The 105,886-nt window shown below is 69.8% G+C and carries 97 protein-coding genes and 1 pseudogene; 42 read left to right on the plus strand and 56 right to left on the minus strand.

Translation table 11 applies throughout. The annotated features are described in order from the left end of the window. The first annotated feature begins 872 nt into the window (after positions 1 to 872). Entirely contained in the window at positions 873 to 1,904 is a 1,032-nt protein-coding gene (locus tag IMZ11_RS17780; protein WP_228642795.1) for an NUDIX hydrolase, read from the plus strand. A gap of 39 nt (positions 1,905 to 1,943) precedes the next feature. On the opposite strand, the gene IMZ11_RS17785 is transcribed toward IMZ11_RS17780, so the two are convergent. The 6 genes from IMZ11_RS17785 to IMZ11_RS17810 all read right to left on the minus strand — a co-directional run bounded on the left by IMZ11_RS17785 (position 1,944) and on the right by IMZ11_RS17810 (position 8,360). Beyond that, on the minus strand, positions 1,944 to 2,861 hold the full coding sequence (locus IMZ11_RS17785) for a UTP--glucose-1-phosphate uridylyltransferase (RefSeq protein WP_228642797.1): 918 nt from the start codon (positions 2,859 to 2,861) through the stop codon (positions 1,944 to 1,946). A 986-nt stretch (positions 2,862 to 3,847) separates the two neighbouring features. Then, positions 3,848 to 4,120 carry a hypothetical protein gene (locus IMZ11_RS17790; RefSeq protein ID WP_228642799.1) on the minus strand — a complete coding sequence of 91 codons (273 nt, stop codon included), beginning with the start codon at positions 4,118 to 4,120 and terminating at the stop codon, positions 3,848 to 3,850. A 392-nt stretch (positions 4,121 to 4,512) separates the two neighbouring features. Further along, on the minus strand, positions 4,513 to 5,478 hold the full coding sequence (locus IMZ11_RS17795) for a TIGR04500 family putative peptide maturation system protein (protein WP_228642801.1): 966 nt from the start codon (positions 5,476 to 5,478) through the stop codon (positions 4,513 to 4,515). Then, positions 5,465 to 6,430: an MvdC/MvdD family ATP grasp protein gene (locus IMZ11_RS17800; protein WP_228642803.1), complete on the minus strand. Its 966-nt coding sequence runs from the start codon at positions 6,428 to 6,430 to the stop codon at positions 5,465 to 5,467. The genes IMZ11_RS17795 and IMZ11_RS17800 overlap by 14 nt, the downstream gene beginning before the upstream one ends. 189 nt (positions 6,431 to 6,619) lie before the next feature. Beyond that, positions 6,620 to 6,766 (minus strand): hypothetical protein, encoded by a 147-nt coding sequence (locus IMZ11_RS17805; protein ID WP_228642805.1) that lies wholly within the window; start codon positions 6,764 to 6,766, stop codon positions 6,620 to 6,622. Positions 6,767 to 7,484: 718 nt separating this feature from the next. Further along, positions 7,485 to 8,360, minus strand: coding sequence for a zinc-binding dehydrogenase (locus IMZ11_RS17810; protein WP_308066807.1), 876 nt, complete (start codon positions 8,358 to 8,360; stop codon positions 7,485 to 7,487). A gap of 188 nt (positions 8,361 to 8,548) precedes the next feature. Between IMZ11_RS17810 and IMZ11_RS17815 the strand changes: the two genes are divergently transcribed. Beyond that, positions 8,549 to 9,118: a TetR/AcrR family transcriptional regulator gene (locus tag IMZ11_RS17815; RefSeq protein WP_228642809.1), complete on the plus strand. Its 570-nt coding sequence runs from the start codon at positions 8,549 to 8,551 to the stop codon at positions 9,116 to 9,118. Between the two features lie 315 nt (positions 9,119 to 9,433). Then, on the plus strand, positions 9,434 to 9,760 hold the full coding sequence (locus IMZ11_RS17820; RefSeq protein WP_228642811.1) for a hypothetical protein: 327 nt from the start codon (positions 9,434 to 9,436) through the stop codon (positions 9,758 to 9,760). A gap of 129 nt (positions 9,761 to 9,889) precedes the next feature. Here the strand turns inward: IMZ11_RS17820 and IMZ11_RS17825 are convergent, their stop codons facing one another. The 6 genes from IMZ11_RS17825 to IMZ11_RS17850 all read right to left on the minus strand — a co-directional run bounded on the left by IMZ11_RS17825 (position 9,890) and on the right by IMZ11_RS17850 (position 16,450). After that, complete coding sequence (locus IMZ11_RS17825) at positions 9,890 to 10,267, minus strand: hypothetical protein (protein ID WP_228642813.1); 378 nt, start codon at positions 10,265 to 10,267, stop codon at positions 9,890 to 9,892. A gap of 124 nt (positions 10,268 to 10,391) precedes the next feature. Then, a complete protein-coding gene (locus IMZ11_RS17830; RefSeq protein WP_228642815.1) occupies positions 10,392 to 10,817 on the minus strand; it encodes a hypothetical protein in 426 nt (141 codons plus the stop codon). Further along, a complete protein-coding gene (locus IMZ11_RS17835; protein WP_228642817.1) occupies positions 10,814 to 11,650 on the minus strand; it encodes an IS5 family transposase in 837 nt (278 codons plus the stop codon). Before IMZ11_RS17835 ends, IMZ11_RS17830 begins: the two co-directional genes overlap by 4 nt. A 113-nt stretch (positions 11,651 to 11,763) precedes the next feature. Further along, entirely contained in the window at positions 11,764 to 12,066 is a 303-nt protein-coding gene (locus IMZ11_RS17840; protein ID WP_308066814.1) for a UTRA domain-containing protein, read from the minus strand. Between the two features lie 186 nt (positions 12,067 to 12,252). Next, positions 12,253 to 15,957 carry an FHA domain-containing protein gene (locus IMZ11_RS17845; protein WP_228642819.1) on the minus strand — a complete coding sequence of 1,235 codons (3,705 nt, stop codon included), beginning with the start codon at positions 15,955 to 15,957 and terminating at the stop codon, positions 12,253 to 12,255. Between the two features lie 49 nt (positions 15,958 to 16,006). Beyond that, entirely contained in the window at positions 16,007 to 16,450 is a 444-nt protein-coding gene (locus tag IMZ11_RS17850; RefSeq protein ID WP_228642821.1) for an HPP family protein, read from the minus strand. Positions 16,451 to 16,711: 261 nt separating this feature from the next. Here IMZ11_RS17850 and IMZ11_RS17855 point away from each other — a divergent pair, with 261 nt between their 5' ends. Then, a complete protein-coding gene (locus IMZ11_RS17855; RefSeq protein ID WP_228642823.1) occupies positions 16,712 to 16,888 on the plus strand; it encodes a hypothetical protein in 177 nt (58 codons plus the stop codon). 60 nt (positions 16,889 to 16,948) lie between these two features. Here the strand turns inward: IMZ11_RS17855 and IMZ11_RS17860 are convergent, their stop codons facing one another. Then, positions 16,949 to 17,377 (minus strand): nuclear transport factor 2 family protein, encoded by a 429-nt coding sequence (locus tag IMZ11_RS17860; RefSeq protein WP_228642826.1) that lies wholly within the window; start codon positions 17,375 to 17,377, stop codon positions 16,949 to 16,951. A gap of 88 nt (positions 17,378 to 17,465) precedes the next feature. On the opposite strand from IMZ11_RS17860, the gene IMZ11_RS17865 reads away from it, so the two are divergent. After that, a complete protein-coding gene (locus IMZ11_RS17865; protein ID WP_228642828.1) occupies positions 17,466 to 18,125 on the plus strand; it encodes a TetR/AcrR family transcriptional regulator in 660 nt (219 codons plus the stop codon). Positions 18,126 to 18,307: 182 nt separating this feature from the next. On the opposite strand, the gene IMZ11_RS17870 is transcribed toward IMZ11_RS17865, so the two are convergent. Further along, positions 18,308 to 19,729, minus strand: a complete 1,422-nt coding sequence (locus tag IMZ11_RS17870) for an MATE family efflux transporter (RefSeq protein WP_228642830.1) — start codon at positions 19,727 to 19,729, stop codon at positions 18,308 to 18,310. A 282-nt stretch (positions 19,730 to 20,011) separates the two neighbouring features. Here IMZ11_RS17870 and IMZ11_RS17875 point away from each other — a divergent pair, with 282 nt between their 5' ends. The 6 genes from IMZ11_RS17875 (at position 20,012) to IMZ11_RS17900 (ending at position 27,140) form a co-directional block, all read left to right on the plus strand. Next, a complete protein-coding gene (locus IMZ11_RS17875) occupies positions 20,012 to 21,571 on the plus strand; it encodes an ABC transporter substrate-binding protein (RefSeq protein ID WP_228642832.1) in 1,560 nt (519 codons plus the stop codon). Continuing rightward, entirely contained in the window at positions 21,556 to 22,641 is a 1,086-nt protein-coding gene (locus tag IMZ11_RS17880; protein WP_228642834.1) for an ABC transporter permease, read from the plus strand. The genes IMZ11_RS17875 and IMZ11_RS17880 overlap by 16 nt, the downstream gene beginning before the upstream one ends. Then, positions 22,638 to 23,522: an ABC transporter permease gene (locus tag IMZ11_RS17885; protein ID WP_228642836.1), complete on the plus strand. Its 885-nt coding sequence runs from the start codon at positions 22,638 to 22,640 to the stop codon at positions 23,520 to 23,522. The genes IMZ11_RS17880 and IMZ11_RS17885 overlap by 4 nt, the downstream gene beginning before the upstream one ends. Further along, positions 23,519 to 25,183, plus strand: coding sequence for an ABC transporter ATP-binding protein (locus tag IMZ11_RS17890; protein WP_228642838.1), 1,665 nt, complete (start codon positions 23,519 to 23,521; stop codon positions 25,181 to 25,183). The genes IMZ11_RS17885 and IMZ11_RS17890 overlap by 4 nt, the downstream gene beginning before the upstream one ends. Positions 25,184 to 25,613: 430 nt before the next feature. Then, positions 25,614 to 26,036 carry a VOC family protein gene (locus IMZ11_RS17895; protein WP_061261050.1) on the plus strand — a complete coding sequence of 141 codons (423 nt, stop codon included), beginning with the start codon at positions 25,614 to 25,616 and terminating at the stop codon, positions 26,034 to 26,036. Between the two features lie 66 nt (positions 26,037 to 26,102). Continuing rightward, entirely contained in the window at positions 26,103 to 27,140 is a 1,038-nt protein-coding gene (locus tag IMZ11_RS17900) for an aldo/keto reductase (RefSeq protein WP_228642840.1), read from the plus strand. A 137-nt stretch (positions 27,141 to 27,277) separates the two neighbouring features. Here IMZ11_RS17900 and dmpG read toward each other — a convergent pair whose 3' ends face one another. The 12 genes from dmpG to IMZ11_RS17960 form a co-directional block, all read right to left on the minus strand. Beyond that, entirely contained in the window at positions 27,278 to 28,288 is a 1,011-nt protein-coding gene (gene dmpG / locus IMZ11_RS17905) for a 4-hydroxy-2-oxovalerate aldolase (RefSeq protein ID WP_228642842.1), read from the minus strand. Beyond that, positions 28,285 to 29,214: an acetaldehyde dehydrogenase (acetylating) gene (locus IMZ11_RS17910; protein ID WP_228642844.1), complete on the minus strand. Its 930-nt coding sequence runs from the start codon at positions 29,212 to 29,214 to the stop codon at positions 28,285 to 28,287. The genes dmpG and IMZ11_RS17910 overlap by 4 nt, the downstream gene beginning before the upstream one ends. Before the next feature lie 3 nt (positions 29,215 to 29,217). Further along, the gene (locus IMZ11_RS17915) at positions 29,218 to 30,006 is read right to left on the minus strand and encodes a 2-keto-4-pentenoate hydratase (protein ID WP_228642846.1); all 789 of its coding nucleotides are present in this window, start codon (positions 30,004 to 30,006) and stop codon (positions 29,218 to 29,220) included. After that, positions 30,003 to 30,860 (minus strand): alpha/beta fold hydrolase, encoded by an 858-nt coding sequence (locus IMZ11_RS17920; RefSeq protein WP_228642848.1) that lies wholly within the window; start codon positions 30,858 to 30,860, stop codon positions 30,003 to 30,005. The genes IMZ11_RS17915 and IMZ11_RS17920 overlap by 4 nt, the downstream gene beginning before the upstream one ends. 14 nt (positions 30,861 to 30,874) lie before the next feature. Next, positions 30,875 to 32,095, minus strand: coding sequence for an ABC transporter substrate-binding protein (locus tag IMZ11_RS17925; RefSeq protein WP_228642850.1), 1,221 nt, complete (start codon positions 32,093 to 32,095; stop codon positions 30,875 to 30,877). 46 nt (positions 32,096 to 32,141) lie between these two features. Beyond that, positions 32,142 to 32,867 carry an ABC transporter ATP-binding protein gene (locus IMZ11_RS17930; RefSeq protein ID WP_228642852.1) on the minus strand — a complete coding sequence of 242 codons (726 nt, stop codon included), beginning with the start codon at positions 32,865 to 32,867 and terminating at the stop codon, positions 32,142 to 32,144. Next, positions 32,864 to 34,711: an ATP-binding cassette domain-containing protein gene (locus IMZ11_RS17935; protein WP_228642854.1), complete on the minus strand. Its 1,848-nt coding sequence runs from the start codon at positions 34,709 to 34,711 to the stop codon at positions 32,864 to 32,866. The genes IMZ11_RS17930 and IMZ11_RS17935 overlap by 4 nt, the downstream gene beginning before the upstream one ends. Further along, positions 34,708 to 35,571, minus strand: a complete 864-nt coding sequence (locus tag IMZ11_RS17940) for a branched-chain amino acid ABC transporter permease (protein ID WP_228642856.1) — start codon at positions 35,569 to 35,571, stop codon at positions 34,708 to 34,710. The genes IMZ11_RS17935 and IMZ11_RS17940 overlap by 4 nt, the downstream gene beginning before the upstream one ends. Further along, the gene (locus tag IMZ11_RS17945) at positions 35,568 to 36,401 is read right to left on the minus strand and encodes a coniferyl-alcohol dehydrogenase (RefSeq protein ID WP_228642858.1); all 834 of its coding nucleotides are present in this window, start codon (positions 36,399 to 36,401) and stop codon (positions 35,568 to 35,570) included. The genes IMZ11_RS17940 and IMZ11_RS17945 overlap by 4 nt, the downstream gene beginning before the upstream one ends. Further along, entirely contained in the window at positions 36,398 to 38,125 is a 1,728-nt protein-coding gene (locus tag IMZ11_RS17950) for an FAD-binding protein (RefSeq protein WP_228642861.1), read from the minus strand. The genes IMZ11_RS17945 and IMZ11_RS17950 overlap by 4 nt, the downstream gene beginning before the upstream one ends. Next, on the minus strand, positions 38,118 to 39,806 hold the full coding sequence (locus IMZ11_RS17955; protein ID WP_228642863.1) for a bifunctional 3-(3-hydroxy-phenyl)propionate/3-hydroxycinnamic acid hydroxylase: 1,689 nt from the start codon (positions 39,804 to 39,806) through the stop codon (positions 38,118 to 38,120). Before IMZ11_RS17955 ends, IMZ11_RS17950 begins: the two co-directional genes overlap by 8 nt. Before the next feature lie 225 nt (positions 39,807 to 40,031). Next, the gene (locus IMZ11_RS17960; protein ID WP_228642865.1) at positions 40,032 to 40,970 is read right to left on the minus strand and encodes a 3-carboxyethylcatechol 2,3-dioxygenase; all 939 of its coding nucleotides are present in this window, start codon (positions 40,968 to 40,970) and stop codon (positions 40,032 to 40,034) included. Between the two features lie 218 nt (positions 40,971 to 41,188). On the opposite strand from IMZ11_RS17960, the gene IMZ11_RS17965 reads away from it, so the two are divergent. Then, a complete protein-coding gene (locus IMZ11_RS17965; RefSeq protein WP_228642867.1) occupies positions 41,189 to 41,878 on the plus strand; it encodes an IclR family transcriptional regulator in 690 nt (229 codons plus the stop codon). A gap of 23 nt (positions 41,879 to 41,901) precedes the next feature. On the opposite strand, the gene IMZ11_RS17970 is transcribed toward IMZ11_RS17965, so the two are convergent. Genes IMZ11_RS17970 through IMZ11_RS17980 form a run of 3 tightly spaced genes read right to left on the minus strand, consistent with a single transcriptional unit; the run spans position 41,902 to position 45,184 of the window. Then, positions 41,902 to 42,708: an SDR family NAD(P)-dependent oxidoreductase gene (locus IMZ11_RS17970; protein ID WP_228642869.1), complete on the minus strand. Its 807-nt coding sequence runs from the start codon at positions 42,706 to 42,708 to the stop codon at positions 41,902 to 41,904. Then, on the minus strand, positions 42,705 to 43,550 hold the full coding sequence (locus IMZ11_RS17975) for an alpha/beta fold hydrolase (RefSeq protein ID WP_228642872.1): 846 nt from the start codon (positions 43,548 to 43,550) through the stop codon (positions 42,705 to 42,707). Before IMZ11_RS17975 ends, IMZ11_RS17970 begins: the two co-directional genes overlap by 4 nt. Beyond that, the gene (locus IMZ11_RS17980) at positions 43,547 to 45,184 is read right to left on the minus strand and encodes an FAD-dependent oxidoreductase (protein ID WP_228642874.1); all 1,638 of its coding nucleotides are present in this window, start codon (positions 45,182 to 45,184) and stop codon (positions 43,547 to 43,549) included. The genes IMZ11_RS17975 and IMZ11_RS17980 overlap by 4 nt, the downstream gene beginning before the upstream one ends. Before the next feature lie 500 nt (positions 45,185 to 45,684). Here IMZ11_RS17980 and IMZ11_RS17985 point away from each other — a divergent pair, with 500 nt between their 5' ends. Both IMZ11_RS17985 and IMZ11_RS17990 read left to right on the plus strand, forming a co-directional pair. Continuing rightward, positions 45,685 to 45,852, plus strand: a complete 168-nt coding sequence (locus tag IMZ11_RS17985) for a hypothetical protein (protein ID WP_228642876.1) — start codon at positions 45,685 to 45,687, stop codon at positions 45,850 to 45,852. A 172-nt stretch (positions 45,853 to 46,024) separates the two neighbouring features. Then, positions 46,025 to 46,636: a hypothetical protein gene (locus IMZ11_RS17990; protein WP_228642878.1), complete on the plus strand. Its 612-nt coding sequence runs from the start codon at positions 46,025 to 46,027 to the stop codon at positions 46,634 to 46,636. Positions 46,637 to 46,893: 257 nt separating this feature from the next. On the opposite strand, the gene IMZ11_RS17995 is transcribed toward IMZ11_RS17990, so the two are convergent. Beyond that, positions 46,894 to 47,109, minus strand: coding sequence for a DUF6221 family protein (locus tag IMZ11_RS17995; RefSeq protein ID WP_228642880.1), 216 nt, complete (start codon positions 47,107 to 47,109; stop codon positions 46,894 to 46,896). A 176-nt stretch (positions 47,110 to 47,285) separates the two neighbouring features. Here IMZ11_RS17995 and IMZ11_RS18000 point away from each other — a divergent pair, with 176 nt between their 5' ends. Further along, positions 47,286 to 48,557 (plus strand): C39 family peptidase, encoded by a 1,272-nt coding sequence (locus IMZ11_RS18000; RefSeq protein WP_228642882.1) that lies wholly within the window; start codon positions 47,286 to 47,288, stop codon positions 48,555 to 48,557. A 303-nt stretch (positions 48,558 to 48,860) separates the two neighbouring features. On the opposite strand, the gene IMZ11_RS18005 is transcribed toward IMZ11_RS18000, so the two are convergent. After that, on the minus strand, positions 48,861 to 49,607 hold the full coding sequence (locus IMZ11_RS18005; RefSeq protein WP_228642884.1) for a GntR family transcriptional regulator: 747 nt from the start codon (positions 49,605 to 49,607) through the stop codon (positions 48,861 to 48,863). Positions 49,608 to 49,791: 184 nt separating this feature from the next. Here IMZ11_RS18005 and IMZ11_RS18010 point away from each other — a divergent pair, with 184 nt between their 5' ends. Then, positions 49,792 to 50,124: a hypothetical protein gene (locus IMZ11_RS18010; RefSeq protein WP_228642886.1), complete on the plus strand. Its 333-nt coding sequence runs from the start codon at positions 49,792 to 49,794 to the stop codon at positions 50,122 to 50,124. A gap of 184 nt (positions 50,125 to 50,308) precedes the next feature. Further along, positions 50,309 to 51,847: a hypothetical protein gene (locus IMZ11_RS18015; protein ID WP_228642889.1), complete on the plus strand. Its 1,539-nt coding sequence runs from the start codon at positions 50,309 to 50,311 to the stop codon at positions 51,845 to 51,847. A 54-nt stretch (positions 51,848 to 51,901) separates the two neighbouring features. Here the strand turns inward: IMZ11_RS18015 and IMZ11_RS18020 are convergent, their stop codons facing one another. Beyond that, positions 51,902 to 52,444, minus strand: a complete 543-nt coding sequence (locus IMZ11_RS18020) for a hypothetical protein (protein ID WP_228642891.1) — start codon at positions 52,442 to 52,444, stop codon at positions 51,902 to 51,904. A 293-nt stretch (positions 52,445 to 52,737) separates the two neighbouring features. Next, a complete protein-coding gene (locus IMZ11_RS18025) occupies positions 52,738 to 53,496 on the minus strand; it encodes a glycerophosphodiester phosphodiesterase family protein (RefSeq protein ID WP_061261078.1) in 759 nt (252 codons plus the stop codon). Between the two features lie 349 nt (positions 53,497 to 53,845). On the opposite strand from IMZ11_RS18025, the gene IMZ11_RS18030 reads away from it, so the two are divergent. Further along, entirely contained in the window at positions 53,846 to 54,052 is a 207-nt protein-coding gene (locus IMZ11_RS18030) for a hypothetical protein (protein ID WP_228642893.1), read from the plus strand. A 382-nt stretch (positions 54,053 to 54,434) separates the two neighbouring features. Beyond that, positions 54,435 to 54,971, plus strand: coding sequence for a hypothetical protein (locus IMZ11_RS18035; RefSeq protein WP_228642895.1), 537 nt, complete (start codon positions 54,435 to 54,437; stop codon positions 54,969 to 54,971). A gap of 64 nt (positions 54,972 to 55,035) precedes the next feature. On the opposite strand, the gene IMZ11_RS18040 is transcribed toward IMZ11_RS18035, so the two are convergent. The 3 genes from IMZ11_RS18040 to IMZ11_RS18050 form a co-directional block, all read right to left on the minus strand. After that, positions 55,036 to 55,461 (minus strand): hypothetical protein, encoded by a 426-nt coding sequence (locus IMZ11_RS18040; RefSeq protein WP_228642897.1) that lies wholly within the window; start codon positions 55,459 to 55,461, stop codon positions 55,036 to 55,038. 45 nt (positions 55,462 to 55,506) lie between these two features. After that, positions 55,507 to 55,824 carry a protealysin inhibitor emfourin gene (locus tag IMZ11_RS18045; RefSeq protein ID WP_308066809.1) on the minus strand — a complete coding sequence of 106 codons (318 nt, stop codon included), beginning with the start codon at positions 55,822 to 55,824 and terminating at the stop codon, positions 55,507 to 55,509. A gap of 522 nt (positions 55,825 to 56,346) precedes the next feature. After that, on the minus strand, positions 56,347 to 56,793 hold the full coding sequence (locus tag IMZ11_RS18050) for a MarR family winged helix-turn-helix transcriptional regulator (RefSeq protein ID WP_228642901.1): 447 nt from the start codon (positions 56,791 to 56,793) through the stop codon (positions 56,347 to 56,349). Between the two features lie 51 nt (positions 56,794 to 56,844). Here IMZ11_RS18050 and IMZ11_RS18055 point away from each other — a divergent pair, with 51 nt between their 5' ends. The 4 genes from IMZ11_RS18055 to IMZ11_RS46235 all read left to right on the plus strand — a co-directional run bounded on the left by IMZ11_RS18055 (position 56,845) and on the right by IMZ11_RS46235 (position 61,749). Next, on the plus strand, positions 56,845 to 57,498 hold the full coding sequence (locus IMZ11_RS18055) for a TIGR03086 family metal-binding protein (protein ID WP_228642903.1): 654 nt from the start codon (positions 56,845 to 56,847) through the stop codon (positions 57,496 to 57,498). A 67-nt stretch (positions 57,499 to 57,565) separates the two neighbouring features. Next, the gene (locus IMZ11_RS18060; protein ID WP_228642905.1) at positions 57,566 to 58,000 is read left to right on the plus strand and encodes a RidA family protein; all 435 of its coding nucleotides are present in this window, start codon (positions 57,566 to 57,568) and stop codon (positions 57,998 to 58,000) included. 149 nt (positions 58,001 to 58,149) lie between these two features. Then, a complete protein-coding gene (locus IMZ11_RS18065; protein WP_228642907.1) occupies positions 58,150 to 59,586 on the plus strand; it encodes an alpha/beta hydrolase in 1,437 nt (478 codons plus the stop codon). Between the two features lie 114 nt (positions 59,587 to 59,700). Then, positions 59,701 to 61,749 (plus strand): histidine kinase, encoded by a 2,049-nt coding sequence (locus IMZ11_RS46235; RefSeq protein ID WP_228642910.1) that lies wholly within the window; start codon positions 59,701 to 59,703, stop codon positions 61,747 to 61,749. Here the strand turns inward: IMZ11_RS46235 and IMZ11_RS18075 are convergent. The 4 genes from IMZ11_RS18075 to IMZ11_RS18090 form a co-directional block, all read right to left on the minus strand. Then, positions 61,746 to 61,973: a hypothetical protein gene (locus IMZ11_RS18075; protein ID WP_228642912.1), complete on the minus strand. Its 228-nt coding sequence runs from the start codon at positions 61,971 to 61,973 to the stop codon at positions 61,746 to 61,748. The genes IMZ11_RS46235 and IMZ11_RS18075 overlap by 4 nt on opposite strands. Before the next feature lie 9 nt (positions 61,974 to 61,982). After that, a complete protein-coding gene (locus tag IMZ11_RS18080) occupies positions 61,983 to 63,008 on the minus strand; it encodes an MFS transporter (RefSeq protein ID WP_228642988.1) in 1,026 nt (341 codons plus the stop codon). Positions 63,009 to 64,046: 1,038 nt separating this feature from the next. Further along, positions 64,047 to 65,147 (minus strand): hypothetical protein, encoded by a 1,101-nt coding sequence (locus tag IMZ11_RS18085; protein WP_228642914.1) that lies wholly within the window; start codon positions 65,145 to 65,147, stop codon positions 64,047 to 64,049. Between the two features lie 44 nt (positions 65,148 to 65,191). Continuing rightward, positions 65,192 to 66,277, minus strand: a complete 1,086-nt coding sequence (locus IMZ11_RS18090) for an ABC transporter permease (protein WP_228642916.1) — start codon at positions 66,275 to 66,277, stop codon at positions 65,192 to 65,194. Between the two features lie 196 nt (positions 66,278 to 66,473). On the opposite strand from IMZ11_RS18090, the gene IMZ11_RS18095 reads away from it, so the two are divergent. Next, complete coding sequence (locus IMZ11_RS18095) at positions 66,474 to 67,130, plus strand: TetR/AcrR family transcriptional regulator (RefSeq protein ID WP_228642918.1); 657 nt, start codon at positions 66,474 to 66,476, stop codon at positions 67,128 to 67,130. Positions 67,131 to 67,437: 307 nt separating this feature from the next. Here the strand turns inward: IMZ11_RS18095 and IMZ11_RS18100 are convergent, their stop codons facing one another. After that, positions 67,438 to 68,778, minus strand: a complete 1,341-nt coding sequence (locus IMZ11_RS18100) for a hypothetical protein (protein ID WP_228642920.1) — start codon at positions 68,776 to 68,778, stop codon at positions 67,438 to 67,440. Between IMZ11_RS18100 and IMZ11_RS18105 the strand changes: the two genes are divergently transcribed. Together IMZ11_RS18105 and IMZ11_RS18110 are read left to right on the plus strand one after the other, a co-directional pair. Then, on the plus strand, positions 68,753 to 69,487 hold the full coding sequence (locus IMZ11_RS18105; RefSeq protein ID WP_228642922.1) for a hypothetical protein: 735 nt from the start codon (positions 68,753 to 68,755) through the stop codon (positions 69,485 to 69,487). The two genes, IMZ11_RS18100 and IMZ11_RS18105, sit on opposite strands and share 26 nt — an antisense overlap. Positions 69,488 to 69,871: 384 nt before the next feature. Then, positions 69,872 to 70,312 (plus strand): nuclear transport factor 2 family protein, encoded by a 441-nt coding sequence (locus tag IMZ11_RS18110; RefSeq protein ID WP_228642924.1) that lies wholly within the window; start codon positions 69,872 to 69,874, stop codon positions 70,310 to 70,312. Positions 70,313 to 70,423: 111 nt separating this feature from the next. On the opposite strand, the gene IMZ11_RS18115 is transcribed toward IMZ11_RS18110, so the two are convergent. After that, a complete protein-coding gene (locus IMZ11_RS18115) occupies positions 70,424 to 70,795 on the minus strand; it encodes a DUF5997 family protein (RefSeq protein WP_228642926.1) in 372 nt (123 codons plus the stop codon). 55 nt (positions 70,796 to 70,850) lie between these two features. On the opposite strand from IMZ11_RS18115, the gene IMZ11_RS18120 reads away from it, so the two are divergent. Further along, complete coding sequence (locus tag IMZ11_RS18120; RefSeq protein ID WP_228642929.1) at positions 70,851 to 71,579, plus strand: LysR family substrate-binding domain-containing protein; 729 nt, start codon at positions 70,851 to 70,853, stop codon at positions 71,577 to 71,579. A gap of 349 nt (positions 71,580 to 71,928) precedes the next feature. Beyond that, a complete protein-coding gene (locus IMZ11_RS18125) occupies positions 71,929 to 72,312 on the plus strand; it encodes a DoxX family protein (RefSeq protein WP_228642932.1) in 384 nt (127 codons plus the stop codon). 306 nt (positions 72,313 to 72,618) lie between these two features. On the opposite strand, the gene IMZ11_RS18130 is transcribed toward IMZ11_RS18125, so the two are convergent. From IMZ11_RS18130 to IMZ11_RS18155, 6 genes are read right to left on the minus strand one after another with little or no spacing between them, the layout of a single operon-like run. Beyond that, on the minus strand, positions 72,619 to 73,977 hold the full coding sequence (locus IMZ11_RS18130; protein WP_228642934.1) for a carboxylesterase/lipase family protein: 1,359 nt from the start codon (positions 73,975 to 73,977) through the stop codon (positions 72,619 to 72,621). After that, entirely contained in the window at positions 73,974 to 75,284 is a 1,311-nt protein-coding gene (locus IMZ11_RS18135; protein ID WP_228642936.1) for a M28 family metallopeptidase, read from the minus strand. The genes IMZ11_RS18130 and IMZ11_RS18135 overlap by 4 nt, the downstream gene beginning before the upstream one ends. An 8-nt stretch (positions 75,285 to 75,292) precedes the next feature. After that, positions 75,293 to 76,102 carry a carbohydrate ABC transporter permease gene (locus IMZ11_RS18140; RefSeq protein WP_228642938.1) on the minus strand — a complete coding sequence of 270 codons (810 nt, stop codon included), beginning with the start codon at positions 76,100 to 76,102 and terminating at the stop codon, positions 75,293 to 75,295. Continuing rightward, the gene (locus IMZ11_RS18145) at positions 76,099 to 76,980 is read right to left on the minus strand and encodes a carbohydrate ABC transporter permease (RefSeq protein WP_228642940.1); all 882 of its coding nucleotides are present in this window, start codon (positions 76,978 to 76,980) and stop codon (positions 76,099 to 76,101) included. The genes IMZ11_RS18140 and IMZ11_RS18145 overlap by 4 nt, the downstream gene beginning before the upstream one ends. Then, entirely contained in the window at positions 76,977 to 78,230 is a 1,254-nt protein-coding gene (locus IMZ11_RS18150; protein ID WP_228642942.1) for an extracellular solute-binding protein, read from the minus strand. The genes IMZ11_RS18145 and IMZ11_RS18150 overlap by 4 nt, the downstream gene beginning before the upstream one ends. 10 nt (positions 78,231 to 78,240) lie before the next feature. After that, positions 78,241 to 79,098, minus strand: a complete 858-nt coding sequence (locus IMZ11_RS18155) for an alpha/beta hydrolase (protein WP_228642944.1) — start codon at positions 79,096 to 79,098, stop codon at positions 78,241 to 78,243. A 67-nt stretch (positions 79,099 to 79,165) separates the two neighbouring features. On the opposite strand from IMZ11_RS18155, the gene IMZ11_RS18160 reads away from it, so the two are divergent. Beyond that, positions 79,166 to 79,852: a TetR/AcrR family transcriptional regulator gene (locus IMZ11_RS18160; protein WP_228642946.1), complete on the plus strand. Its 687-nt coding sequence runs from the start codon at positions 79,166 to 79,168 to the stop codon at positions 79,850 to 79,852. Here the strand turns inward: IMZ11_RS18160 and IMZ11_RS18165 are convergent. From IMZ11_RS18165 to IMZ11_RS18175, 3 genes are all read right to left on the minus strand, one after another. Then, on the minus strand, positions 79,822 to 81,708 hold the full coding sequence (locus IMZ11_RS18165; RefSeq protein WP_228642948.1) for a hypothetical protein: 1,887 nt from the start codon (positions 81,706 to 81,708) through the stop codon (positions 79,822 to 79,824). The two genes, IMZ11_RS18160 and IMZ11_RS18165, sit on opposite strands and share 31 nt — an antisense overlap. A gap of 20 nt (positions 81,709 to 81,728) precedes the next feature. Continuing rightward, positions 81,729 to 83,312, minus strand: coding sequence for a hypothetical protein (locus IMZ11_RS18170; protein ID WP_228642950.1), 1,584 nt, complete (start codon positions 83,310 to 83,312; stop codon positions 81,729 to 81,731). Positions 83,313 to 83,381: 69 nt separating this feature from the next. Further along, on the minus strand, positions 83,382 to 84,392 hold the full coding sequence (locus tag IMZ11_RS18175; RefSeq protein WP_228642952.1) for a LacI family DNA-binding transcriptional regulator: 1,011 nt from the start codon (positions 84,390 to 84,392) through the stop codon (positions 83,382 to 83,384). Between the two features lie 161 nt (positions 84,393 to 84,553). On the opposite strand from IMZ11_RS18175, the gene IMZ11_RS18180 reads away from it, so the two are divergent. Genes IMZ11_RS18180 through IMZ11_RS18200 form a run of 5 tightly spaced genes read left to right on the plus strand, consistent with a single transcriptional unit; the run spans position 84,554 to position 91,113 of the window. After that, positions 84,554 to 85,849 (plus strand): ABC transporter substrate-binding protein, encoded by a 1,296-nt coding sequence (locus IMZ11_RS18180; protein ID WP_228642990.1) that lies wholly within the window; start codon positions 84,554 to 84,556, stop codon positions 85,847 to 85,849. Beyond that, positions 85,843 to 86,697 (plus strand): carbohydrate ABC transporter permease, encoded by an 855-nt coding sequence (locus tag IMZ11_RS18185; RefSeq protein ID WP_228642954.1) that lies wholly within the window; start codon positions 85,843 to 85,845, stop codon positions 86,695 to 86,697. Before IMZ11_RS18180 ends, IMZ11_RS18185 begins: the two co-directional genes overlap by 7 nt. After that, a complete protein-coding gene (locus IMZ11_RS18190; protein ID WP_061259471.1) occupies positions 86,694 to 87,512 on the plus strand; it encodes a carbohydrate ABC transporter permease in 819 nt (272 codons plus the stop codon). The genes IMZ11_RS18185 and IMZ11_RS18190 overlap by 4 nt, the downstream gene beginning before the upstream one ends. Then, on the plus strand, positions 87,509 to 88,498 hold the full coding sequence (locus IMZ11_RS18195; protein WP_228642956.1) for a serine hydrolase: 990 nt from the start codon (positions 87,509 to 87,511) through the stop codon (positions 88,496 to 88,498). Before IMZ11_RS18190 ends, IMZ11_RS18195 begins: the two co-directional genes overlap by 4 nt. Positions 88,499 to 88,521: 23 nt before the next feature. Beyond that, on the plus strand, positions 88,522 to 91,113 hold the full coding sequence (locus tag IMZ11_RS18200) for an alpha-L-rhamnosidase (RefSeq protein WP_228642958.1): 2,592 nt from the start codon (positions 88,522 to 88,524) through the stop codon (positions 91,111 to 91,113). Positions 91,114 to 91,638: 525 nt separating this feature from the next. Here the strand turns inward: IMZ11_RS18200 and IMZ11_RS18205 are convergent. The 3 genes from IMZ11_RS18205 to IMZ11_RS18215 form a co-directional block, all read right to left on the minus strand. Continuing rightward, complete coding sequence (locus IMZ11_RS18205; RefSeq protein WP_228642960.1) at positions 91,639 to 92,010, minus strand: hypothetical protein; 372 nt, start codon at positions 92,008 to 92,010, stop codon at positions 91,639 to 91,641. A 493-nt stretch (positions 92,011 to 92,503) separates the two neighbouring features. After that, positions 92,504 to 93,541 carry a sugar kinase gene (locus IMZ11_RS18210; protein WP_228642962.1) on the minus strand — a complete coding sequence of 346 codons (1,038 nt, stop codon included), beginning with the start codon at positions 93,539 to 93,541 and terminating at the stop codon, positions 92,504 to 92,506. A 105-nt stretch (positions 93,542 to 93,646) separates the two neighbouring features. Further along, a complete protein-coding gene (locus tag IMZ11_RS18215) occupies positions 93,647 to 94,471 on the minus strand; it encodes an IclR family transcriptional regulator (protein ID WP_228642964.1) in 825 nt (274 codons plus the stop codon). Positions 94,472 to 94,521: 50 nt separating this feature from the next. On the opposite strand from IMZ11_RS18215, the gene IMZ11_RS18220 reads away from it, so the two are divergent. From IMZ11_RS18220 to IMZ11_RS18230, 3 genes are all read left to right on the plus strand, one after another. Beyond that, positions 94,522 to 94,662 carry a hypothetical protein gene (locus IMZ11_RS18220; RefSeq protein WP_228642966.1) on the plus strand — a complete coding sequence of 47 codons (141 nt, stop codon included), beginning with the start codon at positions 94,522 to 94,524 and terminating at the stop codon, positions 94,660 to 94,662. Further along, positions 94,649 to 97,504, plus strand: a complete 2,856-nt coding sequence (locus IMZ11_RS18225; protein WP_228642968.1) for an FAD-binding and (Fe-S)-binding domain-containing protein — start codon at positions 94,649 to 94,651, stop codon at positions 97,502 to 97,504. The genes IMZ11_RS18220 and IMZ11_RS18225 overlap by 14 nt, the downstream gene beginning before the upstream one ends. Before the next feature lie 774 nt (positions 97,505 to 98,278). After that, positions 98,279 to 98,503: a glycoside hydrolase family 15 protein gene (locus IMZ11_RS18230; RefSeq protein ID WP_228642970.1), complete on the plus strand. Its 225-nt coding sequence runs from the start codon at positions 98,279 to 98,281 to the stop codon at positions 98,501 to 98,503. A 198-nt stretch (positions 98,504 to 98,701) separates the two neighbouring features. Here the strand turns inward: IMZ11_RS18230 and IMZ11_RS18235 are convergent, their stop codons facing one another. Next, positions 98,702 to 101,527: a BTAD domain-containing putative transcriptional regulator gene (locus IMZ11_RS18235; RefSeq protein WP_228642972.1), complete on the minus strand. Its 2,826-nt coding sequence runs from the start codon at positions 101,525 to 101,527 to the stop codon at positions 98,702 to 98,704. Positions 101,528 to 101,758: 231 nt separating this feature from the next. On the opposite strand from IMZ11_RS18235, the gene IMZ11_RS18240 reads away from it, so the two are divergent. The 5 genes from IMZ11_RS18240 (at position 101,759) to IMZ11_RS18260 (ending at position 105,397) form a co-directional block, all read left to right on the plus strand. Then, positions 101,759 to 101,923: a hypothetical protein gene (locus IMZ11_RS18240; protein ID WP_228642974.1), complete on the plus strand. Its 165-nt coding sequence runs from the start codon at positions 101,759 to 101,761 to the stop codon at positions 101,921 to 101,923. Positions 101,924 to 101,995: 72 nt separating this feature from the next. Beyond that, complete coding sequence (locus IMZ11_RS18245; protein WP_228642976.1) at positions 101,996 to 102,502, plus strand: MauE/DoxX family redox-associated membrane protein; 507 nt, start codon at positions 101,996 to 101,998, stop codon at positions 102,500 to 102,502. Further along, entirely contained in the window at positions 102,502 to 103,044 is a 543-nt protein-coding gene (locus tag IMZ11_RS18250) for a peroxiredoxin (RefSeq protein ID WP_228642978.1), read from the plus strand. Before IMZ11_RS18245 ends, IMZ11_RS18250 begins: the two co-directional genes overlap by 1 nt. Continuing rightward, the gene (locus IMZ11_RS18255; protein ID WP_228642980.1) at positions 103,041 to 104,873 is read left to right on the plus strand and encodes an ABC transporter ATP-binding protein; all 1,833 of its coding nucleotides are present in this window, start codon (positions 103,041 to 103,043) and stop codon (positions 104,871 to 104,873) included. Before IMZ11_RS18250 ends, IMZ11_RS18255 begins: the two co-directional genes overlap by 4 nt. Then, positions 104,870 to 105,397, plus strand: coding sequence for a S26 family signal peptidase (locus tag IMZ11_RS18260; protein WP_228642982.1), 528 nt, complete (start codon positions 104,870 to 104,872; stop codon positions 105,395 to 105,397). Before IMZ11_RS18255 ends, IMZ11_RS18260 begins: the two co-directional genes overlap by 4 nt. Positions 105,398 to 105,495: 98 nt before the next feature. Here IMZ11_RS18260 and IMZ11_RS18265 read toward each other — a convergent pair. Continuing rightward, positions 105,496 to 105,886: pseudogene (locus tag IMZ11_RS18265) on the minus strand (nuclear transport factor 2 family protein); the annotation flags it as partial.

Below are 105,886 nucleotides of genomic sequence, written 5' to 3' on the forward strand. Positions count from 1 at the left end.
GGGCCGCCCTCGTTCTCGTCCATTTCGAACACAGAAGGATCAGCTGACAGTCACTGAGAAAACGTCAATCAAATAATGGCACAGATCAGCCAGCGCATAGATCCGGCGATACGCCTGTTGGCATGCCGCCCCAGAGTCCATCTTGTCGTTCTCCAAGTCCAGCGCTGCTCGGCGAACTTCCAGCTGAGCTCTATGCGCCATTTTAGCGGCTAATACTATCACCTTCGAAGGTGGCGGCACCTCATGCGACCTCCTAAGAAATTTCATTCGACCGCCCCTTCCGCACCTAGTCAGGCTTACGTTGTGAGTGATGAGCGCGCCGGGGCTAGCAATCGTTCCATTTAACGTGAATGGGTGCATCCATGTTCAAATCGCCATCCCTCACCGCCCCCTTCAGGAGAAAGGCGCGATGATTGCCTCCATTAAAGGATTCCCTTCCGGGCCACGCAGTCAAATATGGGCCATTTCCCTTTGGCTCGAAGACTGAATTAAGCAGCTCGTTCGGATGGATGGACGAATCCGACAGGAGACCGCGCCTTCGATTACCACTTTCCGAACCATCAACATTGGGAGTTGCTATATTCCAAATATCACCCGTTTAGCACGATAACTATTGGTTGAGAGGTTGTTTCATTCTGCGAGTTCCGACTGTCCTCGAAGCCGTCGCAAGTAATCGAGCCACTCCCTCCTCGAGAGGACCACCAGTTCAGTTTGCTCAGCTGTCCGCCGATATGCAACGGGGAGGTGGCGTGTGCGGGAGACGACCGCCCCTGGGCTGGATGAGCTGGTCACCGGTTCCACCCGGGAGGCTACGAGCAACACACCCCGTCCCCGCCCTGGGTACAGACCGGGGAATGAGCACGCACACTCCGATGGACAAGACAGCCGCCACAGGCATCCAGTCCGCGGCGGCCAAGAACCCAAAAAGCGCTACCGCCCGCGAGGGCTGGGACCGACGAGCGCGGTCCACCGCAGACCAACCCGAGAACGACGGTGGGGACCGCGATTCCTCGCCGACCGCCGGTCGACGCGCCCGTGACAGCATTGCCGCCGGAGTCGCGGCCTTCGATAGGAAAGGGCGGATCCTCCTGCTACGTCGGGCGCCGGGCCGCGCTCTGCGGGGCTTGTGGGAGATTCCCTACGGGCAGGTGGAAGACGGCGAGCCGCCCGAGCTTGTGGCAAAACGCGCGCTCCTGGAGAAAACCAGCCTGGCCAATGTCGACCTCGCTCGATACCCGGGATACTTCGACTATCCGACCGTTCGGGGCACGACGCGACACCTGGTGTTCACCGCGCACGTCGAGCGGGCGGACGTGGTTCTGTCACCCGAACACGATGACTACACCTGGCGGTACGCTGACGCCCTTCCGGCGGTCAGCGCGGAAGTCTTGGACCTGGTCCGTCGCATCGGCCACGCGAAGCCGCAATTGGACGCCGATGAGTGGCAGCACAGCTTGCCGCGCTGGCACGTCGGAGCCAATGCGCTGGTCCAGGATCAGTACGGGCGGATCCTGCTCGTGCGCCCTGGACGGAGCCGTACGTGGCAGCTCCCCGGCGGCCAGGTCGATGCTCACGAGACTCCCCCGGAGGCGGCCGGCCGCGAACTGGGTGAGGAGACCGGCCTGGACCTCCCCGTCGGACCGCTGATCGCGATCTCCTTCGAGCACCCGAGCCCGGGCTGGGACCACCCGACCCAGATCATGCTCTTCCACCTCGGCATCGTGGATTCGACCACGGCCCGGCTCACCGCACGTGATCCCGACATCGTCGAGCATCGCTGGGCCTACCCCAAGGAAGCGGAGCAGCTCCTCGGCCCGGCCCGCACCGAGCGTCTACGAGCCGGGTTACTCGGCCTGCGCCGAGGCTGTCCGACTCTGATCACCGTCACCGAGCCCGAAATCTGATAGCCGAAGACGCGTTCGCCGACACTCCAGTACGACGGGTCAGAGTGTCGTATCGATGCCGGGATGGTCCTCAAGATCGCGGGCGAGTCGGCGCAGGACGGGCCCGTACTCAGGGTGCGCGAGGGCGAAGGCGAACTGGGCGACGAGGTAGTCCGCCGGGTTACCGGTGTCGTACCAGCGGCCCTGGATGACCTGTCCGTACACGGCGCCGCTGCCCGCGTAGGCGTTGATGGCGTCGGTGAGGTAGACCTCGCCGGTGCGGTGCTCGTACCAGCGCCTGGTCTGCTCGCGTAGTTCGTCGATGATGCCGGGCGTGATGACATAGCCGCCGATGGCCGCGAACGCGGAGGGGGCATCAGCGGGCTTGGGCTTCTCGACGAGGCCGGTAATGCGCAGCAGCCCGTCACCGAGGTTCTCCTTGACCACAGGCACGCCATAGCGCTGGGAGTCCTCCGGCCGCATGGGCATCAAGGCCAGCACCGGGCAGTTGGTCGCCTCGTACGCGCGGATCAACTGCTGGGCGCGCGGCACCTCGGCCACGAACACGTCGTCGGGCCACAGCACCAGCATCGGCTCATCGTCGAAGTTCCGTGCCGCGTTCAGGACCGGGGTGCCGTTGCCGTAGGGGCCGTGCTGGTCGAGATAGGTGATGTGGCCGCGGCGAGAGAGCTCGGCGATCTCCTCCACAGCGTCCGCGTACTCCGGCTTGCCGTCCGCGCGCAGCTGCTCGACCAGAGCGGGGTTGGGCCGGAAGTGGTCCTGGATCAGCGACTTGCCACCGGATACGACGATGGTGATGTCGGTGATGCCGGAGGCGACCAGCTCGCGCACGGTGTGTTCGATCACCGGCTTGTCGCCGACCGGCAGCATCTCCTTAGGCGTCGCCTTCGTCAACGGCAGGAGGCGGGAGCCGAGTCCGGCGGCGGGGATCACAGCTCTGCGGATCGTTGTCGTCATCCGATTCCCTCTCGGTGAAGCCGAACACACGGCGGTCGGCACAGCGCGGCCTGACGCTTCGAACGTGCCAAGGGCCGAAGGATGCGCCGCCGCCCTGACATCCCCGCGCTCAGGGCGACCGTACACGGCGTGGCCGCGATCCACGGCAGCGCTCGCCCGTTGATCGTCGCTACTCCTCGACGTGCTGGACCCGTACAGGGAGACCGACGGCCATGCGGTGGGAATGTGTGCATCGAGATTGACATGGCCGAGGTCACCTTCATGGCCGTGGCCGGCATCCGGTCCCTGACCCGCCCAAGCGAACTTCACCCTGCTGCTGATCCCACCATCGGCGGCCAGACTCCTCGAACTCCTCCGCCTCGACCAGTATTTTCATGCCAACGGCACCCGCTGTGATCAGGATTGGTGGCGCACATGGTGCGGGCCCACCGCAGGAGAGCGGCCGAGGCGAGGCAGGCGGTGGTGAACCAGAGCGGGGATATGGCCTGCTCAACTCCCAGCCCACGGCCAGCGAACACGTCCAGGTCGATACCGAAGGGCGCATCCCCAGTGAGGAAGAAGCCAGGGGGACACGGTTGAGGAACAAGTCGAGGGCGGTTGTTCCCACGACGGCGCAGAGTCCGACCTCGGCGGTCAGGAACAGGGCGGTCATGGCCACCCGGAAGGTACGCCGGGTTTCCCGATGAGCCGCGATCACTACCAGAACGGCCACGCCGCCGGCTCCGGCGGCGAGTTCGAAGGCCCACCAGAGCCCCGACAGGGCGTCCCCCGCCAGGCGGGTCACCGGCTTCATCGGCACGTACGGAGTGATCCACAGTAGATGGCCATCAGACAGATTGACCAGCGTGGGGACAATCGGCACCACACACGCGCCCAGCCGGGCCGCCATGGTCAGCCGGGCCGTCGCAGCGAGCCCGCCCGACCGAGCGGACAGCAATAACGACAGCGGTCTCGGTGGAGCAGGTCGGCTGTGCGGGTCGGCGAGATCATGGGGCTGACCGGGCCATCCGGATCATCGATAGCACGCTGGCGGACACTGCGACCGCCTCGCCGTAGACGTTCTGAAGGCCGGGGACGAATCCCAGGGGGATTCCCGCGAGGAAGAGCACGATCGGCGCGATCAGGGAAGCGATGCCGCATCTGATGGTCGCGCGCCGCCAACGGCCGTCCCGCCCCTGGGCCACGAGCACCATGACCATCCAGATCAGCCCCCGGTCATCGGCCCACGCCCCGTCCGGGATGCGGCAGAGCAGCCCCAATGTGGTGAACCAGGTGTCGTCGATGAACCTTGCCGGTTGTGTGCCCCATTACGGCGAGGAATAGGTCATCTCCTCGGGGATGTCCAAGGAACCGACGAGGTGCGCGCCTTCTTCCATGGAACGGTCCCAGTAGTCCGGGGGCATGTCGTGCCAGCGGCCCTCATTGACATAGCGCGGTTCGCTGACGGCGCCTCCTCAATGCCCGCGCGGCGGATGCGCTCAGCCCACGCGATCTGTTCTCCGCTCCTGGTCAGGCGGCAGGCCCTCGGCGGCGCCCTGGTCGGCGGCGCCCATCAACTCGACGCCCTCGTCGGTTGTGCCGACCCGCCGGGGCTCCATGGGTGCCTCCTCTACATGGTCGGGGCGAGGGCCTGGCGCTGCTCGATCGCCGGTCATGAGACCTGCTCTGCGCCCAGGCCCTCACCCCAGAACCATTCGACCTTCGCCGAGCGCCGCAGCTCGGCCACCCACGCGTCGAACACGTCCCGCTCCGCCCGCTCACGGATCTGCTGGGTCAGCTGCGCGGGAACGACCTCGAGAACCTTGATCACGTCGGATCCGTTCCTGATCACCGTGCCCGGAGCCGCCTCGAACACCTCTTCCGGCGCCTGGCCGCGGGTCACCCAGGTGAATGCGCCTTCGGCGCCCGACGCCTCCGCCATCGCATAGAGGTCGCCCTCGGCCGGGAGACCTTCGGGGAAGACGAACCGCGCGATCCTGGCGCGATCGTAATGCCGGCGGTGCCGGGCGTAGTGCTCCTCGACCCGGCCGTCGGTCACCCGCTGCCTCAGCTTGGCGGCCATCGCGTGGTCGCGGACCAGGCGCTCGAACGTCTGGTGAGTCAGCCCGGAGCGGGCGATCCAGTCATGGGTGGCCGTCGCCGTCAGCAGGCCCCGGGCCCGGCGGAAGGCGTCCATGGCGTGCTGGAGTTCGCCGTCGTCCAGGCTGATCGGGTTCTCCTCCAGTGCGGCCTGGATCAGGCAGGCGGTGACCAGCCGGTCGGCGACCCCGGCCTCGTCCCAGACGAAGTCCAGGCAGGCGACGGCCTGATCGATCCGCATCCCCACCCCGTTCACCCGGAGCAGCATCAGGTTGCTGCCCGCCGGGCGCGCGCCACGCAGCGGCCATGGCAGCGCCTTGTCCGGGCAGTACGACAACGACACCGTGGCGCCGCCGTCCGGATGGGTGATCAGCAGGTCGTAGTGGAGCGAGCCGTCATAGGTCTCGCGCTGCCAGACCAGCCGGAAGCGCCGCCCCGGATAGTCCTCACGCAGGGGACCCAGCCGCGCCTCGGCCTCGTCCGGTTCGGCTCCGGACAGGCTCTCCAGTACGGCCAGCGCGCTGTCAAGCACGTCCATCCTCCAAGAGCAGATCGCACAGCGCCTCGCTGATCGGCAGACCGGTCAGCTGTTCTATCCACAGGTACTGGCCGGCCGGGTTGATCTCCAAGAACACGTAGCGGTCCTCCGGGGTCACGATGAGGTCGATCGCCCCGTAGTTCAGCCCGAGCTCCGACACCAGCGCCAGGCATCGCCGCTCGACATCGGCAGGCAGGCGGTGGCTCAGGTGCGGTGTCCTGCGCAGGTCGTAGCTGCGCCAGTCGGTCCTGCTCCGGTTGCTGTTCTGCGAGTGGATCTCCGCCGCGAACACACGCCCGCCGACGACTGTCACGCGCACCTCCACCCGCTTGGCGATCAGCTCTTGCGCGATCACTGGGCAGAACCGGAGAGCGTCCGCGTAGCCCAGATCGATCGGCGCGGTCCGCTCGGTGTAGCGCACGGCGCCGGCCCCGCCCAGCATGGCGGGGGCGAAGGCGTAGGGCTTGGTGATGATCTGTCCGTCGAACCGGTTGGAAAAGGCCAGGAACTCGTCCGGATCGGTGGTGACCAGTGTCGCCGGTGTCTCGAAGCCCAACCGCGCGGCGAGCGGCATCTGGAGGAGCTTGCGCTGGGCGCGATCGATGAGCGGACGGCGGGCGGGCACGAACCGGCAGTCGAGCGCATCCCACAGGTCCTGCGCGAGATGGCGGCACTCGGTCTCGACATAGAGGCGGGCCGGATCGTCGACGATCTCATCGTGGACTCGGGGCCGGCCGGGACGCCGATACCAGACGGCGGTCAGCGACGCCAGATCCAGCGTGCCCCACCGGGAGACCGCCTGGTTGTAGAAGCCGCTGGAGACCCGGACCTCGCGGGGGAAACTCGCCGGATCCACCCGGACCACCTCGGCTCCGCGCCGGGAGAGCAGGGGGGTGATGTGATCGGCGTGCTCGTCGTCATCGCCGGTGAGGACGACGATGGTTGTCTGCATGAGTTCCTCTCGGTACTGATGCGCCCGGGGAACCGGGGTTTCCGGGCGCATCAGCCAGCCAAACCGACTTCGGTCACCGGGTCTCGGGAGCGGGTGCGGCCGCGCTTGTCGAAGGTGCCCTCAATGGGCCGTTTCCGCTCCCCGAGCCGGTCAGACTGAGGTCGTTGATCTCAGCTGTCCCACTCCTCATCAGCCATAGACCGTGTCCATGCGGCAGACCCCAAGATTGAAGTCGAGGGTGCCCACGATGATCGGCTCCTGGCCGCCGACGACCCTGACGAGCTCGTCCTCGCTGAGCTCCGATCCGGTCAGACTGATGTCCTTGATCTGTGTCATTTCCTCACCTCTCGTGCGTCTGCGAAGGAGATCTTGCTGCTTTCCGCTTGTGGATCGCTTGGAACGGACCGATGTCGTTGATCACTCCTCAATAGGACAGGGCGATCTCGACGCTGCAGACCATGCGACGTAGTCGTAGGTGAGCGAGCAGTACCTCTTCATCTACGCGAGCGAGGAATTGAGGGACGGAATCCATTTCCAGTCGACGAGCTCGCCGTCGACGCCGATCGCCTGGTGCGTGGCCGCGAACGGATACTCATCACACCGAGAGGGACCGGGGCCGCAGGGAGATCCTTGCAGGATTCGATCTCCAGTAATCATTCTTTCCGTCGAATCTTTTGCCACCGGGCGTGAGTTCTGTGCGCGCTCGCCTTGTTAGCGGAAACGTGGAGCAGCGAGTTTTCGGACCGGTCAATCCTGCACATTCGTCGCAGTTCCCGGGGAATTTCTTGATGATGGTTTTCCACCGCCGCCCCACCTGGGGTCCGTGGCTTGTGGATTGCGGAAGGCATCCCAGAAGTACCGCGAGCGGGAGTGCCGGCTCTACTGACCACGAACGGCCTGGCGCGGTCAGGCGCGACGCGCTCTTCTGCCGCTGACCGCGTGGTCGCCGAACTCGGACCGAGCGCGCGACTCGCGGCAGATGAGTGCGCTTGGACGACAGGCCCCGGGACATCGTGCCGCGCGAGCCGAGTCGTCATCTGTCGCGATCAGGTGCCTACGGGGTCAGGACGATCCTCCCGAAGACCTCACCGGCGTCCATCTTCTGGTGTGCCAGCACGGCGTGCTCCAGCGGCAGCACCTCATGCACCACCGTCTGGAGCTCGCCACGATCCGCGGCGGCGAACTGCTCCATCCTCACGGCACGTCGAGCGGACTCCGCTACCGTCGCGGCGCTGAAGGTGGCGAAGGACATCGACTTCTGGAATGCGGCCATCAACCTCGTGCCGAAGTCTGCCGGCGGCTGGCCCCCGACTGCGCCGACAACCACGAGTCGACCGTTGGGGTTGAGCCTGTCGAAGAACGAAGGCATGTCTTCACCTGCTACGACGTCGATGATGACGTCGTAGCCCGGGGGATCGTCCGGCCCTCCTGCTCCCGAGCGGTCCAGCACGTGGGTCGCACCGAGGTCGCGCAGTCGACGGCCACGCTCAGGGGAGGAGGTGGTGACTGCCACGGCGCCGGCACCACCGCGAGCCGCGAGCTGAACCGTCATGATCCCGATGCTGCCGGCCGCGCCGCGTACCAGCACGGTCTCGCCCGGAGAGAAGTGAGCATGGGCGAGACCGAAGTGGGCCACGACCCCGGAGCTCCCGAGCGTCACGGCGTCGACAGCGGAAAGGCTCGCCGGGAGGGCCAGGACCTCTCCGATCGGCGCGATCGCCTGCTCGACGTAGCCGCCGCCCGTACCGGTGAACGCCCACACGCGCTGCCCGACCCATGCGGGGTCGACGCCGTCGCCCACCGCGGTCACCGTCCCCGCCACCTCGCCGCCTGGGACATGACCCTTCCGGAAACCGTAGGCGGCGAGAGCACCGCTTCGGATCATGACGTCGACGCCTCCGACGCCGATCGCCTCATTGACGATCAACACGTGTCCCCGAGCGGGAGCCGGTGCAGGGATGTCGGTGACTGCCAGTCCATCGGGACCCCCGAACTCCTCGATCGCAACTGCCTTCACTGTTGTCCCTTTTCGTGAGCGCAATCAAAGCCGCCGTCAAGCGGCCCCTGGCTGCTTGGGACGCTAACGGACGCCGACGTCCGTTTAGCTAAAGTGAGAGAGTGATCGACCGTTTGCCTCAGACGCTGCGTTCGGACGCGCTGGACAACCGCGAGCGCATCCTCGACGCGGCTCGGGCACTGTTCGCCGCCGAAGGCATGGACGTGCCGATGCGCGAGATAGCCCGGCGCGCCGGGGTCGGCCCCGCCACCCTGTACCGCCGCTTCCCCACCAAGCAGGCGCTGGCCACCGAGGCTTTCACAGAGCAGATGTATGCGTGCCATGCCATCGTCGAGGAGGGGCTCGCCGATCCGGATCCGTGGCACGGCCTGTGCCTCGTGATCGAGAAGCTTTGTGAGCTGCACGCACGAAACCGGGGCTTCACCACGGCGTTCACCTCGGCATTCCCCCACGCCATGGATCTCGCCGCGATGCGCGAACAGGCGCTCACCTCGCTCGCCGAGCTCGCGCGCCGTGCCAGGGACAGCGGCCGCCTGCGGCCCGACTTCGTCCTGGACGACCTCATCCTCATGCTGATGGCCAACGGCAGCCTGCACGCCACATCGACAAACGCCCGGGTCGCCGCCTCCCGACGTTTCGCCGCGCTCGCGATTCGGGCATTCCAAGCTTGACCGGCCTCACCGCGATGCCACACTCAGAGGCTCATCGCATTTGACGCCGGTAACCCCAGCCCGATCTGCCCAGTCCGGCTTCGGCCGTCCGACCTGACGCCCCAGCACCGCTACCTCGTGACGCAGCACCACGATCTCCGCGTCCTTCGACGCCCGACTGCGGCCACAGCAACATCAGCCAGCCGAACACCCGGAGCGCGATCAGATAGAGCAGCCGGACAAACACAAGAGGCGATCGTGTCTGTAGGGACGGACCCCGTCAAACCACAGGTCCCCCCGGTCGCCCGAAAAGCAATGTATCGCGATAATCAAGCCATGACGGACAAAGCTTCACGCAAGGTAAGCAGCATCACCCTGTGGATCATCTGGATCATTTGGGCGATCGGGATCCTGGCAACGCTCCAAACCTTCTCAATGGCGTACGGGTTCGACAATGAAAGCTCCTCCACCGCATTCCAGGTCATCTTCTTCGTGACGAAGATCTGCGTACCTGTCGTCGGCGGGTTCGTCGCATTCTCAACAGACAGGCCATGGACAGCCATAGTGTTCGGCGTGATTCTCTTCGCCGGCCTCATCCTAGAGACGCGAGCGGGATTCCTGCCGACCCCGGAAACGTTCGGTCACACCACCACACCGGCATGAAGCCCACAAACTACTGCGCAAGCGGAGCGGCGGTTACACCGACTGTCCCGGCGGATAGAGAGCCCCACGTCCGCTCACTTGAGGGGCCGACGGGAGCGAAGGTGCCGGTCGGGTACTGGAAACGACTCGCTAGAACGCTTCGCGAGACATTCGCTTGAGCGCGACGATCTGACTGGCCGCGAAGCCGCCAACGTCTATAGCGATGGCCAGAAAGGTCATCAGGACCACGATGCTCGCTGCGGCAAACGAGACGGCGGCGAGCACACTCGCAGCCAGCACATTTGCCGCGAGCACGAGACGCAGGCCGTCACGCAGAGGACGGAAGCTGAGCCACCACACGACGCCCGCCCACAACACGACACCGCTACCGACCGCCGCGATGACAAGCGCTGGCAGCTGAACTGTAGTCGTGGTCAGAGGTGCGGTAGCAGCGACTATGAGCCCGACGACGAGACAGTAGACCGCATCCGCGCGAAGACTGAGGCGTCCGAGTTGACTCCCTGGCATGCACAAATCCTACATATCCGGGCCATATGGTGTTTAGGACTTCTTAGAGGGCGATTCGTGAGTTGATACCCCTTTCGTCGTTGGGGTTGGAAGAGGCGGGCTGGTCAGAGGGTCGGCTGCTGGGCTACGGGCGTGGCTGAGTGAACAAGCCCGGCTCGGTCTCGACGAGGATGCCGCGGCTGACCAAGCGTTTGAGCTTGGAGCGGATGTTCTCGGTGTTCTTCGACACGATGGGCAGGTCCAGGGCCTGGCACAGGTCGCGAGCGCGCAGAGGTCGGTCGACGTCGGCGAAGACCGTCAGAATCTGCTGGTAGGCGGGGTGGTCGGGCAGCGCGGGAGGCGGTGCGGCCGGCTCGATGTCGTCTTCCTCGGCGAGCGAGACGAGGGTCTTGCGGGTGATCCGCAGATGGTCGATCGCCTGGTCGAGTTCGTGCAGCCTCGCGGCGAGTTCGTCAATCCGGGCGCGCGTCTGTTCAGCCTCGCAGGTCAGGGCAGCTTCGCGTGCGTCGATCTTGTCCAGCAGCGGTCTGCTCGCCTCGCGGCCGGTCATGCGCTGCGCCAGGATGGGCTGGAGGTTCCGGTCAACCGGCGGGCCATCACGTCGCTCATCGCCCAGTACACGCGCGATTCGGAGCTGGTGGGGCAGTGTTCGTAGTCGCGGACCAGTCGGCGGTGCAGGGCGAGGATGCCGTAGGTCTGTTCCACCACCCACCGTTTGGGCTGAGGGACGAACCCCTTGTCGGCCGGGTTGCGTTCGACGATCTCCACGGCGATGCCGAGCGTGGCGCCGTGGGTGACGACGGCGTTCTTGAATCCTTGGTCGACCAGCGCCGTACGCACGCTGCCGGGCGGTGTGGCGGCGGCGACCCGGTCCAGCAGGGCGATCCCGGCGGTGTTCTCGTGCGCTGAGGCTGCCAGCGCCACCACCGCGATGACCAGGCCCAGCACGTCTACGGCCAGGCCGCGCTTTCGCCCGGGCACTTTCTTACCCGCGTCCCGGCCCGTCGTTTCCGACGGGACCCCGGCCGCCGCGTGCACGCTTTGGGTGTCCAGCACTACCAGGCTCGGATCGGCTAATCGCCGGTGTTTCTCCCGTGTCTGCCAGCGCAGCAGGTCGTGGATCGTCTGGTCGGTGCCGTCATCGCGCCACTTGGCGAAGTAGTAGTACACCGCGCTGCGGGGCGGCAGGTCGTGGGGCAGGAATGCCCACTGGCAGCCGGTCCGGCTCTGGTAGAGGATCGCGTTGACGATCTCCCGCATGTGGTAGCCGCCCTGATGGCCGCTCACCGAGGGATGCGCGGCCTTCCACGCCGTGATCACGGGCTCGATCAGTGCCCACCGTTCGTCGGACAAGTCGCTCGGGTACGGCTTGCGCTCACTCACCGGGTCATCTCAGCACGCCCAAGCCCACCGACCGGCCGTAACGCTACAAATTCACACGATCACACTTCGCAGTTCGGGCATTCGCTCGCGAACCGCCCTCTTAGAACGGCAGCTCAGCCAATTGGATACGCGTCTTGCAGTTCGTGGCGATTGGCGGGAAGCAGCACGTTCACCACGTCGAGTGGATGCCCCGAGGCGTCACGCACGGCCGCGTAGACGTCCAGGACCGGAGTGTTCTTCGGCATGCCAAGCTGCTTCGCCTCATCCGCCGAGGGCATACGCGCGGTGATCTGCTCGATAATGTGATCAACCCGCACGCCCTTACGCGCCTGGAGATGGTCCCGGATGCTGCCTGCCAGTGCGTCAGCGCTCGTCAGGTCCGTCCCCTCCGACAGGACAGATCCAGGGGCAGCCAGAACGAGACGATCTCGGACGGCTCACCGTCACGGACCACCAGGCGGCGACGCAGGAACGCCCGGGTCTTAGCCGGCAGATCGAGTAGCGCGGCGACCCGGTTGGGTACGGCCTACGCGCCCGCTTCCAGCACCTCACCAGGAGCGGTCCGCGGATCGGCGCCGCTGATCCATTGTCGCGACCGAGCGTCAATCGGGAAGCGGTAGTGGACCGCCGTGGCCGGGCAGACCCCGGTCGGCCGGGATCGCCTCCTCGACCGCACCGTCGGCGGTGATCCCCTGGCCGCGGGTCTGCTCGGCGAGGCGCCGGTAGTAGGCCGAGACCACAGCGAGCGTCTCGCGTGCCACGTTCAGCAGCGTGGCTCCCGCCTGCTCGACGACGTCGGCCTCGTGGATCTCGAACGCCCGAACTCCTTCCAGCACAGCGGTTTTCAGGTCGCGCAGCAGTTGGACGTCGACGTGCGCGTAGACGCGGCACAGCGCCGTGACCCGCCGGAAGTCGTCCCCGGCGAGCAGTAGTTCCTTGACGGCGGATACGGAATGCCGGACCAGCCCGACATCCGACCGCGCGGACATGGCGGCGAGATCGGTGTCGAACGACCGGATGTCCTGATGCGGGTCGCAGAAGCCGACGGTGAGTTGCCACAGGGTGCGCAGGTCGTCGTGCACCAGCCCGTCCAGATAACTGACCAGGAACCGCCGGTGCGACTCGAGGACGTACTGCGCCTTGAAGGGCGTCAACTCCCGGGGATCTTCACCCGACGTGGTGACCAACGTGGTGAATCCGTAGTCCGCGGTCAACGCGTTCTCCATGCCGACCAGCAGGTACACGAACCGTACCCAGGTCCGGAACAGTTCTTCCAGCGGCAGCGCGTGCAGACCGTCCTCGGTGAGGACGACGCCCCAACGAGAGCCGAACCGCAGCCGGCGCAGATGGCCGATCTGGTACATCGCGAGTTGGGCGTCGATCTCGGCGTGCGCGTGGTGCAGCACTTTTCGATACGCCGCGGTCGCGTCGAGCCCGACGTGATTGCGGACGATGTCCGGCCCGCCGATGTGCAGGTGAAGGAATTCGCCGACGTCGAACACCGCGCCGCCGATCGCCATCCAGTAACCCGCGTCGGAGGTGTTGTGCTGCGCCAGATCCGACACCTCGAAGCGGGGACCCTGCTGCGCGTGGCCCAGATAGGTGGTGAAGACGTCCTCGCCCAGACGCCCGTCGGCCACCAGTTGGCGGAGGAACTCGCGGCCGTCGCCGGGCACGATGCCGGTCAACGCCTGCAGTACGGAGACGGCGAACCGTGCGCTGCCGCACACGTAGACGAATGCGCCGCGGCCGCCGTCGTCGGTGGACCGCAACAGCTCCCAGAGTGCTTCCGCCTCGGCGCGGATCACGTCGTCCACCCGGCGCCGCCGTCCGGCCTGGACGACGTGCCGCCGACCGTCGAATCCGACCGCGGCATCGGCGCGGGAGAACGCGACGGACAGTTTCAGCCGGCCCGCGGCCGCCGCCTCGTCAAGGTCGGTGTGCTCGACGAATTCTTCCGGCGTCCGGATCCCCAGATAGAGCAGATTCTCGCCAGGCCCGGTGCGCGCGGAGACGAACCCGAGGAACGGGGCGATCCCGGAACCGGCCGCGAACATGACGACGGGCCGGGCAGGATCGGCCGGCAGCCGGAACCGGGGCGTGGAGACGATCTGCAGCGACAGCCGCTGCCGACCCTCGACGCTCGCCCGGCGCAGGAAATGCGATGCCGTGCCTTTCCGTTCCCGCGGGTACGACCATGGCGTCCGGGCGGAGGTGTAGTCGAGACCGGCGACCACCAACTGCAGCGTGGTGGCCGGTTGGCCGGGCGGCGGCGCCGAGGCGATCGAATACAGCCGGAACGGCTCGGGCGGAATCACCGCGCAGAACGCGTCGTCCTCACGTGGATCGGCCTTCCACAGCCGGGTGACGTCATATCCGCCCGCGTACAACAGGTTCAGGACGTCCCACAGCTCCCACTGGTCCTCCATACGGGCGTCCACCACTCGCTGCCACGAGCCCACGGCTGTCAGTTTCACCAGCCGTTTCGCCGGCTCCCGTCCGATCGGCCGGAGCCGGGCGAAACGCAGCAATGTCCGCAGCGGCAGTACGTCGACCTCGCCGTAGCCTGCCCGGCTGGCCACCGCCGCCCGCCACTTCGGGGTGAGCCGCACCAACTCGTCGCCGGTCGCCTGCAGGGCGGCGACGGTGCGGCGCACCAACTCGTCGTCGTTCTCGGCCAGCACGCCGACCCGGTCACCGGGCAAGTGGTGCACGCCCTGCCCGGTGACGTCGATCTCCAGGTAACAGGTCCAGGCGCCGGACTCTCCGGTGACCACACGACCTCGACGGGCGGTCCCGAACGCCACCGGCGGACCCACCGGTGGGCGGCGCTCTTCGCGGACGACGGCCAGCTGGCCGTCCACCTTGTCCCAGGTCCGGTCCTTGAACAGTCCGGTGAACCGGGCGCCGGTCGTGACCTGTCGGCCGACCTTGAACGCCACCTCGAGAAAGCCGTACGCCTTGATGCGGTGCAGGCCCATCCAGCCGCGGTCGCCCAGATAGGCGTCGAGCATGGCGTTGTAGATGCCGCGCAGGGTGCTGTTGCGGGTGTCCTCGACGTACTGGCGCACCGACACCTCACGCAACGCGGCCACCAGCTCCTGCCAGTGCCGCGGGAAGAATCCGGCGAGGTAGACGCTCTGTTGCCCGACCAGCGAGCCGTATTCTCGGCGCTCGAGAAACGCGTCCAGCGCGTGGATCTGCGGTTGCGCGGTGCCGCTCGGGCTGGGCGCTCCATCGAAGATCGGGACGCCCGCGGTGCCGACCGTCTTGGCCCACAGCACCTGGTCGAGCGAATGCCGGGCGCGGGGGTTGGGATCGATCTGCGGATAGATGGCCTGGGTGACGTGCTGCAGCCGGTCGAGGATCACCAGTAGCGCGCTCTCCAAGGCGGCCGGATCGTCCGCGACAACGGCCTCCTGAGCATCCAGCATGGCGCCCAGCACGGGCGTGAGGCCCATCGCGAAGTCGGTGGTGGCCAGGTAGAACACCCGCTCCGCCGCGTTGTTCCAGGTCGGCGCGAGCAGGTCCATGTTGTCCAGCGCCCGCGGCCCGGCGGGATCACGCAGCCGCCAGTTGTAGAAGAACAGATCGATGTAGGAGACGGACGGGATCTCCTTGCCCAGCCGGCGCGAGACCGTGGTCCACGGTCGCAGCAGCGACTCGGGCAGAGCGGTCGGCGGATCGATCGCCATGTACTGATAGGCGTGGGCGAAAACGCCGAGCAGAGTCGAGGCGCGCAACAGGTATCGGTCAGGCAACGCCTCGGGCCGGGCGTCGAGCACCGGCATCGCATCGAACGCCCGGCGCAGCGACAGCCGACGGAACAGCTCGGGGAGCTGGTCGGTCATCTCATCCCAGGCTCCGTGCGATTCCGGGAAGGCAAGCAGCGGCGGCTCGGCCGGCAGGAATCCGTGCGCGAGCGACAGGAATCCGTCGAGTTCGTGCCCGACCCGGCGGTTGTGCGCCTCGGCGGCCTCCACCACACGTCGTGCGGCGATGCGCGGCGGCGCGATCGGCCGCAGCACGGTGAACTGGTCCAGACCGACGAGCGCCGTCGCCTCCGGGTCGAGGAAGGTCCACGTCAGCTCGTATCGGCCGATGCGCACTCGATCCCCGGGGACGAGCACCTGGCGCGTCACCCGCGTGTCGTTCACGTAGGTTCCGTTGGAGCTGCCGAGATCGGTGAGCACCAGATCGTCGTCGACGATCTCCAGCCGCGCGTGGCGCCGGGAGACGGTGCCGTCGTCCAGCACCACCGCCGCCGCGCCGCTGTCCCGGCCGAGAGTGGCCGGCAGTGTGCACACCCGCTCGTTGGTCTCTCGGGTGTACCGATCGGTGAGGATGAGCCGGAGTTCAGGAATGGTAGATCACCGCACGACACAGATCGGCCCGGGACAGCGTGCCCACGAGGGTCCCGTCGTCGACCACGGGAAGCCTTCGGATCCCGCGGTCGATCATCACGATCGCCGCCCGCGCGAGTTCGTCGGCCGATCGGACCGTCGCCGTGTCGCGCACGACGAGGGGATCGATGACGCGGTCGGCGAGGTCGCGGCCCCGCTCCAGGAAAATCCGGAACGCGTCGGCGAGCGTGCCTCCGGTGGCGGTCACGTCGTCGAAGCCGGGCAGCATGGCCCGCACCAGGTCCTCCTCGGACAGTGAACCGACGAATCGGCCGTCGTGGTCCAGGACCATCAGTTGGCCGACCTCCGACACGCTGACCAATTCAGCCGCCCGCCGGATGGTCGCGCCGAGCCGTATATAGGCCGGGAACACCGTCATGACGTCGCTGACCAGCACGCCACCTCCCAGGTCCGCCCCATGGTCGTCCCACACAATCGGTTACCTGGCAACTCATCCGAAACAATCATCCGCGAGTATAAATTCATCACGAATGCGGTGTACACCCACCCGAACGCGGTCGGAACGTACGTCAGTTCGGCCACCCAACGCCGGTTCGGCGTCGGCGCGTCGAAGTCGCGTTCAAGTAGGTCAGCCGGTTGTTCCCCCGAGGCCGGCACGGTGGTGCGGGGCCGCTTCCGCCGAGCACACGCGCCCTCGATGCCCAGCTCGCCCATCAGCCTCACCACCGTGCACCGCGCGACCGTGGTCCCTCGCGATGCGGCTCCCGCCACACCTTGCAGCGAGGCGCTGAACGAGGAGTGCCTCGGCCCGGTGAGCGATCCCCGCCGCGTGGACGGAGTGCTCGCCGGGACGGCGATCTCGCCTACCGGCTGATCCCCGTCAGCTATGTGCTTACCACGCTTGTATTTCTCCGAGCCGCCTGGCGCCGTTCGATCATGAACGCAGGGTCTCGATGAGCTCGTCGAGGCCGCCTCGGCGGCGAGTCGAGGAGATGTGGTCGATGTAGTCACGAGAGCTGATGATCTTCCCATCCCGCACGCGGAGTATGAAGACGCAGGGGACCCGGAAGGGTTCACCCCCCTCGGCTGTCCCTCGGTATTCGAACTCGGCGACGATCACCTCGGGATCGGCGGTCTCGTGCACCGTGATGTTGGCCGGCTCCTGGCGAAGAGGCGGCAGGCGTCTGCCGGCCGAAAAGTGCTCACGCAACTCCTCACGGGTGCGCAGCGGTTCGTCGCCAGACGGCGCAAACGGATGTTCGACGTAGGTCTGCTCCGCGTACAGATCGGGCAGCTCGTCCCAGCGCCCCTCCGAGACGCCCCACACGAGCTTGAGGAATACCTCACGAGGAGTGAGCACCATGATGCCTCCCGTTGGCAGGGTAATATCCGAAGTGGAGACTCCACATATCCGGAGTGGAGACTTCGAATATACGGAGTGGGGACTTCGGATGGCAACACAACCGACGCGCGCCGATGCCCGCGGAAACCGAGCCCGGATCCTGGAGGTCGCTGAGGAGGTCTTCGGCAGGGGCGGCTCGACGGCCTCCACCGAGAAGGTCGCCCGCCTCGCCGGGGTCGGCATCGCCACCGTCTTTCGCCACTTCCCCACCAAGCAGATGCTGCTGGAGGCGGTTCTGGTAAGACACTTCGACCATCTGTGCCAGCGGGCACAAAGCCTCGCCGAATCGGATGATCCCGGCCTGGCGTTCTTCGACTTCTTCGGCCAGATCGTGGCCGATGCCGCAGGCAAGCTCGCCATCGTCGAGGCGTTCACCGACGCCGGCGGTGACGTCGACGGCAAAGCGGCCCAGGGCCCGCGGGACCTGCGCGAGGCCGTCGGCGTCCTGCTCCGGCGTGCCCAGGACGCCGGCGCGGTCCGTACGGACATCGGCCTCGACGAGGTCCATGCGCTCCTCGTCGGCGTCTCACGGGCCGTCGCCCACATCCGCCTCGACGAGCGGGCGCACGCCCGTGCACTCGAGATCATCTTCGATGGGCTCGCCCCCGGTGACAGCGAGAGACCGCCTCGATCGTGCCCAAACACAGGAACGACAGCACATGACACCGCCCCACCGGTGCCCGAACTCGCCGACATCCGACAGACGTAGAGAGCCTCGCCGAGCTGCCGTACCGGGTGTTGCCGGTCGCGCGCACCCGTCGTGTCGCTCCTGGTGGCCGTACACGCCCTGACGGGAGAAGAACTTCGGATCATCGTCCGTACGCGAGGAGAGCCGGCGGCCCGGCGCGCACACGAAGAAGACAGCCGCTTGAGGAAACTCACCGACCGGGGTCAGGCGGGCGACTCCACGGCCTGTGTCCGCGTGCCGTGCGCCGCCAGGGAGCGGTGGAAGCGCCGGAGCAGAAGGCCGCCGGTGGCGGCCAGTCCCGTCAACAGCCCCAGCCAGGCGCCTACGGTGTGCGCGCCCGCGACGGCGCCGATCAGCCAGGCCGCGGGCAGCCCGATCACCCAATAGCCGATGAGGGTGATGCGGAAACCGCTCCTGGTGTCGTCGAGGCCACGTAGCAGGCCCACGCCGATGTTCTGCGCGCAGTCGACGTACTGGAGAACGGCTGCGAGCAGGAGCAGCGAGGTGGCGATGTCCAGCGTCTGCCGGTACTGGCCGCCGGACGGATCGAGGAACGGGCGCAACACGAGCTCGGGTACGGCCAGGTACACCAGCCCGACCACGGTCATGACGGCGGCCCCGCATACCAGGGCGGTGCGGGCGATGCGCGCCGCGGCCCCGGCCCGGCCGAGGGCGACCTCGCGGCTGACCCCGATGGAGGCCGCGTGCGAGAGCCCGACCGACACCTGGAAGACGATGTAGACGAGCTGGTTGACGGCGGTGTGCGCGGCCAGCGCGGAGCTGCCGAAGCTCCCGATCATCAGGGCGACGACGGAGAAGAACCCGGCCTCGGAACCGTACGTCGCGGCGATGGGCGTCCCGAGCCCGAGCAGCCGGCGCAGGGTCGCGGGCCTGGCCCGCCACATCCGCAGGGACAGCATGGGGGCGAGGACGGGGTCCCTCCGCGCGGAGGCGTACAGCGCGATGAACGAGAGCAAGTACACCAGGGAGGTGGCGACGCCGATGCCGGGCAGACCGATCTTGGGCAGCCCCCACCAGCCGTGGATGAGGACCCAGTTGAGGCCGGCGTTGACCGCCACCGACGCGAGCGTGATGCGCAGGAGCGCCTGCGGGCGGCGCATGCCGACGGTGAACTGGCGGACGGCCTGGAACCACAGGCACGGCAGCAGCCCGGGGGCGAGCGCGACCAGCATGGGCTGCATGCGCCGCACCACGGCGGCGTCCTGTCCGAGCCAGGTGAGCGCGTGCCCGGAAAGGGCGAGCAGGACGGCGCCGACGACGCCGGCGAGGGTGGCGACTGCCAGCGCCGCGCGCAGCAGGTCGCGGACGTCGTCCATCGCCCGATCCGTGTCCTGACCGTGGCCCTCGACCGAGCCGGCCTCGGCGCGGGCCGTCGCGGCGGCGACCTGGTTCCCGACGGCGGTCACCAGGCCGACGCCCATGGTGCGCAGCTGGTTGAACAGGACCAGCGCGAGCCCTCCGGCGGCCAGGGCCTCGATACCGAGCAGGCCCATCATGACAGTGTCGGTGGTCGTGAGGGCGACCTGCGCGAGCTGGGTGAGCGCGAGTGGCACGGCGAGGGCGGCCAGGGGCTTGACGTCCTGGCGGAATCGGGAAAGGGGCATGGCTCCTCACATCGTGCGGGGCGGGGTCGCGTCGGTCGGCTGCCCGGCTGCCCCGCAGGATCGGTCCTCCGTGGGGAAACCGTCACGCCGGTGTCGTCCGCCTGAGTGACCCTAGCGGTGCCGTGCACGGAGAACCCATGGGGGCGGCGTCCGGCCCGCGTGCATGATTTCGCCGGGTCAGGTCGGCCCGGGTCGCTGCCCTCCCACCCTCTCGCCTTAGGTAAAGCATGTGTTTAGGATAGGCAAACCTAAATTAGATCGCATCATTGAGGAACGAGAACGATGATCACCAGACGACAGCTCCTGTGGACCGGCGCGGGGATCGGGCTGGCCGGTGTGCTCGCCGCCTGCGGAACCGGCGGGCAGACCGGCCCGGCGGCGGTCTCGTCGTCCGGATCTGCCGCGGAGCAGCCGCGTACGGGTGGCACGTTGCGGGTCGGCGCCCTCGGCCGGGCCTCGGCCGTCACCCGGGACCCGCACGGCACGCAGACCAACGAGAGCGACTACCTGATCATCAGCCTGCTCTACGACACGCTGACCGTCCCGGGTGAGACGACCAACACCGCGCCGCGCCTGGCCGGCGCGTGGAAGCCGTCCGAGGACCTGAAGACCTGGCGTTTCACGATCGTCGACGGCGCCACCTTCCACGACGGCACGCCCGTCACCGCCGAAGACGTGGTGTGGTCGCTCAAGCGGCTGCGCGCCACCCCGGCCGGCGCGAGCCGACTGCCTGGCATCCAGCCCTCCGGAATCACCGCCGAGGACGGGAAGACCGTGGTGCTGGTCTCGGACTACCCCAACGCGGACCTGCCGTTGCTCACCCGGCTGACCACGTTCGTCCTGAAGAAGGACACCAAGGACGACGCCCTGGTCACCGCCCCCGGCACCGGCCCGTTCAAGCTGGACTGGTTCCGCGACGGCAACGCCCGCCTGGTGCGCAACGACAACTGGTACGGCGGGAAGGTCTACCTGGACGCGATCGAGGTCCGGATCTTCGAGAGCCCGCAGGCGATGGCCAACGCGCTGCTGGCCGGGCAGATCGACGTGGCGTCCAACGTCGGCGCCATCGCCGCCCGCACGGCGGAGTCCCGCCCGGACGTCCAGATCCTGCGGCGGCCCAACGACATGGCGATGCCCATCGTCATGCGCACCGCCGACGGGCCGTTCGCCGACCCCAAGGTACGGGAGGCCCTGCGCCTGGCGGTCGACCGTGAGGCCATGGTCAAGCAGGTCCTGTCCGGGTACGGCACCGTCGCCAACGACGTGCTGGGGACGGGCGACCCCGCGTACGCCAAGGACCTCCCGCAGCGCGCCCGCGACCTCGCCAAGGCGAAGAGCCTGCTCTCCGAGGCCGGCTTCGACCTGTCCAAGACCTACGACCTGATCACCACCGAGGACATCTCCGGCCTCGCCGAGTCCGCGACCCTGTTCGCGACCCAGGTCCGCGAGGCCGGCGTGAAGATCAATGTGGTCAAGCAGGACTCCGCCGTCTTCTGGGACAAGACCTGGCTCAAGGCGCCGCTGTACACCACGTACTGGGGCACCAACGACTCCGTCGTGTTCTTCGCCAGCAAGACGATGCTGTCCGAGGCGGGCCAGAACGAGGCAGGCTGGAAGGAACCCGCGTTCGACGCGGCGTACCGCGAAGCCATGGCGACCGCCGACGCCGCGAAGCGGTCCGAGGCGCTGCGCAAGCTGCAGCAGATCGAGTACGAGAAGTCCGGCTATCTGTTGTGGGGCATGGCCGACGGCATCGACCTGGCCGGCGGCGCGGTACGTGGCCTGCCCAAGCTCCCCGGTTACGGCCGGGTGCAGCTTGAGAAGGCGTGGCTGGCCAGTTGAGCCGTCGCGAGCCCGAAGGAGACGACCCCGAGCCCCCGGCCCCATGCCGGGGCCGCTCCGGAACGGAGCCGCGGCCCGGAGCGGAAAACCCGGTCGCCGGAGAACCACGGTCTGCGGAGAAGCCACGGTTCGTCCTGGTCGCGGGCCGCGTCGCCTGGTCGGCGCTGCGGCGCCTCGCCGTCCTCGCGGTCCTCCTCGGGGTCGTCTTCGCCGCCGTCGAGCTGCTGCCCGGCGACGCCGCCTCCAGCACGTCCGAACGCGGCGAGAGCGCCGCGGACCTGGCCGCACGCCGTACGGCCCTCGGCCTCGACCGCCCGCTCGCCGAGCGCTTCTGGGACTGGATGACCGCCCTGCCGACCGGCGACCTGGGCACCTCCGCCCGAGGGGAGCCGGTCACCCGGCTGCTCGCCGGGCCGTTCCCCAACACCCTGCTGCTCGGGGGCCTGGCCCTGGCCGTGAGCGTGGCAGGCGCCCTGGCGCTGGGCAGCTGGGCCGCGCTGCGTCCGGGCGGCCGCGCCGACCGGGTCATCGGCGTCGTGGCCACCATGGCGTTCGCGCTCCCGGAGTTCGTGGTGGCCATCGCGCTGTTGCTCGTCTTGTCCCTGTGGCTCGGCTGGCTGCCCGCCGTCACCCTCATCGGTCCCGACGGCGCCCCCGCCTCACCCGGCATGCTGCTGCTTCCGCTGCTGGCCCTGGCCGTCCCGCAGATCGGCTGGAACACCCGCATCGTGCGCGCGGCTCTCGCCGACCAGGCCGCGCTGCCGCACGTGAGCGCCGCGATCATCGACGGGCTGCCTCGCCACCGCATCCTGACGCACCATCTCCTTCCCGGCGCGTTGCCCGCCGTCGCCGTCGGCGTCGCGACCTCGGCCGGAATGCTGCTCGGCGGCGCGGTCGTAGTGGAAACCCTGTTCAACTACCCCGGCATCGGCGCCGTCCTGGCAGGCGCCATCGCCGACCGGGACACACCGGTCGTCGCCGGAGTGGTCGCGGCGACCGGCGGCGCGATCAGCGTCGTCCTGCTGCTCGCCGACTTCGTCCGCGCCCGAGCAGTAGGAGTGCGCCTGTGACGACTGACTCCCCCCGCAGCGGCTCTGATCAACGGTGGCTTGGCAGAGCGGACAAGGAGATCGCTTCCGCCCGGTCCCGTCGCTCGCGCGCGCTGCGGGCAGCGCCTGCCCTCGCCCTCATACTGTTCGCGCTGGCCGGCCCGCTGCTCGCGCCGCACCCGATCGACCAGCCGCTCGTCGCGCCGTACGCGACCCCGGACGCCGCCGCGGTGCTCGGCGGCGACCTGCTCGGCCGCGACGTTCTCAGCAGGTTCCTGGCTGGGGGTGGGCCCCTCGTCCTCAACGCGCTGGCGATCGCCGCGCTGGTCACCGGCGCCGCCGCACTGCTCGGCATCCTCGCGGCCCTGCGCCCCGGGCTCGGCCGCTGGGTGGAACGCGCGGCCGACCTCGCCATCCTGGTGCCCGCCGTCCTCGGCATCATGCTCGTCGCCCTCGCCTGGCAGGACGGCGGGCGCCTCGCGATCGCCGCGGCCGCCACCGTCCTCGGCGTCCCGTACGCCACCCGGGTGGTCGCCGCGGCGGCCGCGCCCATCGCGGTGTCCGGCTACATCGAAACCGCCGCCGCCTCCGGCGAACGCCTCTGGTATCTGATCGTCCGGGAGGTCCTGCCCAACCTGAGGGCCACCCTCCTCGCGCTGTTCGGCCTGCGCTTCGTCGAGGCCGTCTACGTGGTGTCCGTCGCCGCCTTCCTGCAGTTCGGCCCGCAGCCGCCGACCGCCGACTGGGCCCTGATGATCAGGGAGAACTCGCCCGGCATCATGCTCAACCCGCTGGCCGTCGCGATCCCCGCTCTCGCCGTCGGCGTGCTGGCGCTCAGCGTCAACCTCGCCGCCGACGCCCTCATGCCCAAGACCGGCACGACAACGGAGGTCCCCCTGTGACACCCGCCGAGCCGCCTCCCGCCCCGGTGCCGCCCTCCGTCGAGGTCACCGATCTGGAGATCCGCCTGCCTGACGGCCCTCCCCTTCTCGCCGGAACCACTCTGACACTGTTCCCAGGCCGCATCGTTGCGCTCACCGGCCCGTCGGGCGCGGGCAAGACCACTCTCCTGCGCGCCATCGCGGGAGCCCTGCCCGCCGGTGCCCGCCGTACCTCGGGGCGGGTCACCGTCCTCGGCCATGACGTCCTGGCCCTCGGGGAGCAGGACCTGCGACTGCTCCGCCGCCGACGGCTGGCCTACGTCGGACAGGATCCCGGCTCCGGCCTCAACCCCCGGATGAAGGTCCGCCGCCTCATCGCCGAGACCGCCGTGACCCGCGGCCACCGGGCGGTGCGCGACCTGCTCACCCAGGTGCGGCTGCCCGCCGATGAGCGCCTGGAGCTGCGCCGTCCCGGCGCCCTGTCGGGCGGGCAGCAGCGCAGGGTTGCGCTCGCCCGCGCCCTCGCGCGCCGTCCCGATGTCCTGCTCCTCGACGAGCCGACGGCCGGACTGGATCCGGAGCTGCGCGACGAGATCGCCGACCTGCTGTGCGAGCTGGCCGGCCGTACCGGCGTCGCCGTCGCGGTGGCGAGCCACGACCCCGAACTGGTCTCCCGCTGCGCCCACGACGTGGTGGTGCTCCGCCCCCCGGCGGAAACGGTGCGGCGCTTCCTTCCCGCCGCACGCGTGCTCGACTTCTCGACCGCGGACGAAGCGACCTCCGCGACTCCCCCAGCCGCTGCCTCGGTCAAGCCCGAAGCCGACGACACATGTGCCTCGGTCCCCGTTGCCACGCGCCCGCCGTCCCGGACCGGCCGGATCACGGTACGCGACCTCAGCGCCGTGGTGGGCGGCCGGAGTGCGCGGCGAACCGTCCTCGACAACCTGGATCTCGACCTCGCTCCCGGCGGCGCGACCGGGGTCATCGGCGTCTCGGGGTCGGGGAAGACCACTCTTGTCCGCGTTCTCACCGGACTGCACCCGCCCAGCACGGGCACGGTCGCCCTCGACGGAGCCCCTCTGCATCGCTCCTACCAGCGCCGCACCCAAGAGCAGCGCCGCGCACTTCAACTCGTTCCGCAGAACCCCCTCGGGGCGCTCAACCCCGCGCGGACCGTGGGAGCCACGCTCGCCCGGCCTCTGACCCTGCACCGTGTGGTTCCCGTTGGGCAGGTCCCCGCGCGCGTCGCGGAACTCCTCGAGGCGGTCGACCTGCCCACGGACTTCGCCGGAAGGTACCCCCACCAGCTCTCCGGCGGCCAGCGCCAGCGTGTCTCCATCGCCCGGGCCCTCGCGGTCCGCCCCGACGTGCTGCTCTGCGACGAGGTAACCTCCGCGCTCGACGCCGACACCTCCGCGAGCATCATGGACCTGCTGTCCCGTCTTCGCCGCGAACACGGCGTCACCCTGGTCCTGATCAGCCACGACCTGTCGATGATCGCTGCGCACACCGACACCACGATCGTGCTGGAGAACGGCCGGATCATCGAGAACGGTCCCACTCCGGGCCTCTTTGACTCGCTGTCCCATTCGACGTCCAGGACTCTCATCGCTGGGGCAACCATGCGGCGAGAGGCCCGCGAAGCCTCGGCGCGAATGTCGCCGTCGTCTGATCCGGCCTGATCGGCCGGATCATCTCCGCCTGGCAAGCTGCCCTGCTCGGCGGCCATGAGCTCTCGGATGTCCCAGATTCGCCGGGGTTCTGCCACGCCTTTGCGTCAGCGAGGAGCGAAAGATCGATCGCGGCGGCGAACACCAGCGCTAGGACGGGGGCCTCGTAGTAGTCGTGGGCGTGACGATCCCTCGATGTCGGCGTCGAACCTGCCGACGGCGGTGGCTAGTCCGGTCCATGGCCACGAGCCCATGACGAGCCGGCAACGCCCCCGGCCGGTCCCGACGCGCCTGGAGCAGCGAGAGCAATGCCGGCAGACGCGTTGAGGTCTTTGGCCTGAAATCCATTGCGCCGTAAGTAGCGGCCACATCCTGACCTCTGCCCCTGCGACTGTTGTCCCGCGTCAGGCGCTGCACAGCGTCCAGAACCGATAGGAGCGACATGTCCGTCAAGTCCGTCACTCATCTGAACTTCCGGGGCGACGCCCGCGCGGCGCTGGAGTTCTACCAGTCTGTCTTCGGCGGTCATCTCGCCGTCGTCACATACAAGGACGCCGGAAACGTGCAAGACCCGGCCGAGGCGGACCAGGTGATGTGGGGCCAGGTGGTCGCGGACAGCGGCTTCCACGTGATGGCCTACGACGTGCCCTCGCGGCTGCCGTGGGACCGGGGTGAGAACTCGTTCTTCCTCTCCCTCCGCGGCGAGACCACCGAGGAGATCACCGCGTACTGGGAGAAGCTCTCCGACGGGGCGAGTATCGCGCAGCCGCTGGAACCCGCGCAGTGGGCTCCGCTCTACGGAATGCTGACCGACCGCTTCGGCGTCGTCTGGGTCGTGGACGTCGCGCGCGAATACAACAGCTGAGCATCGGGAGCGTGATGCGGAGGCCAGCACCACGCTCCCGCTCGTCCATCGAAGGGAACAACCAGCATGAGAACGCGGCCCTTGGGGCGGACCGGAATCCAGATCAGCCCCTACTGCCTGGGCACCATGATGTTCGGGCGGGTCGGCAACCCCGACCACGACGAGTGCGCGCGCATGATCCACCGGGCCCTCGACGCCGGGATCAACGTCATCGACACCGCCGACGTCTACTCCTACAGCGAGGCCGAGGAGATCGTCGGCAAGGCGCTCAAGGGCCGCCGCGACGACGTCATCCTCGCCACCAAGGTGAACGGGCCGATGGGCGACGATCCCAACCGCGCGGGCAACTCTCGGCGCTGGATCGTCACCGAGATCGAGCACTCGCTGCGCCGCCTCCAGACCGACCACATCGACCTCTACCAGATCCATCACCCCGACCCCAGGACCGACATCGAGGAGACCCTCTCCGCGCTGACCGACCTGATGGCCGCCGGCAAGGTACGCGCCATCGGCACCTCCAACTTCCCCGCCTCCGACATCGTCGAGGCCCAATGGGTGGCCGAGCGACGCGGCCTGGCGCGCTTCCGCACCGAGCAACCCCCGTACTCGCTCCTCAACCGCGGTATCGAACGCGAGGTCCTGCCCGTCTGCGAGCGCTATGGCATGGGCGCGCTCGTGTGGGGTCCGCTCGGAATGGGCCTGCTCAGCGGCCGTTACCGCAAGGACCGCACGACTCAGGCCCCCGCGCGCCGGATGGCCTGGGTGCCCAGGCACATGACGGACGAACGCACGCTCGACACCGTCGAGCGGCTCGCCCTGCTGGCCGAGGAGGCCGGGATCCCGCTGGCCCACATGGCGATGGCGTTCACGGTCGCCCACCCGGGCGTGACCGCGGCGATCATCGGGCCGCGAACCATGGAGCACCTTGACGACCTGCTGGCCGGCGCCGACACCGTGCTCGGCGACGACCTCCTCGACAGGATCGACGAGATCGCGCCACCGGGCGCCGACATCGGCCCGCTCGACGTGTCCTACGACCCGCCGCCCGTCATCCGGGCGGCGCTGCGCCGGCGGCCGCCCGGCGAGCGTGCGGCGGCGGCCTGACCCGATGACCGTTCTCGGCACCCGGGCGACGCTTGGCCGTCAGTTGCTGCTTGACCGCGCGGTCCGAATGCCAGCCATGGGCGGCGGCCTCCAAATGGAGGAGATCCGACCGAGTCAGCGCGACCTCATCGCGACGGTCATGCCCGGGCCATCTCCAGCGCGATATCGACGAGCATGTCCTCCTGCCCGCCGACCAGCCCGCGCCGGCCGGCCTCGATGAGCAGGCTGCGGGGGTCGAGACCGGACGCGGCCGCCGCTGTCTCGGCATGACGCAGGAAGCTGGAGTAGACGCCGGCGAACCCGAGCGTGAGCGTCTCCCGATCCACCCGCACTGGGCGGTCCTGCAGCGGGCGCACGAGGTCGTCGGCCGCGTCCTCCAGCGCCATCAGGTCGCAGCCCACGTCCCAGCCGCGCAGGGTGGCGACGGCGACGAACGGCTCGATGGGGCAGTTCCCGGCACCCGCGCCCTGACCGGCCAGCGACGCGTCGACCCGATACACGCCTTCCTCGACTGCCGCCAGGGAGTTGGCGACCGACAGCGACAGATTCTCGTGTGCGTGGATGCCGATTTGGGTGCCGTCGGTGAGGATGTCGCGGTAGGCGCGCACCCGCCGGCGCACATCCTCGATGGTCAGTCGGCCGGCGGAGTCGGTGATGTAGACACAGTGCGCGCCGTAGGACTCCATAAGCCGCGCCTGCTGGGCCAACTCGGCGGGCTCCAGCATGTGGCTCATCATGAGGAAGCCGGAGACGTCCATGCCGAGGTCCCGCGCCGCCGCGATGTGCTGCGCGGCGACGTCCGCCTCGGTGCAGTGCGTGGCGACCCGTACGGAGCCGACGCCACGGGCGTGCGCCTCGCGCAGGTCGGCGACGGTTCCGACGCCGGGCAGCAGCAGCGTCGTGATGACCGCCCGGCTCGTCGCGGCGACGGCCGCGTCGATCCACTCCCAGTCGGTGTTGCTGGCCGGGCCGTAGGTGAGGCTGGACCCGGCGAGCCCGTCGCCGTGCGTCACCTCGATCGCGGCGACGCCCGCCCGATCCAGCGCCGCCACGATCGCGCCGACCTTCGCGGGGCTGATGCGGTGCCGGATGGCGTGCATGCCGTCGCGCAGCGTCACGTCCTGCAGATAGATCTCCGGCCCGGTCATGCCGCCACCTCCGATGCCGCCGCGATGCGCTCGGCGACGCGGATGGCCGCCGAGGTCATGATGTCGAGATTGCCGGCGTACGCGGGCAGGTAGTGGGCCGCGCCTTCGACCTCGAGGAAGACGCTGACCTTCCACCTGACATCGTCGTCGCCGTCCAGCAGGATGCGGACATCGTCACGGTCGACCGGGGTGAACTGCACCGCCTGCTTGAGCCGGTAACCCGGGACGTACGCGGCGACGTCGGCGACCATCCGCTCGACCGAGTCGCGCACCAGGTCGTGGTCGACGTCGCCGACCAGGCACAGCACGGTGTCTCGCATGATCAGCGGCGGTTCGGCCGGGTTGAGGATGATGATGGCCTTGCCGCGTCGGGCCCCGCCCACCGCCTGCAGGGCGTGCGCCGTCGTCTCGGTGAACTCGTCGATGTTGGCCCTGGTGCCCGGGCCGGCCGACTTCGAGGCGACCGTCGCGACGATCTCGGCGTACGCCACGGGCGTGACCCGCGAGACGGCTGCCACGATCGGCACGGTCGCCTGCCCGCCGCACGTCACCATGTTGATGTTGGGAGCGTTCAGGTGCTGGTCGAGGTTGACCGGCGGGATGACGAACGGGCCGAGGGCGGCCGGCGTCAGGTCGACGATCCGCCGGCCGTAGGGCGCCAGGGCCGCCGCGTTGACGACGTGCGCGGCGGCGCTCGTGGCGTCCAGCACGATGCCGACCCGGTCGAACTCGGGCAGCCGGATGAGCCCGTCGACGCCGTCGGCAGTGGTCGCGACGCCCAGGCGGCGGGCGCGTGCCAGGCCGTCCGACATCGGGTCGATGCCGACCATGGCGGCCACCTCCAGGGGCCCGCCGGCACGCTTGATCTTGATCATGAGGTCGGTGCCTATGTTGCCCGAGCCGATGATCGCTACGTGGTGAACCATGTGTCAGTCCTTCTTCGAGAACGTCGCGGACACACGACCGAGCGGGCCGATCTCGGCCTCGATCCGGTCGCCGTCGCCGATGGGGACCAAGGGCCCGAGCGCGCCGGAGAGCACGACGTCGCCGCCGCGTAGCGGCGTCCCCAGCGCGATGGCGGTGCGCGCGAGCCAGGCCAGGGCGTTGAGCGGGTCGCCGAGGCAGGCGCGGCCGGTCCCCTCGCTCGCCGGCTCGCCGTTGCGCAGCATCCGCATCGGTACGTCGGCGGTGCTGAACTCATGCAGCCGCAGTGCCCGGTCGCCGAGCACGAAGACGCCGCTGGAGGCATTGTCGGCAACCGTGTCGGTGATGCCGATCCGCCAGTGCGCGATCCGGCTGTCGACGACCTCGATGGCGGCGGTCGCGCGGTCGACCGCCGCCCGGACCGCCTGCGGCTCGGGGTCGACGATGTCGGCACCGAGGATGAACGCGACCTCGGCCTCGGCGCGGGGCTGCAGCAGGCGGCCCAGCGGGATCGTCGATCCGGTCGGGAAGTGCATGTCGTCGAACAGGACCCCGAAGTCGGGGCGGTCGACGCCGATCTGGCGCTGGACGGCCTCGGACGTCAGGCCGATCTTCCGCCCGACGATCCGCGCTCCCCGCGCCATCCGTCGCGCCGTCAGCATGGACTGCACGGCGTAGGCGGCGTCGATGTCGGCGGTCCCGATGAGGTCGGCGACCGGGGCACACGGCACGCCGTCGGCGGCTGCGCGGTCAAGGCGGTCGGCGGCCGCGGTGACGGCGCCGGTGGCGGTCATGCCCGTGCCCCCGCTGCCGGCAGGTGGTCGAGGACGATCCGGTTGAACGCCGCCGGCTGCTCCCACTGCGGCCAGTGCCCCGCGTTGTCGATCATCGCGAACGTCCCGTCCGGGATGCGCTCGGCCATGTCGATGCCCGCGGCGGCCGGACCGGACGGGTCGTCGCTGGTCCAGATCACCATGGTGGGCGCCCGGACCGCGCCGAGTTCTTCGGGCGTGACCAGGTTGCGCCGCCGGATGTCCGGGTCCTGCAGGCACAGCAGGTGCCGCATCGACGTCGCGAACCCGGGCCGGCCGTAGATCGCCTGCCGGATCGCGACGAGCTCGTCGGTCACCGACGCCGGGTCGGCCATGAGCCACTCCAGCCGGGCGCGGATGCGTTGCGGGCTTGGGTCGTCGGCCGCCTCCTGGCTGAGTGTCCGGATGCGGTGCATCACGGCCGGGGTCGCCATCGTGCCGCCCGGCGTGTTGAGCACGAGCCCGTCGACCCGGTCCGGGTGTGCCGCGGCGAATTTCACGGCGACCCACCCGCCCAGCGACTCGCCGCTGAGGTGGGCCCGCTCGATGTGCAGCGCGTCGAGCAGGCTCAGCAGGTGCGTGGTGTAGTCGGCGATCTCGAGGTCCCGGGTGGCGAGCGTCGTGCGCCCGTGTCCCGGGAAGTCGTAGGCGATCACCCGGAAGTGCTCGGCGAGCGCCGGCACGTTGCGCGCGTACGCCTCGAGGTGGCCACCGGTGCCGTGCATGAGCACGAGGGGCCGGCCGGTGCCCGCCTCCAGCACGCGCGTCGACCACTCACCGGCCTGGACGGTGTGCACGCGGAACTCGGTGGGGGCGAGGTCGGTCCAGAGCGTCATCGGGGTCCTTCCGGTCACTGGTCAGCGACCTGGTACTGGCCGTTGACCTGGGCAACGGACGCGATGAACGGGAAGTCGTCCGGCGTGGGGGTGGGGGTGTGCTTGTCCGGGGTGAACGTGAACTGCCGCTCGGTGAGCCAGTAGCCGTCCTCCACCTTGAGGTTGTAGACCGCCTTGACCAGCGAGGCCGGTAGGTCGTCGAGCGCGCCGTCCTGTGATGCCGCCGCGGCGACCAGCCGGAGCTGATCCCAGGCCAGGGCGGGCGTCGACAGGCTGTTCTGGATGGGCTGGCCCCCGGAGTACCGGGCGATGAAGTCCTTGAAGATCGGGGACTGGCTGCTCTCCGGCACGGCGACCTCCACCTTGAACACCAGGATCTCGAGGTTCTTGTTCGCCTCCGCGGAGCCGTACTTGAACGGGCCGCCGGCCGTGAGGGACATGCCGCTGCCGACGATCGTCGGCATGTTCACGGCTCCGCTCTGGACGCGGGCCTGCAGCAGCCGCACCGCGGCGTCGCCGGTGGTGTCGAGGTAGACGAAGTCGGGGTTCGCGTCGAGCATCCGGCGGTAGTAGACCGACAGGTCGATGTCGGTGGGAACGAACTCGAAGTCGCGCACCTCGATGCTGCTGCCGGCGAGTTGCGCCTTGACCGCCTGTACGACGCCCTTGCCGTACTCGTCCTGCGACACGAGCAGTCCGAGCCGCTTGGCGCCTTTCTCCTCCAGGTGCTTGCGCAGGCCGGTGAGCTGGGCGGCGCTGCTGGGCACGCTCTGGAAGTGGTACGGGTACTTCTGCGGGTCGTTCAGCATCGGGCTGGCCCCGAAGGCGACCGACACGAGCTTGTTGCGGGTCAGCACCGGCACCATCGCCAGCGCCTCGGCGCTCGTGCCGCTCGGGATGACGACGTCGGGCTTGTTGTCGCCGGACAGCTGCTCCTGCAGCAGGCTGACCGCGCGACGCGGGTCACCCTGCGAGTCCTTGACCGTGATCACCATCTTGCGGCCCTTGACGCCGCCGTTCTCGTTGACGGACTTGGCGGCCGCATCGAGCGCCTTGGTGGTCGCGGCGACCGTCGTCGCCGCCGGGCCCGTGACGCCGCCGATGAACAGCACGTCGAAGTTCCCAGCCTGGTCGGCGGTGTCGGCGCCGCCGCAGCCCCCGGCGGCGAACAGGGCGAGCGCGGCCCCGACGGCGAGGAGCCGGCGGGGTCTGAAGGATCCGCTACGGAACGTCATGACTGTGCCTCTTTCGATCGGAAGGGGGTGTGGAAGGCGGGAGCCGTCACGAGAACTCGAGATCCTCGGCCATGTAGGCGCGCCGGATCGCTTCGCGAAGACCCGCGTCGGACGCTTGGGCCGTGTGGACGGTGCGGCCGAGGTTGAGGACCACGACCTGGTCCGCGGCGGCGAGCGCGAACTCCACCGCCTGCTCGACCAGCAGCACGGCCAGCCCGCCGTCGCGCAGGTCGCGGATCACGTCGAGCACCTGGGCGACGATCGCCGGCGCGAGGCCGGCCGACGGCTCGTCGAGCAGCAGGACGCGGGGATCGGCGACGAGCGCCTGCGCGATGGCCAGCATCTGCTGCTGGCCGCCGCTGAGCTGCGCGGCCGGCAGCCTGCGCCGTTCTGCCAGCAGCGGGAACCGCTCGTACATCAGCCCGATGAGCTCGCGTCCCCGCGCCCGGCTCGGGCAGGCGTGCGTGCCGAGGAGCAGGTTCTCCTCGACGGTGCGGGACCGGAAGACGCGCTTGCCCTCCTGCACATAGGCGACGCCGGCTCGGGCGCGGCGGTAGGCCGGCATCGGCGCGAGGTCGACGCCGTCGAGCGTCACCCGGCCCGACGTGATCCGGTTCAGACCGGCGACGGCCCGAAGCGTCGTCGTCTTGCCCGCGCCGTTGCGGCCCAGTAGCGCCGTCACGGTCCCGGCCTCGACGCTGAGCGTGGCGTCGGTGACGACGCGCAGATCGCCGTAGCCGCAGGCGAGGTTGCTCAGTTCCAGCATGGTCATCCCCGGCCCGCCTTCTCGCCGTCGGTCTGCCCGGCCGCCACCATCCGCGTGCCGGTGATCTCCCCGCCGTCGCCCAGGTACGTCCGTACGACGACGGGATCGGCCGCGATGTCGGCCGGGCTGCCGGCCGCGAGTACCCGCCCCTCGGCCAGCACGACCACGTGGTCCGCGACCGCCCGCACGAGGGTGAAGTTGTGCTCGACGAGGATCACCGTGATGCCGGCCGCGCGCATCTTGTCCAGAACCCGCACCAGGCCGTGGATGTCGTCCTCGTCGAGCCCGGACGCCACCTCGTCCAGCAGAACCAGGGCGCTACCGCCGGCGATCGCGCGCCCCAGTTCCAGCATCCGACGGGTGCCGAGGGCCAGGTCGGCGGCCGGTGTGTCGGCGTGCCGGTCCAGGCCGAGCGCCCGCATGATCTCGAGGCTGGTCCGGCGTTCCTCGACGAGGGCCTTCCAGTGCCGGGGCAGGCGCAGGGCGGTGGCGAGCAGCGACACGCGGTGGCTGCTGAGCCGCCCGGTGACGATGGTGTCGCGGACGCTCAGCCCCTGCGGGATCAACGGCGTCTGGAAGGTGCGCCCGACACCGCGCCGGGCGACCCGGTGCGCGGGCAGGCCCGAGATGACCCGGTCCCCCAGCGTCACCGTCCCGGCGTCGAGGGTGTAGAAGCCGGAGATCAGGTTCATGATCGTGGTCTTGCCCGACCCGTTGGGCCCGACGAGCGCCGTGATGCGGCCCGGCCGTGCCTCGAACGACACGTCGTCGACGGCGATGTTTCCGCCGAACCTCTTACGCACGCCCTGCACCAGCAGCGGCTGGCCTTCGACGACGGGGAGGTCCACGTCCTGCTCGCCGATCGCGTCCGGAGCATCCGGTGCCGGAGCTCTGCGGTGCGGCCGAACCCTTCGCCGGAACCGGTTGAAGAGGCCGGCCAGGCCGTTGCTGAGCAGCAGGCCGCCGACGACGAGGAAGAGGCCATAGGCGACGAGGGCGTACTTGTCGAACACGGTGACCCGCAACGGCCCGATCTGCATGACCGCCGCGCCGACGAGCGCCCCGTACACGCTGGTCGGCCCCCCGAGAATGCCGGCCGCCAGGATGACGATCGACAGCTCGAGCCCGAACGCCAACGGCGACAGGAACGCGTCGACGTAGGCCGCGAAGCATCCGGCGATCCCGGCAGGGACGGCGCCGATCGCATATGCTATGATCTTGGTGCTTTGTGGGGATGTGCCGACGGCGGAGGCGAGGATCGGGCTCTGCTTGAGCACGAGCAGTGCGGCGCCGTGCCGGGACACCGCGATGTTGCGGAAGACGACGAACCACAGCGTCGTCACCGCCACGATGACGACGTAGAACGCATCGCCGTCGAGGTCGACACCGAAGACCGCCGGCATCGGGATGCCGATCATCCCCTCGTAGCCACCGAGATGGTCGCCGAAGGCGTTGACGATCGACGGGATGAGCAGGACGACGAAGAACGACGTGATGGCCAGCGTCCAGCCGCCGAGGCGCAGGCCGGGCAGGCCGGTGACGACGCCGACGAACACGGCGACGAGGATCGCGGCCACCATCGTGACGAGCAGGTCGTTGACGACGGTGGTCGCCAGGTAGCCGGTCGCGTACGCGCCGGCCGCGTAGATAGGTACCTGGGCCAGCGCGAGTTCGCCGGCGTAGCCCAACGTGAGGTTCAGCCCGCTCACCACGAGAGCGAGGATCGCCACGAGCGTCACGAGCCGGAGCGTCGCGCCGCTCGCACCGAGCCATGGCAGGGCGACGACCAGCCCGACCACGACGAACCATGCACCGGCCAACGGTCGCAGTGCGATGCCCTGCGTCGTCATACCGCCCTCACCTTCCGACCGCCGAAGAGACCCTGCGGCAATGCCAGCAGCACGATTGCGAACACCACGAAGACCACGACGTCGCGGTAGAGCGGCCCGATGTAGCGGGCGCCGAACGCCTCGATGAGCCCGATGCCGAACCCGGCGATCAGGACACCGCGGTGGCTGCCCACACCGCCGAGCACCAGCACGACGAAGCCCTTGACGGCCAGCAGGAGCGCGAGCGAGGTCGCGGCGAAGGTCTTCGACACCAGCAGCGGTCCGAGAAGCCCTCCGGCTGCCGACGCCACCGCGAAGCCCCACAGCGACAGCCCGCCGACGTTGATGCCGCGCAGCTGCGCCGCCTCACGGTCGTCGGTCTGCGCCAGCGCCGCGAGGCCGACACTGGTGCGGTGGGTGACCAGATGCAGCACGACCGCCAGGACGACCGCGACGCCAATGATGATCAGATCGAGCGGTTGGGCCCGGCCGCCGAGCAGCACGATCGTCTGATCGGGGCCGAAGAACGGCACCCGCAACGCGTCGGTGCCGTACGAGAAGGCGATCACTCCGGTGATGACCGTCGCGACACCGATCATCGTGACCAGTTCGGCGCTGCCACTTGAGTTGTGCAGCGGCCGGATGGCGAACCGTTCCTCGACCAGCCCGAGCCCGCCGGCCAGCAGGAACGCGATCAGGAACACCACCGGGGTCGGCAGGCCACCGACGCTGTGGGCCCAATAGGCCACGAACATCCCGACCACCATGAGGTTGGCGTGGGCGAAGTTGAGCACGCCGGAGGCCAGGTACGTCATGTTGTAGCCGAGGGCGACGAGGGCATAGATCGCGCCGGTCGTCAGCCCGGCGATGATCTCGGTCATGGTTGACCTCCTGATGGTGCGGCGGAGCCGACGCTGCCTGTGCGGTTGGGGAGCTGGCCGGTGACGACGCCGGCCAGGTAGCCGCCGTCGGCCCAGATCACCTGCCCGGTGACGTAGCCGGCGTCGTCGCTGTTGAGGAAGGCGAGCACGGCGGCTTGCTCGTCCGGTTCGGCCAGGCGGCCCAACGGTTTCGGAATCGCGTCGAGGAACGCCTCGCCCCGAGCGGCGCGCGACGCGTCCAGGATCGGCGTCGCCGTCAGCCCCGGCGCGACGCAGTTCATCCGGATGCCGCGCCCGGCCAGCGGCACGGCGCGCGTCATCGTCCACCACACGATCGCGTCCTTCGACACGGCGTACCCGGTGCCGATCTCCGCCGCGTGGTCGCGGCACCAGCGCGTCGCCTCGGCCCGGTCTGTCGCCGCGAGCAGCCCGGCGACGAGCTCCCTACGAGCGAGGTAGTGCGAGGCCGCGATCGAGGCGGTGTTGACCACCGCCGCACCCGCCGGCATGCGCGCCAGCAGTGACTCGGTCAGCTCACGGGTGCCGACGAAGTTGACCCCGACGATCTCGGCCGGGTCGACCGGCCCGGACATGCCGGCGACGTTGAACAACGCGTGGACCGGATCCCCGATGGCCTCGACCGCGGCGCCGATCGATCCGGAGTCGGCGAGGTCGACGGGGACGAACCGGGCGAGCGGGGCCGTAGCGGCCTGACGGTCCAGGCCGATCACCTCGGCGCCGTGCTGGTGCAGCCGGTGCACGAGGCGCTCACCGATGCCGGACGCACAGCCGGTGACCACGACCCGCCGCCCGGCGTACCCGGGGCTCATCGCGCGCCCCCGTCGGCCGCACGGGCGTCGGCGATGTCGTTGGCCGCGATGTACGCGAACGTCATGGCCGGACCGAGTGTCGCGCCGGCACCGGCGTAGCTGCGGCCCATGATCGTCGCGGCGGCGTTGCCCGTCGCGTAGAGGCCGGGAACGACCGTCCCACCGGCGCGCAGCGCCCGGGCCCGCTCGTCGGTCACCACGCCGCCGTTGGTACCCAGGTCGGACAGGATCAGGGCGAAGGCGTAGTACGGACCGGCGCCCAGAGGCCGGAGGTTGGGCACGGGTAGGGTGACGTCGCTGTAGTAGCGGTCGTAGACGCTCTCCCCACGGTGGAAGTCGTCGTCGCGCCCAGCCGCGGCGAGCGTGTTGAAGCGTGCGGCCGTACGGCGCAGCCGGTCGGCGGGGACGTCCATCCGCTCGGCGAGCTCGTCGAGGGTCCGTCCGGTGACGACCGATCCGGACGTGAGCCACGAGCGCGGCAGCCGGCGCCCGGTCGGCACCGGGGCGAAGGGGATCCGGGGCAGCGGCAGGTGCCCGAAGACGATGTAACGCCGCCAGCACCAGTCGTCCATGACGAGCCACGAGGGGATGTGCCGGACACCGGTGGCCTGTCCGGCGATCATCGCGTGGCCGAAGTCCTCGTAGGGGGCCGCCTCGTTGATGTAGCGTTCGCCGTCGCCGTTGACGATGAACTGGGCCGGCATCATCCGCTCGTTGAGGCTGAACTGCACCCGCCCGTCGCCCCAGGCGACCGCCGGGTACCACCAGGCGTTGTCCATGAGGGCCGTGTCGGCGCCGACCGCCTGCGCGGCGACGATGCCGTCACCGGTGTTGGACAGGGCGCCCAGGCTCAGCGAGTGGTCGGCGAACGGCTGGTGTTCCCGGCGCAGGCGGGGATCGTGGTCGAACCCGCCGGAGGCGAGGATCACGCCGCCGAGCGCCCGGATACGCCGGGTCGCGCCGTCGTGGTCGACCTCGGCGCCGACGACTCGGCCGGTCTCGTCGGTGAGCAACGACGTCATCGGCGATTCCAGCCACAGGTCGAGCCCGCGCTCGCGGAAGGCGAGTGCCAGCCGGGCCATGAGCGCCTGGCCCATGGTCACGACCCGCTCACCGAGCAGCCGGGCGCGGACCATGCGCCACAGGAGGCGGGCGAAGACCAGCTTGCCCTTCCAGGTCTGGCGCAGCCGGTAGAAGTCGACGAGCTCGTTGGGACCGATCCAGAATCCATTCGGCGCGACCGCATGCGGCGGGAGCAGCAGCGCCGCGTCGGGGCCGAGCGTGCGCAGGTCGACCGGCGGGATGTTGATGACGCTGCCCTGGATGGAGCCGCCAGGCGCCTCGGGATAGTAGTCGGGATATCCGGGCTTCCACACGAACCGCATGTGTTCGCTGGCGCCCTCCAGAAAGGCGAGCATGCCGGCGGCGTGGTCGAGGTAGGCCCGCAGCCTGGCCTCGCTCACCGCGCCTTGTGTGATCTTCTGCAGGTACGTCAGCGAAGCGTCGTGGTCCAGGTGCACGCCGGCCCGGGTCTGCGCCGGCGCGCCGGGCACCCACAGCCCTCCGCCGGACAGAGCGCTGGAACCGCCGAAGCGATCGGCCTTCTCGACCAGCAGTGTCGTCAGGCCCCGGGCACTGGCCGTGAGGGCCGCGGTGAATCCGCCGGCCCCCGAGCCGACGACCAGCACATCGACGGTGTGGTCGTAGCCGTGCTGCTCAGCCATGGTCGCCCACCTCCACCGGGGCCCGGCCAGACTCGCTCGCCGCGAGGGCCCGAGCGAGCCTGCGGGACATGTCCGACGCCTGCTGCGCGATCGACACGGCGGCCACGCAGCGGTCGGGACGCAGGAAGACGACCGACTCGGTGTGCGCGTCGAACCATGACTTCAGCGGGCCGAGGTCGCCGACGACGACGACCTCGGGCGGGAAGGCGGTTCGCCCTATCTGTTCCTTCGGCACGATGGCGACGAGCCGCGCACCGAGCCGGCGCCACATGTCGAGCGCGTCCTTGTCGAGGATCGCCGTCGGGTCGTTGTTCCAGCACAACACCACGAACCAGTTTCCGATGGCGTCGTCGAGCAGCGCGGTGCCGCCGGCCGTCTGCACGTGCGGCTGGATGAAGAGCCGGCCGACGGGCGACTGCGGTCCGCTTGCCGGGACGATCGCCCCGCTCTCGTAACGTGGCATCGGCTTGAATCGCATCTCGACGATGTAGCGCTTCAACGACGGCAGCAGTGACGCGGCGCCGGCGACCCGGTCGCGCAGCCAGGCGAGCGGGCGGTTGCGGATCGAGATGATGCGCCCCACCGTGGTGGACAGGTCGATCATCGCCTTGGCGTGCCCGCGCCGCTCCGCGTCGTACGTGTCCAGCAGGTCCTCACCGCACAGCCCGGACACCACCGCGGCGAGCTTCCAGCCCAGGTTGGTCGCGTCGCGGATGCCGCTGTTGTACCCCTGGCCCTGCCAGACCGGCATGAGGTGCGCGGCGTCGCCGGCCAGCAGGACACGACCCTTGCGGAACGTCCCTGCGATCCGAGAGTGGTGGGTGTAGACGCGGTGCCGGATGATGCTGGCCTCGGCCGGCCGCGGCACGAACGGGGCGAGCAGCCCGTGCAGGAACTCCGGGCTCTCGACCTGCTCGTCGGGCTCGTCCGGCATCACCATGAACTCGAAACGCCGAATGCCGTGCGCGATCGAGATGGACGCGAACGGCCGCGCGGGATCGGCGCCGACGTAGCTGTTGGGCGCTCCCAGGGGGTCGTTCTCGATGTCGACGACGACCCAGCGCGTCGGCGAGGTCGTGCCGTCGAACGTCGTGCCGAGCAACTGCCGGGTGGTACTGCGGCCGCCGTCGCAGCCCACGACGTACCGCGCGGTCACATCCTGGACCGCGCCCCCGTGTTCCTTGAGGCGCACGGTGACCGCCTCGCGGCCGGCCTCGAACGTCTCCATCCGTACCTGCCAGGCGGTCTCGACCGACGCGTGCCGCCCGAGGCCGGCCAGCAGCTCGGCGTCGACGAGCGGCTGGACGAACCCGTTGCGCTTGGGCCAGCCGAAGTCATTGCCGCCCGGCGCGATCTCGGCGAGCAGCCGGCCCTTGCCGTTGACGAAGCGGAGGATCTGGTTGGGAACGGTGTGGAGCTGGACCTGCGCGACGAGCCCGATGGACTGGAAGGTCCGCAGGGACTCGTCGTCGATGCCGACGCCCCGCGGGTAGTCGATCAGCGCCGCCCGCTCGTCGACGACGAGCACCTTGATGCCGCGCGCGCCGAGGATGTTCGCCAGGGTCAGCCCGACCGGTCCGGCGCCGACGATGACCACGTCAACGCGGGTACCGGCGACGTCGGACGCCTCCGGCGTATCGCTCGGATCCAGTTGCACGGGGGGGATCTCAAGGTCGGACATCTTCACCTCGTGTATCTATCGCACAGGCTGTTGCGATAGTCGAACATTAATCAGCGATTACGGCACCGTCAACAGCACGACCAGCGATGGACCGAATCGTCATACGCCCGCAACAAAGCCCAGGCCACCCCGCTGACGCCGACACGAACGCGGCCCCGTCGGGCGCCTCGCGAGGCGGGCGACGGGGCCGTCGACGACGATCCGGGTCGGGCCGGAGCCACGCGCTCAGCGCGGCAGTGCAGTCGTGGCGGCGAACCCGGCGAACCATTCCGGGATGGGCCGGTAGTAGCTGGACCGGACCTCGTACGGTCCCTGGGCGTGCAGGGCGGCGTAGGCGGCGATCCAGGTCCGGACCTCGTGCGCCGAATGGCCGCCCTGCTCGACGAACCAGTCGTTGGAGCGCTCGTCGATGGCGCCGAAGTCGGCCGCCGCAAGCCGGTCCAGCACCAGCGCGTCCCACTCCGGATTGAGCGGCCGGTAGTTCCCCTCACCCCGCGCGAAGACGGCGGCCGCCGCGACGGTGCGGCCCTCCCGGGCGGCCCTCTGCTCTGGCGTGGGGTTGCGGCCGTGCGTGAGCCGCTCGGCCACGTCGGGTGTCGCCTCCGACAGCCGGGGCACCGGCGGGTCATGCGACAGGCCGCCCGACCCGACGACGAGGACGCGGCGATCCAGACCGCCGATCGCCTCCCCCACCGCCGCGCCGAGCCGGCGGGCCCGAACCGCCGGTCCCAGCGGCTCGGCGACACAGTTGATGAAGATCGGCACGACGGGCACGGCGGTCAGCGACGGGAAGAGGAACATCAACGGCTGGACCAGCCCGTGGTCGACCTGCATGTCCTCCGAGAGTGCGAGGTCGACGCCGGCGCCGAGCACCGTCTTGGCGATGACGTAGGCCGCGTCGCGGTCGACGTCCAACGGACCCGACGGCAGCCCGTAGTCGCCCACCGAGGTCGCTGCCGCCCCAATGCAGAACGATGGCATCACGTCGTAGAGGAAGCCGTTGTAGTGGTCCGGGGCGAACACCACGACGAGGTCGGGGGCGAACTCCTCGACGAATGCCCGCGCGCGGGCGAGTGCGCCGTCCACCTCGGCCCGGACCGCCGGATCCGGGTCATGGAGGCCCATGAGCGGTGAGTGCGATGTCGTACACAACGCGACTGGCATGGCGGACGCTCCTCCCGGCCACGGAAACCCTCGGCCTGGTATCGTTATTTACATAGTCACGTTCGTTATATGTGCGGAGCCTACGCACGCACGCCGGGCCCGGTCAACGGCCAACGCCCGGGGCGCGGCGACCCCCCAGCGACCCGTGCATTAATGAAGTAGGTTTCTGGGCTGCCGCACCGGCCTCCGGCGGCCCGGCTCAAGCGAGGGGAATCGGCATGGCGGAACTGACGACAGGACGATCACAGGTGGGCAGCCAGACGCTCGCCCGCGGACTTCGTGCGCTGCTCCTGGTGGTCGACGCGCCGAACGGCATGACCAGCCAGCAACTCGCCGCCGAGCTGGACGTGCACCGCTCGATCGCCTACCGGCTGCTGCAGACCCTGGCCGAGTTCGGCTTCGTGAGCCAGAGCGCCGACGGCTCCTACAGAGCCGGGTCGCGCCTGGCCACCCTGGCCGACGCGTACCTTCCGACGCTGCGCGAGCTTGCGATCCCAGCGATGCGCGAGGTCGCCGACCGGCTCGGCTGCACCGTGTCGCTGTTCGTCGCCGAGGGCGCGGAGGCGGTGTCGATCGAGCTGGTCGAGCCGACGACGGCGTCGCATCACATCGCGTTCAAGGCCGGGATGCGCACACCCATCAACCGCGGCGCGGCGGGATACGCGCTGCTGGCCGCCGGGCCCGAGGCCGCCGAGGAGCCGGCCGAGGTGACCCAGGCCCGGGAACGCGGCTACGCGACCAGCTCCGGCGAGATCGAGTTCGGCGCCTACGGCGTGGCCGCACCGATCCCGAACTCCCACCCCCGCGCCTGCCTCAACCTCATCACCCACCGTGAGGACCAGGCGAGGGCGGCGGAGGCGTTCGTCCTCAAGGCCGCCCAGCAGGTCGGCGCGGCGCTCACCGAGTAGGCGTCAGCCGCACCCGATACCGGTCAGAAGGCCGCGTGGTCCGGCGACGCCAGCGGCCACGTGTTCGTGAGGCCGCCGTCGACGACGAGGTCGTGGCCGGTCACGTGGCCGGCCAGGCGGGACGAGAGGAACAGCACGGCGCACGCGATGTCGCTCGGCAGCGCGATGCGGCGCAGCGGCGTCCGTTCGCCGTTGGCGCGGATCGCCTCGGCGAACCTCGGGTCGGCCGCCAGGCGCGGGGTGAGGGTCGCCCCGGGCGAGACCGCGTTCACCCGGATCCCCTCCGGCCCGAGCTCGACCGCGGCGGTGCGCACCATCGACAGGAGTGCGGCCTTGGCCATGCCGTAGAGGCCGTGCCCGGGAGCGCTGGTGAAGGCGGACACGGACGCGATGAACGTGAGCGTGCCCCCGCCGGCCCGGCGCAGATGTGGTACCGCGGTCCGCAGGACCCGCACGGCCTGCGCCGCGACCACATCGCTCTGCCAGCCCCAGTCGTCGTCGGCGGTGTCGGACAACGGCTTCCACCGCACGAGTCCCACCACGTCGGTCACGCCGTCGATGCGGCCCAGCCGGCGCTCGGCGTCGGACAGAACACGCGCGAAGCCGTCAGGCTCGGTGATGTCGCAGACCGCGGCGACGCCGCCGGTCTCGGCGGCGACCGCGACGGCCTGGGCCTCGTCGACGTCGACGCAGACGACGCGGGCACCCGCGGCCGCGAGCGCCCGAGCGGTCTCGCGCCCGATGCCCGGCCCGACGCCGACGACGACGTGCACCAGGCCGTCCAGCCGGAGGAGGTCCGGGTAGTCGCCGGCGCCCGGTGCCGGCGTCACCGGTCCCCCATGTCCTCGGCGAGGAAGTCCAGCAGCAGGTTGTTGACCACGGTCGGCCGCTCGATCTGCGGGCAGTGCCCCGCGCGGTCGACGACGTAGCTGCGGCCGCCGGGCACCAGGTCGGCCAGTTGCTTCGCCCAGCCGGCCGGCTTCAGCTTGTCGGCACCGCCCTCGACGAAAAGGGACGGTACGGCGATGCGGGCGTAGTCGGGCTCGGCGTGGCCGGGACCGCCGGCCGGGGCGTGCGGGCGCCGGAACCGGGCGGCGGCGATCGCCTCCCAGGCGCCGGGAGCCGTACTCGACGCGAACCGCCGCCGGACGTACTCGTCGTCGGCGGGGTACGACGGGTCGTGGAACAGCGCGGCGACGATGCGGCGCATCGCCGGCGGGCTGGCGTCGTAGTCGTACAGGGCGTCGACGTGCTCGTTGCGGAGGATCTCGCCGCCGCCGCAGATCGCCACGAGGCGTCTGACCGGCAGCATCGGGGCCGCGGAGGTGGCGTCGACGAGCAGGTTCACCGCGCCCATCGAGTTGCCGACGAAGGCTGCCGACTCGATGCCGAGCGTCGCGCAGAACCGGGCCACGTGCCGGATCCGCAGGCGCCGGCCCTCGACGAAGTCGATCACCTTGGCGGTGCGGCCGTAGCCGAGCTGGTCGGGTGCCACGACCCGGTAGCGAGTGGCCAGCGCGGGGATGGTGTGCTCCCAGGCGACGTCGGCGTCGGCACCGAACTCGCCGCCGTGCAAGAGCACCACGGGTTCGCCGGCGCCCGCCTCCAGGTATCCGGTGGTGAGGCCGTCCACCACGATCGACCGACGGTGCACCGTCTGCTGCGCGGTCATGCCGTCGGCGCCTTCGAACCGGTGACGGCGTGGTGCGCGGCCCGGTACCCCCAGGTGACGGCCGGCCCGATGGTGCCGCCGGCGCCGCCGTAGGCCATGCCGGTGGTCCCGGCCATGGCGTTGCCGGCGGCGTAGAGCCCGCCGATCGGCTGCCCGTCGAGGTCGACGACCTGGCCGTTGTCGTCGGTGCGAGGACCGCCCTTGGTGCCCATGCAGCCGATGTCCACACGCACGGCGTAGAACGGCGGCGCGTCGATCGGGCCGAGGGTGCGTTCGGCGGTCGACGCGAGGGTGGTGTCGCCCCAGTGCCCGTCGTAGACGCTCTCCCCGCGCCCGAAGTCGGGATCGCGCCGGCCCTCCACGTGCCGATTCCACGTCTGCACGGTCGCGCTGAGCGCGGCGCTGCCGATGCCGAGCCGGTCGGCCAGGGCGGAGATGCTCGGGGACTCGTGGAACCAGACCGGCACCGGATCGCCGGCGGCGACGCCGAGGAACCCATAGCGGGTGAGGTGCTCGTGGTCGAACACGATCCAGGCCGGCAGGTTCGGGTACTCGAAGCGAGCGGGATCGAACTGGTGGAACGCGCCGCCGAGGCTGTGGTAGTCGCCGGCCTCGTTGGCGAAACGGCGCCCGTGCCGGTTGACCATGATGGAACGGGGCCGGGTCCGCTCCAGCCGGACGCTGCGGTTGCGCTGGTGACCGCCGAGGGTGTCGCCGGGGATCTGGACGATGGGCACCCACCACGCCTCGGTCATGTTGCCCAGGGCCGCACCGGCCCGCATCGCCATCCGCAGTCCGTCGCCCATGTTGTTCGGCGGCGAGGTCGGTCCGCGCATCGGGCCGCGCAGGAAGGTCCCGACGAGCGTGGGGTCCCACTCGAAGCCGCCCGTGGCGATGACGACCCCGCGGCGGGCCCGCACCACCCGGCGCCCGCCCGGCCCTTCGATCACCACGCCCGTGACGGCGTTGTCCGCCAGCACCAGCTCGACCGCCCGCATCGACGTCTGCGGCTCGACGCCGAGGTCGAGCAGCCCGCGCAGCAGGCTGCCGACCAGCGCGGCACCGGCGACGCGGACGCCGGCGTCGTCGTCCAGGGCGACGCCGTGGTCGTTCCAGATCCGCGCCCTCGTCTCGGCGTCGAAGCCGACGTTGCTGTAGTCGTTGGGGAACGCGGTCACTCGACCGGCCCAGTCGCCGAGACGGGCGTAATCGAACGGCGCCGGGCTCAGGGACCGGCCGCCCGCCGCTTTGCCGCCGGGCAGCTCGGGCTTGTAATCGGGGAAGCCCTCCGTGACCGAGAGCCGCAGCGGGGTGTGCGCCTCGAGGAACTCCACGGCGAGCGGTGCCGAGCGCACGAACACCTCCGCGAGATGCTCGTCGATCGTGCCGTTCGACAGTGCCCGCAGGTAGGTCATCGCGTCCTCAGCGGGCAGTGCGACCGGCGCGTCCGGGCGCTCGTGGGCGGGGACCCAGACGATCCCGCCGGAGACGGCCGTCGTGCCGCCCACGGCCGGAGTCTTCTCGAACACGCCGACCGACGCGCCCAGTACCGCCGCCGTGATCGCGGCCGCCAGGCCGCTCGCGCCGGTGCCCAGCACAACGATGTCGTAGGTGTCGTTCGTGCGTTCAGTCAAGGCAGTCCTCCATGCCGCGCTATCGCGGATTCGGTCGTCGCGATCGGTTGTCTCGCAACGGCACCGTCGTGCAATTATAGTAACGAGCTGCGCGATATATACACACCCTCTTCTCAGGTGCGTGTGTTGTCAACCGTCATCTCGTTCCGGAGAACGTCATGCCTCAACCTGGGCCCTCGTCCGACGAGCCCGCCACCGCCCACTCGAACCCGTTCCGCCGGCCCGGTGACCCGGCGCGATGCCGGCGTCGAGGTCCCCGCAGAGGTCCGAAACACTCGGCCGCGGGCTCAACGCACCGCACCTGATCAGCGCGTCACCGTCCGGCCTTCGCGTGGGCGGCCTCGCCCGAGACCTGGACGTACGTCGCACGGTCGCGTCACGGCTACTCGCGAACTTCGCCCGGTTTCACCTCGTCGCCCGACACGACGACAGCCACTTCTGACCTCGGCAAGCTCGGCGACTGGGCGCACGGGATCAGGTACAGCAAGACGATCCCCGAGATGAACCCCGAGCCGATCCACACGGTGGACATCGTGCTCATCAGAGTCAAGAACACCGTCACGCTCCTGGTGAGCGACGGCTTCTTCGCGACGTTCGACCCCGACCTGAGCAGGCAGGCGGCGGAGGCGGCCGTGCCGAAACTTCAAGACGCCCAGGAAACAGCCTGATCGGGGCTGTTTCGCAGCCGATCCGCCGGAAGCCTCGCCGGGCCGGGCGACACCATGGGAGGACGCACGCCGGACGCACGCCGCCCCCCGATCGAGGGGGCCGCTCCGTCGATGAAGCGCGCTGCAACTGAGAACCTAGGGATCGACAAGTGGAAGCCCATAGCTTCTCCCCATGAGAAAGCGATCTTTTATCCTCTTCGTCCCGGCCGCGGTCGCCGTACTCGCCGCTCCCGCCGCGGCCTCGGCCGCAGCAGGGCTTCCGGCGGCAGGGGTCTCCTCAAGCTCGGCGGCATCCACGACCTTCTCCTTCCGTGGCATGAACCTGAAGCTCCCCGCAGGCTGGAAGGCGCACCGCGACGGGGACAGCGTCGTGGTGACTACCGGTAAGTGCAAGAGGCCGGAACCGTTCGCTGCGAACTGCCAGTCGTTCTGGGTGTTCGGTTCGACGGAGTACACCAACCTTCCGGTCGGGGGTGGTTCCCTGACCTACACGGGCAAGTACCAGTTCCACCCCTTCAGCGGCGTGATCCCCTGCCCGTTCAACGCCAAGACCAGCTGGTTCCCAGGCGAGAAGGCCACCTCGACAGGTCTGCGCCAGGTCGGACCCGGCCACAAGGCGATGTACAACGCCTGGCCCAACCAGTGCGTGACGAACAACGGCGGACGCCGGACGGCGAGCTTCACTCAGCGGGAGTGGTTCCTGCCCAAGTCGCGGATCCTGGTGGTGGACGTCTGGAACACCCCGGGGCTGTCGGACGTACTCAAGCGCGCCACCTGGAGCTGACTGTGACGTAGGCGTCACACCCGATGTGCGGGGCTGTTCGGTAGGTGACCGGCCTGTCGTGACGGCCCGGCAGTCGAATGTTCCCGGGCGGTCCCGAGGTCGGTGACGGCGTCGAGTCCGTGGTACCGGTGCGCCGGCGGCGGCATCGACCAGATGACGTCCTCGGTGAGCAGCGTGACCAGGGCCTCGGCGTCGCCGCGTTCCCGCGCGGTGGAGCACCCCGTGACGATCTCTCGCGGGCGACCCGGAGCGGGCGCTCAGCCCCGCCGCTCAGGGCGGCAATCCGAATGCCAGCCATGGGCGGCGGCCTCCAAACGGAGAAGATGCTCGGCCTGAGCGTGCTCCCCCACATCCACCCAACTCCCGCCGTCATCCGCCGTACGCGAGGAGAACCGATGCCCCGGCTCACACCGGCCGGCGATCTCCTCGGCCTCGGCGATACGAGCACGCAGGAACGCGATCAGGTCATCCATCAGGACTCGACCGTCATCACTCGATAAGACCTGCGTGACCAGCCGGATCTGCCGGGTGCGCACCGCGAGGTACCCGAAGACTGCCCAAAGAGGTCCGTTATACGTATTCCTGCCGATGTGCGGGCGGGGCGGAGATCTCTACCGTCGGGGACGCCGACGACACCTTGAGGTGAGCCATGCGCGTGCCGAGCGTGTTCCTGCCTGTGTTCCTGTCCGCTGTCCTGATGACATCCGCCCTCACCGTCACCTCCGCCGCCGCCGAGGCCGAGAGCAAATCCCCACCCTCCGCCGTCGACGTCCTCTACGAGCGGGCCAACTTCGGCCCCGGCACCCGCGAGGGCGTCAAGGGTGGACACACCCTGTCCTTCGCCGCCCCCGCGGGCACGATCTCCTACACCGACGCGCTGGGCACGAAGAACTGGGAGTACGCCCGGTGGACCGGCCCCGAGCGGCCGATCGGATTCGCGGCCACCGAGCTGGTGGCCTCCTGGAACGCCGACACGCCGGCCGGAAGCTGGCTGCAGGTCGAGATGCGCGGCCACAACGCTGCCGGGCAGACGAAGTGGTACGTGCTCGGCCGCTGGGCGTACGGCGACGAGGACATCCGCCGCACGTCGCTGTCGGGGCAGCGCGACGCCGACGGCACGGTCTCGGTCGACACGTTCGTGGCCGCGACGGGCAAGGCGATCACCTCGTACCAGTTGCGCGCCACGCTGTACCGTACGCCGGGCTCGTCCGTGACGCCGGTCGTGCGCGCGCTCGGCGCGATGGCCTCCGCCGTGCCCGACCGGCCGACCGTCCCGGTCAGCCCCGGCGGCGTCGCCTGGGGCGTCGAGTTGCCCGTGCCGCGCCGCTCGCAGAACGTCCACGAGGGCCACTACCCCGAGTGGGACGGCGGGGGTGAGGCGTGGTGCAGCCCGACCTCGACCACCATGGTCCTCGGCTACTGGGACAAGTGGCCCAGCGAGCAGGACACCTCCTGGGTGAACCTCCCCGATCCCAACCCCGAGGTCGACTACGCCGCCCGGTACACCTACGACTACGCCTACCAGGGAGCGGGCAACTGGCCGTTCAACACGGCCTACGCGGGACGGTACGGGCTGGAAGGGTTCGTCACCCGGCTCCGATCGCTGACCGAGCTGGAGCGGCTGATCCGCGCCGGCATCCCGGTCGTCACCTCCCAGTCGTTCAAGGCGGAGGAACTGCCCGGCGCCGGGTACAGCACCAACGGCCACCTCATGGTCATCGTCGGCTTCACCGCCACCGGCGACGTGATCGCCAACGACCCCGCCTCGCCGGACAACGACGCGGTGCGCCGGGTCTACCCGCGGGCGAACTTCGAGAACGTCTGGCTGCGCAGCACCGGCAGCGGCGGAATCGTGTACGTCATCCACCCGAAGAACCGCCCACTGCCTCCCACCACGCCGGGGCTGCCGGCCAACTGGTAACGGCCGGCGGCAACGCGCGTGTCGATCAGATGGCGTCCCGGCGCTGCTGTTCGGGGTAGCACCCACAGCGGCGCCGGGTCGACCCCGGCAGGTACAGTCCGGCGAACCCCAGTCGAGCAGCGCCACCTGGCCGGACTCGCCGGAGTCGGTCGGCCGCCCGAGACACACTTCGTGCTGGACGACTTCCTGGGCCACGCCACCTATCCGCCCCTGTTCGAACACGCGACCCGCAACCCTGTGGACTTACGTTGGCAGGTGCGCGGAACCGGACAGCGGGCATTCCGTCGCCCGGCTGTCCGGCTCTCAGTGGCCGCTCGGACCGGGGCCGCGCCGATACACGCGTAGTTCGATCACCGACGGGACATGCCATTCGAGGGACCACATGACCGGCCGCCCCTGCTGGTCGACGTCGACCTGCTCAAGGTGCTGCAGCGGAGTGCCCACCGTGACATGGAGCAACTGGGCCAGCTCGCGGTCGGCCACCACGGGCATCAGGATCGCCTCTCCGTGCTCGACCGGATGGCGGCGTTCGGCCAGCAGACGGTACAGCGAATCGCGGAAGGAGTCCCGGTCCGCCTCGGCGTCCACGATGTCAGCCGGGATGTAGTCCTCGGAGTAGATGGCCGGCCGCTGATCGGCCGTGCGTACCCTGCGGATCTCCACCACATCGGCGTCGACCTCGATCCGCAGCGCCTTCGCCGTCTCGTGGTCGGCGGGGACCACGCGGGCACTGAGGACCTGCTTACTGGCCCGCCGGCCGCTGCTCTCCAGATATTCGGTGTAGCTGAAGTTCGTGTCCAGCGAGTTGCGAAGCGCCGGGCGGTGGGTCACGTACGTGCCAGAGCCATGCCGACGGACCACCATGCCGTCCTCGATCAGCCCGCGCACGGCTTCACGCAGGGTGATTCTGCTGACCTCGAAACGCTCCCGGAGCTGCTCCTCGTTCGGGAGCTTCGAGCCGAGCGGGAACTCGCCCGACATGATCGCCCTGCGCAGATCGGCCCGCACCACGTCGGCGAGCAACGGTCTGGTCCGCTTGTCTGGCGTCATGCCATGGCCCCCGACAGCTAAGATGACTTACCTCACGAGAGACATATCATGTCACACGTCAGCGGACTACGGCACGTCGGCCGTCAGGCCAGCCAGTCATCGAGCGCCGAGCGACGAACTCATCGTCGGTCAACTCCGGGTAGGCGGCACAGACCCGTACGACCTGACCGCCGCGGTGGTCGCCGTGACCGAGGTACCGGTGATCGTCGCAGGGTCGATCATCAGCGCCGCGCAGATCGCGCTCATGGCCCGGGCGGGCGCGTGGGGCTTCACCATCGGCGGAGCCGTCTTCGAAGGTCGGCTGCCTGGTGGGCGACGTGTCGCGGACCAGGTCCGTGCCGTCCTCGACCTGTCCGCCCAGGTGGATGCGTCGCGACTTGACGCCGCGACACCGCCATCTCATGCTGCAGCGAATGATCTCGACGTTCTTGGACGCCTTACTTCGGCCGGGCACCACCAGCCGGCCGAGCGACCGGATCATGAGCACATGGAGGAATCGCCCTGCGACGACTTGTGAAGCGGTACACGGGTGCACACGGTCGCCCCTCACCCCCGCGACATGCATGGACGGATATTCGGCGCCCACGGCGTCCCGCGGGTGGATCGGAACGTCCTGCTGGACACCGCCCACCTGCTCGCTTCCCCACCGATCAGGCGCGTGAGCTGGAGGCGCTGATCGGGGCGAACAGGAGCGTGCGGGCATGACGGCACCGAACTCCCCGGCGGCCGGCCCGCTCTCCGCCGCCCAGGCCATGCGCATCGGCGCATTGGCCATCGTCGTGGCCGCCCCCGACGCCCTCCGGCGTATTCGGGACTCCTTGCCACCCCGGCGAGACGACTGGCCCACGCTCGCGCGGCACACATTCCGCGACGTAGAGGAGTACCCGCCCGGCTTCAAGGGGGCGAGAAAGGAGATCGAGGATCTGCTCGGCCCGTGTGGCCCCGACATCCGGCAGGCGATCGGTGCCGCCGCCGGCGCCCGTGTCGGCAGCCGCTCCTATGAAGAGGTGGTGCTCGGCCTCGGACTGGCCGCCGCCGATTTGTATGTGGCCGGACGCGCCGCCGAACGTCTGGGGGCGATCCGCGACCTTTTCGCGGACCATGAGCACGCCCACCGGATCCGCGAGCTGTTCGAGCGGGCGATGAACGATCTGACCGTCGCGCGGACGGCGGTGGTCGGGGCCGTCCGGCTGCTGAACAGGATGCCGCGTACGCGGCTCTTCCCTCCGGAGGTCGAACGGTCCGCCAGGTCACTGTCCAAGCTGGCGGGCGGGCCGCTCCCGGCCTTCGACGGTTCGCCCGGCGAGCCGGCCGACCGGCGCCCGCGCCGACGCCCGGGGGAACTCTGGTGTGAGCAGGTCGAACAGGCGATCTGGACGCTGGACGTGGCTTTCTCCCTCCCGCAGGCCCCGGCCTGGCCTCCGCCACCGCCGTCGGCCGCCGAGGCCGCCGCGCTCGCGGAGATCCTCGCCCGCCCGGACGACACCGAGGCCCGGTCGCGTTGGGCGGAGCTCGCCGAGGCGCGTGGCGCCCCCCAGGCCGCCCTGGTCCGCACGCAGGTCGAGGCGCGCGAGTGGGCGCGGCGCTGGCCCGATCTCGACCGGCTCGAACCTCGGAGGAGCAGGTTCCTGATCGTGTGGCATCCGGAGTGGGCGGCGCCCGTCAGGCGGCTGGGCGCGCGAGATGTCGCCTTCCGCCGCGGCTTCGTCGAATGGGTGAGCATCGACGCCGGGACCTTCCTGCGCCGGGGGCCCGAGCTCTTCGCGGTGGCGCCGATCCTGTACGTCAAGCTCACCGGCGTGGCACCGCTGCTGCCCGACCTGCTCGCCTCCGGGCTGTTGTCCCGGCTGCTCGCGCTGGACCTGTCCGGTGAGGGGCTCGACGACGGTCACGTGGCGGCGATCGCCGGGGCTTCGGGACTCACCCGCCTCCGGTCGCTGGACCTGAGCTCGAACCCGATCAGTGCCGCCGGCCTGGCTCACCTGTACACCGCCGCCGCACTCCCGTCGCTCGTGTACTGCGATCTGGACGGCACCTCCTGCGGCCCGCTGTACTGGCTCGGCTGGACGGCGCAGGAGTATCCGACCGAGGAGTGGGTGGCGACCCCGCTTCTGGTGAGCCTCGAAGCGGACTTCGGGAAGCGGGCCTGGACGACGCCGTACCGGACGCCCCCGGATTTCGACACGCTGACGGTGCTCATCGACCCGAAGACCGGCAAGCCACCCACTCCGCCAGACTGACGCCCGCACCGCGCGCGAAGCCCACCGCGCTCGACCTCTCGCGGCGCGGTGACGCTACTCGCCGACCCACAGGTGGGCCTCGTCCGCGTCGCAGATGAGGACTCCGCCCTGTTTGTTCAGGGCGCGCTGCTCAGGCCCGAGCCAGTCCTCGTACGGGATTCCCCGCGCCAAGTAGAGGAACGAGAAGTACTCGTCGACCAGAAGACCGATCTCGTGAAACCACACGGCCTCGTAGATCGTCGGTGGCCACTCCGGTTCATTCTGATGGAGGCGAAACGGGAGCATTCCAATCTCGGTGCGCAGCTCGCGCGCGGTCTCGGCGAACCAGTCAGCGAACTCAGGCCCCGAGATCTCGGGATGCTCTCCATGCTTGATCTCGAAGAAGGTCAGCGCCGAGATCCCGATCGAGACCAGCTGATGCCCTTCGAACGACTCCGTATAGATGGTCGCCTCGAGCGAACGCCATCTCCCACGCAAGAACCGGCGCGCACCGCCGTCAGGGACCTGGTAGCCGACCGCGGCCGCGGCCTCCTCTGTCGTCCGTACGCCGTCCTCCACCGCGACGAAGAACATCAGATGTACCTCGTTCATGCCCATGCTCAGACCTCCGATCAGTACCTACACGTCCGATCAACGGGAATGTGGTCGCGACGCCGACCCGGGCGCGTTCATCTCATCGATCGGGCACTCGACGCCCCTGCCCGTCGTCTGGTGGCTCGACCTTGTGCCGCAACTCCAGGAACACGTCTTGATCGCCTGCGCCCGCGTCAGCCAAGGTCCTGCGGCCAAAGGGACCGAAGAAATCAAGAGGAAATCAATGGCCATTTGTTGCGTGGGCAGGCCCGTGGCGTCTGTGCTCCCGTTTCCGCGGCTGCCGTCTGACTCTGCGATCAGGTGAGTGATCGGTCGACCACTCTGACCATCGCCGCCACGTCGTCGCCCATCAGGCCGGCGACGCTCATGACGTGTACGCGTTCGATGGACTCCTCCGACGTCGCCGGCCATGCCCAGATCGCGATCCCGGCCTCCTGTGTGGCCTTCACCGCGGCCGGAGCGAGATCGGCGTGGTGGTGCTGGATGATCTCGGCGCCGATCCGGCGGGCCTGGGCGATCAGGGTCTCGGCCCGGCTCGGCCCGCGCTCGGGAAGCCGGTCGGGAGCCAGCCGCAGGCCGGGAGTGGCACGGGCCGCCTCCGCGAGCGCCTCGTGGTCGAAGGACGCGACGACGTCGCGGTCCAAGCGGCCTCGGCGGGCTAGTTCCTGGGCGACGGCGGAAGCGACGAACCGCTGTTCCCTCGGTGTCGCGCCCTTGGCCTCCAGGCACAGGGAGATGTCGGCTTCCTCGGCGAAGTCGAGCAGCTCGTCCAGGCAGGGCACGCGTTCGCCGGCGTAGTCCTGGCCGAACCAGCCGCCCGCGTCGAGCTCGCTCAGCTCTGCCCAGGTGAGGTCGGCGACCGGCCCGGCGCCTGTGGTGGTCCGGTCGAGTGTCTCGTCGTGCATGAGAAGGAGCACCCCGTCGCGGCTGCGCCGGACATCAGCCTCGATCATGTCGGCGCCCAGCTCGGCGGCTGCCCGGTAGGCCGCCATCGTCTGTTCGGGAGCGAGGAGGGAGTTTCCCCGGTGGGCGATGATCAGGGGTCGGTTCGGCATGACGGACCTCCGCGTCGGCTGCAGATTCCTTGACAGGGCAAGACTGTGCCCGTACCTCACATTTTAGCAAAGTCATCAGTCGTCATATCTCTTAGTTTCCAAGGACGGCTCGCCGGTCGCCTGCAGTCAGAAAAGTGGCCGTGGGCTCCCCTATTGGTCATTACTGCGACGCTCTTCGTTCTGGTATGCGGCGCCAACAATGGGTGCCCTCACGGCCAGACACCGGTCCGGCGCCGTTCTACGGTCGCGGTGGTCGCGGTGGCATCGGCGGCGGAGCGGACCACCGCGCCCGGGAATGCGCACCCCGCCCCGCGGATCTCACTCACCGTCACTCAGCGATCCGCGGGGCGTGGCGGGCGCGGCGCCGACCGCCCGCGAGAACGCCGGTCGCATGCGGCAGCTCTACCAGACCGCGCCGGCCGACCTGTTCCGCAACGAGATCTCCACGAGCGTCCTCAAGCGCCGCGAACTACTGTGCCGGTTGGACGTGATCGGCCTCCGGCTCCGCGCGTGCGCGGACGTGCTGTCCGACGCCCTTCAGAAGCGCGGCCACTGATCTCGCCGTGGAGCTTCATCTCCATCGGCAGCCGGACAGTCGATATCCGTTTAATTCCACCGCAGTAACGGTGTCGCGATATCAACCCATACCTGGCAAGTCGCATGTTTCCGCAGGAAAACCCGCCTAACCCACCCATGATCGAATACAAAGCCAGTCGGCAGACATATTACGTCTATTTACCCGGCGTCTCTGGGTCCGCCATGAGCCGGATTCCCGACTGTCGCGACCATCCGACGCTCTCATGATTGGCAGGCCGCGAATGCACTCCTCCCTGCTACGGACCCTCGTCACTTCAACCCTGATGGTGGGGCTCGCCGCGTGCGGCGGTGCCGACACCGGGAGCGGAGGCAGTGGTGCCGACCGCGACAGTGCCCCACCCGTGAAAGTCCTGCTGATCGGCTACCACGACGAGGACGGGATCGACGCCGTGACCGGCGCGAAAACGCCGGGGATCCAGCAGCTCCAGGCCGCGTTCGACAAGGCCAACCCCGATATCACGATGGAAATCATCAGCATTCCCTGGGGCGAGGGCGCCACGGGATACGCTCCCAAAACAGAGGCGATGATCAAGGCCAACGAGGCCTGCCTCTACGAGATGCCCGCCGGCCCGGCCATCGGTCCCCGAGCCGACTGTGACCTCGACGGCGACGTGGACCGCCGGTCGCGCGAGGCCATGCGCTCCGCGCCGATCATCACCTACGTCAACGCCAATCACCTGATCCTCGCGACGGACACCGAACTCGTCAGTGTGTCGGCCGCCGATCCACGAAACGTCTTCTGGCGCGTTCCCCTGCCCGACAGCCCGCGAATCACCCGCCCGTCCCCCACCGACCGCCAGATCGCCACCGCGTCGATCAGTTACCACCAGGGCCGTGTTCACGTCCGAGAACACGCCACCCTCTGGACGTTCGGATGACTCCCGGGCCCCCGTGAGCGCCTCCCGGGTCTCCGGCCCTCGGCCGGGCGCGTACAGCGGGCAGTCACCCGGGCGTTCTCCGACTCCGGAACACGCGGGTAAGGAGCGCGGGACCGCTACCCGGTTCGTGGAAGACCACGACGAGGTCACCCGGACTCACCTTGGCGTTGCGATGCCACATCCTCTGCGAGAGGGCCGCGGTCACCACCGTCGCGTCCAGCACCCTGACCTGGAAGCGCAGATCGTACCTACCTTTGGGTCCGGGCCAGAGCGCCAGGACCACACCGAGCGTGTACACGTGCGAGCCGGACGGGCGGGCCAGCTCCGCGGCGGCCGAGCTGCCGGACCTGATGGCCTCGAAAGCCGTGCGCAACTCCCCGTCCGTCCATCGCGGGGGCCGGAACTTCGGCGCCTTCCGGGCGTACAGGTAGGAGCCGATCGGAATCGCCAGCGCCACGACGATGGCGGCGTATCTCGCCCACTCCCCCATGGCCACACTCCTTCGTTCCCTTCGGCCGGGCAGGATGCGGTGCCGTCATGCCGGGAGCTCCCCGTTCCCGTCATCGAGCAGGAACCGGACGAGCGCCCGCGCCTCGGGCGGCAGGCTGCCGTCGTGATACCAGTAGGCCCGCCGCTCGCCGTAGCGTTCGACGTGCAGCTGATAGAACGCCGAGTCGGGCACCGGTGGCGGGAGCAGGCCACGAACGTCCTCGGTGGGCAGTGCCCTCACCAGCGCGTCCAGCTCACGTGCCCGTTCGGCGGGCAGGTGGAAGCCGTCCACCGAGATGTCCCGATCCAGGGGCGGCATGCCCCCGGAGAGACGGAGGCGAACCCGTAGCGTCCTGTCGTACACCGCGATCGTCCCTCATTTCCATCGCTGGGTCGTTCTTCTCCGGGCGCCGGTACGGAAGGGCCCGGGAAGGCGGGCCCTTCCGCGATGGGATGGTGCCGGGCGGGTGGTGTGTCCGGCACCGCATCATTCTGTATGGCGCTTAGACGATCTTTCCGGACCAGAGGTTCTTGGCCGCGCCGCTCATGTCGTACGACATCTTACGATGGCATAAGACGTCATATGACCTTAGTGAGCGCGCGTTGATCTGTCCACATCTATCCGATCAACCTCCGCAGCCCACCCTGTGGTGCTCCGCCCGCGGAGCCCGAGGCGGCCTTCAGGGCCCGAATCCGCGCCGGTGAAAACCCCGCCGAAAGCCGCGATGAACTTCGCGTCCCGATCACGGATGAGGAACCGGAGGTGTACTGCTTCAAAACCGGGAGACCTCGACGAGCCCTCCGCACGTTCACAGGGCCCAGGCCGATGCCGGAGCGGTGCCGGTCTGGGTGCGCTGGGTACACCGGAAAACGCCGCTCGATGTCGTCACCCGACGATGTCTTCGTGCGACAGCGCCGACAGCGCGCGCACGGCGCGCAGAAAGCCACGCCGATCGGCCGGCGGCAGCATGGCGAGCAGACGGTCCTCGTTCGCCTGGATGCCGGCCTGTGCCGATCTGCGCACCCTGCGACCGTCCTCGGTGATCAAGAGCAGCCGGGCGCGACGGTCACCGGGGTCCGGCGTACGAGAGATCAACCCGGATTCCTGGAGTTTGTCGAGTGTGCTGATGATCCGTGTCTTGTCGGCGCCGATCGCCTCCGCGAGTGCGGCCTGCGTGCGCACCGGGTTGTCGTCAAGCGCGCTGAGCACGACGTAGCCCCACATGGAGATCCCGTGCCTCGCCAGCACCGGCAGCTCCGCGGCGATGAGAGACCGCACCAGGGGCTGCAGCATCGCGGCGAGGTCGCGGCGGTCGCCGTCCTGACCCGTCACATGGTCAAGATACCTGTTGACAGATGATAAGCGCCTGTTGATTATAAGCACATGCATATGAATATTGAGGTCCCCGCCATGGGGGCGAACCCGCGCGAACCCAACGCGCTGACGACCGAGGTCGATCTCGTCGCACTCAACGCCCGAGCGGTCCGCACCAGCGTCGACGTGGCCGCACAGGCGACGGCCGCGGACATGGACCGGCCGACGCCATGTGCCGGATGGACGTTGCACGGCCTGCTGACCCACATGACCACGCAGCACTACGGCTTCGCGGCGGCGTCCAGGGGCGAAGGCGACCCGGCGTTGTGGAAACCGCGCCCTCTTGGGGACGACCCCGTCGAGGCCTACCGCGCCTCCGCCCGGCACGTGCTGGCGGCCTTCGCCGCCGACGGCGTCCTCGACCGGATGTTCCCGCTGCCGGAGGTCGACGCCGGCAGGCCGTTCCCCGCGATGCGGGCGATCGGCTTCCATTTCATCGACTACGTCGTACATTCCTGGGATGTCGCAAGGACGTTGGGCATCGCAGTGGGGTTCGAGCCGGAACTGCTCGACGTCGCGCTCGTCGTGGCCAGGGCCGTACCCGTGGGCGACGCCCGTCTCGCGCCCGGCGCCGCCTTCGCGCCAGAGGTCTCATGGTCCGGCGGATCACGTCTTGACGAGATCGTCGCGATCCTCGGCCGCTCTCCGGCCTGGCCCCGGTGAACCCGCCGGAACAAGGGCCGTTCGCCGCTTTCCGCACATCTTCCGATTCCGTCCCAAAGGAGCGTTCATGAGCACAGGCGTCAGGCTGATCCGCAACGACCGGCTCACGCAGAAGGTGGACTACGCCTACGCGGCGGTCGCCGACACGCCGGTACGCGCCATCTGGGTGGCGGGGGCCTGTCCCCTCGACACCGAGGGCAAGACGGTCGCGATGGGTGACTACGCGGGGCAGACCCACCAGGTGATGCGCAATCTCGTCACGGCACTCGACGGGGCGGGAGCATCGCTGACCGATGTCGTCAAGACCACCGTCTACGTGGCCTCCTCCAGACAGAGTGACCTGGTCGAGGCGTGGGAGGTCTACCGCGACTACATGGGCGCACATGACGTCCCCAGCACACTGCTCGGCGTGACGGTGCTCGGTTACGACCACCAGCTCGTCGAGGTCGAGGCGGTCGCCCTGATCACCGATGATCGCCGAGCACCGGGACGCGCTGAATAACGGACGCTGCGCGGATTCTGGGCGTTCGTCGCTTTTATGACGAGGTCACGGGTGGCCACTGACGAGGTCTCTGGTTCGACGATCATCGGTCCGGCAGAGTCGTGGGCATCCGCAGAACCGAAGGGACCCTGATGAAAACCCTTGCCCTCTTGTCCGCAGCCGCCCTGACGACCACGCTGTTCGCGACCCCGGCGCACGCCGCCGTCACGCAGTGGGGCGCCTGCCTGCCCGGCCAGGGCGTCGATCCCCGACAGGAGTGCACGACGATCGAGGTGCCGATGGACTACTCCGCCCCCGGTGGTCCGTCGGTCACGCTGGCGGTGTCGAGGATCAAGACGGCTCGCCCCGAGGTCCGCCGTGGCGTGTTGCTGATCATCCCGGGCGGTCCCGGCAGCCCGGGGTTGAACCGGCCCAGCACCCTGGTCAAGAAGCTGCCCCAGGAGGTGCTCGACCGTTACGACATCATCGGGTTCGACCCGCGTGGCGTGGGAAAGAGCTCACCCGTCTCCTGTGGTCTCGCGCCCGCCGACCTCTCCCTCACGCGGCTCAAGCCGTACCCCGACGCAGACGGCGGCGTCGCCGAGAACGCGGCGTGGTCGCGCCGGATCGCCGAGGCCTGCGCCCGCAACGGCGGGCCGCTGATCCGGCACATCAGCACCCGCAACCACGCCAGGGACATCGACCGGATCCGGGCGGCGCTCGGCGAGGACAAGATCTCCTACTGGGGGGTCTCGTACGGCACCTACGCGGGCGCCGTCCACGCCACGATGTTCCCCGGCACCACCGATCGAGTGGTCCTCGACAGCAACGACGACCCCGATCCGCGCAAGGTGTCGCGCCAGTGGCTGGCCAACTACGCCGTCGGTGTGGAGGACAGTTTCCCCGACTTCGGAGCCTGGGCGGCCGCGCGTGACAGCGACTACGGCCTCGGCACCGACGCGGCCGCTGTGCGCGAAACCTTCCTCGATCTCGCCGCCCGGCTGGACCACGAGCCGCTGGCGTGGCCGGGCGCCAAGCCGGAACAACTGTTGACCGGCAACCTCCTGAGGGAGACGCTGCTCAACGCGCTCTACTCCACGGCCAATTACCCGATGCTGGCCGGGCTCATGAAAGCCGCGCTGAACCACGCCGAGCTGCCCATGCCGAACCAGCCGGAGGAGGCCGCTCTCCAGAACACCGCCGCGCACGCCGGTGCCACGATGTGCAACGACATCGAATGGCCGAACTCGATCGCCCGGCACGAGCAGCAGGTCAAGCGCAACCGGGCCGTCTACCCGCTGACCGCGGGCATGCCGGTCAACCTCGGGCCGTGCGCGTACTGGCCGTTCACGCCTGCGGAGCAGGCCACGCGGATCAGCTCGCGCGGCCCGGCCAACGTCCTGCTGATCCAGAATCTGCGCGATCCGTCCACGCCCTACAGCGGGGCGCTGAAGATGCGCGAGGCGTTCGGGCAGCGGGCTCGCATGGTCGCCGTCGACTCCGGCGGTCACGGCGTCTACCTCGCCAACGGCAACGCCTGCGGCGACCGGACCGTCACCGACTTCCTCGTCACCGGCCACCTGCCCGCGCGTGACCGGAAGTGCTGATGACTCGGCCATGACACACGACGGCTCGGTTCTGGCGGAAACCATGGCGCCGGTGTGAGGAACATCGCCCCCATGTGGTGACATAGCGATCCACCATGATTCTGGAGGGTCGCTGTGTCGCGTCGTGCACGCTGGATCGTCGTCGCCGTGCTCGCCGGATTCTCCAGCGTCTACGCGCTGGCCGCCCCCTACGGCGTCCTTCTGGCGGGCCCGATGTTCGCCATGCAGCTGCCGTACGTTCTGCGGCTCCCCCGTCCCGCTCGTCTCCTTCCCGCCCAGGCCGTGATCGCCTACGCCGCCACGGCCTGGCTGGACGTGCCGGTCGGCCTGCTCGGCTTTCTCGGCGGCTCGCTGCTGCTGACACGGCTGTGGCCGCTGGCGATCCCCGTCGCGGTGAGCGCCGCGATCATCGATCGTGAATCGCTCGACTCCACGATCTCCATGATCCTCATCTCGCTGATCATCTATGGTCTGACGCGGCTCGTCGAGCAGGTCGACGAGGTGCAGGCCACCAGGCTCGCCCTGGCCGCCGCAGCGGTGTCGGAGGAACGGCTGCGCATCGCCGCCCAGCTCAACGACGGTCTTGGCCGGGCCCTGGCGGGGATCACCCAGGGGTTGTCGGCCGGGGATCCCAGCCGCGAGTCCATCGCCGAGGTTGTCGGCACCGCGCGCCTGGCCCTGGCCGAGGCCAGGTCTGCGGCCTCCGGCTACCGCGCCACCTCGCTGGCGCCCGAGATCACCACGGCTCGGGCGATGCTGAGCGCCGCCGGCGTCCCCGTCGAGGTCCAGATCGGCCACACCGAACCGCTCGGCCCCCCGGGGGCGCTGCTCGCGGCGGTGTTGCGGGAGTCGGTCACCCAGGTCGTTCGGCACGGCGGCGCCGCCTTCTGCGCCATCGAGACCCGCGTCCTCGCCCATCAGGTACGGCTCCGCGTGACGAACGACGGTGTGCCCAACGCCGGCGACGAACTCCTCGGCGACCTGCCCGCCCGGCTCGCGGAGGCAGGCGGCACCCTCACCACCAGCCTGTCATCCCAGGGCCACCACGTCGTCGAGGCCATGCTCCCGCAGCCGGACGAAGAGAGCACCACCCTGTACGACGAGGAGCATGCCTACGCTCTGTCGATCAGCCTCCTGACCGCGATCCTCGTGGGCTTCAGTGCCAAGGCACTGCTCCAGGCCCCCTCCAGCCTCCTCATCCCCGGCCTCGTCCTGCTGGCGGCGATCGTCTTCGTGCAACTGCGCTCGGTCAGGGGACAGCACACGGTGGGACTGCTGGTCATGGCGGCGCTGACGTACGCGCCGATAGCGGTGTTCGGCCGGGCCTGGCTGGGTATCGCCGGGTTTCTGGCCGGGCCGCTGCTGCTCGCCTTCCCGTGGACATGGGGGCTGCACCTGGTGGTGGGGGTGATGGCCAGTGTGGCGGTGATCGGCTTCCTGCTCGGGCTGCCGGCGCCCGTCGTGGTCAACTACACGGTGAGCACGCTGGTGACGGGGCTGGTCATCTACAGCCTGAGCAGGCTCGCCCAGGTAGTGAAGGAGTTGCGGGAGGCCAAGGAGGAGCTGGCCAGGACCGCGGTCGTCGAAGAGCGGCTGCGCGCCGCCCGCGACCTGCACGACCTACTCGGGCACAGCCTGGCGGCAATCTTGCTGAAGTGCGAGCTGGCCAGGCGGCTCGACGCTCCGCGGGCGCGCGTGGAGCTCGCCGAGGCTCTGGAGATGGCCGAGCGGGCCAAGGCTGATCTGCGCGCCGTGTCCGGTGGGCAGCTGGAGTTGGAGCTCGCCGCCGAGGCGGAGTCCGCGCGCTCCGTGCTGACGGCCGCGGGGATCGAGGTGTCGTTGTCACTCGGGCACGAGGCGCTCGCCTCCGGCGCCGAGACCGTGCTGAGCGCGGTGCTGCGCGAGGCGGTCACCAACGTGCTCAGGCACAGCTCCGCCCGGCACTGCGCGATCGCGACGGTGACAGAGGGGAAGGGGGTACGGCTGCGCGTCCGCAATGACGGGGTGGCCTCGGCGAAGGGGCGTCCTGGTTCGGCGGGGGTGGGGAATCTGACCACCCGGCTCGAGACCCTGGGCGGGCGGCTCGCCACCTCGCACGGGGAAGGGCGGTTCGAGCTGACGGCCTGGGCGCCGTACGAGGGCGCTGCGGTGGGCAGCTGTTAGATCCAGCCGGATTCGGTGGCGATGCGGGCGGCGTCGGTGCGGTTGCGGGCGTTGAGTTCGGCGGTGATCGTCGTCAGGTCAGGCGACGCCATGGCCAAGGCCATGACCTGGGCGGATGACATTATCGGCAGGAGTGCGGTCTCCCTCTCGGTGGTCTGCGGAGACGCGTAGCTGGTCCGCACGAGGTAGCGGAAGGGATCACCCAAGCGTAGGACAGCGATCATTCGTGCGACTCAACAGGTGCTCTCTTCGGAGGCGGCGGCGGTCGCGACATCTCGTGCATACGTATGCCGCGCGCGCAGCAGGATGAGCCCGTTGGCCACCAGTGGCGCCAGCATGATGAGGAAGGCGTATTCCAGGCCGCTCGCCCGGCTACCGGGGGCGCTGAACATGTCTGCGACGAACCCGAACACCACGGGGGCGCCCGCTTCCGCCGTCCTCCGCAGGAGCGTGCGGGCGCTCTCCGCTCGTCCCCAGAGCCGGGAGTGCATCACATCGAGGCGTGCGGCGTCCAACGGGGGGTTGGCCGCCGCCAGCGCGAACGCCGCGGCCATGAACAGAGGGATCGCCACCACCAGTGACGTGGTCATTATCGCGGGCAAGAACAGCACCACCGAGATGATGTAGGCCGACGCGGGCACGAGGACGCGCGCGTTGGGATGCCTGTGTCGCATGAGCCGGTCGGCCAAGCGTCCTCCACTCAGCACCCCCGCGAGAGCACCGAGACCGACGATCGGGATCAACCCGCTCACCGCTATCTTGCCCACGCCGTAATGCCCGCTGATGAACTCGACGGCGAACGTGCCCAGCCCGGCGAAGAAGAAGTAGCCGACCGCGGACGCGATGATCATCACTCGGTTGGTCGGAATCCGTAGCGTGTAGACCACTGCGCGCCACATCGGCATCCTCGCAGTGTCCTGGTGCAGGACCAGCGCCGGTTCAGGGGCGATCGCTTGCCGCTTGATAGCTACGTGCGCGAGGTCGTCGTGCCCGGCGTCATCTCTTTCGTCGCCGCTCCCTCTGTGCGGCTGACGCCGTCCTCCCTCCGGTTCCATGCGACTCCGGCCGCCACGCGCCGGCTCGGCGAGCCCACGCTTGACCACCCCGAACATGACGAGCCCGACCAGGGCGAGGAACCAGAAGGAGAAACGCCACGACAGCAGGTAGCCGAGGTCCCCGATCAGGATCAACCCGAACCCGGCGCCGAGCATTTCACCGGCGAGGATGAACCCGTAGATCCGGCCGCGCGATCGGAGCAGCCGACGCGCACTCGGCCGCTGATCCTGGCCGCCACTGACGAGCCCCGACCACCGTGTTCACCTCGTCCGGCCTGGTCGCGCCGCTGTACGCACTACCCGGTACGCGTCGGCGAACACGTTGGCAGGAACTCCATGGACACCCGCAACGCCCGGACTGGTCAATCCGATCTTCCAGAACGCGTTCCTACCGTAAATATCCCTAGCGCGAATCCTTCATGGAAGAGAATATCAATACAACGCCGAGAATTACTGCCGGCAACGAACTCGCGAATACTCCGATAGTTGACGGTCGCATATGAGACTCGCCCACGCTCATCATTATCATGGAGCATCCGATGAGCAACCCACCCACAAGGCAGAGCAGAACTCCGGCGACTCTGGCTCTCATGCCAACACCGCATCTCTATATGTGACGTCACATATCTACAAGGAATCCCTACCGCCCACTGAGCCTATTACTATCTTGATACCTCTCCATGCTCGTCGTCATCGACCGGCCGCACCTGGACACCAATACGAGCCGTGCCGCGCCGACGGCGAGGTGCAGACCTTCCGCGACTACCACCAGCGGGTCGCCATCGCCCGAACAGCCCGGCAAGAGGTCCTCGTCAGCCCAGCCGGCTCCCTGGCACCCGGTGAAGCCGACCCCCTCATCTGGCGTCGCAACAGCACAGTCCGCGCCCGCCGCCGTACGACTGATCAAAGCGTCCGGCCTGATGCGAGAGTCCCGAAGGGTTGACGACGTCAGCGAAGCAACACATCAGTCCACACCCCAGCCGGGCACACAGCGCCAACCGGGCGGCGCGGCCGGCGGAGATCGTGGTGAGCCATTCCTGGCCGAAGCCGGCCGGTTCGGCTCAAGATCCACTGACCGAGGAACGTGTCAACGGCCGGCTTCGACGGCCGAACGTACGTCCCCGGTGTGGCTCATGCTTGATCGGGTACAGTCCGCGCGGGTCTCCCGCTTCGTGTCGACGTTTGTGTAAGCCCTTCCCAGCGGCAGGGCTGCCTCCTCCTGTATCGCATCGTCGACGCTCCTCAGACGGACACGGGATCGGCAGCGGCGGGCGCCGTGACTTCTCGATCCGACGCCGCATCCTCAGCCTGCCGCCGGCGAGACAGCGGAACGAAATTGAGGATGAGGAAGACGAAGATCCAGCTCAGGAGGACGGTGATGTTTCCGCCGAGGGTACGGGCGTCGAAGTAGAGAACCGAGCGCACGGTGTCCAGGATCGCCGGCATCGGCAGTACGTCGTGAAGCCACTGGAAGAACGAGGCCTCCATCCAGACCGAGATGGCCCCGCCGGAGGACGGAACTCCGAGGATGACCAGGATGCCGATGGCCGGGATAGCAGCGACCTGGGCCAGCGCGGCGTTGTATTTGCTCAGCGGCGTGAACAGCCGAGCGAAGAAAGCTGTCACAAGAGCGCCGACGAACGATGCGGCCGCGCCGAGTGCGATGAGTTCCGGGTGTCCGTCGATCGCTCCGATGATCGGGCCGACCGTCAGCCAGACGGCGAAGCCCATGAATACCGCCCACCCTGCAGCGACCATGGCGAAGGACCGAGGGCGCATCAGAGGCGGAGCGGCGGCGCTGACGACCAGGACGAAGATCGCACCGGACAACAGCCAGCCGAGGGAGAGATAAAGCGCGGAGATTCCAGAACCATCCGAAGCGGGCAGCGGCGCAAGGTCCTCTTTCTGGAGAGTGATGCCCTGCGCGGTCGCGAAACCGGTCAGGGATGTGGTGAGGACTTGTGCCTGACTAGGGCCCGACGCCCCCGCCACGTAGAGAACCGCCTGTCCGGCTCCTTGTACCGACGGATCGATGTATGCGCCGGCGACTTCGCGCTTGAGGACGAGTTCCTTGGCCTCGGCCTTCGTAGCGACGGCGCGCACGTCAAAAGCTTCTTTGGTGGCCGCCGCGAGCTGCCCTGAAACCCGATCGGCCTGTGTGGACGTTGAAGTGACGACGGCGAGCGGCATGTGGTTCGGGGAGGGCTGGTGCATGGCCGTCAGCATGACGCTGAGCATCATCACGGCCATCAGGAACGGGAAGGCCGAGACGAGTACGTACTTCGTCAACGGCGTTGAGGGCTTTGTGCGGGCGCGGGCGTGTTGGCCGCTGGTGGTGGACATGAAGGGCACCTCGCGAAAAGAAGGGATCTCTGGCGCTGATCGGTTCAGACGGGGACGGCCGCCGCCGCGGCGGCCTCTGTCGCCTCGTCTATGGCTGCTTCCTCTTCTTCCGTGAGCAGGTGATGGTGCTGGTGTGCGGCTTTGGTCCTGCCGCGGAGGGAGTCCAGCAGCACCGAGCCCGCGGCGGCCACCGCGCCCCACAGTGCGAGCACGAGCAGGTGGCCGCTCACTCCCTCGCCGCCGAAGTAGAGGATCGCGCGCAGCGCCTCGCCCGCCGCCGGGGTGGGCAGGACGCCGTGCAGCCACTCGAAGAAGCCCGGCATCGCCTTCACCGGCATGCCGAGGTTCGACGCCGGGACGCCCAGGTACATGAGGATGAACACACCGACGATCGACCCGAGGGGGCCGATGAGCCGGGCGATGAAGCTTTGCGCGAGGCCGACGCAGAAGATGGTCACCCAGCCGAGTCCGAGCATCTTCCATGCGTGACCGCCGACGGCGCCGATGACCGGGTCGGCGATGAACCAGACGACGGCGCTCATCAGCGCCGCCCAGACCGCGAGAAAGGCCGGCGTCTTGCGCAGGGTGAACGCCTCGGGCATGCCCTGGGTGATCATCGTGATGATCATGTAGCCGGAGAGGATCCAGGCGGTGACGATCATCATCGCCGAGACACCCATGTTGTCCTCGGCGGGCAGTGGCGCGATCTCTCGGTATTCCACTTCGAGGTTCTGCTTGGCGGCGATCTGTCCGAAGATCGCCTGCATCATCGACGCTTGGCCCATGCCTGCGGCCTGCGCGGTGTAGAGGGTGGCGGATCCGCCCGCCGCGGTCGGCATCTGGAAGGCCGCGGCGATCTCGCGTCGTTTGAGCAGGCTTTCGGCCTCTGAGGCGCTCTCCACGGCCACAGCCTCCACCGGCGAGTTGTCGGCCGCGTTGAGCGCGTCGGCGAGCCCCGCCGCCTGCTGCCCGGTGCCGATCACCGCGACGGGCAGGTCACGCGGCGCCGGCTGGTGCATCGACGTGGTGTAGACGCTCACCAGCATCATCACCAGCAGGAACGGGATGAGGCCGAGGAAGGCGTACATGACCGCCTTGGGGGGCTCCTTTCTCGCTCCCGCGCCTGTCACTTGCTTCCCCTCTTCAGGTTCGGTGTCCGTCTCCTGCATCAGATCGCTCTCCCTAGCGGCACGACAGCATGCTTTAAGCCAAGTGACTTACTTGCCCTGAGGTAAGGTTAAGCCATGCGACTTAACGACGTGACAGTCGCGGCCCGGTAGAGATGGTTGTCACAGTCGGGACACACAGACGGGAAGGAGCGCAGGCATGATCACCAGAGCGGCCACCCGGCGACGCCTCCTTTCCGCCGGAGAGCGCCTCATCGCCGAGTACGGCGTCACCGCGGTCTCCGCCCGCCGCATCGCCGAGGAGGCCGACGCGGGGAACCATTCAGCTGTCGCCTACCACTTCGGCACCAAGCAAGAGCTCATCGTGGAGGTCGTCCGGAACCATCGGACCGAGATCGACCGGATCGGCGCGGACATGGCGAAGAAGGCGTCCGAGTCCGACGATCCACGCGAACATCTCGCCTGCGTGCTCCTGCCGACCATCATCTACCTGGCAAAACTCGAGCCACCCACCTACTACGCCCGGTTCGTCAGCCAGGTGCTCAGTGATCCATCCTCAGATCAGCACATACTTCCTGAACTCGTCGGGCCGTACACCGGCCCCGCGATGCTCGCCATCAAGCGGCTCACGACACATATCCCGGCCGGGATCATGAAGTCGCGATGGCGGCTGGTACGGCCCCTGATGTTCCAGGCGAGCGCGAGTTTCGAGATTCGTGTAGCCGAAGGCCACAGCCCGCGCGACGACTGGGACTTCATGGGCCGGTTCGTCCTTGACGCCGTGGGCGGCTTGCTCTTCGCGCCGAGCACCATGCGAGCCGAGGAGTTGGCTCGCTTCGACTTGTCCGACGCCTGACCCACAACACTGACGGCGACCGCCGGCCGGGTGAACCGGCGTGTCTCTCGTCAGTTCGGGGCCCGCTGGGACCAGACCTACGGCGTCAGCCGGGCCTTGGGGGGGCTCGGCTGACGCCGGTTACGTGCTTACGTGCTCATGTGCTTACTTGCGCAGGTCGAAGGCTCGGACGGTGGTCTGCTTGGTGGTGTTGCCCGCCTTGTCCGAGGCTTCGACCTAAACGATCCTCATCGACGCGTCGCAGGCGGGGATCGCCACCTCGTACCCGCACCCGGCCGGGCGCGGTTGCCGGCGCCCTGGCGGGCCATCAGCGCATGGCGCGCTTCCGGTGGACGACGACGTCGTCTCCGCGTCCCGGGTAGGCCATGATCAGCAGTCGCTGCACGTCGTCTTCACCGCCCTGGGACCCGCGCATCGCGTAGTGCACCCGTACGCGATAGTGCCCCGCGCCCGGGACGGCGAGGTCCGGCAGCGGCACACCACCCAGCGGGTCCTGAAACACCAACTCACCGGCGCTGAGGTAGCCGGCCTCGACGACGTGGTCCCACCCCCTCGTCTCCACCGGCGGGCGACGGCGGTAGGTCTCGGTCGTGACGCACAGCGTGACGTCGGGGTGGGTGTGCACGAGCAGATGTCCGGGCCCCGCGCTCAGCACGTCGTCCTCGTACGGCAGGTCATCCCCCGGGTCGCCTTCGGCGGTCTCCGGTTCGTACGCCTCCAGGTCGCCGTAGTCCGTCCACGTCGGCTCAGGCCGGACGACCACCGCCACCGGCGTGATCAGCGGGCGGTGACGGGGCGCCTCCGCGCACTTGCGCCGCTCGGCCGCCTCCCACTCCTGGTACTCGCGTTCCTGCCGCTCGTTCGCGGCCCTGACCACCGCGGCGGCACCCGGGCAGATGTCCGCGAGCAGGTAACTCAGCTCGCGAACCGCCACGCCGTCCGTACGCCGGACCCGGGCGAGCTCGGCCGGGTCGTCACGGGTGTAGACGTCACACAACCGGCGACCGTAGTCGACGACGAAGCGGTCCGGGATCTCCGGGGCGACCTTGAGCACGCGCGACTGGCGAACCTGGCAGACGAAGGCCGTCTCCGGCGCCGGCTCGCGCTGCTCTCCCCCGCCCCGCGAGCCGTCGAGCGGCGCGCAGCCGGCAGCGGCGGTGACCCGGCCGCCCGCGTGGTCGGCCGCCGGCAGGAAGCCCAGCAGCCCCGCCGTCGCCGCCGCCGTCACGACGCCCCAGAACCGAGAGCGCCCCACCCCGCCGGCCAGCCACATCAGGAGAAGGGCGGAGACCGCGTAGGCCGCGCCGAACCACAGCGGCGAGACACCGGCGGGGACATCGCCCGGCTCCATGGCCGAATAGTCGGCATAACGCCGGAGGTAGGCGCCGGGTGCGAAACCACCGGCCAGCGCGGCGGCGACCCCGGCCACGGCGGCGGCGAGCAGGACCCAGGCCGTCACCCGGAGCAGGCCGGAGGTCCTCCGCAGGACCGCGACGAGCACGAGGAGCGGCAGCCCGCCCATGTCGACGAGGAGGTCGACGATCCACGAGAGCAGGAGCTCCGCGAGATCCGGGCCGTACCCGAAGAACACCGCGGACCAGTTCCCCGCCGCCCACCGCGGCATGTCGTACCAGAAGGTGACGGCCACGGGCGGGAGCGGGAGCACGATCGCCGCCACGGCGGCGAGCCGGGAGCGGAGCGGCGGCCCGGCCGAGGCCGGCGACGGCCGAGATCTCCCCCAGGAGCCGGACGTCCAGCGCGTCGGCGGCCGTGCGCGCGATCCAGCTCACCACCCCGAGCGTTCCGGCGACCAGCGCGACCGTCGCCATCGTGCGGGACGCGCCGCGCAGGACCACGAAGAACAGCACGACGAGCACGAGCCGCGCGGCGGCGCCGGCCAGCTCCACCCACCACGGCAGGACCACCGGGAACAGCCCGAGCACGGAGTAGGCGGCGGCCAGGTACAACATCACCCGGAGCGCGCGGACCGCGCCGCCACCCGCCGTCACCGGTCCGCGCACCCGCCCGCGCAAAATCTGCCACAGCGCCCAGCTCTGGTACGCGGCGACCAGCACGATGGGCACCACCGGCCACCACGGGACGGGCCCCATGCTGAGCGGGGTGCCGTACGCCACGAGGCGGACGAGGGGGACGCCGTCGCCGGTGACCAGCGCGACGACACCGAGCGCGACGGCCGCGCCCACGTGGAGGGCGGCGACCGGGGCGGCGAACCACCAGAGACGATACCGGTGCAACGGGGGGCATCCTTGGGGGGTGACGAGGCCCCCGGGCCGGCGGAGCACACGAACTCGGGGGGCGGCCCCGAGAAGCCGGGGACCGGGTCGTCAAGGTACTAGATCACGCTGACAAACCCGGAGCCGAAGATCCCGTCCCAGTGCGGCCGGCCTTCGCGCCGGCGAGACTCGCTCCGATGATGGCGATGCCGGGATCGGCACTCAATGTCATGCTTCTAGACGATCTCGAGGTCGGCCCTCATGCCCATGTCCTCGTGTTCGGCGTTGTGGCAGTGGAAGAGTCAGGCCGGCAGGAGACCTTCCTCACCGGCCCACTGGCGGCCCGCAAGCGAGCCGCCGCCGTCGTTGATCGCCGCGGACGACTCCGCAGTCGGTACGGCAGCCGCGGACGACTCCGCAGTCGGTACGGCAGCCGCGGACCTGACATCCCCGGTAGCTGTGTCGTCGTACTGGTAGAAGCCCCACCGATTGAAGGGATGGGTAGCGATGCCCACGCAACGCGAGGAAGACGAAGCCAAGATCAGGCAGCACATCGACAAGATCGTCGAAGGAATCCGGACCAAGGATCTCGAAGTCCTGAAGCGGCTCTACGCGACGGACGTCGTGTCCTTCGACGTCGAGCCGCCGCTGCAGCATGTGGGGATAGCGGCGAAGTTGAAGAACTGGGCGAAGGTGTTCACGTTCTTCCAGGATGTGAATTATGAGGTTCGCGACCTGACCATCACCGTGGGCGATGATGTGGCATTCGGGCACGCTTTCGGTCGGCTCAGCGGCACGCTGAAGAACGGGACGGCGACGAGCGGGATGTGGGTCCGGGGCACCTTCTGCTTCCGGAAGCTCGACGGCGATTGGTTGATCGCGCACGACCAGGTTTCTGTGCCGTTCGATGTTGCAAGCGGCAAGGGAGTGGCCGACCTCGAGCCCTGACGAGTCGCGGAAGTTCGCGCGAACCGCATCGCCTCGGTCCCAGTGCGTAAGCTCTTCGGTTCCCCGGAGCAACGAGCTCGTCTCGGGTCGGAGACGCGGAGGATCGGCTGTCTAGCGCTGCTTGAGGCGGAGCGCTTCTTTGCGGGTCTCGGCCTGGATGGCCCGCTCGCGCTCCAGCCACGCTGGGTTCTCCGCTTTCAGCGCATCGATCTCAGCGGTGGTGAGCGGTCCGGTGATCCCGCCTCTGGCCAGGCCGGAAATGGAGACCCCGAGCTTGACGGCGGTGACCTGCTTGGGGTGCGGACCGTTGCGGCGCAGGTCAGCGAGCCAGGCGGGTGGCGTCGACTGCAACTCGTTCAGCTCGTCCCGGGAGACGACACCCTCCTGGAACTCGGCGGGAGTGGCCGAGAGGAGGACACCCAGCTTCTTGGCCGCGGTCGCGGGCTTCATCGTCTGGGTGGTCTTCGGTTTGGGCGAGGTCATGGCGCCAAGACTAGTCAGTCGGAACGGGTTCCTCTGACATCGGTACCCTGAGGAAGTGAGTGATGGGGAGACCGGCAGGGTGTTCCGGCTGGCGTACGTGCCCGGGGTGACACCCGCGAAATGGGTCAACGTCTGGACCGAGAGGATGCCCGGCGTGCCGGTCGCCCTGGTCGCGGTTCCCGCCGCCGAGGTGGTGCCGCTCCTGCGGGATGGCGGCGCCGACGCCGGATTCGTCAGGCTGCCGGTCGACCGGGACGGGCTCAGCGTGATCCCTCTCTACGTGGAGACCACGGTGGTCGTGGTGCCCAAGGACCACGCGGTGACCGCCGCTGACGAGGTGACCACCGCCGACCTGGCCGACGACGAGGTGTTCCATCCTCTGGACGACACCATCGAGTGGACGGTCCGCCCCGGGCTGCCCGCGTTCACCCGCCCGGCCACAACGGCGGACGCGGTCGGGCTGGTGGCGGCCGGCACCGGCCTTCTCCTGGTTCCGCAGTCGCTGGCACGCCTCCACCACCGCAAAGATCTCACTTATCGGCCGGTGGCGGACGCGCCGCAGTCTCAGGTCGCGCTGGCCTGGCCCACCGACGCGACCACTGACCTGGTGGAAGATTTCATCGGCATCGTCCGCGGCCGGACGGTGAACAGCTCGCGGGGCCGTACCCCCGCCTCCCCTGCGGAGAAACCGGCTCAGCGGCAGGCACAGAAACCCGCACAGAGTGGCTCCGGCCGCCGGGCCGTGCCGGCCGGCCGTAAAAGGAAGGGCCACCGGCCTCGGTGACCTGCGGCCCCGAACCTCCGGTTCGGACCGGCGACAAACGTGGCCGACCCGGCCTCAGTTGAACCACGTTGCGGGACCTGTGAACCACGTTGCGGGACCCGAAGCCGCGAGATTTCTCCACCCCACGCCCAGATCAAACCAGGGCAACGGCAGCATGCGCCCCAAAACGCAACGATCGGCGCGTACTGCGTCAATACTCGTCACATAGCGCTTGAGCTGGGCGTTCTCTGGAGCGGCTACCCAGCTCGGTGATGCTCGTTGATCAGCCCGCCGAGTGTTCGGAGATGTCACTGGCGGGGTCGCTGTCTCGTCTACAGGGTGCAGGCAATGCTCGATCAAGGAGTAGACGATGAACCTCGCGCTGTGGATCGCTGCCGGGCTGCTGGCCGTGGTAGCGCTGGGCGGCGGCATCAGCAAGACGCTCGTGCCCAAGGAGAAACTGGCTGCGGCCCATGGTGGCGGATGGACCGGAGACGCCAGTGTGGGCTTCGTCAAGACCCTCGGCGTCCTCGAACTCCTGGCCGCGGCGGGCCTGATCCTGCCTGCCGCGCTCGGCATCGCACCGGTCCTCGTGCCGGTGACCGCCGTCTGCTGGATCTTGCTGATGGTCGGCGCGATGGTCACCCACGGCCGACGTGGCGAATCCCCGTTCGTGCTGCTGAACCTGATGTACCTCGCGCTTGCGGCATACATCGCGTGGGGCCGCTTCGTCCTCGAGCCCTTCACCGGCTGACCCGCGGGGACACACGGTTCCCGATCATGTGGTCCCGTCCCACGGCTGGACTGTCTCGTCTCGGGCTGTGGAGGCTTCATAGGAGGAGCTGGCGGAGTTCCAGGAAGCTGGCGAGAAGAGCCGGCTTCGCGGTTCCGCGGCTTTGACAAGGCAACTGGCGAGTGTGTCGCGGCGGCGCGGAGGCCAGAACCGATCTTGAGGATGAGGCCGTTATCGGCCCATCGGGAGAACTGTCTGTCCATGGTGCCGAGGGCGATGCCGCCCAGGCAGTGAGCGACGCGCCACGCGCCCGAGTAGGGCCGCATGTCACACCCTCCGGTCGGGGGGTTCACCGAAGACCATGGTGTGCCCGAGTGGCCATCCGGGATCGCCGGTGCGGGCGAAGCGCACCCAGGCGGCGTGCATCGCGTCGGCCACGGCCTGCGGCGCGCCCGGCCCAGCGGTGCGTTCGACGCCGGGCGCGTCGAGCACGTCGAAGACGAAGGGCAGGTCGAGGTTGTGCACCGCGCCCACGCGTCCGCCGCCGACCGGGCTCTCGACGGGCGACTCCCACCGGAACTCGTAGGCGTAGGCGGGCCTGGCCTCGCGGATCCAGCGCGTCTCGCGGGTGAACAGGTGCTGGGTGAAGGCGCGCCCGACGCGCTCGGCGGGCGTGAGGCCGGGTTCGTCGACCTGGACGCCGAGGTGGTCGAGCGCGGCCTGCGCGGCGGCCTCGTCGAGGTCGGCGGCCAGGCGGCGGACGAACACGTCGGCCTCCTGGGAGGTGCAGCCGACCAGCAGTGGAAGGTGCCCGCTCGCGCCTGCGCGCAGGGCGGCCAGCGGGACGGCCGGGATCAGGTCGCCGTCGACGACCGGCTTGACCGGCACCGACTCGTTCAGCCCGCCGGGGTCTCCGGTCAGCGGCGGCGGCTGTGCGGCGACGAGCGCCTCGGGGGACAACCCGGCGAAGGAGGACCTGGTCGGGTCGATCCCCAGCCGGGCGGCGAGCGTCTTGGCGTAGTCGCGCGCCTCCTGCTCGGTGGCGACCAGGTTGGCCGAGCCGCTCATCACGATCGCGCGCCGGAACAGCCCTTCGGCGCGGGGCATCGTCAGCAGGGTGGCGACGGCGGCGGCGCCCGCCGACTGCCCGGCGATCGTCACGTTGCCTGGGTCGCCGCCGAAGGCCGCGATGTTGTCGCGTACCCATTCCAGCGCGGCCAGCCAGTCGAGGACGCCCCGGTTGAGCGGGGCGTCCTCCAGGGCCAGGAAGCCTTCGAAGCCGAGCCGGTAGTTGACGGCCACGCAGACCACTCCGTCGCGGGCGAACCGGGTGCCCTGGTGCCAGGCCGCCCCGTTGCCACCGATGGAGAACGCGCCGCCGTGGATCCAGACCAGGACGGGCAGCCCGGCCCGGCCGGTCTCAGGGGTGCGCACGTCGAGGTTGAGGCAGTCCTCGCCGACCTCGAAGACGTCGGGCGCGTACAGGCCGATGTCCTCACCGGCCGCCTGCGGGGCGGCAGGGCCCCGCGTGACGGCGGGCCGTACGCCGTCCCACGCGGGTGGCGGGACGGGCGCGCCGAAGCGGTGCTCGCCGAAGGGCGGGGCGGCGTACGGCACGCCGAGGAAGGCGAGCACACCCTCCTCGGCCCCGCCCTCGACCAGCCCGGCAGTGGTTCGCACGATCATGCGCGGCGCCATCCGGCCGTCCCTTCGACGATTCTGATCGCCGCCCGGGTGAGCGGCTCAAGGCTGGCCTCGTGCACCTTGTCGAGGGTGTCGGCCGAGTCGAACAGGTACATGGGAGCCGACAGGAAGTGCACGAGCGGCACCCCTTCGGGGTGGAAGAAGGCCCCGTCGGTGGGTGGCATCGGGGAGAACACGTCCGGCGGCAGCACGAACGAGCGTCTCAGGTCCTCCGCGGCGAGGGCCGCCGCCACCAGGCTCTCCAGCTCCGGCTTCCTGGTGGTGAACCACCAGCCGGGTTCGGGGTCGCCGGTGGGCACCAGTTCGCCGTCCACGACCACGCATCGCCGGGCGGCGTGCTCCAGGTGGAGCTGGAGCACGACGTCGCCCAGCAGGTCGCGGTTCTCCTCGATGAAGGCCCGGGTGCCCGCGGCGTGCGCCATGTGGCCCGCGGTCAGCAGGAAGATCAGGTTGTGCGGCCGGTCCCGCTCGGGCACGCCCGCCCAGTACTGCGCGGCGGCCAGCACCAGCGCGATCCCCGAGGCGTCCTCGACGGCCGAGGCCCAGGGCGCGTCGTGGTGCGAGCCGATGATCACCCACTGGTCGGAGCGGCCGGGGAGCGTGCCGATCACGTTGTGCGAGACGGCCGGGCCCGTCTCCGACTCGACGGTGAGCGTGCCCGTGCAGGGGCCCTCGTCGACCAGGTCGAGCACCCGCCGCGAGTCGCCGCCCGACAGCCAGACGGCCGGGAGGTCGCGGTGCACTGCGTCGTAGGGCACGTAGTAGTCGCGTGTCTCCCACGGCACCCCGGTCAGCGCCCCCGCGAGGGCGACGGCGCCGCCGTCCATGACGCCCTGGATGACGTCGAGGTAGTCGAGCTGGAACGGCAGCGTCTGGACCAGCTCGTCGAAGACGCCCTCGGGGTCGTGCACGGCCGTCGCCAGGTCCCTGACGTAGGACTGCGGCAGCTCGGTGAAGGTGTACTCGGGCACGACGATCGCGCCCGGCACGACCTCGCGCCTGACCGGCGCGCTCACGATCGCCTTCGGCGTGGTGTACGGCAGGGCGGACGCCGCCACCCGCACGACTCTCGACGGGTCGGCGTCCAGGCGCACCACCAGGGCCGCCGTCACCGGCCGCCAGGCGGGCAGCTCGACCGGCGCCAGCCGTACGTCGTGGAGCCCGAACTCGGTGAAGCGCTCGGCGGCCCACGCGGCGGTCCAGTCGTCGGCCGGGTAGCCGGGACGCCTGATGCCCCGCGAGGTGACCGTCCCGATCCACTCCATCATCCGCACAGCGTCGGGGATCATGTCCGGGATCATCGTTTCAGCCCTCCGAAGGTGAGCCCCGCCACGTAGTAGCGCTGCAGCGCCACCATCAGGATGAACGGCGGCACGGCGGTGACCAGTGCCGCGGTGGTGGTGAGGTGATAGGTGAAGCCGACCTCGCTCTGGAAGTTGGCCAGCCCCACCGGCAACGGCCACAACTCCTGCTCGTTGGCCACGATCAGCGGCCACAGCAGGTTGTCCCACTGTGCCAGGAAATGCACGAGGAACAGGGTGATGAGCGCGGGCTTGAGCAGCGGCACGGCGATGCGCGCGAAGATGCGGAACTCCCCCGCGCCGTCGACCCGCGCGGCCAGCAGCAGCTCCTTCGGGATGCCGAGGGCGAACTGCCGCACCAGGAAGACGCCGAACGCGCTGATCATGCCGGGCACCATCATGCCCTGGAAGGTGTTGACCCAGCCGAGCTCCTTCACGATGAGGAAGACGGGGATGACCAGGACCATCGGGGTGAGCGCGAGGGTGCCGATCACCAGCGCGAACAGGACGCGGCGGCCGGGGAAGGACAGCTGGGCCATCGCGTATCCGGCGGCGGCCGAGAACATCACGTCCAGGACGCCGGTGCCGACGCACAGGATGAGGCTGTTGCGCAGGTAGATGGGCAGGTTGCCCTCGCCGAACAGCACCCCGATGTTCTCGGGCAGGTGGAAGCCGTTGAAGACCAGCCCGCGCAGGTCGGTGTCGTCGGGCGCCGAGGCGACGACGAGCATGGCGTAGACCGGCAGCAGCATGAACCCGACCGCGACGATCAGCCAGACGGCGCGCAGGATCGTTCCCGCCCTCATTCGTCGCCTCCCTTCAGGAACCCGAACTGCAGCGCCGAGACGATCACCATGGCGATGAGGAGCACCATGCCCATCGCGGCGGCGTAGCCCATGTGCTCATAAGGGAAGGCGTTGGCCCAGATGTAGTACGGCAGCACCTGGGTGGCGTCGGCGGGACCGCCGCCGGTGAGCAGGAAGGCGGGCACGAACGCCTGCATCGATCCGGCCACCGAGATGACCAGGACGAACAGCAGGGTCCTGCGCAGCAGCGGGAGCGTGATCCGGGTGAACGTGGTCACCGCCCCCGATCCGTCGATGGCGGCGGCCTCGTACACCTCGCCGGGCAGCGCCTGCAGCCCGGCGGTCAGGATGATCACGAACAGCCCCATGCTCTTCCAGACGACCATCACGACCAGGGCCCAGATGGCCAGGTCGGAGCTGGTCAGCCAGGACTGCGGATCGATCCCGACCAGGCCGAGGAGGGTGTTGGCCATGCCGTGGTCGGAGTAGATGATCACCCAGACCATGGACGTGGCGGCGAGCGGCATCACGGCCGGAATCATGACGAGCGCTCTGAGCCAGCGGTTGAGCCGTCCCGGCTTGCTCAGCGGCACGGCCACCAGCAGGGCCAACACGATCGTCGGGATGACCGTGCAGACCGTGTAGACGACGGTGATCCACGCCGAGTTGAGGAAGCCGGGGTCGGCGAACATGCGCTCGTAGTTGGCGAGGCCGATCCAGTTGGGCGTCCCTGCCATCTCGTAGTCGGTGAAGCTGAGATAGATGGCGGCCAGGAACGGGACGAGCCAGAACACGACGAAGAAGACGGCCACCGGGAGGGTCAGCGCCACGCCCGCCGTGGCCTGGGGCCGGGCGCTGACCCTGCCGAGCACGCTCACAGGACCAGTCGCACGGTGGAGTCGAAGGTCGCCGCGGCCTGGGCGGGGGTCGCCTTGCCGTGGGCGACGGAGTCGACGGCGCCGGCCGCGGCCTTCGCCAGTTCGAGTGTGCCGGGGATGATCGGGCCGAAGTCGACATGCGGGATGCTGTCGGCGACGATCTTCATGATCTCGGACTTGCCGCGCGGCCCGGCGTCGCGCCAGCCCTTGGTCGGGATGATGATGCCGTTGTCGAGGTTGGCGGTCACCGACGTGGCGCCCTGCAGGTAGTTGACGAGGTGCCAGGCGGTGAACTGGTTGGGCGAGTCCTTGGCCACGCCCCAGCCCCAGGTGTAGGCGGGAACGACGGGCGGGCCGCCGGCCCAGGTGGGCATGGGCGCGACGCCGTACTGCTTGCCGAAGGTGAGCGTGTCCTTGCCCAGCTTCTCCAGCGCGGGGCCGAGGAAGGCGCCGCTGACGACCATGGCGGCCTCGCCGGAGTAGAACAGGCCGAGCGCGCCCAGCGGGTTGGAGAGCGTGGGGTTGCCGATCCCCGCCATGTACGTCAGGGCGCCCCGGCCCTGCTCGGTGACCAGCGACGCCTTCGCGCCGCCCGCCGCGACGAGCTCGCCGCCCTTGCCCTGGATGAGGGCGGTCAGCATCATGAGGGCCCACTGCGGGTCGCCGTAGAGCCACTGCAGGCCGACCCGCCTGCGGTCCTTGGAGGTGAGCTTGGCGCTGTACTCGGCGACCTCCTCCCAGGTCACCGGGGGCTTGTCGGGGTCGAGTCCGGCCTCCTCGAACCGGTCCTTGCGGTAGTAGAGCATGCAGGGGTTGAAGTCGATGGGCACGCCGTAGGGCACGTCCTGGTAGGTGAGCGGGGTGGTCGTGCCCGGCTCGTAGTTCTGTAGCGAGAGCGCCTTGGTGTCGACGGGCGCGAGCCGCTTCTTCTTGGCGTGCGCGGGGAAGCTCCAGTGGCCGATCTTGAAGACGTCGGGCGGGGCGCCGCCGCTGAAGGCGGTCAGCAGTTTGGCGTCGAGCTGGCCCACGGGCAGGTAGAGCAGCTTCACGTCGACCTGGAACTCGGCGATGTAGCGGTGCACGAGCTCCTGGAACTGTTGGCCGGTGTCCTGCGAGCCGTGCAGCCAAACGGTGACCTCGCCGTGCGGCCTGCCGTCCGCGGCCTGCTGCCGAGGCTGGTCCTTGCCGCATCCGGCGAGCAGGGTGAGCGCGCCGACGGCGAGTAGCCCACGCCGCGTCAGATCCGCCATGGTGGTTCTCCTAGGTGAGGTTCTTGAGGGCCTGGTTCTGCCAGGCGGTGTTGGTGGGGAGTTCGGCGGTGCCGCCGGCGAACGCCCCGCGGGCCTGGGTGTCGGCCTGGAGGCGGTACCTCAGCCAGGCGGTCACGTAGCCGAGGAAGGCCCCGCCGGTGTTCTGGATGTCGTTGTGCCCTGCGCCCTTGAGCAGCGCCCTGCCCGCTCCGGCGGTGGCCTGGTCGTAGTAGCCCTGCACGGTCGCGGCCGAGGAGATCAGCCAGTCGTTCGCGCCGCTGAGGAAGAGCACCGGGCAGGTCAGGTCGGCGACGGAGAACTCGTCTCCTGGGCTGGCCATCCACTGCGCGGGCACGGCGATCGGCACGACGGTCTTGATCAGCCCGGCGGAGTGGTTGGCCGCGTTGATGGATCCGCCCGCGCCCTGGGAGTGGCCGACTGCGGCGACCTGGGCGGTGTTCAGCTTGCCGTGGAAGACGCTGGCGGGGTCGGTATTGAGGCCGATGAGGTGCTGGGCGGCGGCGAGGATCTCGGCGCCGGTGCCCGTGGTCGTGTCGGTGGAGGCGACCACCGCGAAGCCCCACGAGGCGAGGTGGTTGAGCAGTCCCGGATAGTTGTCGGGGGTGGCCCATGAGCCGTTGCCCCATGTGACGATCGGGTGGGTGACGCCGCCCGAGCCCAGGGTCTGCGGGTAGTAGAGCCGGTGGCCGCCCGAGGTGCCGGTGGCGACCGGCCACGGACCCGCTGCCTTGTAGATCGTCTCGATGGTGGAGGCGGCGTTGGCCTCGGTGGTCCACGACAGGAATCCGGCCGACATGAGGCCGAGCGCCCCTGCCCGCAACGCCTGCCGACGGGTGAAGTTCTCCATGGTCACCTCGTGGGGGGATTTGGAGACGTGAACGTCTCCTAAGAGAGGGAAGTACGATCGGTGAGCGATGTCAAGACATGAACAGAAGGAAGTTCCGGCGGCCCAGCCACTTCCCAGGGGGCGGCACGGACTCTCCCCCGACACGGTGCGCAACTCCCAGCGAGACCGCCTCGTGGAGGCCATGCTGAGGCTCGTCGCGAGGCGTGGATACGCCGCCACGAGCGTGCCGGATGTGATCGCCGCCGCGCGGGTGTCGCGCAACGCCTTCTACGCCCAGTTCGCCGACAAGGAAGCGTGCTTCCTCGCCGGATGCGAGCGCGACCTGCCGGAGATGATCGACTCGATCTACACGGCCGCGTCGGGGGCGGGCGACCGCTGGAGCGAGGCGCTCCGGCTGGGGATGGCCGCCTACCTGGGGTGGTGGCAGGAGCGCCCGGAGTACGCGCAGGCGTACTTCGTGGAGTTGCCGAGGGCGGGTGAGCGGGCCGTCGAGCAGCGTGACGCCGCCTACCGGCCCTTCCTCGACATGTTCGGGGCGCTGGCCGCGCGGGCCAGGCTGGAGGATCCCTCGCTGCCGCCGCTGCGTGCCGCGGTGCCCCGCCTGATCGTCTACGGGATCACCGAGTTCATCGCCTCGGAGGTGCGCGAGGGCCGCGTCGCCACTCTGACGTCGTCGGCCGGCGACCTCTACCACTACACGGTCGCCCTGCTCGCCGGCCCCGATCACGGCAACGCGACCACCCCTTCCGCCTGAACCAGCCAGCCTTCGGGGAAGCACTCCTCCGCCGCCATGTGGGCGACGGCGGCCAGCAGGCCGCCGTTGCCCGGCAGGTAGAGGGGCAGCAGGCCGGGCCACTGGTGGTTGTGGCCGCTGGCCAGGTAGGTGTTCTTCGGGGCGTCCATCAGCAGCGCGTCCACGGCGGTGTCAGGCTCACCGAGCCTGGCCGCGCACATGGCGAGCATCGGATAGTCCCAGCCCCAGGTGCTCTCCAGGTCCCAGTCGGCGAGCACGTCGTGCAGGGTGGCCCGCATGGTCTCGGGGTCGATCAGCGGGGTGGGCGGCACGAACCCGAGCGCGCCGGTCATCGAGGGGTGGTCGGTCCTGATCGTGTACGGCTCCACCCCGATGGCCGCGTAGACACCGTCGCGCACCAGCGGCCGGGCCAGGCCGTCCAGGACCCGCGCCCACTCCGGGTCGGGGCCCCGGCCGAGCAGGCCCCGCCACCGCTGGGCCGTCTCCAGCCCCCACCACCAGTAGGCCAGCTCGAACGTGGGATCGCGCACCGACCGCCTGGACTCGTAGTAGGACTCCTGCGCCGGGACCAGCGGCGGCCCCAGATGCCCGCCGCCCGCGAAGGAGGCCATGAACTCGGCCGTCTCGAACACCAGGTCCCGGTAGTCCTCCAGCGCCCCCGGGCGGACCCGGCGGAGCAGCTCCGCGAAGTAGATCAGGTGCGGCTGCTGCCAGACGATGAAGGCGCCGATCTCGCTCGGGCTCTCCCTGCCCTCCGGCCCCACCTGCTTGGGCCAGCGGGCGCCGCGGAAACCCTGCCGTCCGGCCGTGGCCCTGGCCCGCGGCAGGATCGAGCGGTACCACGGCAGGCTCCGCTCCAGCAGCTCGGGCCTGCCCCACAGGGCGAAGTGGGCGGCGTGCCACCAGTGCATCTCCAGGTGGAACTTGCCGCTCCAGGAGTTGACGGCCAGCCCGGTCTCCTGCGGCGGGGTGGAGCCCGCGCAGTTGACCGCGGTGAGGTACTGCGAGAGCACGACCCGGCGTTCGAGCTCGGGCGCTCGCGGGTCGGTGCTGCCGTCGAAGCTCACCGCTCCCCCGCTCGTCCAGAACCTCTCCCAGTGGGCGGCGGCAGCCGTACGGACCTGGGAGAAGGACGGGAGGGCGGCGCCGACGGGGTGGCGTGCGAACTCGACGACGAGCTCCAGATCGTCGCCCTGGATCAGGTACACGTGACCGCCGGGCGACGTGAGCCTCGCGGGCCCCGCCCATTCGGCGGCCACGTGGTACCGGTCCGCGTCCAGGACGCGGGTGAAGTCGCAGCGCGAGCCGTACGGCGTGCGCGTGAGCGCGTGCGTGGTGGTGTGCCTGTCGGGTTTGTCCCAGTCGGCGGTGGTGTGCCAGCCGTCGCTGGCGTAGGGGAAGGTGATCCTGATCCCCGCGCCGCCCACGACGCGGATGGCCAGCAGGTCCCGCTCGGGGTGACAGACCGTCTCCACCTCGTACGGCAGGCCGCCCAGCTCGAAGGAGCTGGACAGCGTGCCGGTCCACAGGTCGAGGGTCTGCGCCGACCGGCCGAGCGGGGTGGCCTCGTCGACGTCGAGGCCGATCCGGCCGAGATGCAGGCGGTGCGGGTTCACGTGCAGCCAGCCGCCCGCCTCGGTGGCCGGATACAGGTCCGGGTAGCCGACTCCGTCGTAGTCGGTGAGCGCGTCCTCCAGCACGTGGCCCTTGGGGTTGGGCATCGTGTGCCAGCCCCACTGCGCCTGCGTGCCCAGCGGCGCGAAGGTCTGCAGCCCGGTGGCGTCGGCGGTGAAGGCGAACTCCCCGTTGCCGACGGTGAGCGGGCACCCGGCGTCGGCGATGGTGTGCCGACGCACGAGCGTCCTCCTGTCGATGCTCACGCACACCCCGGCGTACCGGAGGCGCGCTGCTGGCGCATGGCGGTCACATCGCCCGCGACGGCCGACTGGGCCATCGGGCCGAGGTCGAGCACGACGTCGGTGAAGGCGAGCGACGCCTTGCGCATCGCCGGCAGGTCGATCGCCTCGGTGCCGAACTGCGGCGAGAACAGCGTCTTGGGCGCGGCGATGGGCGAGATGACGGGCAGCAGGTGCTGGTTGTACGGCGTGCCCTCGCCACCGAAGCCGCAGTGGTGCGGCACCGTGGCGAGATCGGCCGCCGACAGGCCCTTGAGGATCGCGGTGCGCTTCACGTCCCAGTACTGGATGTGGCCCTTGACCAGTTCACGCAGCGGCGTGCTCTCGCTGACGGGGACCATCAGCAGTTCGGTGAGGGTGGGGTTGGCGACGAGCTGCTTGCCTGGCAGGCCGTTCGGCCGGGCGACCGCGTCGTAGCGCTTGGCGCCGAGGTGCTCGAGCACGACGACGGAGGAGACCCCGCCCTGGTCGTACTCGGCGTCGAGCTGGGCGGCGAGCTGACCCGCGCCGCCCTCGCGGACGTCGGGGCCGGTCAGGTGCTGGTAGAGGTGGCCGGTCACGAACGCGAACTGCACGGTGCGCGGACGGCACTCCACCGGTAGCGACGACAGGTAGCGGGCCATCTCGATCATGGTGAGCGGGCCGTTGTCCCACACCGGGCTCATGCCGTCGGTGTGGCTCTCCACGACGATCTTCTGGGCGCTCCCACCGGGAAGCGTCGCGAGCAGGGTGCGGGTCGTCGTCGGCGTCCAGGCGGCGTTCACGGTCAGCGTGGCCTGGACCGGCTGTCCGGCGGCCAGCGCGTCCTTGATCTGCTTGCCCTGGTCGGCGCCGACGTACGCGCCCGGCACGCCGTACGGCAGGCCCTCGTAGGGCGCGTACATGCCCTGGATCTGCGCGTGCGGGAGCTGGCTGACCTCGATCACGCCCAGCGCGCCCGCGGCGGCGGCCGCCTTGAGGTCGGCGTCGGCCGCGGCCGGGGCCTCCATCGACTCCGAGCCGAGCAGGTTGATCGTGAGGCCCGGGTCGTACATGGAGTAGCCGAGGCCACCGAGCGGATAGAACAGCAGGTTGGGCAGGCTGGTCCACGGCAGGTCCCTGACGACGATCTTCCCGGCGGCGTTGGCCGCGGTGATGTTCGTTCCCGCGGCCAGGTGGACGAGCGGCGCCGAGACGCCACCGGCGCCGGTGGAGGAGGAGAACGGCACGGGGGCCGCGACCTGCACGGCCGTGCCGCCGACGGTCAGGCCGGTGCCGAGGCTGTCCCAGCGGTCGATGGCGTAGGGCAGGGAGGAGAACTGGAGGCCGGGGATGGCCGCCATCTCGTCCTCCAGCCAGTCGACGTAGTCGGCGTGCGCGGTGGAGCCGGTCGGCCTGGGGCCGAACGCCTCCTGCCGCTCGGCCAGGGTGCTCAGGCGGGCCTCGGAGGCGAACGCGGCGGGGTCGACCCTGACCGGGCAGGCCAGGGCGGCCGCCTGGGCGAAGGCCGGTTGCGCGGGCGCGACCAGCGGGAGGAGAAGGGCGAGGAGAGCGAGTCGTCTCACGTGGGGGGTCCTTCCATCAAATCGTTTTAATACGTGGTCCGCGACAGTCCCCCGACGTGCGGTTGGTTCTCAGAAACGAGGCGGTCCTGTGGTTCCGCGGACGATCAGCGTGGGCGAGACCGACGACGTCACCGATCGTGAGCGTCCCTCGATGCGTTCGACGAGCAGGCGCGCGGCGGTCGCCCCGATCACGTGCCCGTCCTGGTCGACGCTGGTGAGCGAGATGCGGTTGAGCGAGGCGATGCCGATGTTGTCGTATCCGGCGACGGAGAGGTCCTCCGGCACCGACAGACCCGCCTCGTCGGCGGCGCGCAGCACGCCGAGCGCCGCGATGTCGGCCCCGGCGAAGATCGCGGTGGGCCGGTCGTCGCGCGCGAGCAGTTCCCGCGCGCCCTCGAAGCCGCCCTCCTCGGTGAAGGAGGTGGCCAGCACGTCGTCCGCGAGTCCGTGGGCGCGCATCGCCTGGCGGTAGCCTTCGGCGCGCACCGTGTGCGGCAGTCCCTGGGCGCGGGCCCGCTCCAGGTGGGTGATGTGCGCGATCCGGGTGTGCCCGAGCCCGACCAGGTGGTCGACCACGAGCCCCGCCCCCATGACGTCGTCGTCGACGACCGCGTCGTAGGCCGCGGCGCCGCCGTGCCTGCCCACCACGACGACCGGGGTGGCCGTCGCGATGGCGGCGAGTTCGGCGTCCGTCATGACCGGCGAGATCAGGATGAGCCCGTCCATGCTCCGGTCGATCATGGCGTCGGTCATCCTGGCCTGCGTCTTGGGCTCGATCCCGCCGGGTCCGAGCAGGACCTGGTATTCGGTGTCGGCCAGCCGGCCGGTGACGCCCTCGATGATGTCGGGGAAGAACGGGTTGCGGGTGTCCGAGAGCATGACGCCGAGGGTGTAGGTGCGTCCGCGCAGGGCGCGGGCCGCGGCGTGCGGGCGGTAGCCCAGCTCGTCGATGGCCTGCGTCACCTTGGCCTGCATCTCCGCGCTCACGCCGTAGGCCCCGCGGACCACCTTGGACACGGCGGCCGTGGAAACCCCGGCTCGCCTGGCCACATCGGCGATCGTCACCCGTCCGCTCGTCACACGCCGTCCTTCATAGAGCCTTCGTAGAACGAACTACACACTTTTCTGAAACGTGAGGCTAGCCCGTCACTGCTACTCAGGTCTACCTCTTGACGGGCGATTCTCTCGTGCCCTAACAATGGAGAACGTTCTACATAATACTCCCCAACATGAACAGGAGCATGGGCGTGAGAGCACCATCTCGTCTGCTCGGCGCGGCGATCGGGGCCGCCCTCGCCCTGTCCCTCTCCGGCTGCGGTTCGTCCGCCCCGGAGGGGACCGGTCAGGTGAAGCTGACCCTGTGGCACAACAGCGCGGACCCGGCGCCGCTGCTGGAGATGTACAAGAAGTTCGAGAAGCAGTCCGGCCACAAGATCGAGCTCGTGTCGATCCCGTCCGACGGCTTCGAGGACACCACCCAGACCAAGTGGGCCACCGGCGACCGCCCGGACATCCTGGAGTACCACGCGACGACGAGCGGCCTGCTCGCCCTCAACCCGGCCGAGAACCTGCGCGACCTGACAGGCGAGGCGTACATCGCCAGGTCCGGCGACCTCTACCAGTCCGCCGGGTCCGTCAACGGCAAGGTCTACGCCGCCATCACCGGCTTCCCCCAGGTCTTCGGCCTCTACTACAACAAGAAGGTCTTCACCGCGGCCGGGCTGACCCCGCCCACGAACTTCGCCGAGCTCGCCGCCGCCTGCCCCACGCTCAAGGCCGCCGGGGTCACGCCGGTCTTCGAGTCGGGCGGGTCGATCTGGCCGGTGCAGATCCTGCCCATCCTCTACCTGGCAGGCGCCAACCAGTCCAACGCGTACGGCAAGGCCATCGCGGGCCACAGCAGCACGCTGGCCGACGCGGGCTCGCCCTTCGTCGCCGGCCTGACCGCCTACGCCAAGCTGAAGGCCGACGGCTGCTTCAACAAGGACATCGTCACCGCCAAGTTCGAGGACTCCATGAAGGCCCTCGTGACCGGCAAGGCCGCCATGGTCGCCCAGCACTCCGACATGCTCCCGGCCCTCCTCGCGGCCGCGGGCGGCGACCAGAAGACCGTCGACGAGTCCGTCGGCTTCGTCGGCCTGTCGAGCGACAAGCCGCTCGCGACCTACGCGCCCGGCCCGATCGGCACGTTCTACCTGCCCAAGACCGGTGACGCGGCGCGGGAGAAGGCGTCGCTCGACTTCGTGCGCTTCATGACCGGCCCGGCCTACGCCGAGTACGTCACCGCGTCCAAGACCTTCCCCGTGTTCAAGGACGTGCCTGACCCGCAGGGCGTCTCGTCCGTGCTGCAGGACGTCAAGAAGGCGTACGACACCGGCGCGGTGATCGCCTTCAACTCCGACATCCCCGGCATGGGCGGACTGGCCCAGCTCATGTCCGAGCTGATCGCCGGGCAGAAGGATCCGCAGAAGGCGGCGACCCAGCTACAGGGCCAGGTCGAGCAGGCGGCCAAGGCGGCAGGGCTGCCCGGATGGTGATGCGGAACAGGGCGGCCTGGCTGCCGTGGGCACTGCCCGCGATCGTGCTGGTCACGGTCTTCTTCGTCGCCCCGTTCCTGCTCAACGTCCGGTTCGCGTTCTCCTCCTGGACGAGCTTCCGAGCCGAGATCACCTGGAACGGGCTGGAGAACGTCCGCACGCTGATCGACCAGGACCTGCTGGCCAACGCGGTCACCGTGACCGTGCTGTACGCGATCCTGTGCATGGCGATCCAGAACACGGTCAGCCTCTCGCTGGCCCTGGCCCTCCAGCGGACCAGCGGGATCAACACCGTCTTCCGCTCGGCGTTCTTCCTGCCGACGCTCATCTCGCCGCTGGCCGCCGGATACATCTGGCGCGGGCTGCTCGCCCCCGACGGGGCGGTCAACTCCTTCCTCGGCATCGAGTGGGCGTGGCTGGGCGAACCGTCCACCGCGCTGGTGGTGGTCGCGTTCATCGACGCGTGGAAGTGGAGCGGGCTGATCACCCTCGTCTACATCGCGGGCCTCAACTCCATCCCGAAGTCGCTGCTGGAGTCGGCGAAGGTCGACGGGGCCGGGCCGTGGACCCGGTTCCGGCGGGTGGTGTTCCCGCTGCTCGCCCCGGCGCTGACCTTCAACGTGGCGGTCACGCTGGTGGGCGCGCTCAGCGCGTACGACGTGATCGCCGCCACCACCGGCGGCGGGCCCGGCGACCACACGCGGGCCCTGAACGTGGTGATGCGCCAGCAGTGGGGGCAGGGCTTCTTCGGCTCCGCCAGCGCGCTGGGGTTCACCGTGACGCTGTTGGTGATCGCCACCGCCGTGCCCCTCGTGTGGTGGCTGCGGCGCAGAGAGGTGACGGGATGAGAGCGGTCCTCAAGTACACGGCGCTGACGCTCTTCGCGATCCCGTGGGTGCTCGTGCCCATCTGGCTCGTGGTCGTCAACTCGTTCAAACCCGCGGGCGAGGCCGCCGAGCTGGGCCTCGGCCTGCCCAGGACGTGGGCGATCGCCGAGAACTACGGCATCGTGCTCGACCGGGGCGGCTACCTGATGGGGCTGGTCAACAGCCTCAAGGTGACCGTGCCGATCGTGGTGGCCGTGGTGTTCCTCGGCGCGGCGGCGGCGTGGGCGTTCGGGCGCAGCCGGTCGCGGTGGCTGCAGGCGGCCTACTTCGTGATGGGGCTGTCGATCCTGCTGCCGCCGTCGATCATCCCGACCGTCTACCTGCTGCGCGCCCTGTCGCTGGACGGCGGCTCGCTCGGCTACGTGCTGACGATGACCGGCTGCCGCCTGGGCATCGTGATCTTCCTGGCGACCGGATTCGTCCGGGCGTTCCCCCGCGACCTGGAGGACGCCGCCGCCATCGACGGCGCCTCCCGCCCGCAGGTCTTCGTCCGCATCCTGCTGCCCCTGCTGCGGCCGGTGCTGTTCGTCGGCAGCGTGGTCCTGATCATCAACGTCTGGAACGACTTCTTCTTCGCCCTCTTCCTGCTCCAGGGCAGCGCGAACGCCACGCTGCCGCTGAGCCTGTTCCAGTTCGCCTCCGGCACCTTGCAGAGCCTGAACTGGAACCTCGTCTTCGCCCACGTCCTGCTCACCACGCTGCCCCTCGTGGCGGTGTACGTCGTCGCGCAGAAGCGCGTCCTGGCCGGCCTTACGGAAGGTGCTCTTAAGGGATGACCACTCACGAAATCGCGCTCGACTGGGTCAGGCGCGAGATCAAGGAGGGGCGGCTGCCGTGCGCGGTGTTCGGCGCCGCCACCTCCGACGGGATCCAGGTGCTGGAGGCGTTCGGCGAGCACGACGGCCGCGCGACCAGGACCGAGGACCACTTCGCGCTGTTCTCGGTGACCAAGCCGCTGATGGGGCTGGCCGCCCTGCGCCAGGTCGAGCGCGGGCTGCTGTCGCTGCGCCGCCCGCTGCGGGACGTACTGCCGAACTTCGCGCGGCCCGATGTGACGCTCTGGCACCTGCTCACCCACACCAGCGGCATCGCCGAGCAGACGCTCACGCCCGACGACCTGCTGGAGCACCTCGTCACCGCGCCGTCGATGTTCGAGGCGGGCACGCTCAGCCACTACTCCAACCTGGCCTTCGCCGGGATCGCGGAGATGGTCCGCGACGTCACGGGCCGCGACGTGGCCGACGTGATCGACTCCGACCTGAACACGCTGGTGCCTGGCGGAGGGCGGATCACGTTCGACCCGGCGTGCGACGCGGCCGAGGTCCACGGCCTCGAACTGCTCGGGCCCGGCTTCGACTTCGACACGTTCGTACGGCTCCGCCACCCGGCAGGGGCGCTGTTCTCCCGCGCCGAGGACCTCCTGGCGCTGGGCGGGGCGCTGCTGCGCGGCGACCGTGCGCTGATCCACCCGACCACCCTGGCCGCCATGACCACCCCGCAGACGACGGGCCTGGTCAAGCTGCAGCCCGACCCGGTCAACGCCGGGCAGGACTGGGGACTCACCTGGAACCTGCGCCACTCGGCTCCCGGGCTGCTCGACCGGCGGCTGTACGGGCACGGCGGCGCCTCTGGGTGCCAGTGGTGGATGTACCCGGAGCAGGACGCGTGCTTCGTGCTGCTGATCAACGTGATGGCGCCGAGCCTGTCCGGCGTCGACGTCGACGGTCTGCACAACGCCTTCACCACCGGGCTCGATGCGTGAACCGGGATTCGGGGGTGGTCGGAGTGCAGGTCTCAGGCGCGCAGGCGCCGTTCATCCGTTCGGCCCCGCCCGGTTCACGGGCGGGCCTGACGTGCGGTCTGGCGGATCCGGTGGGCGTGGACGAGCCGTCGCCCCGGCTGTCGTGGGACGCCCGGCTGTCCAAGGAGGCCACCGTGGTGGTGTCCTCGGACGGGCGCGAGGTGGGGCGGTCGCCCGTGCCTGCCGGATCGCACGGCGTGGACGTGCCGGATGAGTGGCTGGCGCCGCTGACGCCGTACACGTGGAGTGTGGAAGGACACGCGACCGGCGCGTTCACCACGGGCCTGCGGGCGCGCGGTGGGTGGGACGCCCCCTGGCTGGCGGGCGACCCTCGGGCGGCGGTGAGCCTGCGCGGGTCGTTCACGTGGCGTCCCGCTCCCGGGCGCGCCTGGCTGGCCGCCACCGCGCTGGGCGTCTACCGGGCGCTGCTCAACGGGGTACGGCTGGGCGAGGAGGAGCTGGCCCCCGGCTGGACCGACTACGGCCACCGGACGCGCTATCGGCTGCTGGAGCTCACGGAGCTGCTCGTACCCGGCGAGAACGAGCTGGAGCTGTGGCTCGCTCCCGGCTGGTACGCGGGTAACGTCGCCGGCGGAGGCCCGCGCCGCTACGGCGACCGGCCGGCCGCCAGCGCCCAGGTGCTCGTGCGGGACGACGACGGGATCCGCCGCGTGCTCGCCACGGACGCGACCTGGACCCGGCGGGATCTCGGCCGCCCGCGCGCCGACCTGGTGATGGGCGAGACCGTCCAGGCCCCCTCCGGGCAGGTCGGACCCGCCGAGACGACGGCCGCCTCGGAGATCCTGGTGGAGGCCGACCCCGCTCCCCCGGTGCGGGTGATCGGCACGGTGCCCGCCGTGTCCGTGACCGAACCCGCGCCGGGCGTCCAGGTGGCCGACTTCGGGCGGAACGTCGTCGGGCGCGTACGGCTGCGCGTCGACGCGCCGGGCCCCGTACGGATCGTGGTGCGGCACGGGGAGGAGCTGACCGCGACCGGGCGGCTCTACACCGACAACCTGCGCACCGCGGACCAGCGTGACGAGTTCGTCCTCGGCCCCGGCTCGCACGTCGTGGAGCCCGCGTTCACCCTGCACGGGTTCCGCTACGCGGAGGTCACCGGCTGGCCGGGCGCGCTGACGCCGGACGACCTGGAGGCGGTGCTGCTGTCCTCCGCGCTCGCCGTCACCGGCTCGCTGACCGTGAGCGATCCCGCCGTACGGCAACTCGTCGCCAACATCGGCGCGTCGGCGGACGGCAACCTGGTGAGCGTGCCGACCGACTGCCCGCAGCGCGACGAGCGGACCGGCTGGACGGCCGACATCTCGGTGTTCGGCTCGACGCTCAGCTTCCTGCGGCACACGCAGGCGTTCCTGTCCGGCTGGGTGACGACGCTGATCGACGGACAGCGGGCCGACGGCGCGGTCCCGCATGTCGCGCCGGTCCTGCCCGAGTACGGATACGACTCCCCCGTGTGGTCCGACGCGCTGGTCGAGGTGCCGTGGCTGCTGTGGCGGCGCTACGGCGACGACCGCACGCTGCGCCGCGCGTACGACCCGATGCGGCGGTGGGCCGACTACTGCCTGGCCCAGGCCGAGGACGGCATCAGACCGGGCAGGGCCCTGGGCGACTGGCTGGCTCCCGGCACGGTCGAGACGCCCAAGAGCCTCATCGCCACCGCCGCCCTCGCCCGCAGCCTACGCCTGGTCGCACACGTGGCCGACGTGCTCGGCGAGCCGCACGCGCCGGAGTACGGCGAGGCGTTCACCCGCGTGTCGGGCGCCTTCCAGCGGGCCTTCCTCAGCGGGCCGAGGCTGCACACCGAGACGCAGACCGGCTACGCCGTCGCCCTCGCCTGGGACCTGGTCCCGCCCGAGGACCGGGCCGCGTCGGCGCAGGCGCTGGCCGAGCTGGTCCGCGCCGACGGACACCGGCTCATGACGGGCTTCGTCGGCACCCCCCTGCTGCTGCCCGTGCTGTCGGAGACCGGCCACCACGACCTGGCGTGCCGGATCTTCAACCAGGAGGGCTATCCGTCCTGGCGCTACCAGCTCCGCGCCGGGGCGACGACCATGTGGGAGCGGTGGGACGCCTGGCACCACCGGCACGGCCTGCAGACGCCGGCCATGAACTCCTTCAACCACTACGCCTACGGCTGCGTGGGCGACTGGCTGTTCCGGCACGTGGCGGGCCTGGGCGACGACCCGCGCGGGACGGGTGGCGGCTTCGGTGAGCTGCTGCTGCGTCCCGGCCCCGTCCCGCTGCTGCGTCAGGCGCACGCCCGCTACGAGAGCGCGTCGGGGACTGTCGAGTCGGGCTGGCGGGCCGGACCCGACGGGGTCCAGTTCACGTTCGCCGTCCCGGAGGGCGTGACCGCCCGCGCGGTGCTGCCCGTGCGCGGCGCGTGGGACGGGATGACCGTCAACGGCACCTTCCTCATGGGCCTCAGCGAGCAGCTGCCGACCACCAGGCTGGCCGACGGGGGCTGCGCCCTGAACCTGCCGCCGGGCCGCTGGTCGTTCACGGCCCCCGCGGCGGCCACGGCCCACCTCCTCCAGGAGTGGGACGACCTGGGCTAATGAACTGCTTGTGAGGCTCGCGGTCACCACTCGTGTTGCTTCTCGTCACTGAGTGGTGACCTCGGGGGTGGCAGGTGTGTGCCGGCGGGATGGGTGACAGCAGGCTGCCTCCATCGATGCTGACCGAGGATGAACGTGTGGTCGTGGCGGGCTGGGCGATGAGCCCCGTCCCGGTGTCTACCCCGCACCCAGTGCCCGGCGACGGCATTCGCCGGTCACTGGTGTGAACGGAATCCGCGCCACCCGAGGAAGCAGAGCGAACCTGGACGACACCGGGTGTGCGGGGCGAGCATCATGGTCGTGACCGAGCGCCCCCTTGTCGGACGAGACGCCGAACTGCGCACCCTGCTGGCCCTGTTGGACGGACTGAAGGAGGGCGGCGGCGCGCTCGTGCTGAGCCGCCGACACCAGGACCCTTGCGCTCGTCTCCGCCGTCAATGAGAACGACGCGATCAAGCTGAGTCCGTGCCACCCTGCTCGCCGCCGCCTGAGTTCCACGTGCGCTGAATAACCGCCCGGCGCGCCTTAATCACCCGGAGCGCGGAACTTATTGATCAGCAGTTTTGCCGAAGCCCCCAATAATGCGACGAACCCGACCCCGAGGAAGACGGAGGGAAGCAACGCCAAGGCGCCGATGGGCCATAGGCCGCTGTTGTCCGACGTAGCCGCATCGACGGTCCAGGACAACCACGTCACACCTGCGATGCTGAGCGTGCCTATCTTTGGGTGACCGCGCCAACCGGCAAGGGCAGCGAGAATTCCCAGAACGATTACCAGCCCAGCCACCTGCCACGCCTGATAGGGGCCGCTGAGACTACCGTCCGGCTCGACATCCTTTTCCCGGTCCCACCCCAGCCATGCAAGATAGTTCACCAAAGACGCAACGGCCAGAATCACACCAAGGCGAGTGCCCGCCCCGAGGCGACGAGCATGGGATGCTCCCTCATTTGCCACAGTCCCCACTCTTTCGACGGATCCGATCGTCCGCAGCATATGTGCTGCGGAATTGGCTCATCGGGATCAAGGGCGGCGCTCCGCGCCGCCTCGCGGCCCCGCCCTGCCCGGCGAGACCACCCGACTACAGTTCGTCGTGCGCTTCCGCATTCCGTCGGGCCTCGCGCTCCGCCCATTCACGACGCTGAGCCGCGCGCTCCGCCGTCACACGCACATGGAGACTTGAATTCCGTCGCGCCTCATGCCTGATCGCCAGCCGAACCGCCCAGTAGATGAGAAAGAACAAAACCGCTGCCGGAACGACCCAGGTCATCAGCAGAAACAGATATGTCCCAACCATCGATCGACCCTCCGAATAGGGAAGAACAAGTGTCCCCGATCTGCCATTCAACGTCTACCGATCGCCCGGCGAGCTGAGCCGGCCGCGAGGCGGACGTCAACTGCCGGCAAGGCGTTGAGGGAGTCCCGGCGTTCCGGAGGCTGCCGGGCTCTCCGCTCGGAGAGCGGTGGCCAGGAGGGCGCGGGCTTCGGCCGCCGGGGGAAGGCCCGCGTTGTCACCGTACGTCGCGACGATGGCGGCGGCCAGGTGGGTGCCGATCCGGGCGGCCGCCTCGGGGGGTGCGCCGCTGAGGCGGGCTGCCAGGTAGCCGCCGAGCATGGCGTCGCCCGCGCCCACGGGGTCGAGGACGGTGGCGGCGGCGCTCGGCATGTGGCGGGGGGCGCCGTCGGGGCCGGCGTACCAGACCCCGTCGGGGCCGCCCTTGAGCAGGACCTCGTCGACGCCGGCGGCGTGTGCCGCGGCGAAGACGTCCTCGGGGTGTGTGGCGCCGAGCAGGTCGGCGGATTCGTCCTGTCCGAGGGCGAGGAGGCCGACGCGGTCGAGCATCGGGCGCAGGGCGTCGGCGATGCGTTCGGTCGGGGCGAGGTTGGGCCGGAAGTTCGGGTCGAGGACGACCATCGTTCCGGCCCGGTGTGCGCCGGTGATCAGGGAGCGGACGAGATCCAGGGGTCCCTGCCCCAGCGCGGCGGTGATGCCGGTGAAGACGACGGCGCGGGGGCGGCACGCCAGGATCCGGGCGGCGTCGTCGCGCCCGAGGGCCGCGGCGGCGGAGCCGCGCCGGTAGTAGTGGACGCGCCGTTGTCCGTCCGGGCGGACGTCCTTGAAGTACACCCCGGTGGGACGCTCCGGATCGACCTCGACCAGATCGGCGGCCACACCCAGGGCGCGGGCCTCGGCGACCACGCGGAGCCCGAACGGGTCGTCGCCGACGCGAGAGGCGAACGAAGCGCGCAGGCCCAGCCTCGCCACCGCGGCGCAGACGTTCAGTTCGGCCCCCGCGATGTGGACCTCCAGGTGGTGCGCCGAGCCCAGTGCGTCGCCCGCGGGTGGTTGCAACAGCAGCATCGCCTCTCCCACGGCGACGACGTCGGGCGAGGTCACCGGGTGTCGGCGCAGGTCATCGGTCACGCTCATGGTGCTCCTCGCTAGGGGGTACGGCGTCGCCGGCATCGGCAATGGGGGCGTCCTCTCCACCCCTTCATCGAGACGCGGCAGCCCGGCCGAGGGCGGCGGGAGTGCTCATCGCCCGGACTCGCCGAGGTGTCCGAGCGCGCGGCGGATATCGTCCACCGCGTCGACCAGCGCCTTCATCGGCGTCCGGAACGTCAGGGCGCTGATGCTCACCGCGCCCGAGGGGGTGGTCCGCGAGGTGACGTACACCGGCAGGGCGAGGCAGTTGATCCCGACCTCGTTCTCCTGGTCGTCGACGCCGTAGCCGCGCTCCCGGGTGGCTTCAAGCTCGCGGTGCAGGCCCTCGACCATGTACACGGTCCGAGATGTCCGACGCGCCAGCGGCGCGTCGGCGATCCACTGCTCGACCGCCTCCCGCGTGTCCAGTCGGTGGGCCAGCAGCAGCTTCCCGACGGCTGTGGCGTGCGCGGGGGCGCGACCGCCGATCGTGGAGGCCAACCGGACAGCGCCGCTGGGCGGGTCGACCTTGGCGCGGTAGACCACCTCGCGGCCGTCGAGCACCGCGTAGTGCGCGGTCTCGCCGAACCGGGCGGCCAGCGTCTCGAGCACCGGGCGGATGCGTACGTGCTCGGGGCGGGCCTCGTGGTGGGCGAAGGCCATCCGGAGGAACTCGTCGCCGAGCACGTAGTGACCACGTGCGTCCTGGTCGGCCAGACCGGCTCGGCGCAGCGCGCCGAGCGCCCGGTGCACGGTCGGCTTGGGGCTGTCGATGACCCGGGTCAGTTCCTCCAGGCCGATGCCGTCCGGATGGCGGGCCAGTTCCTTGAGGACCGCGAGGACCCGGTCCGACCCGACGAGACGGTTGTCGTCGGCCCGCCCCGTGCCGCTGTCTTCTGGGGCTGTCGCGTGATTCGGCGTCCGCGTATCCTTCATCGCGTTCCAAAAGATAGACTAACGTATCAATTATTGGAAGGCGATCTTCAGTGCAGCTCCGTAGCGCCCAGTGGTATGCGGGCCAGGACCGTAACCCCTACATCCACCGGGCATGGACGCGTCGCGGTGGCTCCGACCTGGACTTCCTCATCGGCTCCAGCGACTCGGAGGTGAGCCGTGAGTCGCACTGACCGGCGCGTACGGCACGTCCCGGACCGGCGCCGCGACGACGACCTGCTGTCACCCGATGCCGGACTGCTGGCCGCGCTGGAGGAGGCCGCGCCGGGCGCGGTCGCGGCCCGCGCCTCCGACCGGCTGTCGTTCGCCCACGACGCCTCGCACTACCTGCTCGTCCCCCAGGCAGTGGTGACCCCGCGGGACCCCGCGCAGGTGGCCGCGCTGCTGCGGGTCGGCGCTGCGGGGGGCGTGCCGCTGACGTTCCGCTCCGGCGGCACCAGCTTGTCCGGCCAGGCCACCGCCGACGGTGTGCTGGTCGACACCAGGCGCCACTTCCGTGGGATCGAGGTCCTCGACGACGGCGCGCGGGTCCGGGTGCAACCCGGCGCGACCGTGCGCGCCGTCAACACCCGGCTCGCCCGGTACGGGCGCAAGCTCGGGCCCGACCCGGCCAGCGAGTCCGCCTGCACGATCGGCGGCGTCGTCGCCAACAACTCCAGCGGCATGGCCTGCGGCACCGAACTCAACACGTACCGGACACTCGAGTCCGCGCTGCTCGTGCTGCCCAGTGGCACGGTGATCGACACCGGCGTGCCGGACGCCGACGACCGGCTGCGCGCCCTCGAACCGGACATCCACGCCGGGCTGGCCCGGCTGCGCGACCGCGTGCGCGGCGACTCCGCGTCCGTGGCGACCATCGAGCGGCTGTACGCCATCAAGAACACGATGGGCTACGGCGTGAACTCCTTCGTCGACCACACCCGCCCGGTCGACATCCTCGCCCACCTGGTCATCGGCAGCGAGGGCACGCTCGCCTTCGTCGCCGAGGCGACCTTCCGCACCGTCCCGGCGCACCACCACGCCGCCACCGGACTGCTGCTGTTCCCCGACCTCGCCGCGGCCACGGGTTCACTGCCGGCCCTCGTCGAGGCGGGCTTCGCCACCGTCGAACTGCTCGACGCCACCAGCCTGCGCGTCGCCCAGCGCGACCCGGAGGCGACCGCGGAACTACGCGGCCTGGCCGTACGCGACCACGCGGCGCTGCTGGTCGAGCACCAGGAGCCGACGGCCGAGGCGCTCGGGGAGCGGGTCGCCGGGGCCGGGCCGGTGCTGCGCGGCCTGCCGCTCGTCACCCCGGGCGCGCTGAGCGGCGACGCCGCGACGCGGACGGCCCTGTGGCACATCCGCAAGGGCCTGTACACCGCCGTCGCCGGTGCCCGCCCGTCCGGAACGACCGCGCTCCTGGAGGACGTCGCGGTCCCCGTGGGCCACCTGCTGGAGACCTGCACCGAGCTGACCGGCCTGTTCGACCGGCACGGCTACACCGGGAGCGTCATCTTCGGCCACGCCAAGGACGGCAACATCCACTTCCTGCTCAACGAGGACTTCGACCGCCCGGAGAACCTGTCCCGCTACCTGGCCTTCACCGAGGACATGGTCGACCTCGTGCTCGGCCAGGACGGCACGCTCAAGGCCGAGCACGGCACCGGCCGCATCATGGCCCCGTACGTCCGCCGCCAGTACGGCGACGAGCTGTACGACGTGATGTGCGAGGTCAAGCGCCTCATCGACCCCAGCGGCCTGCTCAACCCCGGCATCCTCCTCAACGAGGACGAGTCCGTGCACATCAGCCACCTGAAGTCCACTCCCACGGTCGAGCCCGAGGTGGACCGCTGCGTGGAGTGCGGCTACTGCGAGCCGGTCTGCCCCAGCAAGGACCTCACCACCACGCCCCGGCGGCGGATCGTGCTGCGCCGGGAGATCGCCCGCGCCCGTGAGAGCGGCGACGCCGAGCTCCTGCGCCGCCTGGAGGAGGAGTACCGCTACGACGCCGTGGACACCTGCGCCGTGGACGGCATGTGCCAGACCGCCTGCCCGGTCCTCATCGACACCGGCGACCTGACGCGGCGGCTGCGTGCGGAACAGCACGGCCGAGCCGCCCAGGGGGCCTGGCGGAGCGCGGCCCGGCACTGGGACGGCGCGACCCGCGTGGCCTCGGTCGCCCTGACCGCCGCTCGCGCGGTGCCCCCGGCGCTGCCCCGGGCCGCCACCGCCGCCGGGCGGGGCCTACTGGGCGCGGACACGGTGCCCGAGTGGTCGCCCGAACTGCCCCGCGGGGGCACCCGGCGCCGCGCACGACCGTCGCAGGCGCCCACGGCGGTCTACTTCCCGGCCTGTGTCTCCACGATGTTCGGCCCGGAGGCCGACGGGGGCGTGCGCGACGCCTTCCTGACGCTGTGCGACCGCGCGGGCCTCGCCGTACGGGTGCCGGAGGGCATCGCCTCCCTGTGCTGCGGCACGCCGTGGAAGTCCAAGGGGCTCACCGAGGGCCACACGGCCATGCGCGACCGGGTCGTCCCCGTGCTGCTCCGCGCGACGGAGAACGGGGCGTTGCCCGTCGTGGTCGACGCGTCCTCCTGCACCGAGGGCCTGACTCACATGCTGGCCGCCGAGGGCATGGAGGTCGTGGACGCGGTCGCGTTCGTGGACGCCGCCGTCCTGCCGCTGCTGCCCGCGGCCCGGCGGATCCCGTCGCTCGTCGTGCACCCCACCTGCTCCTCCGCGCGGCTCGGCCTCGACCCCGCGCTGCTGCGGGTGGCCGCCGCCGCCGCGGAGGAGGTCGTACGGCCGGATGACTGGGGGTGCTGCGCTTTCGCCGGCGACCGGGGTCTGCTGCACCCCGAGCTGACCGCCTCGGCCACGGCGGCGGAGGCGCGGGACGTGCGGGGGCGTACGGCCGCGGCCCACGTGTCGCTCAACCGCACCTGCGAACTCGGCATGAGCCGGGCGACCGGACAGCCCTACCGGCACGTGCTCGAAGTCCTCGAACACACAACCCGTCCGCTATCCGCCTGATCCCCGACCCCGGCGAAAGGACCATGGCCACGGAGTAGGAGGCCGGTGGGACCTGGACCGTACGGGTGCTCACCCGTGCCCGAGCGGTGCCGGGGTGGTTTTCTCGGCGTACGGCGATGGTGGCTACGCACGGAACTGCGGGGCATCGCCCCCGACCCCGGGATCGCAGCCCGGCGGCACAGCGTTTCGAGGTGCATGCGCTCGCTCGGGCACGGTCGCGCAGGCGCCCGTGAGGCGAAGGAGTTGCTGAATCCACGCTTCGATCGGATCCGGCGCCGCAAGCACGACATTCGCCATGTGGTTCCCCCGACTGACTGATAAGGGCAAAAAGGGCTTCCCGCTGCGCTGCGGGCGAAGGTGATCTATCCGAGACCTGCCCCCGTTCGGCGGCGGCGACACCGGACGCGCTACGGAGAGTGACTGCCCGTTGTGGATCGTCATTGACGGGAGTTCCTCTGCAGCGACGACCTGGAGGCCCTGGGCGGGGTGATCTTCGGGATCGCCGCCGCCGCTCCGTGTGGGGCCACCCTTCCCGGGTAGCGGCCGAGACCAGGGGGTGGCGCGCATGAAGCGGAGAAGATCCCGGGTGGTCGTGGTCGCGGCGATCGAGGCCGAGCTGTGCGCGGACGGGCTGGTCTGGCGGTACTCGGCGAGTGATCGGCCCCAGATGATCGACGGACTGCCCGAACAGCAGGAGGGGCGTTCATCGCCTGCACCCTGTGGCTCGCGGACAACTACGTACTGCAGGGGCGGTGGTCCGAGGCCGGACAGGTCGTGGATCGCGTGCTCGGCCTGCGTAACGACGTGGGGCTGCTGTCAGAACAGTACGATCCGCGGGCCGGGCGGATGCCGGGCAACTTTCCGCAGGCACTGTCGCATCTCGCCTTGGTCGACGCCGCCGCCGAAATCACCAGCGTCCGTGGCCCGAGCCGCCGCCGGGCCGAAGGCGGGACGCCTTCACCTGAAGTGAGCGACGGGAAGGGGAGGCAAGAGCAATAGCCACCTGCGATGCCCCCAAGCCTGTCGGTCCCGGATGGAGAGCCGGAACCGACTAATGACCGTCGTTTCCGCCGTCGGCTCATACTGGCGCCGCCCGGCGACCAACGGGATCATCCTTCTACGCGCGCGGCATACCTACGCGCGAGACGTCGCGACCGCCGCCGCCTCAGAAGAGAGCACCCGCTAACGGCGATCGACTCAGGTCGCACCGCCGCCGAAATGTGTCACGATCCGCTTCCGGAGCGCCGCCGCGTCCGCGTCGTTGAGTTCGTCGAGGATCGTCAGAGCTGCCTGCCAGCGGTCGCGGGCCTGGGCGATGTCACCCGTCGCGGCGTATGTGTCGCCGAGGTGGGTGAGGGCGGCGGCTTGGAACGAGCGGGCACCCACCTCCTGGAACAGGGCGAGGGCCTGCTGGAAGCAGTCGATCGCCTCGTCGAAGCGGCCGAGGTGGTGATGGGCGTAGCCGATGCTGTCCAGCGTGCCCGCCTGGCCGTACCGAGAGCCGATCTGCCGCTGCAGGATGAGGGCCTGCTCGCCCGCGGCGAGGGCCTCGGCGTAGTCCCCCACCCGGGTGCGGCACCAGCCGACCATGTTGAGGGCGTTCGCCTGCCCGGTGACGTGGTCTGCCGATCGAAACAGAAGCAGGGCCTCCGAGGCGTGGTCCAGCGCCGTGCGATAGTCGCCCTGTCCCTCCAGCGCCAGTGCGAGACTGATGTGCACGTTGGCGCGAGCGGTGTCGTCGCCGTGTCCGGTGGCCAGTTCCAGCGCCTCCCCCAGGTGGGCACGCGCCTCATCGAAGCGGCCGAGCTGCGCGCAGGCGGTGCCGAGGACGCGGAGCACCCTGATCTGACTGGTCCGGTCGCCGAGACGCCTCGTGGCCTCCAGCGCTATGCGCTGTACGGTCATACGGTCGGTCCAGTGCCCCCGGCGTTCCAGGAACTCGGTCGTGGTCCAGGCCAGTTGCCAGGCGTGGACGTCGAACCCTGATCGGTGCGCGTGCCCCACGGCCGCGAGCAGGTTCTGGTGCTCAGCGGCGAACCAGTGCGTCGCCCGCTCGGAATCCGGCACCTCACCCCGTGTCACTCCCGGCCCGGGTTGCGCCACCACCACCGGATCACGGTGAGGGTTGAGCGACATGGCCGCCGTCTGGGCGGTGTGCAGGTAATGGTCGAGTAGCCGGTGTGTCGCCGCGTACCCCTCGGCGGCATCGTCCCGCCGGGAGAGTTCGGCGCTGTACGCCCGGAGCAGGTCGTGCGAGGCGAACCGGCCGGGCCGGTGCTCGGTGACCAGGCCCGCCGCGGTCAACTCGGCGAGCAGGCCACGCGCCGTCTCCGACGTGACCCCGGCGAGGCTCGCCGCGGCCGCCGTGGCGATGTCGGCGCCCGCGGTCAGCCCGAGCAGACGGAACATGCGTGCCGCGGCAGGCCCCAGCGTGCGGTACGACCAGGAGAGGACCGCGCGGACCTCGCCGGCCTCGTCCCCTGCGCTGAGGAGGTCGAGCCGCCCGCGCTCGTCGCGCAGCTCGTCGGCGAACACCGACAGCGGGGAGGCTGGATGTCCGGCGGCTCGGGCGGCCACGATCGCCAGTGCCAGGGGCAGCCGCGCGCACCAGGTGATGATCTCGTCCATCGCATCGGGTTCGGCGGCGGCGCGCTCGGGGCCAAGGCGCCGCGCCAGCAGTTGCCGCGCTTCGTCGGCGGCCGGCGGAGCCAAGGCGAGCGGATGGGCGCCTTCCACGGCGACGAGGCTGGTGAGCTGGTTGCGGCTGGTCACCAGCACCATGCTGCCGGGTGCCCCGGGCAGCAGTGGTCGTACCTGCTCGGCGTCGCGGGCGTTGTCCAGCACCACCAGCATTCGGCGCCGGGCGAGCAAACTGCGGTACAGCGCCGTCTGCGTGTCCACGTCGGACGGCAGGCTCGAGGCCGGGACGGCCAGGGCGTGCAGGAACCCGCCGAGTGCCTCGCCCGGTGTCATCACCGGCCCGTTCGGGGCGAATCCGCGGAGGTTGACGTAGAGCTGGCCGTCGGGGAACCGTGCGGCGGCCCTGTGGGCCCAGTGCACCGCCAGAGCCGTCTTTCCCACGCCCGCCGTACCCGACAGCGTCGCGATGAGGACCGCGGTGGGCTGGTCGGCAGCACGGGAGACGATCTCATCGAGTTCGGCGATCTCGGTGCCGCGCCCGGTGAACCCGCGCACGTCCAAAGGGAGTTGCGCCGGTGGCGTGGTCCGGACGTCCGCGGTCGCCGGTGAGGCCGTGCCGGTTTCGGCCGCCGTCGGCGGTGCGGGTGCCGGTCCGGACTCCCCTCCGTTCCCGCGCAGGAGCGCCCGGTGCAGCTCGCGCAGTTCCTTTCCAGGGTCCAGGCCGAGCTGGTCGGCCAGCCGTCGCCGAAACGTGTCGTAGCAGTCCAGAGCCTCCGGGACGCGTCCGGCGGCGTGCAGAGCACGCATCAGCGCCGTGACCAACGGCTCCGCCAAGGGGTTCTCCAGCAGCAGGTCGGCGAGCGGCCCGATGACCGTGACCGCTTCGCCCAGGCGTAGTTCCGCCTGCGCCCAGCGCACCGCCGCGTCGAGGTGCTGCTGGTGCCATGCCTGTCGCACGCGGTCCACCCAGTCGCCTTCGATGCCGCAAAGGGGGGTGCCCCGCCACAACCCCAGAGCCTGCCGCAGCAGCCCGGCTTCCTCCGTCTCCGCGCATTTCCCGCTTCGCGCCTGTCCGACGAGGCGCCTGAAACGATGCAGGTCGATGCTGTCGGGATCGACGTCCAGCACGTACCCTCCGCTGCGGCGCCTGAGCCGCGCCGATCCTTCCTCGCCGGTGCTCACCTGCTCCAGCACCCGCCGCATCCTGGCCAGGTAGACGTGGAGCGTGTGCCGTGCCCGCTCCGGCGGAGCCTCGCCCCACACCCGATCGACCAAGGTTTCCGCAGGCACCGGCCGTGGGGTGTCCACCGCCACGGCCGCCCACACGGCCCGCTGCCGCGGAGGTCCGAGATCCACCGGCCGGCCTGCCGTCCACAATTCCATCGGGCCCAGCATGCGTAACTCCACGATGCTCTCTCCCCCGTAAGCGCGAGCTCTGCCGGTTCTCACGTCGACCAGGTGATTAAGAAATCTGCAGGGTTTTGGCCACTTTCCTGGCCGATGCTGAACCCGTGATCACCCCCGTGTCAACCGGGTTCACGGGGGACGAAGTATGGACCGAACCGCCCGGAAGCGTGATCGGCGACTTCGGTCCGAAACGCGAAGGAGAGCATCGTGAGCCGTCTCATCGACCGGATGATCGATCGGATCGTCCCCAAGACCACCGCGTCCGCCTGTGACTACCGCGACGTGTGCAACGCGGCCGGTCATCCGGGCCTCTGGTGGCGCGAGTGCTGTGCGCAGACCGGCTGCAAGTGGACCTACGTCGGCTCCTGCTGACCGGCGGTCGTGACGACACCGGGTGGCGGCGCCATGCCGCCACCCGGGCTTCCCGCGAGGAGTGACATGGGCATGGAGTACGTGAGGGCGGCGTGCGCCACCCTGATCGCTGTGGTCTTCGCGGCCTCCGCGGTGTCGAAGCTTCGGGATTTCAGAGGGTTCGCCCGATCACTTCCAACGCTCGCCCCGGTCAGTGCCCGCCTGGTCCGGCCGCTGGCCCTGGTCGTGGTCGCCGCGGAGACGGCGACCCCGATCCTTCTGGCGGTGCCCCGGGCGGCCTCGTACGGCTTCGCGCTCGCGTGCGCCCTGCTCACCGCGTTCACCGCCGCGATCGCCGGCGTCCTACGACGGGGGCGGCAGGCTACGTGCCGGTGCTTCGGCGCGTCCAGCGAGCCCGTCGGTCGCCGTCACCTCGTCCGCAACGGCGCGCTGTTGATCAGCACGGTCCTCGGCGGGCTCGCGCCACAGGGCCTTCCGGCTCCGGCCGGTCTGGCGGTGGCGGCCACGGCGGGTGTCGCCGGAGCGATCCTGATCATTTCTTTCGACGACGTCGTCGACCTGTTCGCGAGGAGCTCCTGATGCCCTACCTTGCCGCCGCCGTGGTGTTGCTCGGTGTGCTGTGCCTGCTGAACCTGTTGCTCGTGATCGGGGTCCTGCGCCGGCTGAGAGCGCAGTCCGTCCAGACGGGCGTCGCAGCGGGGGCGCCGTCCGCGCTGGGGCCGCGCTCTTCCATCGGGGAGTTCACCGCCGTCACCACTGACGGCGAGCTGGTGTCCGCCGCCACCTTGACCGGGGTGGTGGGTTTCTTCTCCTCCGGCTGCGAACCCTGCCATCGGCTGCTGCCGAGTTTCGTCGAGCATGCGCGGAAACTGGGGCGCGAGAACGTGCTGGCAGTGTTCGGCGGCGACGACGAGGCGGCGGTGCGGGCACTCACAGCTGTCGCCCGGGTCGTCGTGGCCGACCGCGACGGCGGAGCGGTGGCGCGCGCGTTCCAGAACACGTGGACCCCCATGCTGTACCTGATCGGCGACGACCACAGGATCATCGCCGTAGGCGCTCGCATGGAGGAATTGCCCCTCCCGGACCGGTACGACAGGGCCGCGGGCAAGGGGCGGCGGTGAGCGCCGTAGCGAAGAAGGATCTGCGCATCAGCCTGCGAGAGCAGCGCGCGTCCATCGCCGAGGCCCTCTCGCTCATCTGGCGGGCGGCATCGGTGGACGTGACGGTACTCCTGCTGCTGACCTTCGTCGCGGCCGCGGCGCCGGTCGCGACCGCGTGGCTGACCAAGCTGGTACTCGACCGGTTGACGACTCCGGGCGGCGCGGTCGCGGGACTCGCGCTCGGACTGGCCGTCACCGGACTGGGAGCCGCCGTCCTCCCGGCGATGGTCCGTCACCTCAGGGCCCACATCGGCCGAGCCGCCAACCTGGCCGCCACCGAGCGGCTGTTCGTGGCGGTCGGACGCCAGGTCGGGCTGCGCGCCTTCGAGGATTCGGCATTCCATGATCGCCTCCGGCTGGCCCAGGGGGCCACCGGTCGCATCGCCGAGTTGGTGGACGGCATCGGCAACGGTCTCGGCGGCGTGCTCTCCCTCGTCGGTTTCGTGGCATCCCTGCTCATCCTCAGCCCGGTGATGACGACCGTGGTGCTCCTGGCCGCCCTTCCCGCCCTCGTCGCCGAGCTGTATCTCGCACGGCGCCGAGCGAGCACTGAATGGAACGTCGAAAGGTACTACCGGCGGGAGTTCTTCTATATCCAGCTGCTCACCGGGGTGGCCGCGGCCACGGAGATCCGCCTTTTCGGCATCGGGGCGTTCCTGCGCGCCCGGATGATCGGCGAACGACTGTCGGCGGACGCGGCGATCCGGCGGATGGACCTGCGGGAACTCCGCACCCAGGCCGGACTGACGGTGCTGAGCGCGGGGGTGACCGGGGTCGGCCTGTGGTGGGCGATCGCCGCGGCACGGCGCGGCGAGCTGAGCATCGGAGACGTCTCCATGTTCCTCGCGGCCGTCGGCGGCGTGCAGTCCGCCCTGGGGACGCTGAGGTCGTCGATTACCGGCTGGCAGGCGAGGCTGCTCGCCTTCGCCCACTACGTCGCCGTCGTAACGGCCGAACCGGACCTGCCGCACGCGGAGCAGGGGAACGCACCGACGCTGCGGCAGGGCATCGAACTGCGGGACGTGTGGTTCCGCTACAGCGACGACCATCCCTGGGTCCTGCGTGGGGTGAACCTGACCATCCCGCACGGATGCGCCGTCGCACTCGTCGGGCTGAACGGTGCGGGAAAGAGCACGCTGGTCAAGCTGCTGTGCCGGATGTACGACCCGACCCGAGGTCAGATCTTGTGGGATGGAACGGATCTGCGCGACATCCCCCCGGCCATGCTGCGCGAGCGGATCAGCGCCGTGTTCCAGGACCACATGAACTACGACATGACGGCCCGCGACAACATCGGCCTCGGCGACCTGAGCGCACGGCACGACCAGGGACGCGTCGCGGAGGCGGCCGCACGTGCCGGGCTGCACGACACGCTCGCCGCCCTTCCCCGGGGTTACGACACGCCCCTCACCCGCATCTTCGTGATCGGGGACGACAAGGACGATCCGGCGACCGGCGTCGTCCTGTCCGGCGGTCAATGGCAGCGGCTCGCGCTCGCCCGGGCCTTCGTGCGAAACGACAGGGATCTGATGATTCTCGACGAACCGAGTTCCGGCCTGGATCCGGAGGCCGAACACGAGATCCATACCCGCATGCGGGAGTACCGCGCGGACCGGACCAGCCTGCTGATCTCTCATCGGCTCAGCGCCGTCCGCGACGCCGACTACATCGCCGTCCTGGACGACGGACGGATCACCGAACACGGGTCGCACGACGTGCTGCTCGCCTCCGGCGGCAGCTACGCCAGGCTCTTCCGGCTCCAGGCCGCCGGGTACCAGGAGGCCCTGTGAAGCTTGCTCTTCCGGCCGCCGGGATACTGCTGGCCGTCGGCCTGCTGGCGCTCTGGGCCCGCCGCGGCTTCCTGGCCACGACCGTCCGCGGGACGAGCATGGAACCGACGTTGCGACCGGGCGACCGCCTGCTGGTCCGCAGGACGAAGCGTGTCCGCGCGGGACAGATAGTCGTCTTCCTCTACTCCGGCGGGCCGCACACCGAAGAGCCCGTACCCGAGCGGGACCGCACGCTCCTCATCAAGCGGGCCGTGGCCGTGCCGGGTGACCAGGTGCCTGTCGAATGGGAGCATCCGGATGTCCACGAAGTGGCGGGCACGGTGGTGCCGCGCGGAGCTCTCGTCGTGCTGGGCGACAACCGTGCGACCAGCTGGGACTCCCGGCACTACGGTCTGGTGCGCCACGACCGCTTCGTCGGCGTCGTGATCCGGCGGCTACCCGGACGGGAACCGTCCGAAGGGGATACGGCGCACGGGGCCATGGCGCGCTTGCGCCCGGACCACCTCGCCGCCCGCGAGCAGTGATCGCCCGACGAACGTGGCGAGGCCGAGTGTGATGGCCACGGGCCGGTCCATCGAAGGATCCGCCCGCCGTACGGGAGCCGCCCTGTCGATGAGCAGGCCTATACCCGATGTGCTTCCCCACGGTCTGGCTCGGTGATCTGCTTGGGGAGTTGCTGTGACCCCACCGTCCACGGCCAGAGTTTCTCGGGGTTGCGTACCGCCCAGATGCGCTTGATCCGGTCGCCTGGCACGTCGAACGCCGCCACCGTCACGGTGACGCCGTTGTACTGGGCGACCAGACCGGGCTGACCGTTGACCGTACGCTCCAGGATCGTCAGGTCGGGTGCCCTGTTGGTGATCGCGATGATGTAGCGGGCGACCTGCTCGGCGCCTTCGATCGGGTGGAGTGCGGCGCTGACCAGGCCGCCGCCGTCGGCGATCATCGTGGCGTCGGGGTCGAGGAGGCCGACGAGGGCGTCGATGTCCTTGGCCTCCCATGCCCGCTTGAAG

Origin of the sequence: Microtetraspora sp. AC03309 (assembly GCF_020826795.1) — a bacterium.
Lineage (GTDB): Bacteria > Actinomycetota > Actinomycetes > Streptosporangiales > Streptosporangiaceae > Microtetraspora > Microtetraspora glauca.

Coding starts and splice junctions, on each gene's coding strand:
- IMZ11_RS18015 (WP_228642889.1), top strand. CDS start 50,309: ATGACGGCACCGAACTCCCCGGCGGCCGGCCCGCTCTCCGCCGCCCAG.
- IMZ11_RS17995 (WP_228642880.1), bottom strand. CDS start 47,109: ATGGATGACCTGATCGCGTTCCTGCGTGCTCGTATCGCCGAGGCCGAG.
- IMZ11_RS18110 (WP_228642924.1), top strand. CDS start 69,872: ATGCCCACGCAACGCGAGGAAGACGAAGCCAAGATCAGGCAGCACATC.
- IMZ11_RS18060 (WP_228642905.1), top strand. CDS start 57,566: ATGAGCACAGGCGTCAGGCTGATCCGCAACGACCGGCTCACGCAGAAG.
- IMZ11_RS17915 (WP_228642846.1), bottom strand. CDS start 30,006: ATGACCGCCACCGGCGCCGTCACCGCGGCCGCCGACCGCCTTGACCGC.
- IMZ11_RS18155 (WP_228642944.1), bottom strand. CDS start 79,098: ATGGAGAACTTCACCCGTCGGCAGGCGTTGCGGGCAGGGGCGCTCGGC.
- IMZ11_RS18250 (WP_228642978.1), top strand. CDS start 102,502: ATGCCCTACCTTGCCGCCGCCGTGGTGTTGCTCGGTGTGCTGTGCCTG.
- IMZ11_RS17975 (WP_228642872.1), bottom strand. CDS start 43,550: ATGACCGCGCAGCAGACGGTGCACCGTCGGTCGATCGTGGTGGACGGC.
- IMZ11_RS18190 (WP_061259471.1), top strand. CDS start 86,694: ATGAGAGCGGTCCTCAAGTACACGGCGCTGACGCTCTTCGCGATCCCG.
- IMZ11_RS18130 (WP_228642934.1), bottom strand. CDS start 73,977: ATGATCGTGCGAACCACTGCCGGGCTGGTCGAGGGCGGGGCCGAGGAG.
- IMZ11_RS17780 (WP_228642795.1), top strand. CDS start 873: ATGGACAAGACAGCCGCCACAGGCATCCAGTCCGCGGCGGCCAAGAAC.
- IMZ11_RS17860 (WP_228642826.1), bottom strand. CDS start 17,377: ATGGTGCTCACTCCTCGTGAGGTATTCCTCAAGCTCGTGTGGGGCGTC.
- IMZ11_RS17965 (WP_228642867.1), top strand. CDS start 41,189: ATGGCGGAACTGACGACAGGACGATCACAGGTGGGCAGCCAGACGCTC.
- IMZ11_RS18195 (WP_228642956.1), top strand. CDS start 87,509: ATGACCACTCACGAAATCGCGCTCGACTGGGTCAGGCGCGAGATCAAG.
- IMZ11_RS17990 (WP_228642878.1), top strand. CDS start 46,025: ATGAGAAAGCGATCTTTTATCCTCTTCGTCCCGGCCGCGGTCGCCGTA.
- IMZ11_RS18020 (WP_228642891.1), bottom strand. CDS start 52,444: ATGGGCATGAACGAGGTACATCTGATGTTCTTCGTCGCGGTGGAGGAC.
- IMZ11_RS17945 (WP_228642858.1), bottom strand. CDS start 36,401: ATGAGCCCCGGGTACGCCGGGCGGCGGGTCGTGGTCACCGGCTGTGCG.
- dmpG (WP_228642842.1), bottom strand. CDS start 28,288: ATGACCGGGCCGGAGATCTATCTGCAGGACGTGACGCTGCGCGACGGC.
- IMZ11_RS18055 (WP_228642903.1), top strand. CDS start 56,845: ATGCATATGAATATTGAGGTCCCCGCCATGGGGGCGAACCCGCGCGAA.
- IMZ11_RS17855 (WP_228642823.1), top strand. CDS start 16,712: ATGCCCAGCTCGCCCATCAGCCTCACCACCGTGCACCGCGCGACCGTG.
- IMZ11_RS17935 (WP_228642854.1), bottom strand. CDS start 34,711: ATGACGACGCAGGGCATCGCACTGCGACCGTTGGCCGGTGCATGGTTC.
- IMZ11_RS17930 (WP_228642852.1), bottom strand. CDS start 32,867: ATGACCATGCTGGAACTGAGCAACCTCGCCTGCGGCTACGGCGATCTG.
- IMZ11_RS18075 (WP_228642912.1), bottom strand. CDS start 61,973: ATGATCGCTGTCCTACGCTTGGGTGATCCCTTCCGCTACCTCGTGCGG.
- IMZ11_RS17950 (WP_228642861.1), bottom strand. CDS start 38,125: ATGGCTGAGCAGCACGGCTACGACCACACCGTCGATGTGCTGGTCGTC.
- IMZ11_RS17925 (WP_228642850.1), bottom strand. CDS start 32,095: ATGACGTTCCGTAGCGGATCCTTCAGACCCCGCCGGCTCCTCGCCGTC.
- IMZ11_RS18215 (WP_228642964.1), bottom strand. CDS start 94,471: ATGAAGGATACGCGGACGCCGAATCACGCGACAGCCCCAGAAGACAGC.
- IMZ11_RS18125 (WP_228642932.1), top strand. CDS start 71,929: ATGAACCTCGCGCTGTGGATCGCTGCCGGGCTGCTGGCCGTGGTAGCG.
- IMZ11_RS17920 (WP_228642848.1), bottom strand. CDS start 30,860: ATGACGCTCTGGACCGACCTCGCCCCCACCGAGTTCCGCGTGCACACC.
- IMZ11_RS18025 (WP_061261078.1), bottom strand. CDS start 53,496: ATGCCGAACCGACCCCTGATCATCGCCCACCGGGGAAACTCCCTCCTC.
- IMZ11_RS17820 (WP_228642811.1), top strand. CDS start 9,434: ATGACGGACAAAGCTTCACGCAAGGTAAGCAGCATCACCCTGTGGATC.
- IMZ11_RS17985 (WP_228642876.1), top strand. CDS start 45,685: ATGAACCCCGAGCCGATCCACACGGTGGACATCGTGCTCATCAGAGTC.
- IMZ11_RS18040 (WP_228642897.1), bottom strand. CDS start 55,461: ATGGGGGAGTGGGCGAGATACGCCGCCATCGTCGTGGCGCTGGCGATT.
- IMZ11_RS18180 (WP_228642990.1), top strand. CDS start 84,554: ATGGGCGTGAGAGCACCATCTCGTCTGCTCGGCGCGGCGATCGGGGCC.
- IMZ11_RS18140 (WP_228642938.1), bottom strand. CDS start 76,102: ATGAGGGCGGGAACGATCCTGCGCGCCGTCTGGCTGATCGTCGCGGTC.
- IMZ11_RS17800 (WP_228642803.1), bottom strand. CDS start 6,430: ATGCAGACAACCATCGTCGTCCTCACCGGCGATGACGACGAGCACGCC.
- IMZ11_RS18005 (WP_228642884.1), bottom strand. CDS start 49,607: ATGACGCCAGACAAGCGGACCAGACCGTTGCTCGCCGACGTGGTGCGG.
- IMZ11_RS17825 (WP_228642813.1), bottom strand. CDS start 10,267: ATGCCAGGGAGTCAACTCGGACGCCTCAGTCTTCGCGCGGATGCGGTC.
- IMZ11_RS17940 (WP_228642856.1), bottom strand. CDS start 35,571: ATGACCGAGATCATCGCCGGGCTGACGACCGGCGCGATCTATGCCCTC.
- IMZ11_RS18135 (WP_228642936.1), bottom strand. CDS start 75,284: ATGATCCCCGACGCTGTGCGGATGATGGAGTGGATCGGGACGGTCACC.
- IMZ11_RS18235 (WP_228642972.1), bottom strand. CDS start 101,527: ATGGAATTGTGGACGGCAGGCCGGCCGGTGGATCTCGGACCTCCGCGG.
- IMZ11_RS17955 (WP_228642863.1), bottom strand. CDS start 39,806: ATGTCCGACCTTGAGATCCCCCCCGTGCAACTGGATCCGAGCGATACG.
- IMZ11_RS18210 (WP_228642962.1), bottom strand. CDS start 93,541: ATGAGCGTGACCGATGACCTGCGCCGACACCCGGTGACCTCGCCCGAC.
- IMZ11_RS17830 (WP_228642815.1), bottom strand. CDS start 10,817: ATGACCGGCCGCGAGGCGAGCAGACCGCTGCTGGACAAGATCGACGCA.
- IMZ11_RS18160 (WP_228642946.1), top strand. CDS start 79,166: ATGTCAAGACATGAACAGAAGGAAGTTCCGGCGGCCCAGCCACTTCCC.
- IMZ11_RS18000 (WP_228642882.1), top strand. CDS start 47,286: ATGCGCGTGCCGAGCGTGTTCCTGCCTGTGTTCCTGTCCGCTGTCCTG.
- IMZ11_RS18095 (WP_228642918.1), top strand. CDS start 66,474: ATGATCACCAGAGCGGCCACCCGGCGACGCCTCCTTTCCGCCGGAGAG.
- IMZ11_RS17895 (WP_061261050.1), top strand. CDS start 25,614: ATGTCCGTCAAGTCCGTCACTCATCTGAACTTCCGGGGCGACGCCCGC.
- IMZ11_RS18115 (WP_228642926.1), bottom strand. CDS start 70,795: ATGACCTCGCCCAAACCGAAGACCACCCAGACGATGAAGCCCGCGACC.
- IMZ11_RS17910 (WP_228642844.1), bottom strand. CDS start 29,214: ATGGTTCACCACGTAGCGATCATCGGCTCGGGCAACATAGGCACCGAC.
- IMZ11_RS17805 (WP_228642805.1), bottom strand. CDS start 6,766: ATGACACAGATCAAGGACATCAGTCTGACCGGATCGGAGCTCAGCGAG.
- IMZ11_RS17785 (WP_228642797.1), bottom strand. CDS start 2,861: ATGACGACAACGATCCGCAGAGCTGTGATCCCCGCCGCCGGACTCGGC.
- IMZ11_RS17870 (WP_228642830.1), bottom strand. CDS start 19,729: ATGCCCCTTTCCCGATTCCGCCAGGACGTCAAGCCCCTGGCCGCCCTC.
- IMZ11_RS17865 (WP_228642828.1), top strand. CDS start 17,466: ATGGCAACACAACCGACGCGCGCCGATGCCCGCGGAAACCGAGCCCGG.
- IMZ11_RS17960 (WP_228642865.1), bottom strand. CDS start 40,970: ATGCCAGTCGCGTTGTGTACGACATCGCACTCACCGCTCATGGGCCTC.
- IMZ11_RS18245 (WP_228642976.1), top strand. CDS start 101,996: ATGGAGTACGTGAGGGCGGCGTGCGCCACCCTGATCGCTGTGGTCTTC.
- IMZ11_RS17875 (WP_228642832.1), top strand. CDS start 20,012: ATGATCACCAGACGACAGCTCCTGTGGACCGGCGCGGGGATCGGGCTG.
- IMZ11_RS18150 (WP_228642942.1), bottom strand. CDS start 78,230: ATGGCGGATCTGACGCGGCGTGGGCTACTCGCCGTCGGCGCGCTCACC.
- IMZ11_RS18105 (WP_228642922.1), top strand. CDS start 68,753: ATGTCGTACCAGAAGGTGACGGCCACGGGCGGGAGCGGGAGCACGATC.
- IMZ11_RS17900 (WP_228642840.1), top strand. CDS start 26,103: ATGAGAACGCGGCCCTTGGGGCGGACCGGAATCCAGATCAGCCCCTAC.
- IMZ11_RS18185 (WP_228642954.1), top strand. CDS start 85,843: ATGGTGATGCGGAACAGGGCGGCCTGGCTGCCGTGGGCACTGCCCGCG.
- IMZ11_RS17795 (WP_228642801.1), bottom strand. CDS start 5,478: ATGGACGTGCTTGACAGCGCGCTGGCCGTACTGGAGAGCCTGTCCGGA.
- IMZ11_RS18085 (WP_228642914.1), bottom strand. CDS start 65,147: ATGTCCACCACCAGCGGCCAACACGCCCGCGCCCGCACAAAGCCCTCA.